Below are 99028 nucleotides of genomic sequence, written 5' to 3'. Positions count from 1 at the left end.
TGGGCCTACGGGGAATACTGGATCTACTGGCATTACTGGGCCTACGGGGAATACTGGACCTTCTGGTAGTACCGGGCCTACTGGATTTACCGGGCCTACTGGATTTACTGGTTCTACTGGTAGTACCGGACCTACTGGATTTACTGGTTCTACTGGCATTACCGGACCTACTGGAACTGCAGGTAGTGCCTCAGCAAAAAGTATTATTTTTCAAGGAACAAATGCTGGTTTTCAACGTATAGCGGGTTCTCCTGGCATTGACTCCAATGTTATTCCATATGTCACTGCTGGAGACGGTAGTGTAGTTGGCTTTGCTGCATCTATAAATGTAAATAACTTACCTGCTGCTGTTTATACGATTGATATTTGCAGGAATGTCCCAACAAACCTCACTGCCCCTACTTCCAGTTACATTTTAACTACTATTACCTTAACTACCACGGACAAAATTACCGGAACTATAGTATTTTCCATTAAACCGACGGATACTGGATCAGGACAAATTCAAGTATTTAATCCTACTCCAGCCGTAGGTCCGGCTACTGTAACTTGGACTAGCATTACAACTGGAAACCCTGTTTCAAGAGGGGATGCTATATCTCTTTATATTAACCCTGGAATTACTGCCAGTGCTGTATATTCTATTTTTCTAATCACTAATATTTAGTTCCTTCTTAACAGTAATTTATTTAACAAAAAAAGGAGATCACTCTCAAATAAGTAATCTCCCTTTTAAAAATTTTTTCATTACATTGGCAATACAATCTTCACAGTCGTTCCAACCCCAACTTCACTTTCAAAACTCATTTTACCGTTGTGGTCTTTAATAATTTTTTCTGTAACTACTAAACCTAAACCTGTTCCCGTTTCTTTCGTTGTGTAAAAAGCTTCATTTAACTTCGGAATTTTGTCTTTTGGAATACCGCAACCCTCATCCTTAACTTGGACAATGATTGCATCTTCTACAGTCACTTTAATCGTAATCGTTCCGCCAACCGACATTGCTTCAATCGCATTTTTAATTAAATTAAAAAATACTTGCTTTAATCGTTTTTCATCGCATGTAATCGACGGTATGTCTTTACTATAAATACCTTGTATGTGCACTCCTTGCTTTAAAGCAGGCTTTCCCATAACTCGAATAACATAAGCGATAATTTCTTCTATATTATGAACTTCTGATTCTAGTGATTTAGATTTCTCAAATCCACTAAGTTCTGTAGCGATTGTATGAATTCGCTCTACTTCTTGTTTCATAATATCACTATATATTTTATCCTCAGGATATTTATTTGCTTGCTTATTAACAAATTTATCTAAATTAGCTAGAGGTCTTCTAATTTTGTAACCAATAACTGTAGCCATTTTCCCAACAGTTGCTAGCTTTTCTGTTTGTTGTATTTCTTTATCCATCATCTCAAGCGTACGAACGTAAGATTGAAACCTTAAAAACATAATCCAACATATGATAGTAAATACGCTATATAATGCCATCGGGATTAAAACGAGTGACGAGTGAATAATGATTCCTATAAGAGCGTATTTCCCAACAAGTATACCAGTAACTAACCAAAAATACCTTTTGTTCACAAAGAGTGGGGCAAATAAAATAAAAAATCCTTCTACTATATTCCCACCATCAAACTCAGCATCACTGCCGTAGTAAATCATAAAATTATGGATAAAATCTAATAGGTTATATCCAATTAGAATAATATATTTCACTGCAAATGGATTCTTCCATTTCATGAAGTATACTCCAATACAAAACAAAATCACCATTAGAAAATAAAGCCATAAACCTAAACCATCTTCAAATTGTCCTACTCCTTCTTGCTCTCCTCCTATTAAAGGTACAATAAATTCGTAGGCAAGATCGTATACAAAAAATATAATGAAAAATAAACTTAAAAATATTTTCAGTGCCTTCATTTCTTCATTTTTAAATATATCGTCTTTATTCATATCGTAACTCCTAGCTTTTCTCCCTCTTGGATTTCATTATTTCCACGTTGCTTCGGGAGCATAATATCTATTCTAGTTCCAATATCTCTTTCACTTGAAATATGTAATTCACCAAGATGCTGCTCAGTAACAAGCCGATTCGCTACAGTAAGTCCTAGGCCAATTTTATCTTGTTTCGTTGTATAAAAGGCCTCTTTAACACGAGCTAAATTTTCTTTCTTAATACCGTAACCATTATCAATTACACTTAGCATTACATAATCTTGTCCTTTGTTTTCTAACCGTAACTCTAATGTGCCACCTTGCTCCATTGCCTCCAGAGCATTTTTTATGACATATAGAAAGACTCCTCTTATTTTCCGCTCATCACATTCAACTTCTATCGTCTTTTCTTCCACATTAGAAATAAACTGGACGCTAGATGCATTCATTTTTTCGCGAACAATTTTTACTGCTTGTAATGCAATTTCACCTATATTATGTTTCTTATAAACAGAAGGTTTACATGTAGCAACTTCCATTAACTCACTTATCATATTATTCATATTTTCTATTTCAAAAATCATCTGTTCGTAAATAGGGTCCTCCTCATGCTTCTCTCGTTGTAATTGCGTAAACCCTTTTAATGAAGCAAGTGGATTTTTAATTTCATGTCCCACTGTCGCTGCCATTTTTCCGATTACTGCTAATTTTTGTGATTCACTAGCAATCTTAATACTTTCCTTTACCGCTGAAAGGTATTGTATAAATCGATTTAAAATGATGTATGCCGCTATTAATACGAGTGTATACATAATGAGGAACATAAATCCTTTTACTTCCTTTAATACGAATAAATAAATAACATATTTCCCTACAATTGTCGAAAGTACAAACACAAAATATTTTTTATTTAAAAATATAGGTACAAAGAAGATGAAAATAATTTCTATTATATTTACTCCATCAAATGCCGCCTCATTATAAAGCATATACGAAAGTATATTAACGATTTCTATTCCTATGTATGCAAATACACATGCATATTTAACAAGGTTCGCTTTCTCTTTTTTTATTAAATATACATTCACACCGAGTATTGCAGTTCCGCAAATAACTTGCCATAGTATGCTATGTCCCATATCCGTTAATGATTTATTTTCTAATACGATTGCATAGAAAATTTGGTATGAAACAACAATGACATATAGCACCCATAAAAAAATTTTTGCATTCCTTTCTTCTTCTTTATATGATAGAAAACTTCCTTTCACTTCAACACCCCTTCAAAATAATATCTCGAAGAATACCATTTATTATAATAAATGATTTTCATAGACAAACAAAGATAAATCGAACATTTGAGGAAAATCATCCCAATAAAGCAAAGTATCTTCAGGCTATATAAGCATAAAAGCTATAAACAATAATACGTATATTATGGGAGGTGTTTTATGTGGACGGCAAAAAAAATAAAAAAACAGAACAACTGGAATCCTTCACGCGTGAGAATGAAGGAAAGAAAATGACGACAAATACAGGTGTTACCATTTCAAATGATGAAAATACTTTAACCGCTGGTGATAGTGGTCCTACCCTTCTAGAAGATTTCCTAATGCGAGAAAAGCTTGCTCATTTTGACCGTGAACGAATTCCTGAAAGAGTCGTTCACGCACGTGGATATGGTGCACATGGTATATTCGAGCTATATGAATCTTTAGAAGAGCTAACAATGGCCCACTTTTTACAAGACCCTTCAAAAAAAACACCCCTTTTCGTTCGCTTCTCTGAAGTAGCCGGATCAAAAGGGGCGAATGAAACAAATCGAGATGTACGAGGGTTCGCCGTTAAATTTTATACAGAAGAAGGAATTTTTGATTTAGTAGGAAACAATATTCCTATTTTTTTCATTCAAGATGGCATTAAATTCCCTGATCTTATTCACGCCCTTAAACCTGAACCGCATAATGAGATTCCACAGGGACAAACAGCACATGATACATTTTGGGACTTCATCGCCAATAACCAAGAATCGGCTGCGATGATGATGTGGATTATGTCTGATCGTGCCATTCCAAGAAGTTTTCGAATGATGCAAGGGTTTGGCGTTCATACATTTCGCTTAGTGAATAAAAATGGAAAGTCACGATTCGTAAAATTTCACTGGAAGCCGAAGCTCGGCATTCACTCATTAATTTGGGATGAAGCGCAAAAATTAGGTGGTGCTGATCCAGATTACCATCGCCGTGATTTATGGGAAAATATTAATGCTGGAAACTATCCTGAGTACGAACTTGGCATTCAAATTTTAGAAGAAGAGGATGAATTTAAATACGATTTCGATATATTAGATGCGACGAAAATTTGGCCTGAAGAAGATTTCCCCGTTAAAATCATCGGGAAAATGACATTAAATCGCAACGTCGAGAATGTATTCGCTGAAACGGAACAAGTCGCGCTTCATCCGGGAAGTATCGTCCGTGGTATTGATTTTACAAATGATCCGCTCTTACAAGGTAGGCTCTTTTCTTATACAGACACTCAATTGGCACGCGTCGGTACAAATTATCAAGAATTACCGATTAACCGTCCGATATGCCCATTTCACAACAATCAAAGAGATGGTGCATCTAAATATATAATCGACAAAGGAAAAATTGCTTACCATAATAATTCCTTAGCAAATAACACTCCTTACACTGTCCCCGGTACAAAGGGTGGGTTCGTTACATATCCTTCTACTGTATCAGGGCATAAAACGAGAGAAACAGCCGCTAGTTTCAAAGATCATTTCTCTCAAGCACGTTTATTTTGGAATAGTATGAGTAACGTCGAAAAGGTTCATATTATGCAAGCCTTCTCCTTTGAATTAGGAAAAGTAAAAAGTAAATCGGTCCGCCAACAAGTCGTAACTATGATTGGGCATATTAGTACTGAATTAGCTACGTTAGTCGCTGAAGCGATCGGAGCAAAAGTCCCAAATATTCAAGAATCGGGCGTTACGAAATCATCGCCAGCACTCAGTATGGCAAATACGACATTTAGTCCGAATACATTACGAGTAGGTGTCATTGTTGCAAATGGATATGACGGACAAAACGCGCAATATATACTAAATCAATTCAAACAAGTTGGGTTGCAGCCAGTAATTGTTTCCGAGCGATTAGGTATTGTGCAAGGAACGCAAAATGTACGTTGGGACGTGAATGACACTTTCTTAACGGGATCTTCACTTCTTTATGACGGGCTACTTCTTATTGGAGGAAACCTTGATGAACTGTTTCTTAATAAAGCGAGTTCATTTGTCGTAGAATCATATAATCACTTTAAGCCAATTGGTGCCTTTCAAAATGGATCTACCGTTATTCAATCTTTAAATATTGAAGGAAAGCCTGGCGTCCTAATAGAACAAAACCCTACGCAACTTGCAAATAAATTTATTAAAGCCATGACGAAACAACGCTTTTGGGATAGAGCATATGAATAGGTTAGGGGGATAATTTATGTTTGTTACCGTCGAGAAAGATGTGCATATTTTTGTGCAAGACGTTAATCCTGAACCCGGTAGTAAAACCGTGTTTTTCGTTCATGGCTGGCCTTTAAATCATCAAATGTACCAATATCAACTCAATGTGTTACCACAGCATGGTTTCCGCTGCATCGCTATGGATATACGCGGAAACGGGCAATCTGATAAACCATGGACTGGTTACACATACGATCGTTTAGCAGACGATATCGCCATTGTTCTCGAAGCACTTCAAGTAGAAAATGCTACATTAGTCGGTTTTTCAGTAGGTGGTGCTCTTTCTATTCGGTACATGTCCCGCTATAATGGCCATCGTATTTCTAAACTTGTATTAGTCGATGCTGTTTCCCCCTCTTTCGTTAAAAATCAAGAATCGCCCTATGGTGTCCCAAAAGAACAAGCAGATACCCTCATTAATCAAATGTATGCCAATATGCCAAAATTTTTAAATGATGTATCTTTATCATTTTTTAATAGAAACTTAGGATCTGCTACGTTAGAATGGTTTTCTTATCTCGGTATGCAGTCTGCTTCCTACGCTCTCATCAAAATATTGCAAGCAGCCGCAAATGAAGATGTAACGAAAGATTTAAGTGAAATTAACGTCCCAACAAAAATATTCCACGGTGTTCACGATCAACTTATCCCTTACAAAAGCGCTGAACTCACGCAAAAGCGGATTAAAAATTCTCAGTTACATCCTCTTACAAATAGCGGTCACGGCTCTCCAATTGATCAAGCGGATGAATTAAATGCAGAACTTATAAAGTTTTTGCATTCATAAAAATCTATACCAAATCGCTTCAATTGGAACGCATTTTTTGAAAAGCTTAAAATTCACATATTTCTCACAAATCAATCAATAAAACGATTACATTTTCATTTATACTAAATGTACAGGTAATACTCCCTAAACCCAGCTTGTCTGGTTACCCCGTTAAATACTATAAAAAAAAGAACTTGTATCGTTATACAAGTTCTTTTTTTTTGTTCTATTTAAAAAGTATATCTTTACTATACTGCTTTCCAGCAAGTAAATCATATTGGATCATTTTATATTGCTCTAACATTTCTTTTTGTTTCTTTGTTAAATCTGTTATCTCTTCCCCATCTTTATTAACCTTTAACTCATCTCTAAGAACCGGTATTTCTTTATGCATTTCCGATAAAAATTGATAAAACGGTGATTGATTTAGTCCTGCATAATCAAAAACAAGATTAGAAAAATAAATTGGACTTACTAAACCTAAATTGTCATTTGGCAAATCAAAATTTGCATACATTAACAATGGTGTTTCTGACATAATTAATCTTTCTCTTACCGTCTCTTCATTTTCTATATATCCTGCTTCTTTATAAATAGATTTATTAGTTCCTAACATAGGTAAATGATCTCCAAAGAAGACTAATAAAGTAGGTCTGTCTAAATCGTTAAGCTGCTCGATTAAATATTGCAGAGCTTCATCAGACAGTCTTACACCTTCTGTATATGCTTCTAATTCCGCTTTCGATTCCTCTTCTGTTAATCCACTAATTTCTATTTTATTTTCTCCAAACATATTTGGCGTATACGGAAAATGATTTTGCATCGTCACCGCATGAATAAATGTAGGTTCTTTTCTCTTATTTAATTCATCTATGATTTCTTTACTCATAGATAAATCACCAATATTGTCTCCCACTACTTCTTTATTTTTCATCGTATCTTCTGCATTAAAATTATCGAATCCCAATGTTTTATATACATCTTCACGTTTATAAAACGATCGATTAAACGCATGAATTGCACTTGCATAATACCCTTGTTTTTTCAACTCACTTGCAATCGATGGAATCTCTTTTTGGCTTGGAACAGCTTGTTGATATGGTATAGAACCTGGCATTAAAAGACTCATCGAATAACTCGTTAAGGCTTCAAATTCTGTATTCGCTGTATTCCCTCCAAATGTAGGAGCTATCGTTTGTCCACCTGGAAAATTCTCTGTATAATGATGTAAATTCGGCACTGGATCTTCGCTAAATGAAAGATTCGTTAATTTTGTTGGATCCCAAAATGCTTCACTCATAATAAATATAATGTTCGGCTTCTCTACTTTTTTTTGTGCTTTTACTTTGCCGCTATATTGTTTTTCTATATCCTTTGCAATTTGCTGCATATTTTCTTTTGAATATTCCTCTGGCTCTTTAATAACTGTCGTATCTAAGTTACTTAAAAATCCAATAATAAAACCATTCGCTTTATAATTTGCAGCTTGATTCCATGCACGGATGTCTACTCCACCTTTTATAAATAAATCATTCATAAAGGTAGTAGGATAGTTACTATATCCATACAACATAAACCCAGAGCCACATATTAAAATAATCCTCATAATAATATGTAATTTTATAACTGGAATATACTTTCGTATATACGTAACTACAAATACAATCAACACAATGCCAACGATTGTCAGGAACATATTCCAAAAACTAAAATACTCCATGACCATCGGTATAACGGAATTCATATGACCAATCTGTGTAAAATCAGACGGGTAGAATGGCTCTCCTCTAAAAATAAGTTTAAAATGGTTCACCATCACAAAAATAAGTAAGACTAAGCTAGTTATCGTTGTACTTAAGAAAACTCTTCCAAGCAAATTATATGCAAAAACGTATACCATATAAATAAATAACAGGCTTAATATATACTGTCCATATTGTAAATACACCCATGTATTTACTACTATAAGGTTCATGTCCTCCTGCACTATGATATACATCCAATTCATTGTATGAGCAATTAAAAATAATACGACATAAACTCGAATAGCCGGCCTAAGCTTATGACTGATACCTTTATTTAAATGAATGATGTATAGTAGTACACTCCACAAAACAATAATAAGTATACTTAGCTGTATTTTCCCATTAAAAAATTCTTTCGTTCTCTCAAATTCGAAAGACCTTAACATAACAAAGAATAGCGTTTCTAAACAGATCGCCCACATTCCACTAAGAATGATAGAAATTAATAGATTCTTTCTCGGTTGCTGAGCCGAGAAACTAAAATGAAATTCATCTCTTCTTCGTCGCTGTGTAAAAACATTAAAGCGCAATTTATTCCCTCTTTCCTTTACCCCTTCGTCTCGCATCAACAAACATATTGTCATATACAAAATACCATATTTGTATGCAGCTAGTCTCCCTATGTGCTTGTAATAATACACATGTATCCTTAATTTCCCCTTAAAAATACAGTGAAACTTTAATAAGTCCGAACCATTCAGGATTGAACGGGATAAACCTTCTTCGCTCTATATTCTAACAGCATAAATGAACTATGCTTCACAAAATTATTACCATAAGAAAAGAACCTACCAACACTGACAGGTTCTCCTTCATTCTAACAGACATGAGCATACGTATTATATAAGAGAATACATCCATACTTTCCATATAATACATACAAGTACGATAACTACAAAATCAAAAAGATCTAATCTTGGGCCCTTCTTCATATTCATCTCTAGCCACATATGAATACATTTTATTTTTGTATATTTTTGAATGTTTTTCTTTGCAAATCGATAAACGAGTACTTGCATAATAAAAAATCCGACTACGAAAATGAACAAAAAAATGAGAAAATCGACCACAAAATTCCTCCCTATTTTTGCAGCGATTTTTCTACTATTTGATTTCTCAAAACCCACTCTTCAAATTGAGCACTTCCAAATTCCCAGCTAAGATCACGCGCATGTACAGAAAAAACGTAATGACCAGCATATTCGTCCATAAATCTACCTGTCTCAAGCTCATCTTTCTGAAGACCATATGCCCCAAAATTAAAATACACATCCCACACGTCTTCATTCTTCCGCTTATAAGCAATCGATTCCATATCACATTCTGTTCCGAAATAATCAAGATGTAAATGTACGCTATCATCATATTCGTAATCCATTTTATCACCCCTTATATTTGTACTTCTTTATCACCCAAAAAATTCCTGCTATCTACACTCACATATGGGCACTTACCTACATATCATGCTTGTAGAGTGACTTCTAGGAGGTGTCATATAGTGAAAAAATTAATAGCTGTTTTTTGCATCATGTTACTAGCTGTTTTCACATTTGCTGCTTGCAGTAGTAAAAAGGAAGGTACGAAAGAACAAACACAAAACATTCGCATCGGCGAAGTTACCCATTCTCTCTTCTACGCCCCGTTATATGTCGGGATTGAAAAAGGATTTTTTAAAGATGTAGGATTAAATATTGACCTCCAAACAACAGCTGGCGGAGATAAAACGATGACCGCCCTATTATCTGGCGGAATTGATATTGCTCTCGTCGGTTCTGAAACGTCCATTTACGTTCATCAACAAGGAGCAAAAGACCCGGTCATTAACTTCGCACAACTTACACAAACAGACGGAACATTTTTAGTTTCGCGTAAAAAATTAGACTCTTTTAATTGGAATGACGTAAAAGGTGTTACGTTTTTAGGACAGCGTAAAGGCGGCATGCCGCAAATGGTTGGAGAATACGTTTTAAAGAAAAATGGCATTGATCCTCACAAAGATACAAACTTAATTCAAAACATCGAATTTGCTAACATTGCAAGTGCCTTTGCATCTGGTACTGGGGAATTTGTACAGCTCTTTGAACCGACTGCAAGTATATTCGAAAAAGAAGGAAAAGGGTTTATCGTCGCTTCGTTCGGAAATGAATCTGGAACTGTTCCGTATACAACGTTCATGGCAAAAGAAAGCTTCTTAAAGAAAGATAAAGATGCTGCTGAAAAATTCACACGTGCTCTCTATAAAGCGCAGCAATGGGTTGATACACATAGTCCAGAAGAGATTGCTGAAACCGTTTCTCCGTTATTTAAAGACACTTCAAAGGACATTACAGTAAAAGTAATTGAACGTTATAAAAAGCAACATTCTTATGCGACAAATCCGCTATTAGATGCTGAAGAATGGAAACAGCTCCAAACGATTATGAAAGAAGCTGGCGAATTACAAAAAGAAGTTCCACACGAAGCGCTCGTCAATACAAAAATTGCCGAAAGCGTTATTAAGAAATAGAGGCGAAGTGTATGAGTTTTTTACAAATACGTAACGTTTCTCACTGCTTTTTCGCAAAAGAGAATGCCAAATTGATTCTCGAAGATATGAGTTTACAAGTGGAAGAAGGCGAATTTATTTCTATACTCGGTCCAAGTGGTTGCGGCAAAACGACACTCCTCTCCATTATTGCCGGGCTTCTTGATCCAATTGAAGGTATCGTCTTTTTAGATGGTGAGCCTATTACAACGAAAACTTCATCTATGGGATATATGCTGCAGCAAGATTACTTGTTCCCTTGGAAAACAATTGAAGAAAATATTATGCTCGGACTTCACACCCGAAAAATTTACAATGAACAGACGAAAGAACATACTTTACAGCTTTTAAAACAAGTCGGTCTACATGATGTAGAAGAGCAATACCCTCGTGAACTGTCCGGCGGTATGCGTCAACGTGCCGCTCTCGTTCGAACGTTAGCGACCGATCCGAAAATTTTATTGCTAGATGAACCATTCTCAGCACTCGATTATCAAACGAAATTGAAACTAGAAGATCTCGTTTTCAACTTACTACGCAAATATAAGAAAACGTCACTACTCGTAACACATGATATTGAAGAAGCAATTGCGATGAGTGATCGTATTTATTTACTACAAGCGAATCCCGGGAAAATTGCAAAAACATTTATCGTCCCAGAAAGCATCCGTTCCTTATCACCGTTAGAATCACGCCACCACCATGACTTCCCATCCCTCTTCCAAGATATATGGAAGGAGCTGGAGCGACTTGGATAATATAAAGCAACTACATGAACAGTTTCAGAAAAAAGAACGTAAGCGTGCATGGTTAGCACGCTCACTGCAGCTTTTACTGCTCATTCTTTTCTTTTCACTATGGGAAATAGCTAGCAAAAAAGAGTGGATTGATCCTTTACTCTTTAGCTCTCCTTCAAGCATTTGGGATCTCTTCCTTAGTAAATGGATTGACGGTTCGCTTTGGGTTCACATATGGACGACATTACTTGAAACAGGAGTAGGCTTCATTCTTGGAACAGTGCTCGGCGCTATTATCGCTACTTTTCTTTGGTGGATGCCACTTCTCGCTCGCGTGCTCGACCCTTATCTCGTCGTCCTAAACGCCATGCCAAAAGTGGCACTTGGACCTATTATCATTGTAATCTTCGGTCCAAATATTTCTTCGTCGATTGCAATGGGGGTAATCATTTCCATAATCATTACCATTCTCGTTATTTACAGCGCATTTCAAGAAGTCGATTCTAACTATATAAAAGTGATGGACACATTTGGCGCAAATAAATGGCAATGTTATAAGCAAGTCGTTCTCCCTGCATCCTTCCCAGCAATTATTTCAACGTTAAAAGTGAACGTTGGTTTATCATGGGTCGGTGTTATATTCGGCGAACTTCTCGTCTCTAAACAAGGTCTTGGCTACTTAATTAGCTACGGATTCCAAGTATTTAATTTCACGCTCGTCTTACTGAGCGTACTACTCACCTGCGTCCTCGCAACACTTATGTATGTGTTTGTTGAGGCATTTGAAAAACTTCTAATTGGAAAACGAAAAAGAAGCTGACTTAGGGCGATAAACTATAGTCAGCTTCTTTCTTTACCTTTTATCACACATCTTTGTTTCATTTGTAACGTTTCCATCTGCAACCGTAACTGTATGGAAACAATCTTTCACACGTACTGTAACGACATTTTCTTTTCGATCTATTACATGATAATCATCATACTTTTTATTTAATGCACTACGAATTTGCTCTCCTTCAAAAATCGGAAAACCATGAGACATTACCCAAATGAGACCAGCAACCGCAAGAATCGTTTTCATACGTTTCATTACCTCCTTGAGAGTAAACTTATAGTCCCTACAATATGCGCATTATAATTGTGTCTAATTTGTGACATTTTTATACTAATTCTCTTTTAAAGCTTCAGTTCCTTCTTCTTTTTAATAAAAAGACAGAATTTTCAATTTTATCAACATAAAAAAACGCAAAGAACTAAAATTCTTTACGTTTTATTGGCTAAAATATATACCTCTCATTATTGTCCGCTTTGTTGTTCTATCGTTTTTGAGATATCATCTAATCCCGACAACACTTCTGCTCTCATTTTTACAAGCTCAGGGAACTGATAGAAGAACGCAATTTTTTTATACTTTAACTCCGATCCTTCTTTCACCTTTTTTGAATCTTGCAAAATAAATGCTGTAAACGTATCTGCAATATCTTCCGCTACGTTTGTTGTTCCATACTGTGATACAAACTCCTCATGCTTTTCTTTAAAAAATTCAATTTGAGTTTTTTCACTTTCTTCCACTTTCTTTTCTGTCCACTCCTGCTCAATGTCCTTCCAGAAAGAGTTATAAAATTGATTAATATAAGATTTTCCCTTCGCACACCCCTCTTGTAAGAAAAGAGTTTCACAGTTATTTCGGTATGTTGAAATATCTTTATCTTCTTCAAAATCCTTTACATACTTTTCATCTACTGGTATTTGCTTATGCCCGAGTGTCAACACGTGAGCCGTCTCATGAATTAATGTTTTCATCACTTCATCGATATTTATCGCGGAATCAAGCGTATCTAAGCTAAGAATCCAATCTTTCGGATTCTCCATGCTAGGCATAACGTGAGCAACAACACCGTCATAACCGTCCGTTATTAAATCAAATTCTGTTATATTCCCGCGATATTTAGCTGGAATGAGAGTACGGTACATATCCCATAAGTCTTCATGATAACCTCTATCTTGACGCTGTTGTAGTACCTCTTCTTTCGCTTCTTTATCTTCAGCGAATACTTTATTTAAACGTTTCCGTTCTATTTTCTCAAAATAAGGATCTACAATTTCATCACCATCAATATAATAAGAGGCTAAAAAGAAATAATTTTCGTCATCCTCTTTTTTCTGCTCTGCCTCTTTCATATTCGCACTTTCATGCTCTTCTATATCATAATCTTCTACTGCTTCAAGTTCAGATAATCCATCTATTTTTTCATATACTTTTTGAAGTTTCTTATCTCCTATTTCCACACATTCTTCTTCTGTTTTACAAATTTCTTTTTCCTTCACACTCTTCACAGAACTATCGCATCCTGCTATTAAACCAATTGCGACGATCAACCCTACTAACTTGCCACACAGTCTCTTCATACAATCCTCCATTATTCCATTCTACAAAAATATCATAATCATTTTTTAACGAATATGCGATAATTAATTATACAAACTGTAAGGAGGTTTCTCATGATTCGAGCAGTCTTATTCGACTTAGATGGAACACTATTAGATCGGCGCCAATCTCTAGAACAATTTATTCATGATCAATATAATCGCTTTGCCTCTCACTTAATGAGCATAAAAAAAACAGGGTATTGTTCTCGGTTTCTTGAACTCGATAATAATGGCTATACGTGGAAAGATAAAGTATATGCTACTCTCCTTTGCGAATACAACATTACCACTTTAACACCAGAGCAACTGCTGTACGACTACATTACAAACTTTCAACATCATTGTATTCCTTTCCAAAATATGCATGAATTACTTCAGCGTTTAACACAACAAAATATTAAAATTGGTATTATTACAAATGGCTTTACTGGCTTTCAAATGAATAATCTTCGCGCACTAAACATACATACGTATACAAATACAATTCTCGTTTCAGAAGCGGAAGGAATTAAAAAACCACATCCTGAGATTTTCGAACGGGCTTTAAAAAAGCTAGATGTTAAGGCCACAGAATGTCTTTACGTTGGAGATCATCCAGAAAACGACGTGCTTGGTTCTGAACAAGTAGGGATTCTTGGTGTGTGGAAGAGAGATTCGTTTTGGGGTGACTTTGAACATTCACGCATGGTGAACGATTTGTTGGAGGTGCTTTCGTTTTTAGAGGTAGAAATGAAAACAAAATAATAGTAAATAAATTACATCGGCGATTTTTTACAATATATCGACTTACCGACAAAAGCTGACAAACAAAAAAGAGGCCGTTTTTCAAAAACGCCTCCCCTTCCTTTATTATTCATATACTGTAAACTGCGGTTTACTCGGATGATCTTTAACTTGCGCACCATCTGGAAACTTTGAAACTTTTTGATATAGGGCAATGTCACCGATACAACCTGCTGTTAGTAAAATCCCTAAAAATGAGATGGATTGCACATTCGTAGTTAACCCAATTACAATTGGCAAAATTCCAGTTGGTAAAAACGGCAGCATTAACACTTTCTTCATTTGCTTTACTGTAATCGCCTGTTTAGAATGAGCATATGCAACACCTAATTTCCAATTAACACCCCATTTCAGTTCACTCCACGGAACACCACCGATATAGCGAAACCCTATTAAATGTATCGCTTCATGAATACAAACAAGAACAATCATTGCGATAATAAAAAGAAACAAGGTTGGTAACGTAATTTCAATTTGAAACTCACCTGAAAGAAGTGAATGTAAAAAACTAACTCCAATCGCCAGAGCAAATGCTATACAACATGAATAGAAATTTAATTTCCCCATCGAAACAGTAACAGTCGTTTCTTTTCTTTTATCCATCTTCCCCCTCCTAAAATGTAAATATATCTTTACAAAATTGTATAATATACCCAAAATAATGTAAAGATATATTTACATTTATTCTTACACACAAAAAAAGAAACCGGCCACTTTACTTCGTAAAACAGCCGATTTCTTCTATATGTTTCATCGTGCGCGCCAGTACATCGTCACGCATTATAAAGCTAAATTTTCTATCCGTTTTAATGTTATCAGGAATGTCTGTTAATAAAACAGATCCTTTCGTTTCTTCGTAATGCGTATGTTCTTCTACCGCACTAATTGTTGCAAAATAAATGTTTTTAATGATTATTTTGTCTTTTCCAGATACTTTATATTGTCCTAAGTAAGTTAAATCAGAAACTATGCCGCCGGTTTCTTCATGAACCTCTCGAACTGCCGCTTCTTCCGGTGTTTCCCCTAATTCTACTTTACCACCTGGAAATTCAAGACCGCGACGTAAATGATGCGTTAATAACCATTGATCCCCGTACCGGCATACAACCCAAACATGCTTTGGCTCAGGAGAAAATGGATAACGTTCAAACGATAATTGTACAGTATTGTGGTAATAATCTTTAAATTTGTACATGCCATTACTCCCCTATTGATGGTTACAAGTTTTTCCTACCACAAATTGTAGCATATTCTCGCTTTTCTGCATAATATTATCCAATTACAATCCATTGATTATTCCCATTTGCGCGACTAATTCTTTCGTCTCATGATTACCTAAATCGTAAATCATTTTATATGCTTTTTGTAGTTGTTCATCATATCGGTCATTATTCGAATCGTGATGATACTCAACAAATGGAACGTGAGAACGTACAAATGAACCTAAATCCTCTACATATGCTTGATCAAAGTACTCTCTTAACTCCGTAATTTCCTCATCACTTGCGGAAATCTCAAAATTATACGTATCCGCCGTCTTCACTTGTGAAATTTGACCGTTTCCTATTGATATATAATATGTTTTTTTCGTCTCCATGTAACACCCTTCTTTCATCCTTTTAATTTCTATTGTTTTCATCAATTACAAAATTATGTAAAATAAAGAAAAGGAGGGGTTCCATGTTCAAAATATTAATTATCGGTATTATAATCGTTCTAGTCATACTAGTACTCTCCGTCATGACGATTAATAAAGGCTACGCTTATAAACATTCTGTTGATAAGCCTGAAGATAACCCTTATACAAAAAACAGCAAGAAGAATTCATAATACGCTTCATATACCACTTATTTTAGCCCACATCATATTCAGTATTAGTTTATTGACAGGTCAACATAACTTTCTACCACTTTCACAATCTCTATTAGGAGTTTTACTGCTTCTTATTACCATTGAACAAATAAGGAAAAAGGATTCAGGAACTAGATTTATTTGTATTGTTGCAGGTGCTTTCATTTAGATTGTTCTCATCATTACCTACATAAACTAGAAGGAGGGCTTTTATGTTAAAAGGCGTTCGAATTACTTTTGCACTTATCGCCTTATCTATAGCAATCTATGGATTTATTAGCGGTAACAGAGACATTATGCCTTACATGTTCATTTTCTTAGGGGCTATGGCTTTCACTATAGGTTTAGAGGAAATAAAAAAACAGAAACAATCTAGCAGCATACTTGCTTTCATGGCTGGAGCTGGTGCTTTACTGCTTGGCTTCTCAGAAATATTCCGGTAAATAATCTATTTAAAAGGTGGAGATTTGTATGCTAAAAACATTACGAATTGTATCGGCTCTTATCGTCATCGCTCTCGCTTTATCCGGAATGTTTACAAACGCACTTGTTACAATGCCTTATATGCTCATCGCCTTATCTGTTATGACCTTCATCATGAGCGCAGAAGAAAAACAGAAACAAAAGAAAGTACATAGTACACTCTCCTTCTTTTCTGGCGTATTCACTTTAATCGTTGCTATTATAATTTTTGTCTCTCAATAACTATCTTTCTACTAGGAGGTTATAATGCATATAAGAAAATTACAGCTAACCATCGTTTTTATTACTTTAACCTTATGTTTATACAGCACATTTACAATGAACTTTCAAACCTTTTCACCTATCATTTTGTTCCTCTTTAGTTTATATGGCATTTTAGTAGGAATTGAGACGATTCAAAAACAACAAAAACAAATTGGAGCTATTAGCATCGGTTTAAGTCTTTTTACGATTGTTTTTGTTATTCCATTTATAATGTTCTTTTAAAGGAGAATTATATGTTTAAAAACATTCGAATTATAATAGCTACTATCGCTCTTATTCTCGCCCTATTTAGCTTCTTCGCAAACCTCTCTATGCTTTTACCATACGTTTTTATCCTTTTGAGTATTATGTTTATCCTTTTTGGAATCGATGAAATAAAAGAGCGGTAAAAAGCAAAAGCATTTGTTTATTTTCTCGGTTCTGCCTTTATTTTATATGTTGGGGTATCTAGTATACTTTCATAAAAAAGAGGCCGCCCAACACATATGTTAGACGGCCTCTTCTTTATATTTGATTCATACTATTGGCAGTTTTTGTCGGTAAGCCGATATCCAGTTTCGAAACATCGATATATTAAAAAAATCGTTGATATATTTCAAGTTGTGTTCGATATATTCGAAAAATCGTCGATATAATTTCATTTATCATCGTGTTACAAAAAAACTGCCCTTTCACAGGCAGTTTTTTCTTTTTATCCAAATACTTTCTCAAGTTCATCTTTATCTTGGCTTAACCAGAAGTTCATTAAGCGTTGTGCTCCTTCTAAGTCGTGAAGCTTCGCTTGGCCACACTGTGTTTCATTTGCAGCTGGAATTTCTGTAATTTGAACCGCATCTTTTAATGTTAATTCTAATAAATCAATGATTTCTCGAACCGTTGGTGTTCCGCTTACTACAAGATAATATCCTGTTTGGCAGCCCATTGGTGAAATATCGATAATATCAAAATGCGGATAACGATCAATATATTTACGTAAATTAAATGCTAATAAATGTTCTAACGTATGAATAACATCTGGTTTCATTGCTTGTTTATTCGGTTGGCAAAAACGAATATCGAATTTATTTACAATACCGTCACTACCTACGTTGTGAACTCCGCAATGTCTTACATAAGGCGCCTTTACAATCGTATGATCTAATTCAAAGCTTTCTACTGATGGCATACAACATCTCTCCCGCTTTTAATTTAATTCCGTTATATCCAATATGATATAACGGAAATCAACATTAGTAAAGTATTATGTACAGTCGTGCTATAATACTTTAAGACTATGCTGAAAAGGAGACCATTATGAAACAGATTTTTATTGGGATTATACGCTTTTATCAAAAATTCATTTCTCCGATGACACCACCAACGTGCCGCTTTTACCCAACTTGCTCTCATTATGGATTAGAAGCATTTCAAAAACATGGTGCTCTGAAAGGATTTTGGCTTACATGCAAGCGTATATTAAAATGTCACCCTTTCCACCCGGGAGGATTTGATCCTGTCCCAGATAAAAAGGATGACAAAGTAAATTCTTAATTGTCGTAACCATTCACAACTAAATCTAATTTTCCTGTGTCAGGATCTATAACAAGACCGTGAACAGGTACTTCTTCAGGAAGTAATGGATGGTTGCGAAGTATTGATACGCTATGTTCTACACTTTCTTCTACACTAGAGAATCCTTGTAGGAATCTTTCTAAATCGATTCCAGAATAACGAAGTGTATCTAATTTCTCTTCTGTTATACCGCGCTCTTTCATCTTCTCAATTGTACTGCTTGCTTGAATTTTTGCCATACCACAATCGTGGTGACCAACTACACAAACTTCATCAGCACCAAGTTCATATACAGCAACTAAAATACTACGCATAATACTTCCAAACGGATGTGAAATAACAGCGCCTGCTACTTTAATAATTTTCACATCACCGTTACGCATATTCATCGCTTTCGGTAATAATTCAACAAGACGAGTATCCATACAAGAGATAATTACCATCTTTTTGTTTGGAAATTTACCTGTTTCGTACTCTTCGTATTTTTTTTCTTCAACGAATTTTTCATTGTATTGTAAAATCTCTTCTAATGACTTCATAGTAAAGAACCCTCTTTTCTCTCATTTACATTACTTATATAGTGTACCAAAATTTAAAAAACTCAAAAAGGATATTACTTTATAGTGAAAATAAGATATTTTCAGATAACCGACATAATTCTTTCAAAATATACACACACCTTTGTAACAAGTCCCTCCTATTTAAAACGTATTTTCACTATAAACTGATTGTAGATAATGTAAAAAAGGAGTGAATATTCATTATGTCCGACGTTCTGTTACTGAGTCGTTTTCAATTTGCAATTACTATTTTTTATCACTTTTTATTTGTACCTTTGACAATCGGACTTGTTATTTTAGTAGCATGTATGGAAACTCAATACGCCCGCACATTGAATCCAACATACCGCAAAATGGCAAATTTCTGGGGTAAATTATTTACAATTAACTTCGTAATGGGGATTATAACTGGGATTACGATGGAATTCCAATTTGGAACAAACTGGTCTGAGTACTCCAAATATATGGGAGATATTTTCGGATCACCTCTCGCAATCGAAGCACTCGTTGCCTTCTTCTTAGAATCTACTTTCATGGGAATATGGTTATTCGGTAAAGACAAAATCTCACCAAAGTTCCGTGCCTTCTGTATGTGGATGGTTGCACTTGGAACAAATATTTCCGCCCTTTGGATTATTACAGCAAACGGTTTTATGCAAAATCCTGTTGGCTACGTCGTACGTAACGGCCGCGCTGAATTAAATGATTTCTGGGCACTTGTGACAAATCCATATGCTTGGAACATGTTCTTCCATACTGTAATTGGGTGTTATATCGTTGGTGCTTTCTTCGTTATGGCCATTAGTGCCTATCATTTATTACGTAAAAACGAAGTGGAATTCTTCAAAAAATCATTCAAATTTGGTTTACTGTTAGGCTTATTCGCCGCAACTGTTACACCGTTTATGGGGCATCAGTCTGGTGTATCAGCAGCTAAATATCAACCAGCAAAAGGAGCTGCGATGGAAGCAGTTTGGGAAACTGGAAAAGGACAAGGCTTCTCGATTGTTCAAATTCCTGATGTGAAAAACGAAAAAAACTTTGAATTCCTTACGATTCCGAAACTAGGAAGTTTCTTCTACACAAACTCATTTGATGGAGAAATTGTTGGTTTAAAAGATATCCCGAAAGATGAACGTCCAAATGTTAACCTCGTGTACTATAGCTTCCGCTTAATGGTTGCACTTGGTATGTTCTTTATGGCATTAACTTGGTACGGTTTCTACTTAAACCGAAAAGGAAAACTAGAAAACTCAAAACGTTATTTAAAAATTACAATATGGTCTGTCTTACTACCATATATCGCAATTAACGCTGGTTGGATTGTTGCCGAAGTAGGTCGTCAACCATGGACAGTTTATAAACTAATGCGTACAGCAGAATCTGTATCACCTATATCTGTTCCACAAATTTGGTTCTCATTAATTAGTTTAATCTTGTTCTACACATTACTTTTAATCGCAGACGTATACTTAATGCTAAAGTTCGCGAAAAAAGGACCAGCAGCATTAGAAGAACCTGCTACTGAGGGAGGTGCAGCTCATGTCTCATGACATGCTTGCAATTATCTGGTTTGGTTTATGGGGCGTGATTTGGACAGTTTACTTCATTCTTGATGGATATGCACTTGGTAACGGAATGATTTTTCCTTTCGTTGCGAAAGACCGACAAGAACGAAATCAATTACAAGAAGCAATCGGCCCATTCTGGGGTGGTAATGAAGTATGGTTAATTACAGCTGGTGGCGCAACATTTGCTGCCTTCCCAGTCACATATGCAAATATGTTTAGTTACCTATATACACCACTATTTTTAGTATTACTCGCACTGTTTGCTCGTGCTGCCGGACTTGAATTTATGCATAAAGACGATTCACCAATTTGGCAAAAAACTTGTAAATGGGCATTTACAATTGGTAGTTTCCTAATCGCCTTCTTATTCGGTGTTACGTTCGCTAACCTTTATTATGGACTACAAATCGGAAAAAATGGCTATGAAGGAAATTTACTAAGCTTACTAAATCATTATGGTATTTTAGGTGGTCTGTTCTTCACTGCTATATTCGTCGTATCTGGCGCCCTTTGGGTTATGATTAAAACGACTGGTGAAGTATCTGATCGTGCTTATAAAATTGCAAGACCATTTTCAATGGCTGCTGCTATCATTTTAGCTATCTTCTATGTAGCAACTGCAAATCGTACAACTTTATTCCAAAACTTCACAGAATATCCTGTACTATTCATTCTACCAGTACTTGCAATGTTAATGAGTGTACTCGCACTTATTATGGTGTACAAACATAAAATCGGTCTTGCATTCACATTCGTTTGCTTAACAATCGCAATGTTTATGACAACTGGATTTGCAGGTATGTTCCCAAGAATGTTACCATCTCGTATTAACGATGCTTATAGTACAACGCTATATAACGCAGCTGGTAGTCAATTAAACTTAAAAATTATGTTCTTCGTTGCAATGGTTATGGTACCAATTGTTATTGGATATCAACTTTGGAGCTACAGTATCTTTAAAAATAAAATTCATAAAGACTCTGCTAAAGGGTATCACTAAAATAAAAAAAGACACTTCGTTTGAAGTGTCTTTTTTGTACGTATGATTTTCGATAAGATGTTATATTTCTAATCTAACAACTATAATAAAGAAGAATCATTAACAGCTCACAGCTAAAGTGTAACACACAACAAACATGTTACTTTATGCAATTTTGCATATAAAGTGAAACTTTAATCAGTGGGGTTTTCTTCATCCCCTACTGATTATTAGTTGAACCAATCAGACTTTTATGGGCAGTTGATCCCCCGCCTAACTTCTTTGCTTTCGCTGAATTTGGAGGTGGGGGTCTTACTGCCCATTAAAGCGGGATAAAAATTATAACGTGGATTGAATGACTTGATCATACACATCGCTATCCCTTACATCCGCTGTACTAATACCACTAAATGTTTGTACTTTTTTTCCTGTATTCGATGATCCTGATCCATTATAAGCTTTCGTTTTTTCAATCGGCTGCACGTTATATTTATCTCCTAAATTAATCGTTCCGTTACAGTTTTCAATAATAACGCCTTCCACAACTGACGGCATTTTGTCACCTACTTTCATTTCCTTACTTTTATTTTATGAGAACCGCCTAAAAAAATAGCATGTTTCCATAAGAAAAAGCACTCAAACTGAGTGCTTTTTCTTATTTACCTTTTTTCTTTTTCTCACAAGCAATTCCATCGCCATCACGATCTAAATGCTTACCATAATATGGACTATCTCTTGTAATGTCATAATATCCAGCATCGTTTGCTTCTTTACAATTAGCAAAACGTTTCGGATCCGGTTTCACTTCAGGTTTTACTTCTGGCTTCACTTCTGGTTGTGGTTGTTTTGCTCCTGGTCTTTCTTCAAATGGTAACGTTGCATTATATAAGAACTGAACGTATTGCTCACGACTTACATGCATTTTAGGTGCGAATTTACCATCACCAGTTCCAGCCGTAATATAATTTGATTTAATTGCAGTAATCGCAGGATTCGCCCATCCATTTCTATCTACATCCGGGAAATTATGATCGCCTCTTATTTGCAATTGGAATCCCCTTGTCAAAATTTGTGCCATTTCTTCACGAGTTAATGAATCTTTCGGTCTAAATTTTCCTGTATTATCTCCAACGAATACACCCATCTCTGTTAAAGCAAGAATCTCTTTTTTAAACATAGTTGAACGATCCGTAACATCTTTATACGGATTGTTATACTGTTCTTTTACTGTCGGTTTTAAATGACGGAACATAAGAGCTGCAACTTGCTCACGTGTTACATCATCACCAAATCCAAAAATCCCATTTCCGTATCCAGCAACAACGTTTTTATTTGCTAAATCCATAATCGCTTTATAAGACCAATGATTGTTTGGAACATCTTTAAAATCTGCACTTGCCTGCGCTGTTCCAATTGAAGTAAATGCTGTAGTTGCAACAATTGCACCTGTTAAAATTAATTTTTTAAATCCCATACTTAAGTCTCCTTTTCTTTCCTATAATAACCATTTAACAATATAACAAATTATTCAAATATATTTTGTCACATTATGTCGAACACAAAAAAGAATCCAAAAGGATTCTTTTTTGCTAAGCATGAATGGCAATTTTGGAGACAGTTGACTTCTTCAAAAATTTATTAGGGGTAATATTTTGAAAAAGAAAGCCTTTCATATGTAGGTTAACACCACTGGAATATATAGTAAATTGATAATATTTATACGGAAGATTGCTAATGTTTAGTATAGATACTTTCCACTATATCAACAGTGAAAAGTATCTACATGAAACAATAAAAAGGTGCCTTCAAAGAGGGCACCTTTCATAAACAGACGCTATAAAACAGAATTATTTATTGTTATACGATTGTTAGATACAAAAAGTAGAGGGAAATGTTTGTAAGAAATTCTGCTTTATATAGTCTGCCTACCACTTATATTTTAATCCTCTTCACTTGAAAATAAATATAATATGCATAATTACATGAAAAAAGAAAAGACACTCCATAGAGTGCCTTTTCAACCATTTTACTTTTAATATATCACCTTACATACATTTTAACATATGTATCCATACATTTTATTGAGAAAATTCAAAATCATTTTTCCTTTCATTTTCAATTATAAAATCATGTAATATAGAAGGTATGTCAAATTACTATACAAATTGAGGTGTACTATATTTATGTATTTCGGAATTATTCCTCTTATATTATTTATTATTTTTCTTATCTCTTATTTGAAGGATCCACGAAAAATAATAAACGGCTTTTTATTTAATGTTTTTTTCTGTTTTTTCCTTCTGTTTTGTGTGATTATATCTGTAAATTCAAGTATTGATGTCCTACGCTATAGTATAATTTTACCTATTTTAGCACTTATTCTTATGATTCCTTTCGGTGTTGTTGCTTTAATGTTTGGGCTATTTCTGAATGCGAGAATTTTAATGAAACGAGAAGGACGACGGTTCACTAACTGTTTAACACTCATTGCTGCTTTAGGTATTTTATTCTGTATATTATTCTTTTTCATAAGTCCAGCAAGTTTCTTCTCACCGCATTTGCAACCTATTTTTGGTGGAATTTCTCTTATAACCTTATATTTCTTTATACACTTATCTAACTTCTTAAGCGCTTATTTTCTATATCAATTCAATAGACCAAGGCGTAATCAAGATTTCATCATCGTTCTTGGTAGCGGCTTAATTAATGATAAAGTACCACCTTTACTTGCAAGTCGTATTAATAAAGCAATTGACTTTTACTGGAAACAAGCCGCTGTGAATACACCACCAACAATCATTTTCTCGGGTGGACAAGGTCCAGATGAAGGCCTTCCAGAGGCAGAAGCGATGCAAAAATACGCTGTTGAAAAAGGAATTCCAATTGAACATACAGTGCAAGAAAATCGCTCTGTAAACACATATCAAAATATGTCGTTCTCTAAAGGAATTATGGATTCGTTAAAGCCTGAAGGTAAGTATAGAAGTATTTTTACAACGAACAATTTCCACCTTTTCCGCGCTGGTATATATGCAAGACAAGCAGGGCTTAATAGCCAAGGAATCGGATCAAAAACTGCATTTTATTACTGGCCTAATGCAATGATTCGTGAATATGTCGCAATTGTTGTGATGGGACGTAAACGCCATATGAAGTTTTGCGGAGCTATTTTAGGGTTCTCTTTATTCCTTTCTGTACTTAGTTTTATCATTTCTTAATAGTCTCCCATCCTTTGAAAGGATGGGATTTCTTATACTCACTTCAAAAATATTTTAAAGTGAGTATGGTCATAATATCCCCTGCATACATCCATTAAAGGAGAAATTTTTCAAATTAAATGTTAAAATGGAAGTTAGGTGTGAATGACGTAACAAATAAGAAACTAGTTTGAAACGAGGAAATTACATGGAGAAAATTATCAAAAACAAGCCCAATAAGCTAAAAATTGCTTCAAAAGCTTTGATGATTATTATTGGGGCATTTATCACAGCGTACGGATTAGAAGCAGTATTAATTCCAAATAACGTATCAGACGGTGGTGTGACTGGTTTAAGTATCGTTAGTTCAAGATTATTTGGATTGCCATTAGGAGCTCTAATCGCAGTTATTAACATTCCTTTCGTTTGGTTAGGATATAAGCAAATCGGTAAAAGCTTTGCTATTTATTCCATTATCGGGATTGCTTCATTAGCAGTAGGTACTGTTGTTATGCACGGAATACCAGCTATTATTGAAGGCGATACACTACTTGTTACAGTTGTTGGTGGTATTATTATCGGTTTCGGTATGGGACTAGCATTACGTAACGGCGGCGCATTAGATGGAATCGATATGCTAGCTGTATTGCTTTCTCGTAAGTTACCTTTTGGAACAAGTGACCTTATTTTATTCTTAAACATGTTCGTATTTATTTTCGTATCAACAGTATTCGGTCTTCAAGGAGCTATCCTTTCGGCAATTGCTTACTTTATTGCTTCGAAAGTGATTCATATCGTTGAAGTTGGTTTAAGTGGTTCGAAAGCATTTAAAATCATTACGAAAGAGCCTGAATTAATGGTAGAAACAATTCGTGATCGTTTAGGCCGAAGTGCAACATATAACGAAGTATACGGTGGTTATTCAAGAGAGAAATTCAAAGAAATTTCTTGTGTAATTAACCGTTTAGAAGAAAGTAAAATGAAAGAACTTATTAATGAAATCGATCCACACGCCTTTATTACAGTTTATGACGTAGCAGAAGTAAAAGGCGGTAACTTTAAGAAACGTGATATTCATTAATCATCATGAATAAAGAGGGTGTGCCAACAATTTGGCACACCCTCTTCTTATTATGAAGTTGCGGTCGTTGTCGGTAAGTCGATATATTTCAATAATCGCTAATATATTTGGAGTTACGGTCGATATATTCTAATAATCGCTGATATAATTTTACTCTCCCCATCTTCTTCCTCTCTTAATCCATGCTACATATTTTTGAAAGGCAGGCACTTCATGTTGAAAGCGCAGCGGAACATATAGAAAAAGAGTACATGTACATAGTATCCATAGAATACCTACTACAAAGTGAAATTTCATCGTTGTGCTAATAAACAAACTGAGGAATAAGACGAGGAACATAATCAAACTAAACCTTTTATATATAGTCATACTAATCTCCTCCTTATAACTTAATTGTACCAGCTACAAGGAATTAATTTCCATAATAAAAAGACCGAAAAGCAACTTCTCCTTTTCGGCCTCTATACCTATCTTCTCTTCGTAATTTTTCCTGAACCACCGACCCTCGTTTTCGGAGGAGATGTATTCCTTGGTGGCGTTTTAATAGATGATTTCGGCTTCACATCTGATCCGCTCGAGCCACCTGGTGTTTTTGTAATTTTTCCTTTGCTTCCAGTAGAAGGCGGAGGCGTACTACTTCCTTTTTTCGTAATACTTCCTGTATCTCCTACGGAAGGTTTCGAATCTACATTATCGCCTCGCTTAATGATAGATCCTTTCCCTTCCTTCGTAATTGGAGGCGGGGTTTTCTTTTCTTCTTTCGTAGGCGGTCTCTCTGGAATAACCGGTTTATGATTTTGTCTGTCATTATATCCGCGATAATCACCGTATGATGATTTTCGTGAACCGAATATATCGTTTAAAATACTTCCCATAATATATCCTTGCAGGAAGGATGGTTGGTAATTTTGACGGACAAATTCTTTATTACTTATTTCAATTAACGTATCAGAAGGTTTCTCTTTATCCTTTTGCAGGTTATAAATCTTATCAGAATAAACGAGGAACATTTGATTTTCGTCTTCTTTAGATGCTTGCTTCGGTTCTCTTTCATTAATGAGTTCCTTTGCGACTTCAGGAACTGACCGATTGGCGGCCCTATACACGTAAGATTCTTGTTTACCTTCTTTTGCGACAGATTCTAGTGGATAACGGTCTTGAATCGACTTTGTCTGTCCGCCTTGACAACCTGATAAGGCATATCCAGCAACAACAAGTAATAGAACGATAGCAAGTATAGGGATTACGAACGATTTAATCATGGTAAACAATCGGTTTGACATGATTACGCCCCCTTACGTTGCTCTTATAATTTGTACATCAGCAGGAATAATTGCTTCTCCCTCATACATCATTGTGCGACCATTTTGCCATTCAATACGTAATAATTTTCGATTATCTGATTGGAATTCCCATACGTGCTGTTCTTCTGAAGCAGAGAATGGTGTTTTTCCCATCACAACAACACGTCCGTTATATTGCTCTTCCATATGGTACTCTGTATCATCCATTTCAATTGTCGTCGGAATTTCATCAATCGAATCTAAGCGACCATCAATTGGTGTATATAATTTGTAATACGTATTTTCACGGTCTTCAATTTTTAAGTAACGAATATCTTTCCCGTCTTGCAGCGTTAAAACAATTTCTTTACGAGAATGCATACTCGTTTTCCCAGTTAATTCATACATAACTAATGAAACTTCAATCATATCGCCAGGAGCTAACGTTAACAAACTTTTCTCTGGTTTCGGTGGCTCTGGGCTCTTCATTATATTTTTAATTCGTTTAAATAAACTCATGATTTACCCCCTCCTTCTCTCTTTATAAACAAGCACCTAAAATAAGTGCACCAACGATATGTAATGATCCGGCCAACATCGCATGCGCAACACTGCCTTCTTTCGTACCTTCTTCTAAATCTAAGCCAGACATTTTCTTTAACACAAATTCGATAAACATTTCTACCACTAATAAAATAACGAAAGAAACTGCTGATGCAAGTAGCGCTTGCCATAAGTCATTTGCTTTCGTTATCGATTGAGATAAAATGTACCCTTGCGCGAATAATTTCATAACGAAACGCGTTGTTACAGCTGTATTCCCATTCTTTATTTCTTTTAAATCATTGTATTTAGTAAAAATTGAATCAACCCACATAATTGCAAATAAAAGTACTGCACTTGCTCCAGTCCATACAAGCATGGCTAACACATTTGTCCATGTCATTGCAAAACCTCCTCTAAAAAGTAATAGAAAACCGACATGAATTCTCTTCAGACATGTCGGTTTCTTTGTCTATTCTATATTATTTCTCATACTGCTTCATAATACGAGCTAATTCATCGTCAACAGCAGAATTTTTGTTTAAGCTTGCGAATTCATCATCTAATGACTTTTCTTTTTTATAAACTTCGCCACTTGCTTCTGCTTCAGCCTCTAATTGAAGAGCTTTCTCTTCCATACGACTTAAACCAGCTTTTGCTGAATTTGAATCAAATCCAGACATCGCCTGATTAATATTCTTTTGTGCTTTCGCCGCATTTACACGTGCTACAAGTGTTTCACGTTTATTTTTCAGCTCTGTTAATTGCTTACGCATTTCTTCTAGCTTCAGGCGAAGATTATCGGCAGCAGCTTTGTTTTGCTCATAGCTTGCTTTATACTCATTCATCTTTTGTTCTGCGTTTTGTTTTTCTTCAAGAGCACGACGTGCAAGATCAAGATTGCTTGCTTGAACAGCCATATGAGCTTGCTCTTCACGTTTCTTCACAAGTGCTTCTTGCTCTTCAAATAATATTTTGAATTTCTTCTCAAGTGCAATTTGAGCTGCTACACTTTTCTCAGCTTCTTGTACATCCGCTTGCATATCGCGTAAATATTGATCCGTCATCTTAACTGGATCTTCCGCTTTTTCAATTATTGAATACACATTCGACATTGTTAAATCTCTTAATCGCTTAAATACAGACATCCAAATTCCTCCTATGATATACCTCATATTTCAAATTCACTACTTGGAAAACTGAAAAAATCTCCCTTAACAGTAAAGAATATTCATTTTTACAGCCTATGTGTTTATTATAACAAAACTAATATGTCCTTACATGTTATTTCCAAAATACAGCCAATATAATATGACATTCTATATAAAACATTGTATTCCTAATATATTCTCATTAACCCTCTTCAGAATTGACTTATTTTTATGCACTTTCACTAAATTACATTATTGTAATGTTACTGTAAGCTAACTCGATAGTTACGTTGCAATATTTCTTATACACTAATACCAGAAGCAACGAACAAGCTTCTCATCATTTCAGAACTAATACAAAAACGTATTTACTATAAAACATATAAAAGGAGAAATCATCATGAAAAAATTAGTAGGAATCGGATTAGCAGCAGCAATTTCATTCGGAGCATTATCAGGTTGTTCTTTATTAGGAGAGAAAGCGAACGGCTTTGTACTATATGGAACAGATGAGCAAGTTCAGAAAATTACAGATCAAAATAAAAAAGAAGTGAAAGAAAAAGACTTCTATAAAATGAAAATGACAACATTAGAGGGTAAAAAAATTCTTGTCATGGATAAGAAAACTGGTGAAGAACTGGTGAAGAAAGAGTTACTTAGCAAAGTTAATGAAAAAGACGACACGAAACCACTTGATAAATTACCAGCTGTAACAGCAGAGCAAGGTGTATTATTTGCTAAAGAAAAAGTAGAAAATGCTACACTTGATGGGGCAAAATTAAAATACGAAGGCAATACAATTATCGGAAGTGGCCGTGCATATGCCGACATGTTCGCGATTGTTGATGATGCAACTTACGTAAATGTAAAAGGCGATGAAAAATCTGTTGGGGTATTAAAATTCGATAAAGACCCTAGTAAAGAATTCCCTGGCTACAACGGTGTAGAAGCTTCTCAACTTGTAAAAATTAAAAAGTAAAACAAAAAAGCCTTGCGAAATGCGCAAAGCTTTTTTGCTATTTGTGAGCGATTTGCTCCATATCCGGACTACAAGTTTGCGACTGACATGATTTATTTAAAGAACATGCTGCGCATTTTCCCTTTTTACTTCTCTTTACAAAATTAACTAACGTGTATGCTGCATAACCAAAAATGATAGCTCCGATTATAATATTGACCATCACTCTAATACATCTCCTTCTAGAATCCGAGTAAGGATCCAACTTGGTATATAATGAACGTTAATACATAAGCAACAACGAGTGGATAAACGACAGAGAAAATCGTCCACTTCGTTGATCCTGTTTCACGTTTAATAACAGCTACTGTCGCTAAACACGGAACATATAATAAAATAAAGAACATAAATGCATATGCTGATAACGCCGTATAATGTGCTCCCATTACATTTCCAAGCACATCTTCTTTTACCGCATAAATAATTGCCATTGTAGAAACGACAACTTCTTTCGCTAAAAATCCTGTTAAAAGAGATGCTGCAGCTTGCCACGTTCCAAAGCCGAGCGGTGCAAATAGTGGTGCAATAAATCCACCGATCATCGCTAAGTAACTGTCTCCCATATCAACACCAAATCCTGATGGACCTGCATAGTTTAATAACCAAATGACAACAGAACCACCGAAGATGAATGTACCTGCTTTACGAACAAATCCCTTACCTTTCTCCCACGTGCTTAGCCATAACGTTTTCGCTTGTGGCACGCGGTAAGGAGGTAGTTCAATGACGAAAATAGACTTTTCCGCTTTTAAAATTGTAAGAGACATAATTTTTGTAACTAATAATGCAAGAACAATACCTGCAACATATAAAGAAAACACAACAGTTGCCTGACTATGAGGGAAGAATACTCCCGCAAATAATGCATATACAGGTAAACGCGCTGAACAAGACATAAATGGCGTTACAAGAACTGTAAGTAAACGTTCTTTTTCTTGTTCAATCGTTCTCGCTGCCATAATACCTGGAACGTTACATCCAAAACCGATAATCATCGGAATGAATGCTTTTCCATTTAAACCGAAGAACTCCATAATTCTATCCATAACAACTGCAATTCGCGCCATATATCCTGAGTCTTCTAATAATGAAATGAAAAAGAATAGTGCAAAGATTTGTGGAACGAATACTAATACCGCACCAACACCGGCAATAATACCTTCTGTAACGAGTGCTTGAATAAAATCAGAAGCTCCAACACTTGTGAGCCCAGCCGTTACCCAATCCGTAAGCTGTCCACCAAAAAATTCATCTAACATATCGGATAAAGGTGTACCAATCCACGTAAACGTAACCTGAAAAATAAAAAACATAACTGCTAAAAAGATTGGAAGTCCTAAAATTTTATGTGTAATTAATCTATCAATTTTTTCCGAAAAAGGAATTTTCCCTTCTTTCTCATGCTGCATAACATTTGTTTTTAACTTTTCAATATACGCTTCACGAGTTTTGTAAATGTGCTCTTCTAACGTACAATCAAGTTTTCCTTCTAAGCGAGATCGAATGGCTACAAGTTCCTTATAAATTGGTAATGCTTTCATTTCTTTTTCTACTACTTCGTTATTGCTTAAAAATTGAAGGGCTAACCATCTTGGATGCTTATAATTCGCTGTCTCTAAAAGGGCTATTACCTCTCCAATTCCTTCATCCATCTGTACACCATATGAAATAATGAATGGCTTTTTCTCACTTTTGTCATTTTCTTTAAGAGTAGCAAGTAGTTCTTCACAGCCTTTTCCACTTCTTGCAACGACAGGAACGACTGTTACACCTAATAGCTCTGATAATCGTTTTACATCAATTACAATTCCTCTTTGCTTCGCCACATCAACCATATTTAAGCCGATTGAAACTGGCTTACCAAATTCAAGCAATTGCAACGTTAAATGCATATTTCGTTCAAACTGCGAGGAATCCACAATATTTAACATATGCTGAAATTCTTCTGTTAATAGAAAGTTTGTTACAACACCTTCATCACGCGAAACTGGATTTAAATCATAAACGCCTGGTAAATCAATCAATGTGCCTTGCTTATCTTTTAATTTACCAACCTTCTTTTCTACTGTTACACCGCTCCAGTTTCCTACATATTCATAAGAACCAGTAAGTGCATTAAATAATGATGTCTTCCCTGTATTCGGATTCCCTAGCAAAGCTACCTTATTCACGCTAATTCCACCTTTATCATTTTCGCGTCACAATGACGAATACTAATTAACTGTCCACGACACTCCAATGTACAAGGACCTTTGAACATCGCTTTCTGCTTCATGCGAAGTTCGCTTCCTTCAGCTAGACCGAAAGCAGCTAGTCTACGCTTTAATAACTGATCTAAAGACTGAACACTTTTCACTAAAACTTTCTCACCAATTTTAATATCTACTAAGCTCATAACCTTCCCCCTCAGAAGAGAATGATAATTATTTTCAAAAAAATTATAGCACAATCTATTTCTCTTGTACTATACCCTTTTGCTTCATATTTATTAACATTTCACTACAATTCTATTTCAATAATTGTCATACCGTATTTATTTGCCATTCTCATCCATTTCGCTTACAATAAACAATATCAAATAAAGAATCTCGTTATCACTGGGGGAGCCATGCCGCTGAGAGGGAACACTTCGTTCCGACCCTTCGAACCTGTTAGTTAATGCTAACGCAGGGATTGTGCAAACGTCCGAAATACATACCTCTTTTTTATTTACGTATTTCGTATCCTCCTATGATATCTATTCTTTTTTGTACAACTTGGATTTAGGGGGAGACAACATGCGTAACACCAATTTACAAGCGATGATCGAATCTGCAATTCTTGCAGCCTTCGCCTTGGTCATCGATATTTTACCATTATCAATTAAACTTCCAACAGGCGGTTCCATTTCATTCGCTATGATTCCTATTTTTATTATTGCTTACCGCTGGGGCTTTAAATCAGCTTTCTTAGGTGGTTTAGTTTGGGGACTATTACAAATTGTCGTGGGAGATGCTTACATTTTAACACCTGTTCAAGCATTCATTGAGTACTTCATTGCCTTTGCTTTTATCGGATTTGCTGGCTTATTCTATCGTCCAATTCAAAAAGCACTTTTAACGTCTAATGAAAATAACTTAGAACAATCAAATTTAGGTAGCCGTAAAGATAAACCTTCATCAAAACAAAACAAAGGTAAGAAAGTCCTTGCTTATATTATCCTTGCTACATTTATCGGTAGCTTTGCTCGCTATTTCTGCCACTTTATTGCCGGCATTATTTTCTGGGGACAATATGCACCGAAAGGTCAATCAGCTGTGTTATATTCATTAATCGTAAACGGCAGTACAATGCTCGGTTCTTTTATTTTATGTACAGTTTTACTTATATTTTTATTCCTCACTTCACCACGCTTATTCAAAAGCATCAATGCTTATCAAATAAATTCAAACAAAAAGAGCGCTTAATAAGCGCTCTTTTTGTTATATCGTAATATCAATTAAAAATACAATAAATGCACAAAAGAAAATAAATACCATTATACTTAGCCACTTGCTATGCACGGTTCATCGACTCCTTACATAACCTCATTTTCTAACCAGATTATATCGCTTAAAAATAAAGATTAGGTAAAGATAATATGAAAATAAATTAAAAAAGCGTAGCATCCATCATCTACGCTTTTTTCGGTAAATAAAAGTAAAATAATACACCGTCTTCTGTATTTTCTGCCCCATATTCAGCATCGTGCAGTTCTAAAATATTTTTAGAAATAGCTAGACCAAGCCCAGTTCCACCTTGTGAACGCTGGCGAGCTGCATCCACGCGATAAAAACGGTCCCAAATTTTATCTAATTGCTCTTCTTCAATGTGAGTACCTTTATTTTCAATACACACTTTTATACGATCTTTCTCATCTATTGTAGAAATAACAATATCCTCTTTATTCGGTGTATAACGTATGGCATTCGTAATGAAGTTCACGATTACTTGTTCAATCCGACTTTGATTTGCGACTACTTCAAATGAACATATATTTTTATGCACATGAAGTTCTTTTTTCTCTATGTCCACAGAAAGGTGTTCACATATATCTTCAATTACTGTATCGATATAAAATACATCCTTTTTCATTTTATATGTACCTGACTCAAATTTAGCTAACTCAAGCATATCCAAAATTAAAGTATCCATTTTATCTACTTCTCGTTCCATTGCCTGAAAATAGTATTCTTTTTTATGCTCAGCTACTCCATCTTTTAAAATAGAAATACAGCTTTTCATAATACTCAGCGGTGTTTTTAATTCATGCGAAACACCAGAAATAAATTCTTTCCGCGTATTTTCTAACTTTCTTTCCTTTTCAATATCTTGTTCTAGCTGTCCAATATGCGAATGGAGCTTATTAGATAATACATTAATATTTTTCGATAAATCACCAATTTCATCTTTTGAAGTAATCGGTATTTGTTCTGTGAAATCTAAGTGTGCTATTTTCTTCGTCGTATCATTTATTTTTAATAACGGCTTTGCAATTTGTTTTGAATAATAGAACGAAGCTAGAAAAATAAGAACGACTACAAATGCAATGATGTAAATGTAGTAATCTTGCACCATTTGTACAGCTTCATCTACAGGCTGTAAAGAAGCCATCGCATAAATATATGTTACCGATCCGTCTCTTTCTTCCATTGGTTTGATTAATAATTTATATTTAATATCATTTTTTTCATAGTCCATTGTCTTTATTGAATATTCTATTTGATTACTTTCATTTAGTAATACATCCCTTTGAAACTCTTTTATGCTATCTAAGAATAGACTATTTTTATAAATTGGATTTACAAGACCCTTTACATCAGGAAACTGTACTTTCGTAACACGTCCTTCTATGTAAGCACCTAATTCCTGAGCAGATTCTTCCTGAACAGCTGGTTTCTTTTCTTTAACAATTTGTTCTTGATCGGCTCTCTTTTTCTCCTCATCTAATTTCATTTTCTCCTGAAACGCTTTTTCTAACGGTTTATTAGATCCATTTAAATTTTGCTTACCTAACGCGAAAGAGAATGGAATAAAACTATCACCTTTTTTCACGCCAGAAAAATAAATTTCTTGTCCTAAAAACGGATCTGATAATTTATTATCAATCTCCTCTATATTGACGAGATTGTATAAAGGAATTTTGAATATTTGTTGTCCAAAGCTCTTTTGTTGCCTACGATCTATCGTTACTTCAAAATAAAAATCATCCGCATGTTTTAAATTCCCATTCTGATCTAACGTTGTAATCCACGTATTATTTTCTCTTAAAAAGTCTTGCTCCAGCTTCTGAATTCCTTCTGCATTTCCTGCATAATTCAAATAATTCTTCTCAAAGGAATTTAAATTCACTTTAATATCTTCTACTTTTCGATTCGCATAATATTGTTTAAAAAATATCGTTTGTCCAATAAATATCGTCGCTAAAATTAACATACATAATGCTGTTGTGAGGGCAAATAATTTTAGTACAATCCCCTTTCTCATACATTCCCCTCAAATTTATAACCTGTTCGTACTACAGTTGTAATGCACTTTGCTTTCTCTCCTAATTTATTTCTTAAATTACGAATATGACTATTAACCGTTCGATCGTCACCAGCAAATTCATATCCCCAAATTCTTGAAATGAGTTGCTCTCGCGTTAAAACAATCCCTTGATTTTTCATGAAATACGCTAATATTTCAAATTCAGTATGTGTTAAATTAATGTCTGTCCTATCTACCGTAACAGTGCGCGATGGGAAGTGGACGTGAATACCGTGAATGGATAATGTATCATCTTCATTCTCTAGAAGTTGCTTCGTTACTTTTCTACTTTCTAACAGCCTTTTCGCTCTTGCTAATAAAATTGGTGGGCTATACGGCTTCGTCACATAGTCATCCGCCCCAAGTTCAAATCCAAGTAACGTATCATCTTCATCTACACGTGCCGTCAGCATAATAATAGGAACCTCAGATGTTTTACGAATTCTTCGGCAAACAGACCATCCATCAAGTTCCGGCAACATAATATCTAAAATAACTAAATCAACCTCTTCTTCCTCAAATACAACTAAAGCTTCTTTCCCATCTCTTGCTTCAAACACTACATATTGCTCGCTCAAAAAATAATCTTTTAATATTTCACGCAAAATATCTTCATCTTCCACAATTAAAATGTTTTTTGACATAACTTATGTATCCCCCTTCCGCTTTCAGAAACTATCACTTCATTTTGAATAACTAGCCGTTAACTTCGCCTCGATAATATATCTATCTGGTGCATCCCCTATATAATCAAATGGATAGCAAGTCGTTAGTGTTAATATCGGTTCTTCTTTTTTTATAATAACAGTACGATCATCCGCATGGGTAATCCATATCTTTTGAATTTCGTATGTGTAAGTTTTATTATCATACTCTAAAACAAGAGTGTCTTTTTCTTTTAACTCTCCTAAATCTGTAAAGACAGTATCCCGGTGTCCACTCAGTACAGTATGTCCCCCTCCAGATGGTGTTGTCGTTACATCACTAACGAACATTCCAACTCCTTTCTTCAACGTTGCATCATCCGCTCCCCAGTATATAGAAAACTTCTTCTTTATTTTCGGTATATTTAACAGTGCAACCTTTTCTCCTTCTTTATGTTCTGTTTGAGAAGAAGGTACTTGGGAAGTTACAGGTGTTTCGTAAGAAAGTTGATTATGTTGTATATTTTCAAGGCTCTTTAATTCTTCTTTCGTTAATTGTTGAGCAGAGCTTTTTCCTTTATACCATTCCATAGCGTAATATGATCCCGTGAATAGCCCTATGGCCATCAATATGATACCTATATAATTGAGTAACTTCATGTTCATCCCTCCATGCCAAAAATGGTAGGAATAACCTACCATTTTTAATATATGAAATTATTCCATTCTTTATAGGACAATATTTTATTTACGCCTTAACTTTATTGCGACGATTCAAACCAAATAATGTCCCTATCCCTACAAGACATGCGCTTAGTGCCATCATTGCTACATTATTGGATGCTGTGTTTGGTAATTTTTCACCTTGTACAGCTGGCTTCGCTACTTCTTTTTTTACCACACCATTTTTTTGTTGTACTTGTGCTGCTTCTTTTTTTGCCATATCATTTTTCAACTGTTCTTGTGCTATTCTCTTTTTCTCTTCTTCACTTTTTTGCTGTTCCTTAATCACTGCTTCTTTTTTCGCCTTATCGTTTTTCAACTGCTCTTGCGCTACTCTCTTTTTCTCTTCTTCACTTTTTTGCTGTTCTTTAATCACTGCTTCTTTTTTCGCTTTATCTTGCTGCAGTTGTGCCTGTTCTTCCTTTGTTACTGTTCCAGTATCCGCACTCGCTACTGAAGAATATCCTACTGTTAAAAGTGCCATTGCACAAATTGGTAATAGTCTCTTTTTCATCTTCATTCTCTCCTTATATTTTATTCACATCAACTCGCATCGGATGTATCACTAGAATAAACAAGAGATATAAATATAAGATGCAGATGAAATATATTTCATTTAAAGATTTCATTGTAGAAAAATAAAAAAACATCGCAATATATGCGATGTTTTTTCGTGTGTGTGTCTCAATATTTACATGTTACTTTCGCGTGATTTAGAAGTAGAACGGGCCGGAGCGATAACTAATTGTCTCGGCTCAGTTTTCTTTAAGTGATTTTTGACGTTACACTTACGACGTTGAACAACCCACGCTTTAATAGGGTTTGTCAAAATAATCTTTTGCTCTTCGTTAGGGGCCTCTTCTTCAAACCTACAACTTTCGCTCCATTTATTCCATTTCATTGTAAATTTAGAAGAAGAATGATCGTCTTCTCGATCAAACAAGTGCAAAAAATCCATTTCGCCAGCTAGCATTACGGTGTTGCTAGTTGCTAAAAAAGAAAAGGTCGTCCAACGTTTCTCCATGCCCTCCTACTCCTTTTTCACATATAGAGTGCCAAAAACTTAATTTACCTAAAATATGCTTGCCTTTTACCTTACACCTATAGTTTATCCAAAACACTACTATGCAACTATCGATTTGCCTTACAACTACCTTACATTTTTGTAAGAAACAAAAAACCTTCACTCTCTATACGTGAAGGTTTCTCATTTCTTATCTATATGATCTTTCATATGATCCACTCCAGCTTCTTGTAGCTGTGACATCATACCGTGGGAAATTGCGCCTAATACTAAAGTCATTCCAATTAGTGAAATTCGAATCGCTGGTACATCAATTATGTAAGCCAAACTACCAAGAACAATTGTTAAAAGTAATGCTTTTATAAATGTTGTACTTGTATACTCTTTCTTTCTCATCATAATCACCCTTTTTGGAAGCGTTTTCTTTATATAATCAGTATATCATATCATCTGACTATTTTGTGGGGATTTCTGTAAAAAACTTATATCTTCTTTGACTTTTCCCCTTCTTTCCTTTACAGTCGAAATGTTCACAAGTTTTACACTGTAGGAGGACTCCAATGAATCTTGAAATAAAAGATACTTTAATTTCTGAAGAACAATTACAAGAAAAAGTAAAAGAACTAGCACTTCAAATCGAACGTGACTTTGAAGGAGAAGAAATCGTAGTAATCGCTGTATTAAAAGGATCTTTCGTATTCGCTGCCGATTTAATTCGTCACATTAAAAACGATGTAACAATCGACTTTATTTCTGCATCTAGCTACGGAAATCAAACAGAAACAACTGGCAAAGTAAAACTATTAAAAGATATCGATGTAAACATTACTGGAAAAAACGTAATTGTCGTAGAAGATATTATCGATTCTGGTTTAACACTTCACTTCTTAAAAGATCACTTCTTTATGCATAAACCGAAAGCATTGAAATTCTGTACGTTACTTGATAAACCTGAGCGTCGTAAAGTGGACTTAAAAGCTGAATATGTTGGCTTCCAAATTCCAGACGAATTTATCGTTGGCTACGGTATCGACTGCGCAGAAAAATATCGTAACTTACCATTTATCGCTTCAGTTGTAACGGAATAATATAATAGAATAAACTTCCACCATCAATTACTGGTGGAAGTTTATTTTCTATCACGATTCGTAAAAGACAAAGGGAGAGAATAAAAATGACAAAAACAAAATTTGAAAAAGTACTCCTCATCGTAAATCCAAAAGCAGGGCAAGGCGATTTACATACGAATTTAACGAAAATTGTACCACCTCTTGCGGCAGCTTTTCCTGACTTACATATCCTTCATACGAAAAAGCAAGGTGATGCAACAAAATATTGTCAGGAGTTTGCTAGTAAAGTAGATTTAATTATCGTCTTTGGTGGTGACGGCACTGTATTTGAATGCACAAATGGCTTAGCACCTCTTGAAACTAGACCTACACTTGCAATCATTCCAGGCGGAACTTGCAATGACTTCTCTCGCACACTTGGCGTTCCGCAAAACATCGCAGAAGCAGCAAAACTTATTACACAAGGACATGTAAAACCAGTTGACGTCGCAAAAGCAAATGACCTACACTTCTTAAACTTCTGGGGCATTGGACTTGTCTCTGAAGTATCAAACAATATCGATGCGGAAGAGAAAGCAAAGCTTGGGAAAATTGGTTACTATTTAAGCACCATTCGAACTGTCAAAAATGCTGAAACATTCCCCGTAAAAATTACGTACGATGGACAAGTATATGAAGACGAAGCCGTCCTTGTTATGGTTGGAAACGGTGAATATCTTGGCGGTATCCCGTCCTTTATTCCAAACGTAAAGTGCGACGACGGAACACTTGATATTTTCGTCGTAAAATCAACCGGTATTCAAGCGTTTAAAGATTATATCGGGAAGAAACTATTTGAAGACTCAAATGAAAATGACATCTTCCATGTAAAAGCGAAATCCATTCATATTGAAACAGAAGAAGAAAAAGAAGTAGATACAGATGGAGAAAGCTCGCTTCATACACCTTGTCATATTGAACTATTACAAGGACACTTTACGATGATTTATAATCCTGCGGTTGTGTAATCAATACTTTATTATACTTTAATAATTACTAAACTTCGCATTTTTGCGAAAAATACAGTATAATTAATAAGTAAAAGGTTGTTAACAAAAAATGTTAACAACCTTTTTATTTTTTCAAAAAAACTTTTCACTTTAGAGGAGCGATCACATGTATTGGAGAAAAAATGATAAGCCTGTAGAAGATCCCGAAGCGATAGCTATATGGGAATGCACGGCAAAAGACTGCCGTGGATGGATGCGTAAAAATTTTTCATTAGAAGAAGAACCAAAATGTCCATTATGCAAAAATGATATGAATAGTAGCGAGCGTTTATTACAAAAGCTCTAACTTCTGCTTTTCTCCACTTTAAATATTAGAATAAAGGATTATCTTTCTCCTTATCTACAAGATGCATTTCCTATATGTGAATAGAAAGAAAATAGATAATAGCGTAAAACATTGAAACAGAAAAGAGATGGTTTTTCCATCTCTTTTCTGTTTCAAATTCCCCTTATCAAACCTTAGTTATGCACACCTCATTTTAGCTAATAAAAAACGAAAGAGAACATAATTTTCACTATGTTCTCTTTCGTTTCCCGAAAAACTTTATCACTATTTTCATTTACTCACAATCCGAAAGTAAGAATGAACCGTTAAGAAATAATAACTAATATAAATAACGCTATATCCTTTAAAAGATGTATAAAGAAAAATGAAACAAAAAAATACATGCTGTATCAATAACCGCTCCAATCGGTACTTCAAAATGAACGTTTACGCCTAATTCCATCATGCTTACTAATAACTGAAGGAATGATTTTGAAAGTAAACTACCAATTACAATGCCGATTACTAATCGATAGTAAAACCATTAACGTATTTTCATAAAACAGCATTTTGCCTATTTCTTTTTTTCCAATACCTAGTAAAGAGTAAAGACCTATTTCTTTCTTACGCTTTCGTGTAAAAAATCCAAAACCATACAAAATGATTTCAAATTTCCTATAATTAAAATGTTAAATTACATTTCGAACAAAAGGGAGCAGAATTGCCTCTCCTAATTTTCGCATTACATTTTGGACAATATACATATCGCTCTTCTATCTTTTCTCGTTCTATCATATGTAAAGATACTATTCTCATACTACACATAACCCCGATTAAAATAAGACTAACAATGAGTAGCATCACCCTCGCCCCCTTACACTAAACATTACCATAAAACAACAAAACCGATTCTCTCATTGAGAATCGGTTTTATACTTATAATCCTAATTTCGCCTTCGCTCCATCAGGAATTTTATCTGTTGTTACTTGTACTTTATTATGTAAGAACTTACCTCTCGTAAGCACATGCCAGTATGAGCCTTTTGGTAATTCATCTACTTCGTCAATTGTAACTTCTTTTTTCTTACCATTTTCATCATAAGCTTTCACTTTATATTCACGACCTTTATTTCCACCTAACTCTTTTCCATCGTTATCAATTATTGCATAATGGTCCTCTATATCAAGAAATGGATTCATTCTATCAAACCCCGCGCTCCCCTTTAATAAATATGCCGCTCCTGCGACGATAACAAGTAGTGATCCAAAAATAAATCTTTTCATCTATATTCCACCTTTCATTATGTTTTCTTTAAGGTTTTTCTAAGTATAGAGCTTATTTCTTAATAAAAACTCGTTCGATTTCTTAACATTTTCTTAAACTAAAAGTGAAATATTAATTAAAAAGATTGAAATAGACAAAAAATAACTTTTTACACTCCAATTGACAAAATTACACCTTTAGTGTAATTTTACACTATAAGAAAAAGGAGCTGCATTATGGATAAACAAAAATTTATTGAACTCGTTAATTCAAAATTAAAACTCATCCGTGTTGAAAATAATCTATCACAAGATAAAATGTCAGAAATTATTGGTTTATCGAAGAAAACATTAGTAGAAATCGAAAAAGGAAGACGCACGCTAACATGGGCAGGCGCAGTTTGTGTCGTAACACTCTTCGAACAGAGCGATACAGTCCAGATGACATTTGGGGATGATGTGAATGAAATTATAAAAACAATCGCTTTTACACATTACAGTACAAACTTCCCGAAGACGTTAGGCGGAAAAGTGTGGTGGCGACAAATAAAAGAATTAAACGGTTATCAAATACAACAAAATATTTTATCTCAACATTATCGAATTTTAGATAAAGAAGACCGCAGAATATGCCATTCATTCGATTTCGATGAAATTGAACAGCGATTTATGGAAATGGCAAAAACATCTCAATAAAGTAAAACTTTAATCAGTGGGGATTTTACTGCCCTTTAATACGGGATAAAATAAATTTCGGAGTATAATTCAAATGGAAAAACAGACAAATATCACGATTTTAAATACGCTAATCATTAGCACGTTAGTATTCAATTTATTTATTTTCACATCAAGAATGAGCTTTTTACCTTGGTATATTGAAGATGGATGGGGCTATCTAGGATTATTATTTACGTCCTTTATTTTCTTACTTTGCTTCTTTCAATCTTCGAAGCTTCATAAAGACGGAAAGTTAACTACACTACAAAAGTTTATTCCACTTGCTTCTGCCATACTTTCAATCTTTGTTCTTATCACTCCATCAAGTGATTTTATGACTATACTAGCTAATCTAATCAATACAATCATATTAACAATTTATATAACTGTATTTCAAACAACACCTAATGTAAGTAATGAAAAGCTATTACATTAAAAGGGAGAGTTATTCTACAAAATAACTCTCCCTTTTATACTACTCTCAATAAGCGTAAGCCCTCATTCTATTTATTTACTCATCACCGTACTTCTTCTTTGCTTATACAAATAAGCACCACTCGCAACAACAAAAACAATTCCGCCAAAATACACGCCATACTCTATCGCAAGCGCTACAATCCTTTCAATATGTTGTCCAAATAAAGAACCGAGTACAAAGTAAGCAAGTGTCCAAACAAGTCCTGTCGTATAGGAATACAAAGCATACGTCTTAAATGACATGTTATTCATTCCAACTAAATACGGTACGATATGTCTGACGACTGGTATGAAGTAGCTTGTGACTAACGCATAATGGCCATACTTCTCTACCATTTGTTGAGATTTCAAAAGATATTTCGCCTTTTTCTTTTTCATTAGCTTATCAAGTACTTTTATACCAAATATTTTTCCTACTATATAACCTAACGACAGCCCAGATACAACGCCTAAATAGGTTAATAAAAATGCTGGAATGACACTTAATATCCCTAATGAAGAGACAAACCCACCACTCATTACGATCATTTCGTCTGGAATTGGCATACCGATAATACCTAACCATAAACAGAAAAATAGTGCCCAATAGCCATACTGTTCAATATAAGATAATAATTCATGTAATTCCATTAGGCATAAGCTCTTCTTAACTCTTTTTTACAGCTAAAGATGTACGCTGGCGGGAAATTGAGCCACACTTTTTCGAGCGTAATTTCAGGGAAGAAATGTTGTATAAATCCTTTTTTCACAAGTGAATATTGAAATGTAATAAATTCACCTGTCTCATGTATCGCCTCCATTACATTGTTTAAAATACGCTTTGAAACTTCTTCTGGTAAAGATGTAAAAGGCAATCCCGATAAGACGTAATCAATGCATTCTATCTGTAATTCTTCCATATACTTCTTTATATTTTCAGCTGAACCATGTACCACAATGACGTTCTGCTCATTTTTAAACTTTCTCTTTAACTCTTTGCAAAACACTTCATTAATTTCAATAAGAAGAAATATCGTTTCCTTCTTCTTTCTCTTCATAATTTCTCTCGTGAAAACCCCTGTACCAGGCCCTAGCTCTACGATACATTTCGCTCTATTAAAATCAATGACATCTACCATTTTCTTTGCTAATATTTTTGAACTTGGCGCAATTGCACCAGTATGTTTCGGATGTTTTATAAATTCATGTAAGAATGTTATGAGTTGCATGTAACCCTCTCCCCATTCGTTCGATAGTTTTTAACTTGTTTCTAAGTATAACTATCGTTTCTTAACAAAAATTGAGGAGATTTCTTAAGATTTTATGAAGAATGAAACATTTCTTATTCCATATATAAATACCTCTTTTATATTCATTAATTTGGTATAGTAGATATAAAAAGAACTTTTATGGAAGGTACCATCACTACGTTTATTTTCATGCACTATCTGCGGAAATTAATTTGTAAATCAACTTTCATCATTATCCAATATATGTAATTATTTTCATGTAAGCAAACAAAGGCAAATAATAAGAAATATAGATTTGAGTCTGAATATGTGGTATTCCAAAACTATTTAAAAGGAGAAGATAATGAATAATTCCATCGACCTACAGCACTTATGTGACCTTGTACATAGAACATTCCATGTTCCTGTTCAATTTCTATCTACTGATAAAAAAATTGTATATGAATCTACTTCTCATACAATTGGTAGTCCATTTTATTCTTCTAAAGAAGAACATCTTAATGAAATTTATCAAGAAAACGTACCTTGCAATTTTCCAATTTTCAAAGGAAATAAGTATCTTGAAAATTTCATTAGCATCCATATAACAAATCATGAACATATAAAAGGTACAATTATAATCGGCCCGACTACCTATCCAAAAGTATCAGATGAAATGGCGATTAAACTGATGAAGTATTTCAACTGTAATAATAAAATGCAACAAGGAGTAGATTACTATCAATTTCTACCCGAGATTAAAAAAAGCACGTTAATTGATATAAGTATTTGGTTACATTACGTCATTTTTAATGAAAAATTAGATAGAGATATTGTCTGGAAAGAGAATAAATTACTCGAAGATGTTTCTTATAAAATCGTAAATCCTGATTTATACATTTCAAAACGTCGCCGGCATGATCCGCAAAATTATGACATATCATTGGAACGCAAATTTTTTTCAGCCATTAAAGAAGGCAATACAGAAAAGGTCATACAATATGCGTATTCATTCCCCCAAGAAGATGCGACAATTTGGTCTAAAGGAGATCAGCTTAGAAACCAAAAAAATAATGGCATTATCGCCATTACGCTAGCTATTCGATATGCGATAGACGGTAATCTTCCATCGCATATTGCTTTTTCACTCGGTACTTTATATATACAAACGATTGAGAAACTAGATAACATGTATTCCGTAAATAGGTTAATTGAAGATGCATTATGTACTTTTGCAGAACGTGTAAAAGAATATCATAATCAAGCATATTCTAATTCCATTACTACGTGCCTCAATTATATTAACAAGCATATTTACGATGAAATATCTTTGAATGATCTTGCTAACCTTTTACATATTTCCCCTACTTATTTATCAAAACTATTTAAAAAAGAAGTGGGAATTCCTTTAATTGAATACATCCAGAGAGAACGAGTAGAAGAAGCTAAAAAATTATTAACATTAACGACTTATCCATTATCAGATATTTGTGCCTGGCTTAATTTTAATGATCAAAGTTATTTCACAAGAGTCTTCAAAAAAATTGCGGGTATGACGCCTAGACAATATCGTGAAAATCATACCGTTATATAAAAATGCTTACTTAATATAGAAGGTGAGATAGTTGTTATACTAGCTCACCTTCATCACATCGATTTATTCCCCTTAATAAAGTTTGAATCCCATTCAAAAAAGTACAAGAATGACAAATAATTACTATAAATAAGTGAATGAATTTGATAATTTTTTAGTACGAAGCCAATCCTGCTCCCAATCATCCATACTTACTTCGTTCTATCACACAAGGTACTTCCATAGTAATTAGCCTTCCCATATAGAAAATATATTGTTAGGAGAATAGAAAGCATGAGTAGTACAAATATATCAAAATCGACTGATATGAAAGAATCGCAAATAGTATCACCCTATGATGATAGAGACAAAATTGAAGATACTTTATTACGCTCTTACATTTCAGAAAAAGAAATATTGATCACTTATTATAAAGATGGTTATTTCCCTACAAGTTATATGACTGTAATGAAATTAAATCCTTTGAAGCGTTCTTTACTTTGCATAGATGCCTTTAACCGAAAGCATACTTTTAGTTTCATCGACATAATCGATGCGCGTTAATTATCTCTTCATTATAATTAGAACGTAAAAAAAGCCATTCACCTCATAAAAAATTAGGTAAATGGCTTTCTTATTTTCTCGCAGCTTCACTTATTATTTCGCACTCACAATCTTATAATAAGAACGAACTGTTAGGAAGTAATATCCGATATAAATGACACCATATACTCCAATACTAATTAGGAGCGGGATCATAATTTCAAATGGTAATATATTTGACAAACCTTTTAGTGCAAATAAACTGTGTAAAATACCGATAATTAACGGAATAGCAAAGATAAAGCTCACTTGTTTTGCTATAGCTCTCTTCATCTCTTGCTTCGTTACACCAATTTTATGAAGAACAACGTAACGATCACGGTCAGCACTTGCTTCTGTAAGCTGTTTAAAGTAAATGATTGAGCCTGTCGCTAATAGGAAAACTAATCCTAAGAATAGCCCAATGAACATCATTAAACCTGTCGTTTCAATTCCCATTTGGAATCCTGTATAGAAATCGTTAAATGGTTTTAAAACTTCCGATTCGCCTGCTGGCATAACGTTTGCTAATTTCGCTGTTAACTCTTTACTATTTCGCTCACCTTTTACATCAATATTTTTTACAGCGCGTGTTTCATATACTTGTTTCGCCTGCTCATATGTTTGATCTGGAACGATTACAAATAGTTCATTTAAGTTTGTAAGACTTCTACTATTTACACCTTTAATGTTTAGCTCTTTCGATTCATTCCCAACAGGAAATACAGCTTTATTTCCTGTATAAAGAGGACCAAAATCAAGTTTTTCAATATAGAGGCTATCGTATACAAAGGCTTCATTCGCACTTAAATTTACAGGCTCTACATCTAATCGTTTCGCAATTGTATTAAAGCTTGATTGAGAAATAAGCTGGTACTGCTTCGTAACATTATAATGTGTGTTCAGCACTTGATCTGCTCTTTCACCTTTAAATGTTCCCTTCACAGGAATCATTTCAACTTCTGATTCATATGTCACTGGATGATTGCTCTTCTCTCCAGCAAGTATTTCTTTTACTTTTTTATCTAGTGCTTCATCTTTTTTCTCGTAAGAATAACTATACGGAGCAGCAACTTTTGATTGCGTAAATGTGTTGTAATACATCGTAACTGACGTACCAACCGCTGTTAATGTCACTGCACTTAAAATAGCAATTGTTGCTAGTGATTTCGAGTTTCCTTTAATGCGATATAGTAGTTGCGATGTCGTTACCATATTCATACCGTTATAAAATGCTGACTTATTATTTCTTGCTCGCTTCAATACAAATACTGTGAAGAACATAAACAATAAATAAGTTCCTGCTACTGTCGCTAGTAAAATGTATAATGCAACGACCATAAAGTCTGCATACATAACTGCTTTCATGTACATTAACGCTAAGAAATAACCTGAACCGATTAAGAAAACTGAAATTAACGCCATCACTACGGATCCTTTTGGCATTGCTTCTCCTTCGCGTTCCGCTCGGAAAAGTTCAATTAGCTTAAAGCGATAAATTAAACGATATCCTTGAAGTGATGTATACAAAATAATCACAAAGAAAATAAGTGCTGTATCAATAACTGCGGCCATCGGTATTTCAAAATGAACGTTTAAGTTTATTCCCATCATACTTATTAGTAGTTCAAGGAATAGTTTTGAAAGAACGCTACCGATCGCAATTCCGATAATTAAAGACATTAATCCCATTAACATATTTTCATAAAACAGCATTTTACCAATTTGTCTTTTACGAATGCCTAATAAGGAATATAGCCCAACTTCTTTTTTACGCTTCCTTGTAAAGAAACCGTTCGAATATATAATGAACACCGCTACGAAAATAATTAGCATAACACTTGAAACTTGGAACGCTCCGCTAATTTTTTTAGAAGCTTCCGCAGCTTTTTCCATTTGTGAATTATACTGCAACGCCTTAAATGTAAAATAAATGACGATGCTAAAGATCATAGATGCAAAATATACAAAGTAGTCTTTAAAATTCCGCTGTATGTTGCGGAGGGCAATGCTAGATAAGGTCATCAGCCATACCTCCGGAAATGGAAGACATTACGTCAACGACTTGTTGGAAGAACTGTTTACGCGTTAATTCCCCGCGGTGCAATTCTTTATATAACTCACCATCTTTAATGAAAATAACTCGTTTACAGTAACTCGCCGCAAACGCATCATGTGTTACCATTAAAATTGTAGAGTTATCATATTCATTTAACGACTTCATACTTTCAAGTAAATCTGTCGCTGATTTAGAATCAAGCGCTCCTGTCGGCTCGTCCCCGAAAATCATACTAGGATTCGTAACGATCGCACGCGATGCTGCGCAGCGCTGCTTCTGTCCGCCTGACACTTGATATGGGAACTGACTTAAAATGTGATCAATACCGAATTTCTTTGAAATTTCAAGAACGCGGCGATCAATCTCACTCGCTTTCACCTTTGATAACGCAAGAGGTAACGCAATGTTCTCTTTTACCGTTAACGTATCTAATAAATTATAATCTTGGAAAATGAACCCTAAATGATCGCGGCGGAATAACGCTAACTTATCATCGTTCATCTTCACGATATCTTTTCCATCAATTAAAATTTCACCGTTCGTCGCATTATCAATTGTAGAAAGAACGTTTAGTAAAGTCGTCTTACCCGAACCAGAAGGTCCCATAATTCCAACGAACTCACCTTCTTTTACTTGTAAGTTAATACCTTTTAACGCTGCAAACTTATTACCACCCGTGTCATACACTTTTTCAATATTTTTTGCTTCTAACACTGTTTTCATCTCGACATCCCTCATTTCTTCTATTCTCTATTTTCAACTATATACACTCTCTACTCTTGCCACTATCGATGTTTCTTACACAAACATGACAGTTATGTAAGACGCATAAGTAAAGATATAAAAATTTAACCTACTGAACAAAAGTACTTTGTTACTATAGCATTGGGATATCATACCATCCATTCATTCTCCTTACAGGAACATTACAATTTTGTAAGGTTAAAAATGTACCCTACAAAGTTGTGCATGAAATGTCGGATGGACTTCGTTTGTTCCTGCTATTCTATTTAACAAGGAGGTCATCGTATGGATTCACTTAAAAACATGAATGCGGCAATGCAATATATTGAAAATAACTTAACAGATGAAATTGATTTTAAAGAAGTCGCAAAAATAGCTTACTGCTCTGAATACCATTTCAAAAGAATGTTTTCTTTCCTAGCTGGCGTATCACTATCAGAATATATTCGTTGTAGGCGTCTTACTCTTGCTGCTTTTGAACTAAAAGATAGCAATGCAAAAGTCATTGATGTCGCTATCAAATATGGATACAACTCACCCGATTCCTTTACACGTGCCTTTCAAAACTTGCACGGTATAACGCCTTCAGAAGCTCGAAGTACAATTCGTTCTTTGAAAGCTTATTCACCAATGACCTTCCAGTTATCGATTCAAGGAGGAAATGAAATGAATTATCGAATTAAAGAAAAAGAACCATTTCGAATTATTGGTATTACGAAACGAGTACCGATTGTGTTTAATGGTGTAAATGAAGAAATTGCTTCTATGTGGAAGAGTTTAAATCCAGAGTCCATTCAAACGTTAAAGTCCCTTTCAAACATGGAACCGAATGGAATTATTAGTGCTTCTACTAACTTTTCTGAAGGAAGGATGGAGGAAAAGGGAGAACTTGATCACTACATTGGAGTAGCCACAACGAAAAATTGTCCAGCGCAATTCGCGCAACTTGAAGTCACAGCTTCAACGTGGGCTATCTTTGAAGCTGTCGGTCCATTTCCTGAAACATTACAAAATGTATGGGGACGCATTTATTCCGAATGGTTTCCTTCTTCCAACTATGAATTAGCGGTAGGACCGGAAATATTGTGGAATGAACAGAAAGATGTATCTTCTCCAAACTTTAAAAGTGAAATTTGGATACCGATTTTGAAGAAATAAGAAATAAAGCTGCTCTTCCTTAGAAGGAAAAGCAGCTTTTATTTACATTTTTAGTTCTTTTTTATAAGCAACATAAGAATATCCCATCGTTAGTCCTACTGCACCGATAATAATCCCAATTATTAAGAAAGCTTTCCATACTACTGGGGCAAAAATACTTAACATCATAATAATTCCTAATACAACAAACACCTTTCCACTAAAACGGTGTGTCTTCCTCCACACTTCCTCGTTACTTAATGTCCACGGTGTTTTTATACCTACAAAGTAGTTTGGTTTACATTGTGGTAAATAGTTGCCGATGACTATAAATAAAAGACCAACAAGAATATGCGGTGTACTATTCATGGGAATGTCATAACCTAATCCAGCACCAATTCCAATGATACTTACTAAAAATAATAGGACTAATACGCTATAATTCATTACATTATATCCTTTAGAAAATTTCTTATAATTCCCATGCTTCGGATCTATCTTAGGCAATAAAGTCAATAACACATATATAAAAACCATAACTGCAACATCCAAAATCATCATGCCCATTTTTGACATATGTCCATCTACCTCACCAGCAAGATTCCAATGACTCGGAACCTCCTCCGGTAAATGCGGCCACGCGGCACACCATGCAATAATCGTTAAAGCAATTAATAATAACGGAAATATATGCTTCCTCATTTCCCCTCTTCCCCCTTATTCGTAAATGTAAACACCCAAGTCAATAAATCTTGAAATACAGTTGTATTTAAAGAGTACATAACGAATTGCCCTTTTTTTTCATCTTGAATAAGTTCAGCATTTTTAAGTGCGTTTAAGTGGTGTGAAATACTTGGCTTCGTCATATTGAAATGTTCAGCAATCTCACCAGCAGTTAAATCATCTTCTTTCAATAAGTCCAAAATTTTTCGCCTTGTTGGATCTGCTAATGCTTTGAATGCTTGATTCAATGTCTTTCTTCCTTTCACTAATTAGACATTTAGATATTTATCTAAATATTAAATCACTTCCAATTAATTGTCAATTATACATAAGCCCTTTTTACTTTTCACACTTTTGACCTATACTGTTTATTAGCCTACATTTCAACATAATGAAAAGACTTGAAACACATGATACACTATAGCTACAATTGTTTTTTTAGGAGGAGTATACATATGTATAAAATTTTAATCGTTGAAGACGATCCAAATATTTCATCATTACTACAATCTCACATTCAAAAATATGGCTATGAAGCTGTTGTTGCAGAGAATTTCGATGATATTATGGAATCGTTTAATGCAGTGAAACCACATCTTGTTTTACTTGATGTAAACTTACCGAAATTCGATGGATTCTACTGGTGCCGTCAAATTCGTCATGAATCTACTTGTCCAATTATTTTCATTTCAGCGCGTGCTGGCGAGATGGAACAAATTATGGCGATTGAAAGCGGTGCGGATGATTATATTACAAAACCGTTCCACTATGACGTTGTAATGGCGAAAATTAAAGGTCAATTACGCCGTATTTACGGTGATTATGCGCCAAATATTTCTGAACGTATCGTTGAAGTAGAAGGTTTAAAACTATTCCCAGAACGCCCAGAAATCCATTTCGGTGCTGAGCAAGTTCTTTTAACGAAGAAAGAGGCAATTTTAGCAGAAATGTTATTATCTAAATTCCCTCGTACAGCGAGCCGTGAAGATTTATTAGCTGCCCTATGGGATGACGAAAGCTTCGTTGAGGAAAATACATTAAACGTAAACATTACGCGTCTTCGTAAAAAGTTCAATGAGCTTGGTATTGAAAATGCTATTGAAACAGTACGTGGACTTGGGTATCGTTTTAACGCAACTTGGAGTGAATAAGCATGAAGCTATTTTTACGTGATCATTTTGCATTTTTTCTACTATATGTATTAAACTTCGGCATCATTTTCGTTCTGTATGATGCAGTAGATGGATTTCAAAATAATAAATTTTACTTCGTCGTTTTAAGTTTATATTTATTCATTTGTTTCCTCGCTTATCGTTACGTCCGCAATCGTAGAATGTACCATAGATTAAGTGAGCAACCAGAGAAAATGGAAGATGCGTTTATTGAAAGAGCAACTGCTCCGATGCCTCACGGTGTAAATGAACTCGTGCGCACACAGTACCGTCTCTTCCAAAAGGAACTACAGTCGTATGAAGTAAAACAACAAGAACATCAATTATTCATTAACCACTGGGTGCATCAAATGAAGACACCTGTGTCTGTTATGCAACTTATGGTACTCGAAATGGAAGATGAACATTTGATTCCGAAATTCAAAAAAGAATTAGAACGATTAAATCAAGGACTCGATATGGCTTTATATATGGCAAGGTTAAATAACTTCCATGAAGATTTCCACGTTGAGACGATTTCATTAAAAGATGCGGTAACAAAAAATATTAACGGATTAAAAGAACTATTCATTCGAAATGGGGTCTTCCCTGTTTTAGAAGTTCATTCCGATTTAAAAGTTGCTTCTGATGCGAAATGGCTAAAGTTCATCATTTATCAGTTAATGACAAATGCAGTTCGTTACTCTGGTGAGCGCGGGAAGAAAGTTTTCTTATCTGCTTATCGAAACGGAAAAGATATTATTTTAGAAGTTCGCGATGAAGGTGTTGGTATTCCGCAAGAAGATATTCGAAGAGTATTTGAACCGTTTTACACTGGGAAAAACGGTCGCGCATTCGGAGAATCTACTGGTATGGGACTTTATATTGTAAGTAAAATTTGTGATTATTTAGGTCACTCTGTCAAACTAGATTCTGAAGTTGGTAAAGGAACGACGATTAAAATCATCTTCCACAACGCTGCAAATAATCAAGCAGAACATACAGAGAAGGTGACCGAAGCATGATCGGAACATATGCTAGCAAAATGTATGAGAACTTACTCTCATACATTTTTTGCAATAAAACTACATATTTACCTTCTAACGGGAGGTACATATTATGACATTTTGGCAGTTTGCCTTTAAAAATGTAACGCGTAATTCCAGAGCTTATTTTGCTTATTTCTTAAGCAGTTCCTTTTCAATTGCTGTTTTCTTTTCGTTTGCTGTTTATTTGTTTCATCCGAAATTACAAAATCCCACTATGATCTCTGAAATTTCAGGATTAATGATTTTTTCAGAAGTTGTTATTGTCTTGTTCTCGTTCTTTTTTCTACTCTATTCAATTGGATCGTTTTTAAAAGTTCGTAAAAAGCAATTTGGTATTTTAACTATTTTAGGTATATCAAAAAAACAATTACATCGACTCGTTTTCACTGAAAATATGTTAATTGGTATTTTATCTATCTTTTTCGGTATGCAGTTTGGATTTGTATTTTCACAATTTTTCTTATTAGTGACAGCGAAAATTACACATCTACCAGGGATATATTTATATCCACCTACGAATGCTTTCATTTTAACAACGATTGTATTTCTTGGTCTCTTTATCGCTGTATCTTCATTTACACCCATGCTAATTCGTACGAAAAAGACGGTAAACCTTTTAAAAACTAATGGTGGGAAACAAAAGGAAAGAAAACCATCCATATTCATTTCTCTATTTGGTGCTATCTGTTTATTAGGTGGTTATATTTTAGCTGCAAACCCTAAATATTTCTTCTCAATAAACACGCAAGTAGGCGTTATCTATATGGTTTCAAGTGTTTTTGTGATTCCAGCACTTGTTACAATTGGGACATATTTTTTCTTTTCTCAAATTAGTTTCTTACTTATTTATATTTTAAAGAAAAGAAGAAATTTTTATATGAAACGAATTAACATGCTTTGGATTTCGGATTTAGCAAGTCGTATTCGAACGAATATCAATATGCTTTTTATTGTAGCGATGCTTTCTACAATTGCTTTCACAATGATTACGTTCCTATATGGATTCGGAAAGTTTACAAAGCTAGATGTTGCGAGAACTTCACCTTTTCCATTTTCTTATTTTTCATATGACGCAAATCCTTTTGTTAACGAGCATTTAACTTGGCTTGAAAAGCAGTTACAAAAGGAAGATTTCTCTTATAAAAAACTAAAAGCTGATTTATATGAAACACCACTGAAAGAAGATGAAGGTATAACGACTTACAATGACATCTATGCAATGAAACAAAGTGACTATAACAAACTTGCAGCTTCCCTGCGAATGAAACAACTATTCATGAGCGATAACGAAGCATATGTCTTAACAGGTAGCGCTTATTTCACCTTATTCAGCCAATTTGAGCCAAGCTACAATAGAAAATCCATTACACTTTCTAGCACAAATACGACATTACAAGTAAAAGGATATGAACAAGTAGGGGCCATTCCCTCTGACTTTTCATATCAAACTTTAATTTTACCTGACGCTGTTGTAAACAACTTACCAAATACAACAAAGCATGTAGCAGCGTACAATTATAACGTACAAAACTGGGAAAAGACGTATGAAATCGCTGATGATTTTATGAAAAAAATACAAAGAGATCGACAGGAATTCCAATACGAAGGACCCCTTATACGCTCCTATGAATCAGCAGGCTCATTATATAGAATTACATCAGGAAGTGCCGCATACTTCCTAATCGGGACATTCTTAGGTGTCATTTTCTTTATTGGAGCAGGTAGCGTTCTTTACTTTAGACTGTATACTGATTTAACGAATGAACAAGAAAAATATGTAGCAATTTCAAAAATTGGTGTAACAGATGTAGAGATGAAAATATCTGCAACCATTCAACTTAGCATTTTATTTTTCGTTCCGTACGTTATGGCGTCCATTCATACAATGTTCGCAACAAAAATGCTCCAAGACGTAATTGATTTATCACTATTCAAAGAAATTTCAGCTGTTCTTATTATTTTTGGAGTCGTTGAAGTCATCTTTTTCTTATTTATTCGTTCCTTTTACATGCAAAAGTTATCAGAGTATACGAATGGTTAAGTTTTATAAATATATTAGTACAGGAAAAGGGTATCTCTTATATCCTTTTCTTCTTCACTCTATTAGGAGGTTCAGGTGAATGACATTTTGGCAGTTTGCATTCAAAAACGTAAACCGGAACGCCAGAGCTTATTTCGCCTATTTTGTAAGTAGTGCATTTTCCATTGCAATTTTTTTCTCGTTTGCGGTTTATTTATTTCATCCTAAATTGCATATGACAGGCGTGAATGCTGCTCTGAACATATTAATGACAATTTCAGAAATTGTCATTGTATTCTTTTCATTTTTCTTTTTACTATATTCAATCGGTACTTTCTTAAAAGTACGAAAAAAGCAATTTGGGATTTTAACAGTACTTGGCATATCTCAAAAACAATTAAAGAGACTCGTATTTCTAGAAAACATGCTAATTGGTGTTCTTTCCATCTTTTTCGGCATTCAACTTGGACTTGTCTTCTCGCAGTTCTTTTTATTAGTTACCGCCAAAATTACACATGTTCCTGGTTTATATTTATATTGGCCAACAGCTGCCATTATTTTAACTATGATCATTTTTCTAGGACTCTTCATTCTCGTCTCATCGTTTACGCCGATGCTCATTCGGACGAGAAAGGCTGTACGTCTTTTAAAAGAAGGAACAAAACAAAAAGAAAGAAAAGCATCCGTGCTCATCTCTCTATTTGGTGCGACATGTTTAATATCTGGATACGTACTAGCAGCAAATCCGCTATATTTCATGTCGCTCGGCGAAGTAGTTGGGCTTTTGTACGCCGCCACCAGTATATTTCTCATTCCGTCACTTGTTGCAGCTGGAACATACTTTTTCTTTTCACAAATTAGTTTTTTACTCATTCGTATATTAAAAACGCGAAGAACATTTTATATGAAGCGAATTAATATGCTTTGGATTTCTGATTTAGCAGCGCGCATTCGGACAAACATTAACATGCTCTTTATTGTAGCGATGCTATCAACACTTGCTTTTACTATGATTACATTCTTATATGGTTTTGGTAAATTTATGAAGTTCGATACAGTAAGAGAAAATCCTTTTCCTTTTACATATTTATCACATACTGAAAATACGTTAGCGGATGAACATTTAAATTGGTTAAAACAAAAGTTTAACGAAGAGCAATTTACTTATAAACAATTTAAAACGGATATATATGAAGTATCTTCAGCGGAAGGAAATTCTCAGCTCTATTATGCAATTAAACAAAGTGACTATAATGTACTTGCTAAGGCTTTAAATTGGGAAACGCTCACGGTAAATAAGAATGAATCTTATATTCTTATGAAAGACTTAGATGATCAGGTTATTGGAACGCTTCATAATAAAGACAAGAAAAATACTCTTACACTTACTCAAAACAATTTACAACTACAAGTGAAAGAATATAAAAGTTATAACCCATTCCCAAATCGCTTAATATACCAATTGCTCATACTATCTGATGAAAATGTAGAGGCGTTATCATCCGTTTCAAAACAGATGAGTGTATATAGCTTTAAAGTTAAGGACTGGGAAAAAGCTAATAACATCGGCTCTTTATTCATAGAAAAAGTGAATACAGACGGGAACAACATTCAAGCAGAGCACCCGCCTTTCCATGCAAGTGAAGCGAGCGATTCTCTATACACAACAAAACAAAATGTCGCTTCGTTCTTCTTAATTGGGACTTTCTTAGGTGTTATTTTCTTTATTGGTGCTGGCAGTGTTCTTTACTTCAGAATGTATACAGATTTAACAAATGAGCAAGAAAAGTATGTAACGATTACAAAAATCGGTTTAACAGAAGCTGAGATGAAACGATCTGCTACAATTCAACTTGCAATTCTTTTCTTTGTTCCATACATTATGGCATCGATTCATACGATGTTTGCGACAAAGATGCTACAAGAAGTATTACATCTCTCGTTCTTCGCTGAGATTACAGTCGTACTTATGATTTTTGGAACGGTTGAAATTTTATTTTTCCTTTTAATTCGTTCCTTCTATATGCAAAAATTATCACAACACATTAAGTTTTAACGGATAGAAAGGTGATTACTATGGAAGAAGTTTTACACATAAAAAACGTCTCAAAAGTGTATGAAGGAAAAGTCCCTCATACTGCTTTAAAAAATATAAATTTACATGTAGATAAAGGTGAATTTGTCGCTATCATGGGACCATCTGGTAGTGGTAAATCTACATTTTTAAACGTTATCTCTACAATTGATTCACCTACTTCTGGTGATGTCGTTATTAACGGAAAAAAACCGCACACATTTCGTAGAGAGAAGTTAGCTATTTTCCGCCGCCAAGAGTTAGGATTTGTTTTCCAAAACTTTAACCTACTAGATACACTAACAATCGGTGAAAATATCGTACTACCTTTAACATTAGATAATGTTCCATTAAAAGAAATGGACGAAAAGCTTAATAACATTTCCAAAAAGCTTGGCATTGATCATATTTTAGACAAACGTATTTTTGAAGTTTCTGGGGGACAAGCACAACGTACCGCAGTAGCACGTGCTGTTATTCATCATCCGTCACTTCTACTTGCCGATGAGCCAACGGGAAATTTAGATTCAAAAGCGGCAATTGACGTGATGGAACTATTTACGAAATTGAATAAAGAAGAAGATGCAACAATTTTAATGGTTACGCACGATCCATTCGCAGCAAGTTACTGTAACCGCGTCATTTTTATTAAAGATGGCGAGCTTTACAACGAACTACATCGCGGGCTATATCGCGAAAAGTTTTATCAAGAAATATTAGATGTTTTAGCATTATTAGGAGGAAGACGTGGATGACATTTTGGCAATTTGCATTTAAAAATGTCTCGCGTAATTCTAAAGCATATTTCGCTTATTTTGTAAGTAGTGCTTTTTCTATCATGGTTTTCTTTTCATTTACTGTATACGCGTATCACCCGCGCTTCCAAAATGTACAAAGCTTTCAAGAACGTGATCCTCTAATGAACTTAGCTAGTACAGCACAGCTTGTTATCGTTATGTTCTCGTTCTTCTTTCTCTTATATTCAATTGGAACATTTTTAAATGTACGGAAGCAGCAATTCGGGATACTCACGATTCTCGGTATCTCACAGAAACAATTAAAAAGACTTTTATTTACTGAAAACATGATCATCGGGATATTGTCTATCTTTATCGGCATTCAAGGTGGCCTTGTATTTTCTAACTTTTTCTTATTAGTCACTTCGAAATTAACAAATGCGAAAGGTCTCTATTTATATTGGCCAACAGAAGCGATAATCGTGACAACCGTAACGTTTATCATTTTATTTTTAATCGTTTCTACGTTTACACCGATGTTTATTCGTACGCGTAAAACAGTCCATCTTATTAAAGGGAACAAGAAAGTGACAGCCGAAAAAAGGCCGTCTATACTCATTTCGATATTTGCTTTAACTTGTTTAGGGTTATGTTATTATATTGCTGGTTATCCACAAGGCTACGTAACCGAAAAAAATGTGCAAAACGGATCTGTCTTCTTTATTATATTATCTATTTTGCCACTCGTAGTAATCGGAACATATTTTTTCTTTTCACAAACATTTCTTCTTTTTATCTATATTTTAAAGAAGCGTAGAAAGTTTTATTTGAAACAAATAAACATGTTATGGATTTCAGATTTAGTTGCTCGTACCCGTAGTAATATTAATGTACTCTTTATCGTTTCTATGCTATCTGCGCTTGCATTTACGATTATTATCGGACTATTTGCTGCGAATAATAATACAAAAGCGTCGATACTAGAGCGATATCCTATTCCCTTCACATACAAATTAGAAGGGGATCATTCCCTTGAACGAAAGCACGTTAATACTATTGAATCCGAACTTTCCAATGCTCATTTTCAATATAAAAAATATAAATTTACGCTTTTAAAAGATACTGCTTCAAAAGAAGAGATTGCAATTATGAAAATGAGTGATTATAACGAAATTGCTAAACAGTTAAAGAGACCTACAATCACCCTTGATTCAAAAGAAGTTTACATTATTTCTGGCTATTCACCAGAGCTATTAAACCTTGTATCAAATCCATTTGTAAAACAAAATACAATTACGCTTGAATCCAATAAAAAGGAGTTTTATATAAAGGGATTTATTAACAAAGGAATAGCACCACCATTTGCATTAGCAAATTTAGTTATTATGCAAGATTATGCAATCGATACTATGATTCCTCATATTGAAACCATTACAGTTTATAACTACTTCGTGGATAATTGGGAAAATGCAATTATTCCAACAAAAAATATATTAAAAAGTATTAGTAATGACACCGAAAAATATTATGAGGCACATAAAGACGATAAGCATGCATCTCCCGTTCCTTTTAATATTTATACAGCTACTGATGAGTTACTCCATAATAAAGAAAATGCAGTTGCTCAATTCTTTATTTGGGCATTTCTTGGCTTTATCTTCTTTATCGGTGCGGCTAGCGTTTTATACTTCCGTATGTATAACGACTTAACGAATGAAAAACAAAAATACATTACGATTACAAAACTAGGCTTAACTGAATCAGAAATGTTTCGCTCTGCAACGATTCAGTTAGGAATTTTATTTTTCGTTCCTTATATCGTTGCTGGTGTTCACACATTATTTGCGGTTAAGTTTTTACAAAGCATGTTTTCTTTCTCATTACTAAAAGAGTTATTAATTATACTCACCTTTTTCGGGATTATCGAGATCATTTTCTTCTTCTTAATCCGTTCTCTGTACATTAATAAATTATCACAGCATATAAAAATATGAATAAAATAGCCTTGTGCAGTATGCACAAGGCTATTTTCAATAGTTTTTAATTAGCAGCAATATCCACCATAGCCGCCGCCATAACCGCCGTAACCACCATAACCACAACCGCCTCCGCCTCCGCCGAAGCAGCTAGCACCGATGATAATTAATAAAATAAACAATACGATTAGAAGCGCAAAACCGCCTCCGCAACCATGGTGTCTGCGGTTACAATCATCATGTCTGTGTTCACACTTTTCGCTCATTACTCTATTCCTCCTTTAGTATCATTCATAACAAGTTCACCTTGCTCTAAATGAGGGGATTCCATTTATAGTATGTTTTCAGGGCGAATAGGAAGCTTGGCTTACCTAAAAACGGGCTTGTTTTTGGAAATGGGCTTCATCAAAAAAAGATACCAATTAAGGTATCTTCTAAATAAAAGTATTTAATAAAAGCGCAAAACCAAATGCAATAAATGATAACAATGTCTCAAGTACCGTCCACGTTTTAAACGTTTCCTTCACCGTTAATCCTAAATACTCTTTTACAAGCCAAAACCCTGCATCATTTACGTGAGAAAACATTAATGATCCTGCACCTGTTGCTATAACGAGCAATTCTAAATTTACACCTGACATGTGCTGAATAACTGGTGAAACAATCCCTGCTGCTGTCGTTAATGCTACTGTCGCTGAACCTGTTGCAATTCGAATTAATCCAGCTACCATGAAAGCTAACACAATTGGTGATAACGATATATGTTCTGCCATTTGGGCAATCGCTGTTCCAACGCCGCTTTCAATTAATATTTGTTTAAATCCACCGCCTGCACCAATAATTAAAATAATGGAACCGACCGGTAATAAACTTTCATCCATTAATTTTTTAATCACCTTTTTATTAATTCCTTGCCTTATTCCAAGTAAATAAAATGCTGCAAAACATGAAATAAGTAAAGCAATTACTGGACTTCCTATAAATACAAAAAATTCAGTTATCTTTTTCGGTAATGAAATATATGGTGCAACTACTGATAAAATCATCAATACAACTGGTAATAAAATAATAAAAAATGAAACTTTACGACTTGGTAAATCTGTTGATACAGTCGTAACTCGAACAAGCTCTGGTTCATTTTCAGGTATAACCCTTTTATGTACCCACTTTGCAAATATCGGTCCTGCGATAATGGCTGCTGGTAACGCGATAAGTAATGAATATAAAAGTACCTTTCCTAAGTTCGCGTTATAAATACCGATTGCTGTCATCGCCCCTGGATGTGGTGGTACAAGCCCGTGCACAATAGATAATCCAGCAATAACAGGTAACGCAATTAATAATATATTTTGCTTCGTCGTTTTTCGAATAGAAATAACAAGTGGTAATAAAATGACGATCCCCACTTCAAAAAATACCGGAATCCCTATAACAAATCCTGCAAATAACATAGCCCAAGGTAGTTTCTTTACACCGAAAAATCGAATAAAGAAGTCTGCCACTTGCATGCCGGCCCCTGAATCGGACATCATTTTTCCTAAAATTGTTCCGAGAGCTAAAATACCAACTAGATGCCCTAGTACACTACCGACACCAGTTTCATAGGCAGTCACTATTTTCGTCAAATTCAATCCAGACATGATAGCTAAAAATAAACTTGCAACTGTTAAACTGATAAATGCATGCCATTTCCACCATGATACCCCTAAAATAACAATCGCGATTGCAAGTAACGTGACGATTAATAAGTATATATCCATCTCTCATTCCCCTTACTTTTATCCCGTATTTGCAGGCAATAAGCACCTAATTGGTGCGGGATGAATCTAATGAAACACTTTATAAAAAAAGAGGGCGAATCCCCTCTTTTTTATACGTCATAATTCACTACATAATGCTGCATTTCTGTGTTGTAGTAGCCTTCGCTATATTCAATTACTTCTCCAACTTCATCGTAAGAATAGCGCATACGTTTTAATAGCGCTGTCCCCTCTTTTTCACCTAACGCTTCGGCAACGAAACTAGGCGCAAGCCCAACAGCGAATTCATCTCTGAAGTTTTCTAAATGTATACCTCGGTCTTCCACTAAATCGTAAAGCGATTGCAAGTCAAAGTCCGATAAATCTGTACTTGCCATGTGTGCTGAGAAATAGTGCGTATAATGAATGTACGGTGCATCATTTAACGTATATAAACGTTCAATGCGAAAACTTTCCTTACCGAATAATCGAAATGGCACCGTTCCTTCTTCATTATGAACGATTTCTGCTTTGAGCAATTTCTTCTGTACTTTATATCCTTCTTCCACTAACACTTCTGTAAATTTCTTACCCTTTGACAACTTTGTCGCAGAAGTATTACGGATAACTTTCGTTCCTTTACCGCTTTTCTTTTCTAAATATCCTTCTTGAGCAAGTTCTTTAATCGCATTACGCACTGTAATTTTGCTCACTTTGAACTCTTCTTCTAACTGCGGTTCGGAAGGAATATTCGTATGAATCGCATATACACCATGCAATATTCGATCACGAATAATATTTTTTATTTGTAAATATAATGGTCCTTTTTTCCTCGTTACGTTCACCGTTACACCCACTACCTTTCTACATCACCTACTGATGCCGTCATTGCCCGAAGTATATCCTTCTCTGATGACATTGGCGTATCACCGACGATTGTATGTGCAAGCATTCCAGCTGCTGACGCAAATGAAACAGCTTTCTCTGGTGCAAACTCTTCTATCTCGCCATGAATAATCCCGCTCGTATAAGCATCTCCAGCACCTATTCTATCATATACAGAAAACGTAAGTGTTTTTGCAAAAGTGAACGCACCATCTTTACATATAAACCCGCGAAGCGAGTGTGTATTATCGCTATTAATAGAGCGATGTGTACCAGCAATTGTAGCGATATGATATGTTTCAGCAACCTTTGGAATAAGATCAACAAGTTGCGCCTCTCGCTCCGTCTCCTCGGTTTTCATTCCCAGAACGAACATTGCATCTTTTTCGTTCATCATAACGATATCAGCAAGAGCCAGCATTTCTTCATAATGTGGTTTCGCCTGCTTATACCCGTCTTCTCCCCAAAGAGATGGACGATAGTTGCAATCAAAGACGACAGTTCCTCCGTTTTCTTTCACTGCTTTCGCTAAAGATTTCATATGATGGCGCACCGTATCATTCATCGCAAGTGTAATCCCGCAAAAATGAACGATATCAATTTCCTTTGCGATTTCTTCAAATTGATACATGTCTTCACATGCCGTATTGAAACTACTTTCTAATCGATTTGAATAAGTAACGCGGCTTGCACGTGCGCCAAATCCATTTTCTAAAAAGTACATGCCGACATATTTACCGCCTCTTGAAATAAACGGCGTCCGAATGCCTAACTTTTGAATATGTGATACCGCAGCATCCCCAACCGAGTTCTCTGGTAAAGTTGAAATAAGAAAGCCTTCGTGACCGAGATGAGAAAGTGCTGCTGCAACATTCACACCTGTACCAGAAAATGAGTAGTTTAATGTGTTAGCTTGCGACAACAACTCATATCCTGGTACTTGCAGGCGCATCATTACTTCGCCGAATGCTGCAATTTTCTTACGCATTTTGATCAACTAGCTTCTTCACTACCGCTAATAATTCGCGAACATCTTCTACTTTCGTATTGCCAGTTTCTTTATCAATAATAGAAGAGTACACGTGCGGGATAACTTGCTCTACATTTGCTTCTAGCGCAATACGTACAATTGTTTCGAAGTTTTCTTTATCAATTCCGCCTGTTGGCTCTAATGCAAATCCCTCTTCCGCACAAGCTTTCGCAACTGCGCGATATTCTTCTTCATGAGCTAAACCTTTCATTGGGAAGTATTTCAATGAATTTCCGCCCATATCACGTACAAGTGCGATTGCTGTTTTAATTGGAACGATTGCTTTTTCCTCTCCAGCTGCACTAATTGGACCCGTAGAAATATTTACGTACCCTACTTTTCCTGTTGGAGATACTAAACTATTAATCCAGCTATCTTTTCCGCCAAGATTTGCACGTGTCGCTCCAACTGAAGGGAACACTTGATTAATATGACTACCAGGATAATGCTTCGCAATTTCAGCTACAACTGCTGCTTGGCGATTATCTCCTGCGCCTAATCCGATTGATACAGCGTCATCAATTTCTTTTCCGTATGCTTTCATCGCTGTAACTGCTTCTTCTACTGTTGGATAATCTTTTGATAACACTCCAACAACTACATAACCTTCTGCGGCCTCAAAAATGTCTTTCGCATTTTCGATATTGTTCGCTAATACATTTAATGCTACGCGGCCTTTATAAAAACGTTTTTGAATGTTTGTCATTTTAGTTTCCCCCTACAATTTCTCTCATTTTTTCTTCGATTACATGTATGTCATCACCTTGAAGTGGACGTGGATCGATATCAAAGAATCCTTGTCTTACTCCGTAATCACGTGTGTAAATGGCAATTTCCCCTTCGCGTAATGCTGTTACAACATCTTTTGCTGATTTATTTAACTCATTCTCGTTAATGTGAATGCGTGCTCTAAAGATTGCTCTTCCTGCTTCATCTTGAACGATCGTTACATTTACACCGTTTAATTCTTTTAGCGGCATAAGTACTTGTAATAACTCTTTTTCTTGCTCACTCTTATCTTGTTTTACTCCGTACTCATCAAGTGCTTGAAGTAGACCGAAAGTTGTTTCTTTCCCAACTTTCATACTTCTTCCGATGCAATGTAATTGTACTTTCAGCCACTCGATATATTTTCGTTTACCGCCGACAATACCAGAAGTTGGTCCTTCAATTGCCTTTGAACCGCTATAAATGGCAAGGTCTGAATACTTCACATATTTTTGAATATCTTCTTCAGCTGCCGCATCGACGATAAGTGGTACGTTATTTCGCTGCGCAACTTCCCATGCTTCTTCAACAGAAATCATATTTTTTTGCACGGCATGATGGGATTTCACATATAGAATTGCTGCTGTATTTTCACCAATCGCATCTTCAATATGCTCTGCTTTCCCTTCATTTGCGTAACCCACTTCAACAAGCTTACCGCCACCTAAATAAATCATCGTTTCAACAGGAGCACCGTATTGAACGTTATGACCTTTTAACATAATCACTTCGTTTTTCGCGATGACCTCTTGATGAAGTCTTTCACTTTTACGGCGATTTCCTTCTGTAACGATACCAGCGATAGAAAGCGCAATTCCGCTCGATGCTGAATTCACAACGACTGCTGCCTCCGAATCTAGAATTCTCGCAATATGGTCTCCTGCTTTATCTACTAAATCTGCAATTTCCACATAATTTTGTCCACCATGTTTCATCGCATCCATAACTGTATTTGTAGGAGCGGATACACCTAAAATACTCATTCTACCGCTCGCATTAATTACTCTTTTTAATCCGTACTTAGCATTCAATGAATGACCCATTGATTACAACCCCTTTCGTATCAATTCTTCTTTCAGCAATGCGCTGATCCCCTTCTGAATCAATTAACGTAATCGGTTCATCTTTCACCGTAAATAAAGTTAAATTTGCAATATCGCCTTCTTGAATACGGCCAAGCTCTGGTTTTTTCAGCCACTCTGCCGCATTTTTCGTAACCGCATCAATTACTTCTTCTAGCAGATAACCTAAGTAAAGGAATTTCGAAAGAACGTGAGCCATACTATACACTGGGCCGTGTATACGATTCTTCCGGTAAATATCTGTACTAATTGTATTAAAGGCAATACCGTGACGCTTCGCCGCTTCTGCTACTTTAAAAGAAAAACTAGCATTACCGTGACCAACATCTAAATGAACACCGCGCTTCACTGCATCTAGTAATACAGGTAGCGGTTTGCCTTCTTCATCAAATAAATTATTTTCTTTCCCGTTTAAGTAATGTGTAATGACATCATCTTTTTCTAAAAGAGGTACAACTTCCTCAATGCGAGGAGGCGCTGAACCGATATGTACCATAATCGGCAATGATGTTTCACGAGATAACGAGCGTGCAACATGAAGCGGTTCAATTCCGCTGTCACAAACAACACTTTTACTCATTCTCGCCTTTAACCCAACGATGACATCTTTATACTTTTCTACTGCTTCTATTACTTTCTCTTTATCTATCCATTCCATATTGGATAATTCATCAATTCGTTTCAAACCGATGCGAGAAATATTTAAAAAGGCAAATAAATTCGTTTTCGCCTGTTCTCTACTTTGTACTAAATCTGCAATACGATCAGCTCCGCAGCTACCCGCATCAACAATTGTCGTTACCCCTTGCTTAACGCCAATTTCATCCACCTCATCGCCATACGGATCAAACTCTGGAAAAGCATGAACGTGTAAATCAATCCAGCCACTCGATACGTAAGTACCTGAGTAATCAAGAACCTTTCCACCCTCGCCAGCACCAGCTTTCGTCACCTGTGCGATTTTATTATTTTCAATTACAATGTCAATCTCTTCCCCGTTCACACGTTTCACATTACGTAGTACGAATCGTTCTGTCATTGTACTTCCACCCTTTTCTATAAGAAGCCACAAGAATACGCTTACATTAAAATTTCATTTTATATGTCTTTCACACGTTTAGCGTAACACAAAAAAAGGGAGAAGTAAATATAACGTTATAATGTTTAAAGGTGAAATAAAAGATACTCCTCAAAATAATGATAGTACAGGAATTTATATCAACGCTTCAACAAGGAATATCGATTTACCGACAAAAAACGCCAATCCCCTTCTTATATACGAAAAGGCTGCTCCAAAAGGGAACAACCTCTTTATCTATTCCTGAACCGTCACGATAACCCCATCCATATTATTCCCCGAAATTTCATACTGCTTATTCGCTGGAACATTCACGTTCCTGTTCCCAGACACTTTATAATAAGAAACCGTATATTTCTTCCCCTCTACATTCGTTGAAATTTCTTTTTTCTCTTTTAAAAAGTCTAAGTATTCCTCCAATGTAATTTTCTCTTTTTGCATAATCGCACTATGGGGTAAGCCAACATAACGTATGTGCCACGGCTCATATTGAATGCCTGTAATATGACTTTTATTTTTTGGATAACGTAAAACAAAGCCGTGCTTCCATACATTATCCGCAATCCATTTTCCTTCAGGCGCTTTCTCCATTTTCTTTTGCGTAGATCCAATGTCGAGTGATAATCCTAAATTATGTTCACTATATCCTGCTGGAAGTGCATAGTCAGATCCCATTTCTTTATACAATTTACTTTGCTCTTTAAAATCTCGATACCCACTACTCATTAAGAAATGCTGTACTCCATCTTTTCCAGCTGCATCGACAACGTTCAAAAAATTTTTCACAACACCCTTTGATAAGCGAAGATTTCTATCAAATATGACGTAACCTCTTACTAATTCACTATTGTGATTTACATTTATAATGTCAGACCTAATACTATCTTTTTTAACTGGGTAATCTTTATTAACTAATAATAGATCCCCTTTATAAATTTCTTCTTTTGTAATCTCTATCTTTTCCGTATTCGCAGCTCTTACCGTATTATCTTTGTCAGCAATTTTAACATCGATCTCTTTTTGAAATAACGGTGATATATAAAAACCTACACAGATTGTACATGCTATAAATAGAGAAATAAATACCCACTTTTTCATTTCTAGTTCCTCCTTAACGTAACTTACGTATAGAATAGAAAAAACTATTAAAATAAAAAGTGGGGTAAAGTTTAAATTTTTATTAAATTGCTTCGCTCTCTTCTTTTGGCAATCTCACTTCAAATATCGTTCTAATCACATTACTTTCAGCAGAAATCTTCCCATCATGCTGTTCAACAATATTTTTCGCGATAAACAGTCCAAGGCCTGTACTACCTTGTTGCTCTGACCTTGCTTTATCACCTGTATAAAACATATCAAAAAGATACGGTAAATCTTCTTCCGGAATGCTATCTCCGTAATTAATAATTTGTACGACTACCTCTTCACTCTCAATATATCCGTTCACATCGACAAACTTTCCATCATACCCGTAACGAATCGCGTTCGTTAAAAGATTTTCAAATACCCTCGCTAATAATTTTCCATCACCGCTAATAGGTAAATAAGAATCCATGTTCAATCTCGCTTCTAAACCCTTTTTCTCTAATAACGGATACAATTCTTCCTCTAACTGTATAAGCAATTCACTTATATCAATTGGTCTTTTGTCCAGCTGCAACATCCCATAATTCATTCTCGTAATTTCAAATAATTCATCAATTAAACTTTCCAGCCTTTCGGATTTCGTAAAAGCGATTGTGGAAAAATGTTTAATTTGTTCTTTCGTCAAATTCTCATCTTTAAGAATTAAATCTAAATAACCTAAAACAGATGTTAACGGCGTTCTTAAATCGTGAGCTAAATTAACAATGAGCTGGTCTTTACTACTTTCCGCAAAGTCTCCTCGTTCAACCGCTTCCTTTAATTTTTCACTCGCTACATTTATTTCACGTGCGATATATCCAAACTCATCATTAGATGAAACGCGCACTTCATTTGTAAAATCACCGTTTGCCAAATGATGAATTCCGTTTGAAATCTCATCAAAATATTTTAAATACGGCCTAGTAAGGAAGAAGAAAAACATAATGGATAGAGGAATGAAAATAATCAAAAAGAAATTAACATCCCCAATTTGTCTTACCATGGAACGAAATTGAGCTAACGGATCCTCAAAACGAACGACTAATTTATAATAAATCCGTAATCCTTCATAAATGATATACGTTACACCGCCAGCAAATATCATACTTAACGCAAATAGCATAACCATCTTCGAGCGAAAGCTTCTCATCTTTTTAGCCATTGAAAGTATACCCTACTCCCCAAACTGTTTTTATTAACTTATTCTTTCTTTTATCTTCCCCAAGTTTTTTCCGCAACGTACGAATATGTACCATAACCGTATTTCCGCCTTCATAATAATCATCTGCCCATACTTGCTGAAAAATATTTTCCACATTGTACACTTTCTTCGGATGGCTCGCTAATAAATATAAAATATCAAACTCTTTCGGTGTTAATTCAACTTGTTCTCCGTACACATTCACTGTTCTTCGCTCAGGATCAATAACGACTCCGCCTACCTCTAAAGCAGATTTATTCTCCGCTACCTTCGGCTGATTTAACGTAAGAAATCGGCGTAATTGTGCATTTACACGTGCGACTAATTCAATCGGTGTAAAAGGTTTCGTCATATAATCATCTGCACCTAATACTAAACCTGTCACCTTATCAAAATCAGACGTTTTCGCACTTAAGAAAATGATTGGCATATGGTGCTTCGCGCGAATTTGGCGCGTCACTTCATAACCATCCATTTTCGGCATCATAATATCTAAAACCACTAAATCGATTGGCTGCGTTTCAATAATATGAATTGCCTCTTCTCCATCAGCTGCTTTCACGACGTGGTAACCTTCTTTTTCTAAATGTATCTCAATTAAATCAGCAATTTCTGCCTCATCATCCGCTATTAAAATTGAAATGTTCTTCATTTTACTCCCCCTTTACCCCGCTATTTGCGGGCAGTAAGACTCCCACCTCAAAATTCGGGTGAATCAAAGAAGTTAGGTGGAAGATCAACTGCCCATAAAAGCCCGATTGGTTCAACTAATAATCAGTGGGGATGCCCCCACTGATTAAAGTTTCACTTTATACGCTCGATTGTAAACTAGTCTATCCAATTTGTACAATACGAAAAGGTTACTCACAGGAGTAACCTTTGTAAATGAAATTATATCGACGATTATTGAAATATATCGACTTACCGACAATTAACAACAAAATCCTACCGCTATTTGCGGGCATCCTGATTAAATTCACCGCTCCAAAACTATCCGCTGCTTCGTGATTTCCGCCAGCCTTCCTCGATTTACTTCATACTCAGTGTCAACACTTTGCGGTACAATCACCTTTCCGCCCTCAAGCATCACTTCCGGCGAAATAATATCCTTCTCCCAATGTCGGCTAGAGGCAGATATATCACCTGGAATCGTAAAGTTTGGCAGTGAAGCAAGCGCAACATTTTGTGCTCGTGAAATCCCCATCTCTACCATACCACCGCACCAAACTGATATGTTATGCTCCATGCAGTAATCATGAATTTGAATGGATTCTGTTAATCCACCCACTCGCCCTGGTTTAATATTAACGATTCGGCAACTGCCAAGCGTAATCGCAACGCGCGCGTCTTCTAAACTATGGATGCTTTCGTCTAAACAAATCGGCGTTTCCATTTTCTTTTGCAGTTGTGCATGATCAAGAAAATCGTAATCCGCTAGCGGTTGTTCAATCATCATCAATTGAAATTCATCTAATCGTTTCAGTTTCTCCGTATCAGCTAATGTATACGCTGAATTTGCATCAGCCATTAACGGGATGCTTGGAAACTCTTTACGAATTTCTTTCAATAACTCGTAGTCGTGCTCTGGCTTTATTTTCACTTTAAAACGCTCATATCCTTCTTCTGCATACTTCTCGATTTGTTTTAACATAACCGAAATTGTATTGATACCAATCACAACGCCTACTTCAATTTCAGTCCTAGTTCCGCCAAGCAATGTCGCTAATGACTTCTTTTGACGCTTTGTATATAAATCCCAAACAGCCCCTTCAATTCCGGCCTTTGCCATTCTGTTTCTCTTTATATGCTTGAACAACCCTGGTATTTCATTCGGATGAGAAATTTCAGCTTTCAATAAATCCGGTATTAAAAAATCTTGAAGTACATGTAGCGCTGTCTTCACCGTTTCTTCCGTATACCACGGTTCAGAGAACGCAACAACTTCGCCAAATCCAATGTATCCGTCCGTATTTTCTAATTCAATGACGATACTTTCACGCTTTTCATACGTTCCGTAGCTTGCAGCAAACGGGATTACGAGTGGCATTTCCGTTATATGAAGTGTCGCTTTTTTTATTTCCACTTACATCTCCTCCACTAATTGTCTTAACTCTCGTCTTAACAATTTTTTCGAAGCATTTCGTGGTAATTCCTCTAAGAAACACGCTTTCTTCGGCACTTTATATTTCGCTAATTTCTCCTCGCAAAAATGCAGAATTTCTTCTTCTGTTACCTCTCCACTTTTTACAACAAAAGCAGCGGGTACTTGTCCCCATTTATCGTCAGTCATACCGACAACACCGGCTTCCGCTACCATCGGATGAGAAAGCAACACTTCTTCAATTTGAGCCGGATATATATTTTCTCCGCCAGAAATAATTAAATCACTGCGGCGATCTAGTACGTATAAAAATCCTTCTCCATCTAAATAACCGAGGTCACCAGTATGAAGCCATCCGTTTTGAATTGTTTCGCTTGTCGCATCTTCACGGTTAAAATAACCACCTGTTACATTCGGTCCTTTTACTACGATCTCGCCTTCCACAAACGGCGGTACTACTACGCCATCTTTTTCAATACGAAGTTGGCACTGAAATAGTGGTTTCCCAGCTGATCCTACTTTCGTTAACATATAATCTGCGGATAACGTACAAATTTGCGACGACGTTTCTGTCATACCGTACGTTTGATACACAGGAATTCCTTTATCTACACAAGTTTCTAATAACGGTTTCGGCGCTGGTCCTCCGCCAAGTAACATACATCGTAAAGAAGATGGATATGTCTCTTCTCCAAGTCTCTCTAATAAATCAGTTAACATTTTAGAAACGACAGAAATGATCGTAACACCTCTCGTTTGAAGTGCTTTATGAATAAAATCAGCATCATATTTCGGAACGAGTAAAATACGCATTCCGTACATAACATTTTTCATTAAAAGAGATAGCCCGCCAACGTGGAACATTGGCATACAAGCTAACCAGCAATCATCATCACGAAGCCCTAAATTAAGCGAAGAACCGACTGCGCTTGCCCAGTGATTGCCGTACGTTAAAATAACGCCTTTCGGTTTTCCTGTCGTCCCTGACGTATAAATGATTGTCATCGCTTCTTCTAAAGAGAATTCTTCTTGTATAGAGGCTTCCGCCTTCGATCCATTCATCACTTCGGCGAACGAATATACAGGAACATCTTTAGCCTCGAAATCTTGATCCGTCACTAAGCATATAACTTCAGCATCATCCATTTGCCAAAGTAGCTCTTCTCTTGAAAGACGCGTATTTAAAAGCACAGCTACTGCACCTACGTAAGATAGGGCGTGAATAACTGTAATCATCTCCATACCATTTTTCATCAGAACAGCCACCTTTTGCCCACGCTTCACTCCTACATGCGTGAGGTGTTCACAAACAGATACTACTTTTTCATGCAGCTCCATAAAAGTAACCTTTTCATCCTCTATTTCAATTGCAGTGCGATCTGGTGTTAAAAATGCACGTTGCATTAACCAATTTGGCATCGTCTCCATCACTCATTCTCCTTTCATGAAAGAAAGAGACTTGATATGACATCAAGTCTCTTAGTTATTTTGTTTCCGGTTGATCTCATCTAGCTACAGCGGCTAGAACAGTCGGTCGTTTCACGCCTTCCTACGAGGCAAAAAGCGCCTCTTCGTCAGAAGCTCCATCCCCCTCACATTCTAAGCGAGAAAGTAAAAAACACTTTCTGTGCGAAAGAACCTTAGCCTACGAGGCTAAACAGTCGGCTCCGCTTTTGGTTTGATCAAGGGAAACGAGGGAATTGACCGAAGTCCGGACTGCGTTTTTCTTTGAACGCGTCACGACCTTCTTTTGCTTCGTCAGTTGTGTAGTACAATAACGTTGCATCTCCAGCTAGTTGTTGAATACCAGCTAGACCGTCTGTGTCTGCGTTGAATGCAGCTTTTAGGAAACGAAGTGCCATTGGGCTGTTTGCTAAGATTTCTTGTGCCCATTGTACTGTTTCTGCTTCAAGCTCTTCTAATGGTACTACTGTGTTTACTAAGCCCATATCAAGCGCTTCTTGTGCGCTGTATTGACGGCATAGGTACCAAATTTCGCGAGCTTTCTTGTGGCCTACCATACGAGCTAAGTAACCAGCTCCGTATCCACCGTCAAAGCTTCCTACTTTAGGACCAGTTTGTCCGAATACAGCGTTGTCTGCAGCGATTGTTAAGTCACATACGATATGAAGTACGTGTCCACCACCGATTGCATAACCTGCTACCATTGCGATAACTGGTTTAGGAATTGCGCGAATTAGACGTTGTAAGTCTAATACATTTAAACGAGGGATTTGGTCGTCACCTACATATCCACCATGACCGCGAACTTTTTGGTCGCCGCCAGAACAGAATGCACGTCCACCTTCACCTGTTAAAATGATAACGCCAACATTTGCATCATCACGAGCGTGTGCAAAAGCGTTGATTAACTCCATTACCGTTTTAGGACGGAATGCGTTATGTACTTCAGGACGGTTAATCGAAATTTTTGCGATACCATTGTATGTTGAATAAATAATATCTTCGTAATTGCCTTCTTTTACCCATTCAATAGCCATTACAACTACCTCCTTGTATATTTCTGATCTCCTCTATAAGTGTAGCTTCCTTCTTAGATGAAAAAGCATCACTGCATAGTTTTTAGAAATCCCTTTACTATTGTATCAAACTTTTCCGGTTGTTCCACATGAATTGCATGGCCAGCACCATCAATTTTCACAAATTTCGCGTCAGAGATGCATTTTTCGATGTTTTTTAATATGCGAAAGAACTTTTCATCATGCTCCCCGTTCATTAAAAGAACAGGTATTTTTAAGTTTTGCAGCTCGTTCCACCATGAAGGCTGAGCCCCTGTTCCCATGCCGCGCAAGCTATTTGCAATTCCTTTTGGATTGTTAGCAAGTCTTTCTTGTCGCACTGCTTCTTGTGCGTTTTGTGCTAAACGTTTTTGCGTTTCAAACAGCGGAATATTTTCCCACATCGTTACAAAACTATTGATGCCTTCTCGCTCAATTTTATCGGCAAGTCGCTCATCTTTTTCACGACGTTCTTCTCTCTCATCTTCACTTTTGAGCCCAGCTGTACAATTTTCTAACAAAAGGGAATGTACATACTCTGGATATAGACATGCCATCGTAATCGCCAGTCTACCGCCCATTGAATAGCCAAGTATGTGCGCTCTTTCAATATGAAGGTAATCTAATAGTTCTTTCATTTGCAATGCTACATTTCGAATATCATAGTGAGTTACATCTTCAGGACTTTCCGTTTTTCCGTGCCCCACAATGTCTACTAAAATGACTTGAAACTGCTCACTCCAAGAAGGAACGAAGGAACGCCACGTTTCCATGCTTCCCGTAAAACCATGAAGAAGTAGAAGTGGTTCCCCGCTTCCGACTACTTCATATTCATACGATACACCTTGCAGCGTTACGTTCATTTTGATTCACCTTGCAACGATGTAGTAATTACGTCCTGCGTTTTTGCCCACAATTTACGGTGCAATGTTAAGTTTTCATCACGGTTCGTACAAATTTCTACAACGTGTAAACCTTCCGTCGTCGTTCCCTTTTGTACCTCTTCTCGGAATTGCTCCCAACCATTTACACGACTAAATGAACCGCCGTACATTTTGACAACATGCTCATAATCAAGTCCAATTGGCGTTCCAAATAATGATTCAAAATGTTCCTTTTTCTCATATTGTGGTAAGAATGAGAAAATACCGCCACCATCATTGTTTACAACGACAATCGTTATATTTAATTCATGTAATTTTGCGGCTAATAATCCGTTTAAATCGTGATAGAATGATAAATCACCAATAACTAATACGAGCGGATCGCAAATAATGCTCGCTCCTAAAGCTGTCGAAATGATGCCATCAATCCCATTTACACCACGGTTTGCCATCACTTGAATATTTTTATCCGATGTGAAGAAGAATGAATCTGTATCACGAATTGGCATACTATTACTCGCAAATAATGTTGCCCCTTCTGGTAGTACGCGGACGATATCCGTAATAACTTTCCCTTCAAATGCAGTTTCATATGTTTCCATTTCACGAAGCGTTTCCTTCGTTTTTTCGTTTATATGTTGCCACATTCCGAACCAATCATTCTTTTTCATAACTGGCAGTTTTTCTATTAATGCACTGCAAAATGCAATATCACTTGCTTGGACAACTTCTGTCGCAACGAGAGCTGGATCTCTCCATTGTCCAGATTCGTCAACAACGATATGAACAGCTTTCGTCTGTTTTTTGATGAACTGCGTTAATGCTTTCGAAACAGGCATCCCACCAAAACGAATCATAACTTCTGGCTTCCACGTTTCTTTTAACAGCTCATTTCGTAAAAATGTATCGTAACAGTCGATTACCATCGTTTTATCGTGATGTCCGCTACGAATGTTAGAAAGTGGATCCGCTAATATTGGATATCCCGTTTTCTCAGCTAGTTCTGCCGTAAACGCTGCGATTTCTGAATGACTATCATCTCCACAAATAATAAGCCCCTTTTCCATATGTGAAAGGCGCCCTACAAGAGAATCTACATATTCACTCGGCATCATCACGTTCCCTTGCTGAACTACTCCTGTATATTCCCCGCGTCCTTTATCCCATAAACTTTCTAATGAGAAATCTGGGATAAGCGGCTCGCGAACTGGAAAATTAAGATGAACAGGTCCTTGCGGCGCTAGAAGTGCGCTTGCTATCGTGCGCTGCGTCGTCATGCGAGCATAATGATACATCGCTTCACTCGCTTCTGGAAGTGCCATCTCTGTAAATTGCTTCACAAATGTACCGTATAAATTGAATTGATTCATCGCTTGTGGCGCACCAACATCTCTTAATTCATGCGGTCTATCTGCCGTTAAGACGATAAGCGGCACTCGTGAATGAAAAGCTTCACATACAGCTGGATAATAGTTTGCTGCTGCCGTTCCTGACGTACATAATAATGCAACAGGGCGTTTTTTTGCTTTTGCGATACCGAGTGCAAAAAATCCCGCTGATCTTTCATCTACATGTAAATATGTGTTCATTCCTTCATGTTGTTCCATTAGTAGAGCAATCGGTGTTGACCGTGAGCCTGGACTAATGACAACATCACATACATTTAGACGCGTCAGTTCATCCACGAACGCGCCTAAATAATATGATAATGCTTCTATATGATTGTTCATTTCATTAATTCCTCCAAAGCACCAAGCATCGGTCTAAACTTCAAGCTTGTTTCTTCATATTCAAGTTGCGGTACTGAATCAATTACAATCCCGCACCCAGCAAATAAGGATGCTTTCGCGCCATTTAATAATCCGCAGCGAAGTGCAACCGCAAATTCACCATTTCCTTCATCATCTATCCAGCCAATCGGTGCACCATATAACCCTCTGTCTAACAATTCAACATCACGAATCAGTTTCATCGCTTCCAAACGAGGTGTCCCGCCAAGAGCTGGTGTTGGATGTAATTCTTCTACCATTGTCAAAAGACTCGCATCGCCTTTTGCCTCTACAGGCGTATATAAATGAATTAAGTTTTTCGTTGTTAATAAGCCCGGACTTTCCGGAATATTAACGGATTCGCAGTGCTCATTTAGTACTCCTCGAATCATGTTCACAACATAACCGTGTTCAGCTAAATTCTTTTCATCATGAAGAAGCGCATTACTATTTCGTTCACTTTCTTCTATAGATTGACCATGACCAGTTGAACCAGCAAGACACATCGAAGTAAACTTCTCATCTTCTTTGCGAATTAATCTCTCTGGCGTCGCTCCTAAGAAGCATGCTCCTTTATAATCAAAAGAAAATACGTAACAATCTGGTTGCCCAATGCGAAGTGCTTCTAAAACAAGAGCAGAATCAATATGATGATCCATTTCTACTTTTAGCTCCCTCGCTAATACAACCTTCTGCACGTTCCCCTGCTTCATCTCATCCTGCACTTTCTCAATGGCCTTCATCCAGCCTTGCGGATCTACTTCTACTTTAGAAGTAACTGTTAATTTCGATCCTTCGAGTGCACATTTACTCTCCCAAAAAATTTTCTCTTCTAAAGAAACAATTTCGTTATAAAGAGTTTCTGCACAATCAGTTGCTGAAACGAATGTATTCATTGTTAACCATGCTTTTTCATTTTTTACAGTTAATAAAAATGCTGGTAGTGAAAATGTCGTATCATCAAATTCTTTCCATAAGTCGGTTTTCTCTTTTTCTTGGTCAAATGAAAATCCACCAAATAAAAGAGGACCTGTTCCAAATTCGTATCTTTCTCTTTGTACAAATGCTTTCTCTTTTACTTTATCCCACTCGTCACGAGCCGTTTGAAAGCGTTTGTGAGAAGAAGTTGCTATAGTGAAAACAGAGCCAATTCCAGCAAATATTACATGCTGAGCTGGGTCTGCAAAATAACATCTATTTTCGAATGAGATCCTTTTTCCTGCTGCATAAAACAGAAGCGGATCTATCCAGTCTATTTGTTTTACGAAGCTCACCAATATTTTTTCATCAGTTGCACGCTTAATGGCTGCACTAAGAACTTCTTGCAAGCCTATTTGTTTCGTTTGAATCACAATTGTCTCCCCCCTATGGGCGAAAAATAGTCATAATTACGCTTGATTTTAAGATACACCTCAAACGAAAGGCCTGTCAACGTTTAGCATTTCTGAGAAATTCACCTTCTCTTCCTAGAAAATAAACGTTGACACTAAATGATGCTTTTTCTACACTTAGTTGTGTACAATATGTGACCAAAGGAGGATTCAACATGGAAATGAACGTCGAAACGAATTCCTCTCCTACGGCGCCAAAGCCAAGTAAGCAAACCGGCTGGCGCATTTGGTGGAGTTTACTACGTCCCCATACATTAACAGCAGCTTTCGTTCCTGTTTTCATCGGAACAGCCTATGCGATGCAGGTCGGAGGTATAAATCAAATACATCTCCCTCTTTTCCTTATGATGCTTCTCGCTTGTCTTCTCATTCAAGCAGCAACAAACATGTTTAATGAATACTTTGATTATAAAAGAGGACTCGATCACGAAGGGTCAGTTGGTATCGGCGGCGCTATCGTTCGCGATGGCATTCAGCCAAAAACGGTGCTTAACTTAGCATTTGGATTTTTCGGGATCGCAATACTATTAGGTGTTTATATTTGTATGAATTCTAGCTGGTGGCTTGCTGCAATCGGTCTTGTTTGTATGGCCGTTGCTTACCTTTATACAGGTGGCCCACTTCCAATTGCATATACACCATTTGGAGAGTTAACAGCCGGATTATTTATGGGTGTCATTATTATTGGAATTTCATTCTTTATTCAAACTGGAACTGTAACATCAGAAGTCGTTTTACTATCTATTCCAAGCTCCATTTTAATTGGTGCCATTTTACTAGCTAATAACATTCGTGACTTAGATGGCGATAAAGAAAACGGTCGTAAAACGTTAGCAATTCTCGTTGGACGCGAAAGAGCCGTTGGTGTACTCGCTTCTATGTTCATCGTTTCTTATATTTGGACAATCGCTCTAATTATCGTTAACATCGTATCACCATGGATGCTTATCGTATTTTTAAGTGCACCGAAAGCATTGAAAGCGACGAAAGGCTTTATCGGCAAAAGTATTCCAATGGAAATGGTACCTGCGATGATTGCAACAGCAAAAACAAATACAATCTTCGGTCTCCTCATGGGAATCGGATTATTGCTTGGATATTTCCTATAAAGTGAAACTTTAATCAACTGCCCGTTAATGCGGGATAAAAAGGAGCTGCTGACGTGGCTCCTTTTTCATATACCAATTTCAGCTCATAATTCCTACTCTCAACGCTCATACTATGTAAAGAAACTGAATTGTAGGAAGGTGGACGACTATGTTAACTCCACAACAAATAAATCAATTTAAATCTATTTTAGAAAAACAACAGCAAGAAGTTGAACAAACAATACAAACTCATGAGAATACAGATCGTGCTTCTGAACGCGATTCTGTTGGAGAATTATCTAGCTATGACAATCATCCAGGTGATATGGCTACAGAATTGTACGAACGTGAGAAAGATTTCGGGCTCATCGAATTTTGGCATAAGCAGCTAGAAGATACAAAACATGCCCTGCAAAAAATTGAAGAAGGTACGTATGGAATTTGCGAAGTATCTGGCGAAGAAATTCCGTTTGAAAGATTAGAGGCAATGCCAACCGCTACAACATGTATTCAGCACACTACAAATAAATTAAATATGAACACGCGACCAGTTGAAGAAGAGGTGTTGGCTCCTTCTTTTCACAAGCACGACGAAGATCATTCTGTAGAATACGATGCTGAAGATGCATGGCAAGATGTCGCAAATTATGGGACATCGGAAACACCGTCCGATTTAGAAAGACAGGATTCCAAAAACTATAATGGCATGTACGTAAATAGTGAAGAAAATGTTGGGTATGTAGAGGATTTCGAAAATTTTATAGGAACAGACATGTATGGCAAAAATCCTCAAGTTTTCGCCACAGAAGAACATGAAGAGTATGAACAAATGCTTGATGACTTTGAAGAGCGTACTTTCAAAGGCGAGTTATCTTCAAATGAATCTAGCTCCAAAGAATAAAAAAAGCATTCCGAAATTCGGAATGCTTTTTTTCGCTAGCTAATTAGTTTTTTGTAACGTTAGCTGCTTGTGGTCCGCGGTTTCCTTCAACGATTTCGAAAGAAACTTCTTGACCTTCTTCTAAAGTTTTGAAGCCGTCGCCTTGGATAGCTGAGAAATGTACGAATACGTCTTCTCCGCCTTCAACTTCGATGAAGCCAAAACCTTTTTCGCCGTTAAACCATTTAACTTTACCTGTTTGCATGTCATGTACCTCCTAAATAAAAATGAAACTATGAATCCACATGAAAAGGTGGATATAAAGGACATGAATGTATAACAAGCTTACAGCCTTTAATACAACGTGCTTTATTTCCGTACCACATTATGTAGCTCAATAGTATTTTCACTATATCATGCTATGTCAAAAACGTCAAATGAGAACACTTTCAACCCATCGTTTTTTATAATCCTAGTATAACCTTAAATTTTCATTCTATTTTTATTCAAAAATTAACAAATCTACAGTATTCTAATTCCTTTGATTTCTGTACAATATAATTACTACATATGATGAGGTGAAAAAATGCAAGCACATGAAATCGAGTATAAATTATATGGCGATGATATGCAGTTTGTTGAAATTGAATTAGATCCAGAAGAAAGCGTTATCGCAGAGGCTGGCGCAATGATGATGATGGAAGATCATATCGAAATGGAAACCATTTTCGGTGATGGTTCTGGCCCATCTAGTGGTCTATTCGGTAAATTAATGGGCGCTGGTAAGCGTCTTGTTACAGGTGAAAGTATGTTTATGACTGTCTTTACAAATACAGGTCATGGCAAGCGCCACGTATCATTCGCCGCTCCTTATCCAGGAAAAATCATCCCTGTTGATTTAACACAATATCAAGGGAAAGTCGTTTGTCAAAAAGACGCGTTTCTTTGTGCAGCAAAGGGCGTTTCTATCGGAATTGAGTTTACGAAAAAAATTGGAACTGGTTTCTTCGGTGGTGAAGGTTTCATCATGCAGAAACTTGAAGGTGATGGACTCGCTTTCATGCATGCAGGAGGAACTGTATATAAGCGTGAATTAAAACCTGGCGAAAGACTTCGCATCGATACAGGTTGTCTCGTTGCCATGACAAAAGACGTTAACTACGATATCGAGTTCGTTGGAAAAGTAAAAACAGCTCTATTTGGCGGCGAAGGCTTATTCTTCGCAACGTTAGAAGGTCCTGGAACGGTTTGGATTCAGTCCTTAACACTTAGCCGTTTAGCAGCACGTCTTACAAGCCCAGCAGCTCAAAACAGCGGTGAAGGCAGCGTCTTAGGCGGACTTGGACGTTTATTAGATGGAAAAGAGTAAACAGTGCCCTTATAGGGTGCTGTTTTATTTTGGCATGATTCGTCCATAAGTCGCTATAATTTCATCCACTAATTTATATACGCGATACAAACTATTTGCCCCCTCCAAAAGAATGAATCAAGTCCCTCACTGCATATATTGAACTATACCTTTTCTTAAGGAGGGCTTCCTTAATGCGTACTCCTTTATCCTTCGATAAAGATACCGCCATATTGTTAGCTTCTTGTTGTGAGTTAACGTATGAACAATATAAACAAAATGGGATTTTCGAAATACCGGATGGTTTTCAATATGTACAAGGCTTTCAAGGAAAAACCATTCAAACGACAGAATGGTTCGGATTCATACTAGAATCTGAGGATACGATTATTGTAGCTTTTCGCGGAACACAAACAGATACAGACTGGATTATCGATTCACTCGTTAACCAAAAACCATACCCATATGCTTTAAACAGCGGAAATGTCCATAACGGCTTTCTTTCCATTTATGAATCTTGCCGAGATTCTATTATGGATATGCTCGTATCACTACCAGCCCATAAAAAACTCCTTGCAACAGGTCATAGCTTAGGCGGCGCGCTCGCCACACTACATATACTCGATGCGCGTATCAACACCGCCTTCGCACAGTACGGTCTTTATACATTTGCCTCTCCCAAAGTGGGCGATATTGCATTTCGTAATTATTATAAACTACAAGTAGCTAGTAGCTTTCGCTTCGTTAATCTATTTGATGTCGTTCCTCTTCTCCCTCCGCGCAATGTCCATTTTAATGACCAAGACTGGGAATATGCACACGTTCATCACAACATGACTTTTACAAAAAACACAAAATCTATTACAAATAATCATGCCATGACAACATACAAAACATGTCTGACTTCTCATTTTTAACCAGGTAATGATTGGAAACCCTATATCCTTATACTATAATAATATATGAAGTTATTTTTGGATGAGGGGACCTTACATGCTAAAATTTATCTTTGCACTTTTTCTCATTGTAATTTTTACGTTTACGGGTTTCTTTACATTTTCATACTTTGCGACTGGAGAATATGGTGGAACAGGTATCATGTATACTGCCATCCCATTTCTTTCTTAAGCAAAAAAGGAAAAACGAGCTTAATGAGATTAAGCTCGTTTTTTAGCAATTATATTCCTCTTTTAAAAGTGAATACACTTTGTCTCCATGAATAAAAGTCCCTTCAAAAGGGACTTTCACTTAATACTGTGTAACGGCATTACCAATACTCCAAATCTCATTACTATACTGTAAAATCGTTCGATCACTCGCAAAATGACCAGACTGTGCAATATTTAAAATCGACATTTCTAGCCACTTCGTTCGGTTTTCATACGCTCTACCGACAGCTTCTTGTCTTTCCGCATATGGACCAAAATCTCGCAGAACGAAGTATTCATCATTTTGAATTACGAGAGAATCATAAATCGCTTCAAATTCAGCTCCCGAATGTGCAAAGAAACCATTCGTTAACTGATCTACTACTTTTTTAATATGCATATTGTGGTGATAATAATCACTTGCACGATATCCACCATTTTGATAGTAATGAAGAACCTCTTCCGCTGTTAAGCCAAAAATGAAACAGTTATCATCACCGACCCGGTCTTTTATTTCAACATTAGCTCCGTCTAACGTTCCGAGTGTAATCGCACCATTCATCATAAATTTCATATTCCCTGTTCCTGATGCTTCTTTACTCGCAGTTGAAATTTGCTCACTCACATCCGCAGCTGGGAATATATCTTCCGCTAAAGACACTCGATAGTTTTCTAGAAAGATAACTTTCATATATTGGCTTACGTACGGATCATTATTCACTTTCCTTGCGAGTTCATTGATTAATTTAATAATTTTTTTCGCATAGTAATAGCCAGGTGATGCTTTCGCTCCAAAGATAAAAGTACGCGGATAAAATGTAAAACTAGCATCCTCTTTCAAACGGTTATACAAATATAAAATATGAAGAACGTTTAATAGTTGTCGTTTGTAAGCATGTAGTCTTTTTACTTGCACATCAAAAATAGAATTAGGATCAATTGTAATCCCCATTTTATTATGAATACGCTCCGCTAAAATCTCTTTACGCTCTTGTTTTACCTCTGCAAATTTCTCTTGAAAACTCGCATCATATTGAACTAATTGTAGCTCTTGAAGCTTAATCGGTTCTTTCTTCCACTCTGTTCCAATCGCCTCCGAAATAAGGTTTGTCAGCTGCGGATTCGCCTTCATTAACCAACGTCTATGAGCGATTCCATTCGTTTTATTATTAAACTTATCTGGATAAAACTCATAAAACAATCGCATTTCACGTTGCTTTAAAATTTCCGTATGAATTTTTGCTACACCATTTACGCTATGGCTACCGACAATTGCTAAATGAGCCATTTTCACAAGATCATGCGCAATAATCGCCATCTCTTCAATACGATGCCATTCATATGGATAACGTTCCCAAAGTTCATGACAGAAACGTTCATTAATCTCTTCAATAATCATATAAATTCTCGGTAATAACGGTTTAAAAATGTGAATTGGCCACTTCTCAAGCGCTTCTGATAACGTCGTATGATTCGTATAAGAAATCGTTTGTGTCGTTATGTGCCAAGCTTCTTCCCATGCTAGTTTTTCTTCATCTAATAAAATACGCATTAGTTCTGGAATCGCCAAAACTGGATGTGTATCATTAATATGAATCGCAATTTTCTCATGTAATTGACGAAGGTCACCATATCTTTCTCTATGCATACGAACGATATTTTGCAAACTTGCTGATACGAGGAAATACTGTTGCTTCAAACGAAGTATTTTCCCCTCATCATGCGTATCATCTGGATATAAAAACTCCGATACCGCCTCTGTTTCACGCTTATATTTCAAAATATCTTTGCAATTTTGCGGGAAAGGAACTGGTTCAGCATTCCAAAGTCTGAGTGTATTTACAGTACTCGTCTCATAACCTACTACTGGAACGTCATATGGTACTGCCATAATCACTTCTGCATTCGTATGCCTGAACTCTAAACGCCCGTCAATGTATAGCGGTTCAACATTGCCGAAATAACTTACTTCTACAGCTTGATCATGCCTTCTTACTTCCCATACGTTTTCATGCAGAAGCCACTGTTCTGGAAATTCAACTTGATAACCATCAACAATTTTTTGATCAAATAAGCCGTGCTTGTAACGAATTCCACAGCCATGACCTGGTAAGTTTAAAGATGCAAGTGAATCAAGGAAACAGGCTGCTAATCGTCCAAGTCCACCATTTCCAAGACCTGCATCTGCTTCCACCTCTTCTAACTGTTGCAAAGAAATCCCAAGCTCAGAAAGTCCTTGCTCACATACATCCCTGATGCCTAAATTTAATATGTTACTTCCAAGCAAACGCCCAAGTAAAAACTCAATGGATAAGTAATACATTTGCTTTTGCTCTCCAGACCGATAACTTTCGTTCGTTGCAATCCATTGACTATTCATATACTCACGTACCATGTACCCAAGCGTATTGTATTGATCACGAGTTGTAGAGTCTTTAAAACTTTTACCATACATCGTCTCTAACTTTTCTAGAAAAGCTGATTTGAAACTTTCAACATGAGTAAACATTTCTTCACCACCTACATGTTATTCCATGAGACTTTTATACAATTTCTTATAGGCAAGAGCTGATTTCTCCCAGCTATAATCTTCAGTCATCGCTTGTTTTACAAGCTGCTCCCATACCGGTTTATCATGATAAAATTCAATCGCACGAAGAACCGTGTGCAACATGTCATGCGCATTAAAGTTCGTGAAACTGAAACCATTTCCTTCTCCAGTTTCTTCGTCATAAGATTGTACAGTATCATTTAATCCGCCTGTCTCTCTTACAATCGGAATTGTACCGTACGCTAATGCGATAAGTTGTCCAAGTCCACACGGTTCAAATAGTGATGGCATTAAGAATAAATCACTTCCCGCATACACTTGGTGGGCTAGTTCTTCATTAAATCCGATATACACTTTTACCTTCTCAGGATACTCGTATGCCATCCACTCAAAGAATTGTTCATATTCAGAATCACCTGATCCTAAAATAATACATTGCACATCTTCCTCCATTATTTCGCGGAATACAGTACGTACTAAATCAAGACCTTTTTGCTTCGTTAATCTCGTTACCATCGAAATAATTGGTGTATCTTCTTTTTCTGGCAAACCAAAATAACGCTGCAAGGCGCGTTTATTTTCATTCTTTTCCTCTAATGACTCTGCATCATACTGAGCAGTAATATACGAATCTGTTTCTGGATTATATACGCTCGTATCAATTCCATTTACGATGCCGCTAAGCTTACCATTATTTTTTCGTAACAACCCATCTAACTTCTCACCGAAAAACTCATATTGAATTTCCTCTTTGTATGTCGGGCTAACCGCTGTAATTTGATCAGAAGCAATAATTCCGCCCTTCATAAAGTTCACATTTCCATAAAACTCTAGCTGCTCACTATGAAAATATTCATCACCAAGTTCTAACAAGTCGTACATCACTTCAGGAGGAAATACACCTTGGAACTGCAAATTATGAATCGTATACACCGTTTTAATATGCTCATATAATGGATTATCTTGATACTTTTCACGCAGTAAGAAATTCACCATAGCTGTATGCCAATCGTGGCTATGAAGAACATCCACTTCAAAATCAAGATGCGGAATACACTCTAAAACTGCTTTCGAAAAATAAGAAAAACGCTCTCCGTCATCATAATGACCATATAGAGAATCTCTCTTAAAATAATATTCATTATCTATTAAGTAATACGTAATCCCGTCTTGCTCACCTTTTAAAATTCCGCAATATTGATTTCTCCACCCAAGCGGGACGTTAATTACTTTATGTAACGTACATCCATCCCTTAATTTTTGCGGAATAAGACTATAATTTGGAAGTATAATGCGAACGTCCACGCCTAATTTTTTTAGCTCTTTTGGGAGCGCACCTGCTACATCAGCTAATCCTCCCGATTTAACAAATGGTACACATTCTGATACTGCAAATAAAATATTCACTTGTTGTCCCACTGCACGAAAAGCTTATACGACTTCCCTTGCAGCTTCCTCCCTTCGAGTTTTCATTTGAATGAATGCTTTAATCAGTGGAGGAAAAACCCCCACTGATTCTTTTAAGAATAACTATTAATCGTACTGTTTTGAATGCTTCCTTTTTCTACAACATATGGCTCATCGGCGTTTCCTTTTAGTACAACACCGTCACCAATTTTCACGTCTTTATCAATAATAACACCGTCTATTATACAGTTATCTCCAATTTTGCTCTTTTGCATAATAATGCTATTACGAACAATTGAGCCTTTTCCAATTTTAACAGAACGGGAGATAACACTATTTTCTACTTCTCCTTCAATAATACTGCCGTTTGCAATCATTGTATTTTTCACGGCTGCACCCTTCAGGTAACGAGTTGGTGGTTCATCTTTTACTTTCGTAAAGATCGGTGCTTCTTTCTTAAATAATTGCTTCCAAATAGCAGGTTGCAAAATTTCTAAGCTATGTTTATAGTAACTTTCAATTGAATCAATAATAGCTACATATCCTGTATGTTCATACGTAGCAATATGCAGTGATTTTCCGCGCTTTTCTCTCACTACATCAAATAAACTGTATTGCTCCACATCTTTATATGTCTCAAATAAATCTAACAATAATTGTTTCTTTAACACGTATGTTTGAAGCGAAACCCCTTCATGGCAAACTTCAGTAATATCAGCTGCCGTATGTATATGTCGCTCTAACACCGCTTGAAAATTTAATGCTGTTACGAGATGGCTATTCGTAATAACAACGTATTCTTCTCTAGCTCTTAAAAAATAATCAATATGTCTTCTAAAATGTGCAAAAGACCCAAATTCATCTTGGTCACATTGGCAATTTGGCGGGAATAAAAACAGTCCGTCTCTTTTTCTATCTAAATCCCACTGTTTTCCTGAACCAACATGGTCCATTAGTGAACGGTTTTTATGACTTGTAAAAACCGCTACACTATGAATATTAGAATTCACCATATTTGAAAGCATGAAATCAATGAGTCGATAACGGCCCCCAAATGGTAACGCCGCTAATGAACGATGCCCTGTTACTTTCTTTAAGGAAGGAAAACTTCCCGTTGCATTAATAATTCCTAACATTTTTTCTCCCATTCATTTCATCCCCCTTTTCTATTTCCCTTCAGCAATGAGTACTACATCGTCGACATTTTTTTCTGGACGAATAATTGTTCCATCTTCAATAACCATTTCCGATCCAACAATCGCTCTTTCAATCACAACATTTTTACCAATCTTCGCTCCTGGCATAACGACGGAATCAATAACCATACTACCTTCTTCCACCGTCACCCCTTGGAATAATACAGAATGCTTCACGTCCCCTTCAATGACGCATCCTTCGTTAATAAGTGATTCTTCTACTTTTGCCTTTTCTGCAATATATTGAGGTGGCTCATTTGGATTCACAGAATAAATACGCCAATTACGATCGTTTAAATTCAGCGATGTTTCATCGCGAAGTAAATCCATATTCGCTTCCCATAAGCTTTTCACCGTTCCAACATCTTTCCAATATCCTTCAAACGGATACGCCATCAGCTTTTTCCCTTCATCTAATAAAAGCGGAAGTACATCTTTTCCGAAATCATTACTAGATTCAGGATTTCTTGCATCCATCTCTAAATACTCTTTCAAAATTGCCCAGTTAAAAATATAAATTCCCATTGATGCAAGATTACTTCTTGGAAATTGCGGTTTCTCTTCAAATTCAACAATCTCCATCTCTTCGTTCGTATTCATAATACCGAAGCGACTCGCTTCATCCCACGGCACTTCAATAACAGAAATCGAAACGTCCGCTTCTTTCTCAATATGGTAATCTAGCATTTTACTGTAATCCATTTTATAAATATGATCGCCTGATAAAATCAGAACATACTCTGGTTCATATTGACTTAAATAGTTTAAGTTTTGATAAATGGCACTTGCTGTACCTGTGTACCACTTCACACCTGAAGACTCCGCATAAGGAGGTAACACTGTGACTCCACCGCTTACTCGGTCTAAATCCCAAGCATTGCCGATTCCGATATAATTATGAAGTTCGAGTGGTTGATATTGCGTCAAAATCCCAACCGTTTCAATACCAGAATTCGCACAGTTACTTAGCGTAAAGTCAATAATGCGATATTTACCACCAAATGGAACAGCTGGCTTGGCTAAATTTTTTGTTAATGCACTTAATCGACTACCTTTTCCCCCTGCTAGTAACATTGCTACGCACTTTTGCTTTTGAGCCATCTTGTTTTTTGCTCCCCTTTCTCGTCTTCACTGGTCGTAATATGGATACGCCAAATGGTGGAATTGTAATTTCTACATGTGCCGCTTGATTATGATACGGTTCTTGAATCGTCTTGAGACGTTTCTTATTCACTTGCCCCGATCCGCCATATTGCTCAGCGTCACTGTTTAAAATCTCGTTATAATACTCGAAATCTGGCAAACCTACTTTATAGTTTTCATATGTAGCTTTCGTAAAATTACATACGACAACTAACGCATCTTCTTGTTTATCCCCTTGGCGGATAAACGAGAAAATACTTTGCTCATGATTATTAGCATCTATCCACTGAAATCCTTCAGGTGAATGATCAAGCTGCCAAAGTGGTTTGGAGCGCTTATACAATGCTATGAGCTCTTTAAAGTAATCATGCATATAACGATGCATTTCAAAATCATGTAAATTCCAATCTAAATCTTCAAGGTCTTTCCACTCATCAAACTGCCCGAATTCTCCACCCATAAAGAGCAATTTCTTACCTGGATGAGTAAAGAAATATCCATATAATAAACGAAGTTGAGCAAACTTATCCCAGTAATCTCCTGGCATTTTATTTAATAACGACTTTTTCCCATGAACGACTTCATCATGAGAAAGCGGTAATATGAAATTTTCAGAGTAAGCATATATTAAAGAGAACGTCATTTTCTCATGAATATACTTCCTGTACTCAGGCGCACACTCCATATATTTCAGCACATCATTCATCCAGCCCATATTCCATTTGTAATTGAACCCAAGCCCACCTTCATACGTTGGAGCTGTTACAAGTGGCCAAGCTGTTGAATCTTCTGCTGTCATAAGAAAATCTTCATCTTCTGCAAACACCGCTTCATTTAACTCTCGTAAAAATGAAACAGCGTGCTCATTACTTTGCTCTTGTCCTTCTTTATTCCAGTACAGCATATTCGCAACTGCATCCACCCTGAAACCGTCAATGTGGAAATACTTCATCCAAAATAACGCATTTGAAATTAAAAAATTACGTACTTCCCTCTTCCCTAAATCAAAATTAACAGTTCCCCATACTAGGTTTTCTTGTACATCTATATCTTTATATTCATAAGTCGGTGTCCCATCAAACAAATATAAACCGTGAGCATCTTTACAAAAATGCCCCGGCACCCAATCTAAAATGACACCGATTCCATATTTATGACATTCATCGACAAAATACATCAAATCATGTGGCGTGCCGAATCTACTTGTCGCTGCATAATATCCCGTCCCTTGATATCCCCAAGAACGATCATATGGATGCTCAACAAGCGGCATAATTTCAATATGTGTAAATTGATGTTCCACCACATACGGAATGAGCTCCTCGGCCATTTCTCTATAAGAATACAGAGCGCCATCTTCTTTCTTTTTCCAAGAACCGAAATGTAATTCATAAACTGTCATCGCTTCTTTATAAATCGATTTTTTCTTTCTCTTACGAATCCAGTTTTTATCATTCCATTCATATCCCTCTATATCAAAAACTACAGATGCCGTATTTGGTCTTACTTCTGCATATACTGCGTAAGGATCTGCTTTTAAAATAACGTCACCATCCATCGTTTCAATCGCATACTTATATATCTCATTCTCTTCAATATGCGGTACAAACAAGGACCAAATCCCCTCTTCTGTCACTTGTAGCATCTTATGTTGCTCATAATCCCATTCATTAAAATCTCCAACAACACTCATTGCTTTCGCATGAGGAGCCCATACTGTGAATCGTACACCTCGCATCCCATCTTCCGTCACAATATGTGCCCCAAAGATGTTATAACTGTCATAGTACTTTTCTGTATGAAACTCATCTCGTTTCACTTCTTCACAATTTATTACATCCAATATGTTCACCTCACTAAGATGACAGAAATTTTTTACTCTTTATCATTTCTGCGAAAAACTGAAATATCCTTGTTATTTTTTAAAAAATATTCGTTTTTTTCTTTAATTTCGCTTAAAATATTCAAATTTACTGTGTAAAATATCGAATTTTGACGAATATCCATTGCAAACGCTTCATTTCCTACTAGGCTTTCATCCTATTATTTATTTCTCAACCTTTATTTCATTAGATTGATTCTATTTTACTTGCTATTTATCACTTAAAATCACAACAAAATAATCTGTCATAAAAAAATGTTTCTCAACATTTTTTGTCACAATTTTATTGAAATGGAAAATTCATAAGCATATACTTGTTCTCAATAAAGAACTACGAACTCTCGCAAATATAATTCATACTGAAACACTATGTTTACTCTGTCCATGCTCCAAGAAAAAGTTTGATAAAAAATTAAATTAGGAGGCTTTCTTATGTCATTAAAACAAAAGGTTGGAATGGGAGTTGTCACAGCTTCACTTGGCTTATCCCTTACATTCGGCGGTGTATTCGCCTATTTCAGTGATTCTGAAACATCTAGTAACTCATTTCAAGCTGGTACACTAGATCTTTCTATTAACCCAAGTGTAATTGTTAATGTGAAAGATTTAAAACCAGGTGATTTGATTGAAAGAAACTTCAAGCTTGAAAATAAAGGAACATTGCATATTGCAAAAGTAGCACTTGAAACATCCTATGAAGTTACAGATGCAAAGCAAAATAATGATGGTGAAGATTTAGGCGATCACATCATCGTCAAATTTTTAGTGAATGATGGAAAGCCATCTAATCCAAACGATGATCATGAAATTTTGTGGGAAACAAAATTATCAGAATTAAAAACTATGAAACCGGAGGATGTAGCTACTTCTCTAGAACGTCATAACTTAATAGATGGTATTAAATCTGGTGAAACAGATTATTTACACGTTCTCTTCTCCTTTGAAGACAACGACCAAGATCAAAATAAATTCCAGGGTGATTCCCTGCAGCTAAACTGGACATTTCATGCAGAACAAACACCAGGCGTGGAGAAATAATTTTTAAAATATAAATTATCGGAGGCCTATATATGAAAAAGAAAAATCGTTTTGTTACCGGAATTGTGACGGCTGGCGTTCTATTTTCAACTGCCCTTCCGTTCAATGTACTTGCTGAAAACCCTATTAACCAAATTGACTCTTCAAACGCCCAGTCTTTACTATCAAAACTTTCTAAAGAACAGCGCCAAGCATTACAAACGTTAGATGCCAATCCTGGTTTTACTATTTCGCCAGATATTAATACGAGTAGTTCTGAACCAGTAAATATCATTGTAGAATTTCAAACTGCTCCAGTAAAGATTAATGAATTAAAACAAAAAGAAAAAGGATTACAAGCTGCTCCTGAAAATATAAAGGCACGTATTGATCAAGAACATGAGGAATTCCAAAAAGGATTAAAACGCCTTTATCAATTCAGCCCATCAGTAAAATCAGGGAATTTCCAGTCTGTACTAATTAAACGTTCTTATAAGCACGCTATAAATGGTGTTGCGCTAACGTTACCTGCAAATACAGTTGAAGAATTGTTACGCATTGGCGTTGTAAAACGTATTTGGAAAGATTACGAAGTGAAATTAAATTTACCAAAACAAGCAGAGCAGAAAGCACCTCAAAAACTAACAGATAGCATTCCCCAAATTGGGGTAGATAAGTTACATAGCGAGGGCATTACCGGAAAAGGAATTAAAGTTGGTGTACTAGATACAGGTATTGATTACAATCACCCTGACTTAAAAGACGTGTATAAAGGCTATCGCGCAAAACCGGGTGAGGATTCTAGTAAGGTAGACCCAAACTCCGTAAAAGGTTGGGACTTTATTAATAACGATGCAGATCCGATGGAAACAACTTATACAGAGTGGCAACAATCTGGCGCTCCTGAATTTGATGATCGTGGTTCTTCCTTCTATACCGCGCATGGTACTCACGTAGCAGGTATCGTTTCTGCTCAAAAGAAAAATAAATCAGATTCCGCAGTAAAAGGTGTTGCACCTGACATTGAACTGTATAACTATCGTGTACTAGGTCCTTACGGAAGCGGCGATAGTTCTGGTATTATTGCTGCAATCGATAAATCTATTTCTGACGGTATGAACGTCATTAACTTATCGTTAGGTGACGATAGCAACAATCCGCTTGATCCAACGTCTATCGCTGTCAATAACGCAATGCTTTCGGGCGTTGTTACAGTCGTTGCTGCCGGGAACTCTGGCCCAAATCCAGCGACACTTGGGTCACCAGGCGCTTCTCCATTTGCTATTACAGTTGGAGCAAGTGATAGCTCTATTTCCTTACCGAAACTATCCGGTCATGCTGGGCAATTACAATTCCCTAACCTAATTTTATTCGGCAAAAACTTCACTGATAAAATAGAGGATTTCAAAGGACAATCTCTCCCTATTGAATCTGTAGGAATCGGTACTCCTGACGAGTTTAGTAAAAAAGATGTAAAAGGAAAAATCGCTCTCGTTGCACGTGGTACAATCTCGTTTGATGAAAAAATCGCAAATGCGAAACAAGCTGGTGCAAAAGCAGTTATTATTTATAACAATGTGGATGGAGAAATTCCTTACTATATTGGCGAAAGTACAAAATACATTCCAGCATTCCGCCTAACGAAAGAAGATGGCGAAAAACTAAAAGCTCAAATTGAACAAGGCAAAACATCCTTAACTTTCGATGAAATAAATTATATTCAAACAGAAGGCGATCATCTTGCAGACTTTAGCTCACGCGGCCCTGTTACATCAAATGATGATATTAAACCTGATATTACAGCGCCTGGTGTTGCGGTACTTTCAACAGTACCTGAATATATTAACGACCCGCAAGAAGGTGAAAACTACGATGTTTCCTATGAACGTATGCAAGGAACATCCATGGCATCTCCTCATATCGCTGGCGTTGCTGCTCTTATTTTGCAAGAACACCCAGAATACTCTCCATTCGATGTAAAGGCATCTCTTATGAACACAGCTGATGATTTAAAAGAAAAGTATTCCGTATATGAAGTTGGAGCTGGACGAGTAGATGCTTATAACTCTGTTCACACGGAAACAAGTTTTAAAGTGTTAGATACGACAAAAACAATTGTCAATGATGAAGTGATTGAAGTACCAGACGAAACTGGATCCATTGCATTCGGTAAATACTATCAAAAAGACGGGGAATCCATTGAACAAAAACGAAAAATTAAAATTGAAAACCGCAATAAACAAGAGAAGAAAGAATTTAAAACAGAAATTTCTTATACACCAGCTTCTTCTGCCATTAATGACGCTACCGCAAACGGTGTAAAAATTTCTACTTCTGAAACAATTACGATTGATGCTGGTAAATCAGATGAAATTGAAGCAAAAATTAATATTCCTGCTGGTGCAAAGCAAGGCCGATATGAAGGATATATTCATATTACAAATACGAAAAATAAAGAAGAAACGTATCAAATTCCGTTCTCTATTCGTGTGTCAGAGCCTGGTATTGAAAATGCACTATTATCAAGAAAAACAATCTCAACTGATACATCTACATTCAATCCATACCGCGAATCATATGTTCACGGGGCGTTCCAATTAAATAGCGAACTTGAAACGTTAGATCTTATCGTGAAAGATTCCAAAACAAATAAAGCACTTGGCTTCATCGGAACATTAAACACGAGTGGCTTAAAAACAGATGTGTATTACTATTTAGATTCATTCTTTAACGGCAGAGTGTATCCTTTTACAAATGATCCTGCAAAACCAATTGGTGATGAAAAAATCGACTTACCAGAAGGAGATTACACAATTGAATTTGTTGGCTACGATAAAGCCGGGAAAGCACGTGTGAAAGGTGATTATGTCGTAATTGATAATACATCGCCAGAAGTGAAATTAACTGGATTACAGCCTGGTATTTATGAATTAAATGAAGAAAACTATACAGTAGAAGACGGTAAAAAAGCACTATGGATTAAAGGAAATGTATATGATTCTAACGTTGACTACTTAAGAGGAAAAGGATTAAACATTACGCAAGAAGCGAACGGCGTTATGTACTATGACTATTCTCCCTACTTGCACAAGTTTTTACCTATTACTGAAAATGGTGACTTTAAAGTTGGTATTACACCTGATTCCTTTAAAACTGAAGGTCCAATGAACACAGGCGTATATATTTTCGATTATGCAACTGCAGGTCCTGACTATCCAAGCGGTGTAAATAACTATTGGTTTATTCCGCAAGGTGCACAATATGCAAAAGCTAGTTATGATAAAAAAGAATTATATAAAGATGATGAATTCACTGTGACACTAAACGCCAAACATGTGAAACAATTTGTATCTGGAGAATTTAACGTAAAATTCCTAGAGAAGAACTTCAAATTTGCAAATGCGAAATTGAATCCTGCTTTTGAAAAACTCCTTTCTGAAAAAGGGGTAACCGCAAAAGTAAATGAGCCGAAACTAGAAGAAGGTTCTGTTACAGTAGGCGGAGCTATCGATGATAAAAACTTCGCCGGATTAGATGGTGACTTCCCGTTCATTGATGTAACTTTCAAGGTAGAAAATGATGAGTTTTATGAAGCAAATGCTCAATTAGATTTACCGGTGTTCGTTTACTGGAAACAAGGTGAATCAGAGCCAAGCAGAATGCGTGTGCTTCAAGATCAAACATTCTCAGTTATGTCTTTAAACTCAAAAGTAGAAGGAAATATTAAACCTGGTGCATTCTTAAATGAACGTGGATATTTAGATGAGAAATTCGATTATACAAAGCTTGGTGTAAAAGTATATGCAACAGATTCTTACCGTCATAAGTTTGAAGGCTCACTTGATAAATACGGTTACTTCAAATTGAATGGACTTCCTGTTAATAAACGTGATTATAACTTATACGTGGAGGTTCCAGGACATTTAACAAGCCGACTAACTACAAAACTAGGTACTGAAAAAGATGGTAAACTACTTGGTCAATATTATTATGCACGACCTGACGAAAACCTTGCTGGCGATGTAAATGCTGATAAAGTAATTGATATGAAAGATGCTGAAATTATCGCTAGCAACTATGGTAAAAAAGGACTATCTGTGAAAGACGGCGACCTTAACAAAGATGGCATTGTCGACGAAAAAGATATTCGTTTCGTTGAAAAGAACTTCTTGAAAAAAGGACCAGATGCATCTAAATCACAAATACCTGTTGAAAAATCAAAAAGCGGTACACTGGCAGATATTTTAAAGAAATTAGGATTAACACCTAAAAAATAATAATAAAGAGCACTCTATATAAAGTAGAGTGCTCTTTTCTATAAACGACCCTTATCCAGCAAAAGGGGTATATTGGGGATATACAAGGGAAACCGGAAAAGGAATTTATATTAAATTATATAAAAACTCAGAGGTAGGAAGCAGTTTCCCGCCTCTGAATTATTTAGCAATTATTATAGTACTGGTGCCATTGTTTCTTTTAATACTTTTACAGAATGAGCGAATTTCGCTTTTTCTTCTTCATTTAGCTCAAGTTCTACGATTTCACGTACACCTTCGCGGTTAATAACAGCTGGAACACCTACGAAAGCATCTTTCTCACCATATTGTCCTTCAAGGTATGCAGATACAGTTAATACGCTGTTCTCGTTGCTTAAGATTGCTTTAGTTACACGAAGTAGTGACATACCGATTCCGTAGTAAGTTGCACCTTTACGCTCGATGATATGGTAAGCTGCATCGCGTACATTTTCGAAGATTTTATCTAAGTCTTCTTGTTTGTACTGTTCGTTGTTAGCTAAGATTGTTTCTAGTTTTTGTACACCGATAGTAGCGTGGCTCCATACTGGAAGTTCAGTGTCACCGTGTTCACCAACGATGTAAGCATGAACGTTACGTGGATCTACATCTAAGTAGTCACCTAACATGTAACGGAAACGAGCAGAGTCTAAAGTAGTACCAGAACCGATTACGCGCTCTTTTGGTAAACCAGATTCTTTCCAAGTTACGTAAGTTAAAATATCAACTGGGTTAGTTGCGATTAAGAAGATTCCATCGAACCCGCTATCCATAATGCCGCGAACGATTTGTTTAAAGATCTTTGTATTTTTCTCAACTAAGTCTAAACGAGTTTCACCTGGCTTTTGTGGTAATCCAGCAGTGATAACAACTAGATCTGCATCTTTACAATCTGCATAGCTACCGCTCCAAACTTTTGTTGGTGATGGAGAGAATGGTACCGCATGGCTTAAGTCCATTGCTTCCCCTTCTGCTTTTGCTTCATTAACATCTACTAATACGAATTCTTCAGCTACACCTTGGTTGATCATTGAGTAAGCGTAACTACAACCTACAGCTCCTGTTCCTACTAATACTACACGATTGATACCTTTTTTCATGGTAATTTCCCCTCTCTATTGTTCACATATATTTTTTTATGATTGTTTAAGTAATTAATTAAAATACTAATTTAATGTTGTTTAACTTCTTTACATTCATATTGTAGCACGTATTATTGTGAATTACTTCACAAATTATGACCTATTTGTGAACTTTTTCACATAGAGTGTAAAGTTGATGGAATAGGTGTGGAATCCATCTCAATGGAGACGTTTTCTTTAGATTGTGAAAGGGATTTTCTTATGTTTTAGTCGGTAAGTGAAATTATATCAGCGATTTTTTAAATATATGGACCGTAACTCCAAATATATCAGCGATTTTTGCAATATATCGACTTACCGACAAAAACCGACAATGATAACAGCATAACAAACGCCATCCTTTCTGTATATTTCTACAAAAAGAATAGCGTCTTTTGATTATATGGATACAAATTTATCTTAGCTGGACAGCGATGTTTTTTCCATACACGTCAAATTAACATACCGTCACTTATTAACAGTCAATAAACATGTGAACCTAGCAAAGCTCTTTAATTATTGTAGCAACACAGTCGTTTTTAAATCTTCAGCACCTCCATTTTTTAATGTATCATTTAGATCACTAAGATACGTAGGTTCAATTGTTAAGGATTTTGGAGGATTATCCATTGGTGGAAGAGCTAAAACAATATGGTGTCCGTATAGTCCCGTGCTACCAACTTGCAAGCTGACTCCTTCGTAGATTTTTCCTTTATCATCAGTTACGGTATAATCAAGTGCTGGCCAGCTATCATTAGCTTCCATTTCTTTTGGATAATCAAAGGTCAAATCAATCCTCGTTGAAAGTGAAGAAAAGGTTACTTGATTTACTGTTAATGCATATAAATTATCTTTCGTTGATGTTTTTATATTAGGAGTGAATTTATGAATCTCACCTTCAACTTTTGTAAGAGGAAATGCTACGTTCCATATTCCTGTTTGTTCAAATAAATCTTTCCCATGGACGGAAACATCAATTTTATCACCAAATTCACCGTAATTAGCCAGAGTAAATTCATGCTGCTCAATAATGGTGTTTTGTCCTTTTGACTTCTGTGAAGTAGAACCAATTGCAGCTCTGACTTCTTTCCCATTAATGGTTATATAACTAAATCCAGCTTTCTCTTCATTACTTTTGGAAATAGGATTCTCTCCTTTGTATTCCACCGTGACCACTAAACGTCCACCATCGTAAACAGCTTCTTTCACATTCATCGTTAAACCACTATGACTATCTCGTCTCTCAATTGATGCGGCAAGCTCATCCTTTTCAATTTTATCAGAAGCAATATCATTAAATTGTGCATAAATGGAGCCTATAACTGGAACACCCGATAATGTCTTTGCCATGGTAGGAGAAATGAATCCAAAACCTAAGAGAGAAACACATATTCCACAAGCAATAAGACTAGAATACTTAATTGTTTTTTTTCTACGGTACTGATTTTTCTTAGCTTGAAGCATGGCTGTTTTTTCTCTTTGAATTAACCGATCTTCTGGTATAGGAATATCATTGATATGGTGATTAATTTCTTCTTTATTCATAACTATATCCCTCCTTTAAAATGGGGCGTAAGGCTTGCTTTGCTCGATGTAATTGAGATTTTACCGTTCCTTCTGGAGAATTAAGAACCTCAGCAATTTCCTTAATAGATAAATCGTGATAATACCTTAATAAAATAATGGTTTTGTAAGTAGGATCTAAGAAATTAAATGCCTCGGTTAAATCCAGCGATTGCTCTAATTTATTCATGCTCTCTTCTGTACATAAATTAGATAACATTTCATCATTCACAACAAATTGTCTAGAGGACTTTCTTACAAAATCAATGGATTTAAAAACAAGAATTTTAGTAATCCAACTTTGAAATTTCTCCGGCTTTTTTAATTTTCTCAATGAAAGATATGCTTCATAAATTGTTTCTTGGTATATATCCAGTGCATCTTGTTCATTTCTTACATAAGAATAGGCTGTTCGATATAGCTTTGGGCGAACAAAAGTAATAAGTTGTTCAAATGCTTGATCATTTCCTCTTGTTGCTTGGTTTACTAGATAGGCTATGTCCATTTTTATTTCTTCCTCCCTTTACTAATATAGTCGAATGAGAGAATAAAAAGGTTGCAAAAATAAATGCATATATATAAATCTCCTACAACTTATTGCAATAATTACTATCAAGCATTAAAGACACAAAAAACCCATAAAAAAAAGCAGACTATCCAAAGTCCGCTTTTACACAACAAAAAAGAGATAGCAGATTATGCTATCTCTTTTAGTATGACCCGTACGGGATTCGAACCCGTGTTACCGCCGTGAAAGGGCGGTGTCTTAACCACTTGACCAACGGGCCAATTCTGGCAGAGAAGAAGGGATTCGAACCCTCGCACCGCGTTCGCGATCTACTCCCTTAGCAGGGGAGCCCCTTGAGCCACTTGGGTACTTCTCTATAATATGGCTCCGCAGGTAGGACTCGAACCTACGACCGATCGGTTAACAGCCGATAGCTCTACCACTGAG

The 99028-nt window shown here is 36.0% G+C and carries 100 protein-coding genes, 2 tRNA genes, 3 pseudogenes and 1 riboswitch; of the genes and pseudogenes, 41 read left to right on the top strand and 64 right to left on the bottom strand.

Annotation, left to right across the window (positions count from 1 at the left end; all coding sequences use genetic code 11):
- Positions 1 to 667 (top strand): annotated as a pseudogene (locus tag CER22_RS20420) (collagen-like protein); the annotation flags it as partial.
- An 80-nt stretch (positions 668 to 747) separates the two neighbouring features.
- Here the strand turns inward: CER22_RS20420 and CER22_RS20415 are convergent.
- Both CER22_RS20415 and CER22_RS20410 read right to left on the bottom strand, forming a co-directional pair.
- Positions 748 to 1965 carry an ATP-binding protein gene (locus CER22_RS20415; protein ID WP_046958663.1) on the bottom strand — a complete coding sequence of 406 codons (1218 nt, stop codon included), beginning with the start codon at positions 1963 to 1965 and terminating at the stop codon, positions 748 to 750.
- On the bottom strand, positions 1962 to 3218 hold the full coding sequence (locus CER22_RS20410; RefSeq protein WP_088609455.1) for an ATP-binding protein: 1257 nt from the start codon (positions 3216 to 3218) through the stop codon (positions 1962 to 1964). The genes CER22_RS20415 and CER22_RS20410 overlap by 4 nt, the downstream gene beginning before the upstream one ends.
- Positions 3219 to 3400: 182 nt before the next feature.
- Here CER22_RS20410 and CER22_RS20405 point away from each other — a divergent pair, with 182 nt between their 5' ends.
- Positions 3401 to 5431, top strand: coding sequence for a catalase (locus CER22_RS20405; protein ID WP_088609454.1), 2031 nt, complete (start codon positions 3401 to 3403; stop codon positions 5429 to 5431).
- Positions 5432 to 5447: 16 nt separating this feature from the next.
- Positions 5448 to 6257 (top strand): alpha/beta fold hydrolase, encoded by an 810-nt coding sequence (locus CER22_RS20400; RefSeq protein WP_088609453.1) that lies wholly within the window; start codon positions 5448 to 5450, stop codon positions 6255 to 6257.
- 208 nt (positions 6258 to 6465) lie between these two features.
- On the opposite strand, the gene CER22_RS20395 is transcribed toward CER22_RS20400, so the two are convergent.
- The 3 genes from CER22_RS20395 to CER22_RS20380 all read right to left on the bottom strand — a co-directional run bounded on the left by CER22_RS20395 (position 6466) and on the right by CER22_RS20380 (position 9422).
- Positions 6466 to 8610 (bottom strand): LTA synthase family protein, encoded by a 2145-nt coding sequence (locus CER22_RS20395; RefSeq protein WP_142293518.1) that lies wholly within the window; start codon positions 8608 to 8610, stop codon positions 6466 to 6468.
- A gap of 273 nt (positions 8611 to 8883) precedes the next feature.
- Positions 8884 to 9114 carry a hypothetical protein gene (locus tag CER22_RS20385; protein WP_088609451.1) on the bottom strand — a complete coding sequence of 77 codons (231 nt, stop codon included), beginning with the start codon at positions 9112 to 9114 and terminating at the stop codon, positions 8884 to 8886.
- An 11-nt stretch (positions 9115 to 9125) separates the two neighbouring features.
- Positions 9126 to 9422: a DUF3986 family protein gene (locus tag CER22_RS20380; RefSeq protein ID WP_088609450.1), complete on the bottom strand. Its 297-nt coding sequence runs from the start codon at positions 9420 to 9422 to the stop codon at positions 9126 to 9128.
- 120 nt (positions 9423 to 9542) lie between these two features.
- Between CER22_RS20380 and CER22_RS20375 the strand changes: the two genes are divergently transcribed.
- Genes CER22_RS20375 through CER22_RS20365 form a run of 3 tightly spaced genes read left to right on the top strand, consistent with a single transcriptional unit; the run spans position 9543 to position 12125 of the window.
- Positions 9543 to 10550, top strand: a complete 1008-nt coding sequence (locus CER22_RS20375; protein WP_142293516.1) for an ABC transporter substrate-binding protein — start codon at positions 9543 to 9545, stop codon at positions 10548 to 10550.
- 11 nt (positions 10551 to 10561) lie between these two features.
- On the top strand, positions 10562 to 11326 hold the full coding sequence (locus CER22_RS20370) for an ABC transporter ATP-binding protein (protein WP_088064639.1): 765 nt from the start codon (positions 10562 to 10564) through the stop codon (positions 11324 to 11326).
- Entirely contained in the window at positions 11319 to 12125 is an 807-nt protein-coding gene (locus CER22_RS20365; protein WP_088064640.1) for an ABC transporter permease, read from the top strand. Before CER22_RS20370 ends, CER22_RS20365 begins: the two co-directional genes overlap by 8 nt.
- 33 nt (positions 12126 to 12158) lie before the next feature.
- Here the strand turns inward: CER22_RS20365 and CER22_RS20360 are convergent, their stop codons facing one another.
- Both CER22_RS20360 and CER22_RS20355 read right to left on the bottom strand, forming a co-directional pair.
- On the bottom strand, positions 12159 to 12386 hold the full coding sequence (locus CER22_RS20360) for a hypothetical protein (RefSeq protein ID WP_000849118.1): 228 nt from the start codon (positions 12384 to 12386) through the stop codon (positions 12159 to 12161).
- A 215-nt stretch (positions 12387 to 12601) separates the two neighbouring features.
- Complete coding sequence (locus CER22_RS20355) at positions 12602 to 13726, bottom strand: hypothetical protein (RefSeq protein ID WP_097906944.1); 1125 nt, start codon at positions 13724 to 13726, stop codon at positions 12602 to 12604.
- An 81-nt stretch (positions 13727 to 13807) separates the two neighbouring features.
- On the opposite strand from CER22_RS20355, the gene CER22_RS20350 reads away from it, so the two are divergent.
- Positions 13808 to 14479 (top strand): HAD family hydrolase, encoded by a 672-nt coding sequence (locus tag CER22_RS20350; RefSeq protein ID WP_088609448.1) that lies wholly within the window; start codon positions 13808 to 13810, stop codon positions 14477 to 14479.
- A gap of 105 nt (positions 14480 to 14584) precedes the next feature.
- Here CER22_RS20350 and CER22_RS20345 read toward each other — a convergent pair whose 3' ends face one another.
- The 3 genes from CER22_RS20345 to CER22_RS20335 all read right to left on the bottom strand — a co-directional run bounded on the left by CER22_RS20345 (position 14585) and on the right by CER22_RS20335 (position 16115).
- Entirely contained in the window at positions 14585 to 15121 is a 537-nt protein-coding gene (locus CER22_RS20345; RefSeq protein WP_087984890.1) for a DUF3267 domain-containing protein, read from the bottom strand.
- 112 nt (positions 15122 to 15233) lie between these two features.
- Positions 15234 to 15713: an antimutator 8-oxo-(dGTP/GTP)ase gene (gene mutTA, locus CER22_RS20340; RefSeq protein ID WP_000276386.1), complete on the bottom strand. Its 480-nt coding sequence runs from the start codon at positions 15711 to 15713 to the stop codon at positions 15234 to 15236.
- A gap of 84 nt (positions 15714 to 15797) precedes the next feature.
- Positions 15798 to 16115 (bottom strand): hypothetical protein, encoded by a 318-nt coding sequence (locus CER22_RS20335; protein ID WP_000448410.1) that lies wholly within the window; start codon positions 16113 to 16115, stop codon positions 15798 to 15800.
- An 83-nt stretch (positions 16116 to 16198) separates the two neighbouring features.
- On the opposite strand from CER22_RS20335, the gene ytzI reads away from it, so the two are divergent.
- The 6 genes and pseudogenes from ytzI to CER22_RS20305 all read left to right on the top strand — a co-directional run bounded on the left by ytzI (position 16199) and on the right by CER22_RS20305 (position 17580).
- Positions 16199 to 16348 carry a YtzI protein gene (gene ytzI, locus CER22_RS20330; protein WP_000472802.1) on the top strand — a complete coding sequence of 50 codons (150 nt, stop codon included), beginning with the start codon at positions 16199 to 16201 and terminating at the stop codon, positions 16346 to 16348.
- Positions 16341 to 16538 carry a DUF3953 domain-containing protein gene (locus tag CER22_RS20325; protein ID WP_088609457.1) on the top strand — a complete coding sequence of 66 codons (198 nt, stop codon included), beginning with the start codon at positions 16341 to 16343 and terminating at the stop codon, positions 16536 to 16538. The genes ytzI and CER22_RS20325 overlap by 8 nt, the downstream gene beginning before the upstream one ends.
- 43 nt (positions 16539 to 16581) lie before the next feature.
- Positions 16582 to 16812 (top strand): YczI family protein, encoded by a 231-nt coding sequence (locus tag CER22_RS20320; RefSeq protein ID WP_088064643.1) that lies wholly within the window; start codon positions 16582 to 16584, stop codon positions 16810 to 16812.
- A 28-nt stretch (positions 16813 to 16840) separates the two neighbouring features.
- On the top strand, positions 16841 to 17074 hold the full coding sequence (locus CER22_RS20315; RefSeq protein WP_073516833.1) for a DUF3953 domain-containing protein: 234 nt from the start codon (positions 16841 to 16843) through the stop codon (positions 17072 to 17074).
- Between the two features lie 24 nt (positions 17075 to 17098).
- Positions 17099 to 17338, top strand: a complete 240-nt coding sequence (locus tag CER22_RS20310; protein WP_088609447.1) for a hypothetical protein — start codon at positions 17099 to 17101, stop codon at positions 17336 to 17338.
- Between the two features lie 11 nt (positions 17339 to 17349).
- Positions 17350 to 17580, top strand: a pseudogene (locus CER22_RS20305) (YczI family protein).
- Between the two features lie 227 nt (positions 17581 to 17807).
- Here the strand turns inward: CER22_RS20305 and luxS are convergent.
- On the bottom strand, positions 17808 to 18281 hold the full coding sequence (luxS, locus tag CER22_RS20300; RefSeq protein WP_001141371.1) for an S-ribosylhomocysteine lyase LuxS: 474 nt from the start codon (positions 18279 to 18281) through the stop codon (positions 17808 to 17810).
- Between the two features lie 128 nt (positions 18282 to 18409).
- On the opposite strand from luxS, the gene yidD reads away from it, so the two are divergent.
- A complete protein-coding gene (gene yidD / locus CER22_RS20295) occupies positions 18410 to 18646 on the top strand; it encodes a membrane protein insertion efficiency factor YidD (RefSeq protein WP_000809334.1) in 237 nt (78 codons plus the stop codon).
- On the opposite strand, the gene CER22_RS20290 is transcribed toward yidD, so the two are convergent.
- Positions 18643 to 19206, bottom strand: a complete 564-nt coding sequence (locus CER22_RS20290) for a beta-class carbonic anhydrase (RefSeq protein WP_000838167.1) — start codon at positions 19204 to 19206, stop codon at positions 18643 to 18645. The two genes, yidD and CER22_RS20290, sit on opposite strands and share 4 nt — an antisense overlap.
- A gap of 224 nt (positions 19207 to 19430) precedes the next feature.
- Between CER22_RS20290 and cydA the strand changes: the two genes are divergently transcribed.
- Complete coding sequence (gene cydA, locus CER22_RS20285) at positions 19431 to 20780, top strand: cytochrome ubiquinol oxidase subunit I (protein WP_088609446.1); 1350 nt, start codon at positions 19431 to 19433, stop codon at positions 20778 to 20780.
- Complete coding sequence (gene cydB, locus CER22_RS20280; protein WP_088609445.1) at positions 20770 to 21798, top strand: cytochrome d ubiquinol oxidase subunit II; 1029 nt, start codon at positions 20770 to 20772, stop codon at positions 21796 to 21798. The genes cydA and cydB overlap by 11 nt, the downstream gene beginning before the upstream one ends.
- Positions 21799 to 22116: 318 nt before the next feature.
- Here cydB and CER22_RS20275 read toward each other — a convergent pair whose 3' ends face one another.
- On the bottom strand, positions 22117 to 22350 hold the full coding sequence (locus CER22_RS20275) for a spore germination protein (protein WP_097906939.1): 234 nt from the start codon (positions 22348 to 22350) through the stop codon (positions 22117 to 22119).
- 82 nt (positions 22351 to 22432) lie between these two features.
- Positions 22433 to 23251, bottom strand: a complete 819-nt coding sequence (locus CER22_RS20265) for an S-layer homology domain-containing protein (protein WP_088609444.1) — start codon at positions 23249 to 23251, stop codon at positions 22433 to 22435.
- 709 nt (positions 23252 to 23960) lie between these two features.
- Between CER22_RS20265 and CER22_RS20260 the strand changes: the two genes are divergently transcribed.
- Together CER22_RS20260 and CER22_RS20255 are read left to right on the top strand one after the other, a co-directional pair.
- Positions 23961 to 24995 (top strand): YdcF family protein, encoded by a 1035-nt coding sequence (locus CER22_RS20260; RefSeq protein ID WP_088609443.1) that lies wholly within the window; start codon positions 23961 to 23963, stop codon positions 24993 to 24995.
- Between the two features lie 187 nt (positions 24996 to 25182).
- Complete coding sequence (locus CER22_RS20255) at positions 25183 to 26055, top strand: YitT family protein (protein ID WP_000411244.1); 873 nt, start codon at positions 25183 to 25185, stop codon at positions 26053 to 26055.
- Positions 26056 to 26205: 150 nt separating this feature from the next.
- Here CER22_RS20255 and CER22_RS20250 read toward each other — a convergent pair whose 3' ends face one another.
- The 5 genes from CER22_RS20250 to CER22_RS20230 all read right to left on the bottom strand — a co-directional run bounded on the left by CER22_RS20250 (position 26206) and on the right by CER22_RS20230 (position 29029).
- Positions 26206 to 26424: a hypothetical protein gene (locus CER22_RS20250; RefSeq protein ID WP_088064650.1), complete on the bottom strand. Its 219-nt coding sequence runs from the start codon at positions 26422 to 26424 to the stop codon at positions 26206 to 26208.
- A gap of 98 nt (positions 26425 to 26522) precedes the next feature.
- Complete coding sequence (locus tag CER22_RS20245) at positions 26523 to 27338, bottom strand: DUF4247 domain-containing protein (RefSeq protein ID WP_000071201.1); 816 nt, start codon at positions 27336 to 27338, stop codon at positions 26523 to 26525.
- A 12-nt stretch (positions 27339 to 27350) separates the two neighbouring features.
- On the bottom strand, positions 27351 to 27857 hold the full coding sequence (locus CER22_RS20240) for a DUF4178 domain-containing protein (protein WP_000051749.1): 507 nt from the start codon (positions 27855 to 27857) through the stop codon (positions 27351 to 27353).
- A 22-nt stretch (positions 27858 to 27879) separates the two neighbouring features.
- Positions 27880 to 28284: a DUF350 domain-containing protein gene (locus tag CER22_RS20235; RefSeq protein ID WP_000220323.1), complete on the bottom strand. Its 405-nt coding sequence runs from the start codon at positions 28282 to 28284 to the stop codon at positions 27880 to 27882.
- A gap of 79 nt (positions 28285 to 28363) precedes the next feature.
- Positions 28364 to 29029 (bottom strand): PspA/IM30 family protein, encoded by a 666-nt coding sequence (locus CER22_RS20230; protein ID WP_000110279.1) that lies wholly within the window; start codon positions 29027 to 29029, stop codon positions 28364 to 28366.
- A gap of 403 nt (positions 29030 to 29432) precedes the next feature.
- Between CER22_RS20230 and CER22_RS20225 the strand changes: the two genes are divergently transcribed.
- Positions 29433 to 30011: a lipoprotein BA_5634 family protein gene (locus tag CER22_RS20225; protein WP_088609442.1), complete on the top strand. Its 579-nt coding sequence runs from the start codon at positions 29433 to 29435 to the stop codon at positions 30009 to 30011.
- A gap of 37 nt (positions 30012 to 30048) precedes the next feature.
- Here the strand turns inward: CER22_RS20225 and CER22_RS20220 are convergent, their stop codons facing one another.
- From CER22_RS20220 to CER22_RS20210, 3 genes are read right to left on the bottom strand one after another with little or no spacing between them, the layout of a single operon-like run.
- Positions 30049 to 30216, bottom strand: coding sequence for a FeoB-associated Cys-rich membrane protein (locus tag CER22_RS20220; protein ID WP_000989597.1), 168 nt, complete (start codon positions 30214 to 30216; stop codon positions 30049 to 30051).
- Positions 30217 to 30232: 16 nt separating this feature from the next.
- Complete coding sequence (gene feoB, locus CER22_RS20215) at positions 30233 to 32221, bottom strand: ferrous iron transport protein B (protein WP_088609441.1); 1989 nt, start codon at positions 32219 to 32221, stop codon at positions 30233 to 30235.
- Positions 32218 to 32445: a FeoA family protein gene (locus CER22_RS20210; RefSeq protein ID WP_088609440.1), complete on the bottom strand. Its 228-nt coding sequence runs from the start codon at positions 32443 to 32445 to the stop codon at positions 32218 to 32220. The genes feoB and CER22_RS20210 overlap by 4 nt, the downstream gene beginning before the upstream one ends.
- 194 nt (positions 32446 to 32639) lie before the next feature.
- Positions 32640 to 32741: riboswitch (TPP riboswitch) on the top strand.
- Between the two features lie 86 nt (positions 32742 to 32827).
- Between CER22_RS20210 and thiT the strand changes: the two genes are divergently transcribed.
- Positions 32828 to 33496, top strand: a complete 669-nt coding sequence (thiT, locus tag CER22_RS20205; RefSeq protein WP_088609439.1) for an energy-coupled thiamine transporter ThiT — start codon at positions 32828 to 32830, stop codon at positions 33494 to 33496.
- Positions 33497 to 33704: 208 nt separating this feature from the next.
- Here thiT and CER22_RS20200 read toward each other — a convergent pair whose 3' ends face one another.
- From CER22_RS20200 to CER22_RS20175, 6 genes are all read right to left on the bottom strand, one after another.
- The gene (locus CER22_RS20200) at positions 33705 to 35555 is read right to left on the bottom strand and encodes a sensor histidine kinase (RefSeq protein ID WP_088609438.1); all 1851 of its coding nucleotides are present in this window, start codon (positions 35553 to 35555) and stop codon (positions 33705 to 33707) included.
- Positions 35552 to 36241: a response regulator transcription factor gene (locus CER22_RS20195; protein WP_060486642.1), complete on the bottom strand. Its 690-nt coding sequence runs from the start codon at positions 36239 to 36241 to the stop codon at positions 35552 to 35554. Before CER22_RS20195 ends, CER22_RS20200 begins: the two co-directional genes overlap by 4 nt.
- Positions 36242 to 36280: 39 nt before the next feature.
- Positions 36281 to 36901: a class D sortase gene (locus CER22_RS20190; protein WP_087984902.1), complete on the bottom strand. Its 621-nt coding sequence runs from the start codon at positions 36899 to 36901 to the stop codon at positions 36281 to 36283.
- An 88-nt stretch (positions 36902 to 36989) separates the two neighbouring features.
- Positions 36990 to 37478, bottom strand: coding sequence for an LPXTG cell wall anchor domain-containing protein (locus CER22_RS20185; protein WP_088609437.1), 489 nt, complete (start codon positions 37476 to 37478; stop codon positions 36990 to 36992).
- 177 nt (positions 37479 to 37655) lie between these two features.
- Positions 37656 to 37988: a hypothetical protein gene (locus CER22_RS20180; RefSeq protein WP_046199459.1), complete on the bottom strand. Its 333-nt coding sequence runs from the start codon at positions 37986 to 37988 to the stop codon at positions 37656 to 37658.
- A gap of 183 nt (positions 37989 to 38171) precedes the next feature.
- The gene (locus tag CER22_RS20175) at positions 38172 to 38387 is read right to left on the bottom strand and encodes a hypothetical protein (RefSeq protein ID WP_097908581.1); all 216 of its coding nucleotides are present in this window, start codon (positions 38385 to 38387) and stop codon (positions 38172 to 38174) included.
- Between the two features lie 161 nt (positions 38388 to 38548).
- Here CER22_RS20175 and hpt point away from each other — a divergent pair, with 161 nt between their 5' ends.
- From hpt to CER22_RS20160, 3 genes are all read left to right on the top strand, one after another.
- Positions 38549 to 39076, top strand: a complete 528-nt coding sequence (gene hpt / locus CER22_RS20170; RefSeq protein WP_001047287.1) for a hypoxanthine phosphoribosyltransferase — start codon at positions 38549 to 38551, stop codon at positions 39074 to 39076.
- Positions 39077 to 39162: 86 nt separating this feature from the next.
- Positions 39163 to 40065 carry a diacylglycerol/lipid kinase family protein gene (locus tag CER22_RS20165; protein ID WP_000167910.1) on the top strand — a complete coding sequence of 301 codons (903 nt, stop codon included), beginning with the start codon at positions 39163 to 39165 and terminating at the stop codon, positions 40063 to 40065.
- Positions 40066 to 40213: 148 nt separating this feature from the next.
- Positions 40214 to 40393: a cold-inducible protein YdjO-related protein gene (locus CER22_RS20160; protein ID WP_000289924.1), complete on the top strand. Its 180-nt coding sequence runs from the start codon at positions 40214 to 40216 to the stop codon at positions 40391 to 40393.
- Between the two features lie 324 nt (positions 40394 to 40717).
- Here CER22_RS20160 and CER22_RS20155 read toward each other — a convergent pair.
- The 3 genes and pseudogenes from CER22_RS20155 to CER22_RS20145 form a co-directional block, all read right to left on the bottom strand.
- Positions 40718 to 41034: pseudogene (locus CER22_RS20155) on the bottom strand (FtsX-like permease family protein); the annotation flags it as partial.
- A 19-nt stretch (positions 41035 to 41053) separates the two neighbouring features.
- Positions 41054 to 41233, bottom strand: coding sequence for a hypothetical protein (locus CER22_RS20150; protein WP_088064659.1), 180 nt, complete (start codon positions 41231 to 41233; stop codon positions 41054 to 41056).
- 75 nt (positions 41234 to 41308) lie between these two features.
- Complete coding sequence (locus tag CER22_RS20145) at positions 41309 to 41656, bottom strand: YxeA family protein (protein WP_088064660.1); 348 nt, start codon at positions 41654 to 41656, stop codon at positions 41309 to 41311.
- A gap of 216 nt (positions 41657 to 41872) precedes the next feature.
- On the opposite strand from CER22_RS20145, the gene CER22_RS20140 reads away from it, so the two are divergent.
- Both CER22_RS20140 and CER22_RS20135 read left to right on the top strand, forming a co-directional pair.
- Positions 41873 to 42331, top strand: coding sequence for a helix-turn-helix transcriptional regulator (locus CER22_RS20140; RefSeq protein ID WP_088064661.1), 459 nt, complete (start codon positions 41873 to 41875; stop codon positions 42329 to 42331).
- A 73-nt stretch (positions 42332 to 42404) separates the two neighbouring features.
- Positions 42405 to 42788 (top strand): hypothetical protein, encoded by a 384-nt coding sequence (locus CER22_RS20135; RefSeq protein ID WP_087984913.1) that lies wholly within the window; start codon positions 42405 to 42407, stop codon positions 42786 to 42788.
- Between the two features lie 71 nt (positions 42789 to 42859).
- Here the strand turns inward: CER22_RS20135 and CER22_RS20130 are convergent, their stop codons facing one another.
- Together CER22_RS20130 and CER22_RS20125 are read right to left on the bottom strand one after the other, a co-directional pair.
- A complete protein-coding gene (locus CER22_RS20130) occupies positions 42860 to 43459 on the bottom strand; it encodes a DedA family protein (RefSeq protein WP_088609435.1) in 600 nt (199 codons plus the stop codon).
- The gene (locus tag CER22_RS20125) at positions 43459 to 44037 is read right to left on the bottom strand and encodes a class I SAM-dependent methyltransferase (RefSeq protein ID WP_088064663.1); all 579 of its coding nucleotides are present in this window, start codon (positions 44035 to 44037) and stop codon (positions 43459 to 43461) included. The genes CER22_RS20130 and CER22_RS20125 overlap by 1 nt, the downstream gene beginning before the upstream one ends.
- A gap of 364 nt (positions 44038 to 44401) precedes the next feature.
- Between CER22_RS20125 and CER22_RS20120 the strand changes: the two genes are divergently transcribed.
- Both CER22_RS20120 and CER22_RS20115 read left to right on the top strand, forming a co-directional pair.
- Positions 44402 to 45631, top strand: coding sequence for a helix-turn-helix domain-containing protein (locus tag CER22_RS20120; RefSeq protein WP_088609434.1), 1230 nt, complete (start codon positions 44402 to 44404; stop codon positions 45629 to 45631).
- 273 nt (positions 45632 to 45904) lie between these two features.
- Positions 45905 to 46174: a YolD-like family protein gene (locus tag CER22_RS20115; protein WP_088609433.1), complete on the top strand. Its 270-nt coding sequence runs from the start codon at positions 45905 to 45907 to the stop codon at positions 46172 to 46174.
- Between the two features lie 93 nt (positions 46175 to 46267).
- Here the strand turns inward: CER22_RS20115 and CER22_RS20110 are convergent, their stop codons facing one another.
- Positions 46268 to 48217, bottom strand: coding sequence for an ABC transporter permease (locus CER22_RS20110; RefSeq protein ID WP_088064666.1), 1950 nt, complete (start codon positions 48215 to 48217; stop codon positions 46268 to 46270).
- Entirely contained in the window at positions 48204 to 48974 is a 771-nt protein-coding gene (locus tag CER22_RS20105) for an ABC transporter ATP-binding protein (protein ID WP_000859654.1), read from the bottom strand. Before CER22_RS20105 ends, CER22_RS20110 begins: the two co-directional genes overlap by 14 nt.
- A gap of 306 nt (positions 48975 to 49280) precedes the next feature.
- Between CER22_RS20105 and CER22_RS20100 the strand changes: the two genes are divergently transcribed.
- On the top strand, positions 49281 to 50153 hold the full coding sequence (locus tag CER22_RS20100; RefSeq protein WP_088064667.1) for an AraC family transcriptional regulator: 873 nt from the start codon (positions 49281 to 49283) through the stop codon (positions 50151 to 50153).
- 42 nt (positions 50154 to 50195) lie between these two features.
- On the opposite strand, the gene CER22_RS20095 is transcribed toward CER22_RS20100, so the two are convergent.
- Together CER22_RS20095 and CER22_RS20090 are read right to left on the bottom strand one after the other, a co-directional pair.
- Positions 50196 to 50834 carry an SdpI family protein gene (locus CER22_RS20095; RefSeq protein ID WP_088064668.1) on the bottom strand — a complete coding sequence of 213 codons (639 nt, stop codon included), beginning with the start codon at positions 50832 to 50834 and terminating at the stop codon, positions 50196 to 50198.
- Positions 50831 to 51103 (bottom strand): autorepressor SdpR family transcription factor, encoded by a 273-nt coding sequence (locus CER22_RS20090; RefSeq protein WP_088064669.1) that lies wholly within the window; start codon positions 51101 to 51103, stop codon positions 50831 to 50833. Before CER22_RS20090 ends, CER22_RS20095 begins: the two co-directional genes overlap by 4 nt.
- 207 nt (positions 51104 to 51310) lie before the next feature.
- Between CER22_RS20090 and CER22_RS20085 the strand changes: the two genes are divergently transcribed.
- From CER22_RS20085 to CER22_RS20060, 6 genes are all read left to right on the top strand, one after another.
- Complete coding sequence (locus CER22_RS20085; RefSeq protein WP_000276736.1) at positions 51311 to 52006, top strand: response regulator transcription factor; 696 nt, start codon at positions 51311 to 51313, stop codon at positions 52004 to 52006.
- A gap of 2 nt (positions 52007 to 52008) precedes the next feature.
- Positions 52009 to 53031, top strand: coding sequence for a sensor histidine kinase (locus CER22_RS20080; protein WP_000765337.1), 1023 nt, complete (start codon positions 52009 to 52011; stop codon positions 53029 to 53031).
- Between the two features lie 94 nt (positions 53032 to 53125).
- Positions 53126 to 55096 (top strand): FtsX-like permease family protein, encoded by a 1971-nt coding sequence (locus tag CER22_RS20075; protein WP_088609432.1) that lies wholly within the window; start codon positions 53126 to 53128, stop codon positions 55094 to 55096.
- 79 nt (positions 55097 to 55175) lie between these two features.
- Positions 55176 to 57131: an ABC transporter permease gene (locus tag CER22_RS20070; RefSeq protein WP_088064671.1), complete on the top strand. Its 1956-nt coding sequence runs from the start codon at positions 55176 to 55178 to the stop codon at positions 57129 to 57131.
- 20 nt (positions 57132 to 57151) lie between these two features.
- Complete coding sequence (locus CER22_RS20065) at positions 57152 to 57904, top strand: ABC transporter ATP-binding protein (protein ID WP_071757563.1); 753 nt, start codon at positions 57152 to 57154, stop codon at positions 57902 to 57904.
- Complete coding sequence (locus CER22_RS20060) at positions 57901 to 59880, top strand: FtsX-like permease family protein (protein WP_088064672.1); 1980 nt, start codon at positions 57901 to 57903, stop codon at positions 59878 to 59880. Before CER22_RS20065 ends, CER22_RS20060 begins: the two co-directional genes overlap by 4 nt.
- A gap of 50 nt (positions 59881 to 59930) precedes the next feature.
- On the opposite strand, the gene CER22_RS20055 is transcribed toward CER22_RS20060, so the two are convergent.
- The 16 genes from CER22_RS20055 to CER22_RS19975 form a co-directional block, all read right to left on the bottom strand.
- Positions 59931 to 60128: a YjcZ family sporulation protein gene (locus CER22_RS20055; protein WP_001290402.1), complete on the bottom strand. Its 198-nt coding sequence runs from the start codon at positions 60126 to 60128 to the stop codon at positions 59931 to 59933.
- A gap of 168 nt (positions 60129 to 60296) precedes the next feature.
- On the bottom strand, positions 60297 to 61622 hold the full coding sequence (gntP, locus tag CER22_RS20050; RefSeq protein WP_088064673.1) for a gluconate permease GntP: 1326 nt from the start codon (positions 61620 to 61622) through the stop codon (positions 60297 to 60299).
- Between the two features lie 110 nt (positions 61623 to 61732).
- Positions 61733 to 62458: a GntR family transcriptional regulator gene (locus tag CER22_RS20045; RefSeq protein WP_000539264.1), complete on the bottom strand. Its 726-nt coding sequence runs from the start codon at positions 62456 to 62458 to the stop codon at positions 61733 to 61735.
- Entirely contained in the window at positions 62458 to 63474 is a 1017-nt protein-coding gene (locus CER22_RS20040; RefSeq protein ID WP_088609431.1) for a sugar kinase, read from the bottom strand. The genes CER22_RS20045 and CER22_RS20040 overlap by 1 nt, the downstream gene beginning before the upstream one ends.
- Positions 63467 to 64222 carry a 2-dehydro-3-deoxy-phosphogluconate aldolase gene (gene dagF, locus CER22_RS20035; RefSeq protein ID WP_000181914.1) on the bottom strand — a complete coding sequence of 252 codons (756 nt, stop codon included), beginning with the start codon at positions 64220 to 64222 and terminating at the stop codon, positions 63467 to 63469. The genes CER22_RS20040 and dagF overlap by 8 nt, the downstream gene beginning before the upstream one ends.
- A gap of 1 nt (position 64223) precedes the next feature.
- Positions 64224 to 65327: a DgaE family pyridoxal phosphate-dependent ammonia lyase gene (locus CER22_RS20030; protein WP_088609430.1), complete on the bottom strand. Its 1104-nt coding sequence runs from the start codon at positions 65325 to 65327 to the stop codon at positions 64224 to 64226.
- Positions 65305 to 66405: an amidohydrolase/deacetylase family metallohydrolase gene (locus CER22_RS20025; protein ID WP_088064676.1), complete on the bottom strand. Its 1101-nt coding sequence runs from the start codon at positions 66403 to 66405 to the stop codon at positions 65305 to 65307. Before CER22_RS20025 ends, CER22_RS20030 begins: the two co-directional genes overlap by 23 nt.
- Positions 66406 to 66681: 276 nt before the next feature.
- A complete protein-coding gene (locus CER22_RS20020; RefSeq protein WP_088609429.1) occupies positions 66682 to 67542 on the bottom strand; it encodes a M15 family metallopeptidase in 861 nt (286 codons plus the stop codon).
- Between the two features lie 82 nt (positions 67543 to 67624).
- Positions 67625 to 68731 carry a HAMP domain-containing sensor histidine kinase gene (locus tag CER22_RS20015; protein ID WP_088609428.1) on the bottom strand — a complete coding sequence of 369 codons (1107 nt, stop codon included), beginning with the start codon at positions 68729 to 68731 and terminating at the stop codon, positions 67625 to 67627.
- Complete coding sequence (locus CER22_RS20010) at positions 68724 to 69422, bottom strand: response regulator transcription factor (RefSeq protein WP_088609427.1); 699 nt, start codon at positions 69420 to 69422, stop codon at positions 68724 to 68726. Before CER22_RS20010 ends, CER22_RS20015 begins: the two co-directional genes overlap by 8 nt.
- 324 nt (positions 69423 to 69746) lie before the next feature.
- A complete protein-coding gene (gene menC / locus CER22_RS20005) occupies positions 69747 to 70853 on the bottom strand; it encodes an o-succinylbenzoate synthase (RefSeq protein WP_088064680.1) in 1107 nt (368 codons plus the stop codon).
- Positions 70854 to 72299, bottom strand: a complete 1446-nt coding sequence (locus tag CER22_RS20000; RefSeq protein WP_141542724.1) for an o-succinylbenzoate--CoA ligase — start codon at positions 72297 to 72299, stop codon at positions 70854 to 70856.
- Positions 72300 to 72553: 254 nt separating this feature from the next.
- Complete coding sequence (menB, locus tag CER22_RS19990; RefSeq protein ID WP_000963888.1) at positions 72554 to 73372, bottom strand: 1,4-dihydroxy-2-naphthoyl-CoA synthase; 819 nt, start codon at positions 73370 to 73372, stop codon at positions 72554 to 72556.
- A 68-nt stretch (positions 73373 to 73440) separates the two neighbouring features.
- Positions 73441 to 74253, bottom strand: coding sequence for a 2-succinyl-6-hydroxy-2,4-cyclohexadiene-1-carboxylate synthase (menH, locus tag CER22_RS19985; protein ID WP_088609426.1), 813 nt, complete (start codon positions 74251 to 74253; stop codon positions 73441 to 73443).
- A complete protein-coding gene (menD, locus tag CER22_RS19980) occupies positions 74250 to 76004 on the bottom strand; it encodes a 2-succinyl-5-enolpyruvyl-6-hydroxy-3-cyclohexene-1-carboxylic-acid synthase (protein ID WP_088064684.1) in 1755 nt (584 codons plus the stop codon). The genes menH and menD overlap by 4 nt, the downstream gene beginning before the upstream one ends.
- Positions 76001 to 77395 (bottom strand): isochorismate synthase, encoded by a 1395-nt coding sequence (locus CER22_RS19975; protein WP_088609425.1) that lies wholly within the window; start codon positions 77393 to 77395, stop codon positions 76001 to 76003. The genes menD and CER22_RS19975 overlap by 4 nt, the downstream gene beginning before the upstream one ends.
- 194 nt (positions 77396 to 77589) lie before the next feature.
- On the opposite strand from CER22_RS19975, the gene CER22_RS19970 reads away from it, so the two are divergent.
- A complete protein-coding gene (locus tag CER22_RS19970; RefSeq protein ID WP_060486613.1) occupies positions 77590 to 78543 on the top strand; it encodes a 1,4-dihydroxy-2-naphthoate polyprenyltransferase in 954 nt (317 codons plus the stop codon).
- Between the two features lie 148 nt (positions 78544 to 78691).
- Positions 78692 to 79423 (top strand): yteA family sporulation protein, encoded by a 732-nt coding sequence (locus CER22_RS19965; protein ID WP_048541151.1) that lies wholly within the window; start codon positions 78692 to 78694, stop codon positions 79421 to 79423.
- A 43-nt stretch (positions 79424 to 79466) separates the two neighbouring features.
- Here CER22_RS19965 and cspD read toward each other — a convergent pair whose 3' ends face one another.
- Positions 79467 to 79667 carry a cold-shock protein CspD gene (cspD, locus tag CER22_RS19960; RefSeq protein WP_001193052.1) on the bottom strand — a complete coding sequence of 67 codons (201 nt, stop codon included), beginning with the start codon at positions 79665 to 79667 and terminating at the stop codon, positions 79467 to 79469.
- A gap of 321 nt (positions 79668 to 79988) precedes the next feature.
- On the opposite strand from cspD, the gene CER22_RS19955 reads away from it, so the two are divergent.
- The 3 genes from CER22_RS19955 to CER22_RS33705 all read left to right on the top strand — a co-directional run bounded on the left by CER22_RS19955 (position 79989) and on the right by CER22_RS33705 (position 81878).
- Complete coding sequence (locus CER22_RS19955; RefSeq protein ID WP_001147830.1) at positions 79989 to 80771, top strand: TIGR00266 family protein; 783 nt, start codon at positions 79989 to 79991, stop codon at positions 80769 to 80771.
- Positions 80772 to 80944: 173 nt separating this feature from the next.
- Positions 80945 to 81667: a lipase family protein gene (locus tag CER22_RS19950; RefSeq protein WP_001260119.1), complete on the top strand. Its 723-nt coding sequence runs from the start codon at positions 80945 to 80947 to the stop codon at positions 81665 to 81667.
- Between the two features lie 76 nt (positions 81668 to 81743).
- The gene (locus tag CER22_RS33705) at positions 81744 to 81878 is read left to right on the top strand and encodes a hypothetical protein (protein WP_002015803.1); all 135 of its coding nucleotides are present in this window, start codon (positions 81744 to 81746) and stop codon (positions 81876 to 81878) included.
- 120 nt (positions 81879 to 81998) lie between these two features.
- Here the strand turns inward: CER22_RS33705 and glgP are convergent, their stop codons facing one another.
- The 5 genes from glgP to glgB all read right to left on the bottom strand — a co-directional run bounded on the left by glgP (position 81999) and on the right by glgB (position 90038).
- Positions 81999 to 84407 (bottom strand): glycogen phosphorylase, encoded by a 2409-nt coding sequence (gene glgP / locus CER22_RS19940; RefSeq protein WP_087984936.1) that lies wholly within the window; start codon positions 84405 to 84407, stop codon positions 81999 to 82001.
- Positions 84408 to 84425: 18 nt separating this feature from the next.
- On the bottom strand, positions 84426 to 85856 hold the full coding sequence (glgA, locus tag CER22_RS19935; protein ID WP_002203738.1) for a glycogen synthase GlgA: 1431 nt from the start codon (positions 85854 to 85856) through the stop codon (positions 84426 to 84428).
- 113 nt (positions 85857 to 85969) lie between these two features.
- Positions 85970 to 87004: a glucose-1-phosphate adenylyltransferase subunit GlgD gene (gene glgD, locus CER22_RS19930; RefSeq protein WP_000504142.1), complete on the bottom strand. Its 1035-nt coding sequence runs from the start codon at positions 87002 to 87004 to the stop codon at positions 85970 to 85972.
- An 18-nt stretch (positions 87005 to 87022) separates the two neighbouring features.
- A complete protein-coding gene (gene glgC, locus CER22_RS19925) occupies positions 87023 to 88153 on the bottom strand; it encodes a glucose-1-phosphate adenylyltransferase (RefSeq protein ID WP_000057613.1) in 1131 nt (376 codons plus the stop codon).
- Entirely contained in the window at positions 88101 to 90038 is a 1938-nt protein-coding gene (gene glgB, locus CER22_RS19920) for a 1,4-alpha-glucan branching protein GlgB (protein ID WP_060486611.1), read from the bottom strand. Before glgB ends, glgC begins: the two co-directional genes overlap by 53 nt.
- Positions 90039 to 90509: 471 nt before the next feature.
- On the opposite strand from glgB, the gene CER22_RS19915 reads away from it, so the two are divergent.
- On the top strand, positions 90510 to 91115 hold the full coding sequence (locus CER22_RS19915) for a CalY family protein (protein ID WP_088064688.1): 606 nt from the start codon (positions 90510 to 90512) through the stop codon (positions 91113 to 91115).
- Between the two features lie 32 nt (positions 91116 to 91147).
- Positions 91148 to 95371, top strand: a complete 4224-nt coding sequence (locus tag CER22_RS19910) for a S8 family serine peptidase (RefSeq protein ID WP_088609424.1) — start codon at positions 91148 to 91150, stop codon at positions 95369 to 95371.
- Positions 95372 to 95544: 173 nt separating this feature from the next.
- On the opposite strand, the gene CER22_RS19900 is transcribed toward CER22_RS19910, so the two are convergent.
- From CER22_RS19900 to CER22_RS19880, 5 genes are all read right to left on the bottom strand, one after another.
- Positions 95545 to 96489, bottom strand: coding sequence for an L-lactate dehydrogenase (locus CER22_RS19900; protein ID WP_060632710.1), 945 nt, complete (start codon positions 96487 to 96489; stop codon positions 95545 to 95547).
- Between the two features lie 537 nt (positions 96490 to 97026).
- A complete protein-coding gene (locus CER22_RS19895; protein WP_088609423.1) occupies positions 97027 to 98055 on the bottom strand; it encodes a DUF4179 domain-containing protein in 1029 nt (342 codons plus the stop codon).
- Positions 98048 to 98578, bottom strand: coding sequence for a sigma-70 family RNA polymerase sigma factor (locus CER22_RS19890; protein ID WP_088609422.1), 531 nt, complete (start codon positions 98576 to 98578; stop codon positions 98048 to 98050). Before CER22_RS19890 ends, CER22_RS19895 begins: the two co-directional genes overlap by 8 nt.
- Positions 98579 to 98789: 211 nt before the next feature.
- Positions 98790 to 98861 (bottom strand) — tRNA-Glu (locus CER22_RS19885).
- A 5-nt stretch (positions 98862 to 98866) separates the two neighbouring features.
- A tRNA-Ser gene (locus tag CER22_RS19880) sits at positions 98867 to 98957 on the bottom strand.
- Positions 98958 to 99028 lie beyond the last annotated feature (71 nt).

Source organism: Bacillus sp. K2I17, from assembly GCF_002209985.1.
GTDB lineage: Bacteria > Bacillota > Bacilli > Bacillales > Bacillaceae_G > Bacillus_A > Bacillus_A wiedmannii.
The sequence above is the reverse complement of the archived record's forward strand: the minus strand, read 5'-3'. Positions and strand labels throughout refer to the sequence as shown.

Bases quoted from the DNA above. Each gene is read 5' to 3' on its own strand.
- CER22_RS20310 (WP_088609447.1), top strand. From the start codon at position 17,099: ATGCATATAAGAAAATTACAGCTAACCATCGTTTTTATTACTTTAACC.
- CER22_RS20335 (WP_000448410.1), bottom strand. From the start codon at position 16,115: ATGGAGACGAAAAAAACATATTATATATCAATAGGAAACGGTCAAATT.
- CER22_RS20265 (WP_088609444.1), bottom strand. From the start codon at position 23,251: ATGGGATTTAAAAAATTAATTTTAACAGGTGCAATTGTTGCAACTACA.
- cydB (WP_088609445.1), top strand. From the start codon at position 20,770: ATGTCTCATGACATGCTTGCAATTATCTGGTTTGGTTTATGGGGCGTG.
- CER22_RS20120 (WP_088609434.1), top strand. From the start codon at position 44,402: ATGAATAATTCCATCGACCTACAGCACTTATGTGACCTTGTACATAGA.
- CER22_RS20070 (WP_088064671.1), top strand. From the start codon at position 55,176: ATGACATTTTGGCAGTTTGCATTCAAAAACGTAAACCGGAACGCCAGA.
- CER22_RS19915 (WP_088064688.1), top strand. From the start codon at position 90,510: ATGTCATTAAAACAAAAGGTTGGAATGGGAGTTGTCACAGCTTCACTT.
- CER22_RS20260 (WP_088609443.1), top strand. From the start codon at position 23,961: ATGTATTTCGGAATTATTCCTCTTATATTATTTATTATTTTTCTTATC.
- CER22_RS33705 (WP_002015803.1), top strand. From the start codon at position 81,744: ATGCTAAAATTTATCTTTGCACTTTTTCTCATTGTAATTTTTACGTTT.
- glgP (WP_087984936.1), bottom strand. From the start codon at position 84,407: ATGTTTACTCATGTTGAAAGTTTCAAATCAGCTTTTCTAGAAAAGTTA.
- CER22_RS20395 (WP_142293518.1), bottom strand. From the start codon at position 8,610: ATGCGAGACGAAGGGGTAAAGGAAAGAGGGAATAAATTGCGCTTTAAT.
- CER22_RS20140 (WP_088064661.1), top strand. From the start codon at position 41,873: ATGGATAAACAAAAATTTATTGAACTCGTTAATTCAAAATTAAAACTC.
- CER22_RS20130 (WP_088609435.1), bottom strand. From the start codon at position 43,459: ATGGAATTACATGAATTATTATCTTATATTGAACAGTATGGCTATTGG.
- CER22_RS20135 (WP_087984913.1), top strand. From the start codon at position 42,405: ATGGAAAAACAGACAAATATCACGATTTTAAATACGCTAATCATTAGC.
- CER22_RS20195 (WP_060486642.1), bottom strand. From the start codon at position 36,241: ATGTCAAAAAACATTTTAATTGTGGAAGATGAAGATATTTTGCGTGAA.
- CER22_RS20180 (WP_046199459.1), bottom strand. From the start codon at position 37,988: ATGGAGAAACGTTGGACGACCTTTTCTTTTTTAGCAACTAGCAACACC.
- cydA (WP_088609446.1), top strand. From the start codon at position 19,431: ATGTCCGACGTTCTGTTACTGAGTCGTTTTCAATTTGCAATTACTATT.
- CER22_RS20255 (WP_000411244.1), top strand. From the start codon at position 25,183: ATGGAGAAAATTATCAAAAACAAGCCCAATAAGCTAAAAATTGCTTCA.
- CER22_RS20320 (WP_088064643.1), top strand. From the start codon at position 16,582: ATGTTAAAAGGCGTTCGAATTACTTTTGCACTTATCGCCTTATCTATA.
- CER22_RS20190 (WP_087984902.1), bottom strand. From the start codon at position 36,901: ATGAAGTTACTCAATTATATAGGTATCATATTGATGGCCATAGGGCTA.
- CER22_RS20150 (WP_088064659.1), bottom strand. From the start codon at position 41,233: ATGCTACTCATTGTTAGTCTTATTTTAATCGGGGTTATGTGTAGTATG.
- hpt (WP_001047287.1), top strand. From the start codon at position 38,549: ATGAATCTTGAAATAAAAGATACTTTAATTTCTGAAGAACAATTACAA.
- CER22_RS20185 (WP_088609437.1), bottom strand. From the start codon at position 37,478: ATGAAAAAGAGACTATTACCAATTTGTGCAATGGCACTTTTAACAGTA.
- CER22_RS19900 (WP_060632710.1), bottom strand. From the start codon at position 96,489: ATGAAAAAAGGTATCAATCGTGTAGTATTAGTAGGAACAGGAGCTGTA.
- thiT (WP_088609439.1), top strand. From the start codon at position 32,828: ATGCGTAACACCAATTTACAAGCGATGATCGAATCTGCAATTCTTGCA.
- CER22_RS20115 (WP_088609433.1), top strand. From the start codon at position 45,905: ATGAGTAGTACAAATATATCAAAATCGACTGATATGAAAGAATCGCAA.
- CER22_RS20015 (WP_088609428.1), bottom strand. From the start codon at position 68,731: ATGGCTAAAAAGATGAGAAGCTTTCGCTCGAAGATGGTTATGCTATTT.
- CER22_RS20210 (WP_088609440.1), bottom strand. From the start codon at position 32,445: ATGAGCTTAGTAGATATTAAAATTGGTGAGAAAGTTTTAGTGAAAAGT.
- CER22_RS20000 (WP_141542724.1), bottom strand. From the start codon at position 72,299: ATGGAGACGATGCCAAATTGGTTAATGCAACGTGCATTTTTAACACCA.
- CER22_RS19890 (WP_088609422.1), bottom strand. From the start codon at position 98,578: ATGGACATAGCCTATCTAGTAAACCAAGCAACAAGAGGAAATGATCAA.
- CER22_RS19950 (WP_001260119.1), top strand. From the start codon at position 80,945: ATGCGTACTCCTTTATCCTTCGATAAAGATACCGCCATATTGTTAGCT.
- ytzI (WP_000472802.1), top strand. From the start codon at position 16,199: ATGTTCAAAATATTAATTATCGGTATTATAATCGTTCTAGTCATACTA.
- CER22_RS20060 (WP_088064672.1), top strand. From the start codon at position 57,901: ATGACATTTTGGCAATTTGCATTTAAAAATGTCTCGCGTAATTCTAAA.
- CER22_RS20010 (WP_088609427.1), bottom strand. From the start codon at position 69,422: ATGAAGAACATTTCAATTTTAATAGCGGATGATGAGGCAGAAATTGCT.
- CER22_RS20085 (WP_000276736.1), top strand. From the start codon at position 51,311: ATGTATAAAATTTTAATCGTTGAAGACGATCCAAATATTTCATCATTA.
- CER22_RS20315 (WP_073516833.1), top strand. From the start codon at position 16,841: ATGCTAAAAACATTACGAATTGTATCGGCTCTTATCGTCATCGCTCTC.
- CER22_RS20020 (WP_088609429.1), bottom strand. From the start codon at position 67,542: ATGAAAAAGTGGGTATTTATTTCTCTATTTATAGCATGTACAATCTGT.
- CER22_RS20240 (WP_000051749.1), bottom strand. From the start codon at position 27,857: ATGAGTTTATTTAAACGAATTAAAAATATAATGAAGAGCCCAGAGCCA.
- CER22_RS20105 (WP_000859654.1), bottom strand. From the start codon at position 48,974: ATGAAAACAGTGTTAGAAGCAAAAAATATTGAAAAAGTGTATGACACG.
- yidD (WP_000809334.1), top strand. From the start codon at position 18,410: ATGAAACAGATTTTTATTGGGATTATACGCTTTTATCAAAAATTCATT.
- CER22_RS19895 (WP_088609423.1), bottom strand. From the start codon at position 98,055: ATGAATAAAGAAGAAATTAATCACCATATCAATGATATTCCTATACCA.
- CER22_RS20095 (WP_088064668.1), bottom strand. From the start codon at position 50,834: ATGAGGAAGCATATATTTCCGTTATTATTAATTGCTTTAACGATTATT.
- CER22_RS20290 (WP_000838167.1), bottom strand. From the start codon at position 19,206: ATGAAGTCATTAGAAGAGATTTTACAATACAATGAAAAATTCGTTGAA.
- CER22_RS19910 (WP_088609424.1), top strand. From the start codon at position 91,148: ATGAAAAAGAAAAATCGTTTTGTTACCGGAATTGTGACGGCTGGCGTT.
- CER22_RS20370 (WP_088064639.1), top strand. From the start codon at position 10,562: ATGAGTTTTTTACAAATACGTAACGTTTCTCACTGCTTTTTCGCAAAA.
- CER22_RS20110 (WP_088064666.1), bottom strand. From the start codon at position 48,217: ATGACCTTATCTAGCATTGCCCTCCGCAACATACAGCGGAATTTTAAA.
- CER22_RS20345 (WP_087984890.1), bottom strand. From the start codon at position 15,121: ATGGATAAAAGAAAAGAAACGACTGTTACTGTTTCGATGGGGAAATTA.
- CER22_RS19970 (WP_060486613.1), top strand. From the start codon at position 77,590: ATGGAAATGAACGTCGAAACGAATTCCTCTCCTACGGCGCCAAAGCCA.
- CER22_RS19965 (WP_048541151.1), top strand. From the start codon at position 78,692: ATGTTAACTCCACAACAAATAAATCAATTTAAATCTATTTTAGAAAAA.
- luxS (WP_001141371.1), bottom strand. From the start codon at position 18,281: ATGCCATCAGTAGAAAGCTTTGAATTAGATCATACGATTGTAAAGGCG.
- CER22_RS20025 (WP_088064676.1), bottom strand. From the start codon at position 66,405: ATGACAGAACGATTCGTACTACGTAATGTGAAACGTGTGAACGGGGAA.
- CER22_RS20055 (WP_001290402.1), bottom strand. From the start codon at position 60,128: ATGAGCGAAAAGTGTGAACACAGACATGATGATTGTAACCGCAGACAC.
- CER22_RS20235 (WP_000220323.1), bottom strand. From the start codon at position 28,284: ATGACATGGACAAATGTGTTAGCCATGCTTGTATGGACTGGAGCAAGT.
- CER22_RS20225 (WP_088609442.1), top strand. From the start codon at position 29,433: ATGAAAAAATTAGTAGGAATCGGATTAGCAGCAGCAATTTCATTCGGA.
- CER22_RS20080 (WP_000765337.1), top strand. From the start codon at position 52,009: ATGAAGCTATTTTTACGTGATCATTTTGCATTTTTTCTACTATATGTA.
- menH (WP_088609426.1), bottom strand. From the start codon at position 74,253: ATGAACGTAACGCTGCAAGGTGTATCGTATGAATATGAAGTAGTCGGA.
- CER22_RS20400 (WP_088609453.1), top strand. From the start codon at position 5,448: ATGTTTGTTACCGTCGAGAAAGATGTGCATATTTTTGTGCAAGACGTT.
- CER22_RS20380 (WP_088609450.1), bottom strand. From the start codon at position 9,422: ATGGATTACGAATATGATGATAGCGTACATTTACATCTTGATTATTTC.
- CER22_RS20030 (WP_088609430.1), bottom strand. From the start codon at position 65,327: ATGGGTCATTCATTGAATGCTAAGTACGGATTAAAAAGAGTAATTAAT.
- CER22_RS20250 (WP_088064650.1), bottom strand. From the start codon at position 26,424: ATGACTATATATAAAAGGTTTAGTTTGATTATGTTCCTCGTCTTATTC.
- glgC (WP_000057613.1), bottom strand. From the start codon at position 88,153: ATGGCTCAAAAGCAAAAGTGCGTAGCAATGTTACTAGCAGGGGGAAAA.
- CER22_RS20040 (WP_088609431.1), bottom strand. From the start codon at position 63,474: ATGCGTAAGAAAATTGCAGCATTCGGCGAAGTAATGATGCGCCTGCAA.
- cspD (WP_001193052.1), bottom strand. From the start codon at position 79,667: ATGCAAACAGGTAAAGTTAAATGGTTTAACGGCGAAAAAGGTTTTGGC.
- CER22_RS20350 (WP_088609448.1), top strand. From the start codon at position 13,808: ATGATTCGAGCAGTCTTATTCGACTTAGATGGAACACTATTAGATCGG.
- dagF (WP_000181914.1), bottom strand. From the start codon at position 64,222: ATGACAAACATTCAAAAACGTTTTTATAAAGGCCGCGTAGCATTAAAT.
- CER22_RS20360 (WP_000849118.1), bottom strand. From the start codon at position 12,386: ATGAAAACGATTCTTGCGGTTGCTGGTCTCATTTGGGTAATGTCTCAT.
- CER22_RS20165 (WP_000167910.1), top strand. From the start codon at position 39,163: ATGACAAAAACAAAATTTGAAAAAGTACTCCTCATCGTAAATCCAAAA.
- CER22_RS20145 (WP_088064660.1), bottom strand. From the start codon at position 41,656: ATGAAAAGATTTATTTTTGGATCACTACTTGTTATCGTCGCAGGAGCG.
- CER22_RS20125 (WP_088064663.1), bottom strand. From the start codon at position 44,037: ATGCAACTCATAACATTCTTACATGAATTTATAAAACATCCGAAACAT.
- CER22_RS20355 (WP_097906944.1), bottom strand. From the start codon at position 13,726: ATGGAGGATTGTATGAAGAGACTGTGTGGCAAGTTAGTAGGGTTGATC.
- CER22_RS20065 (WP_071757563.1), top strand. From the start codon at position 57,152: ATGGAAGAAGTTTTACACATAAAAAACGTCTCAAAAGTGTATGAAGGA.
- CER22_RS19955 (WP_001147830.1), top strand. From the start codon at position 79,989: ATGCAAGCACATGAAATCGAGTATAAATTATATGGCGATGATATGCAG.
- CER22_RS20075 (WP_088609432.1), top strand. From the start codon at position 53,126: ATGACATTTTGGCAGTTTGCCTTTAAAAATGTAACGCGTAATTCCAGA.
- menD (WP_088064684.1), bottom strand. From the start codon at position 76,004: ATGAACAATCATATAGAAGCATTATCATATTATTTAGGCGCGTTCGTG.
- CER22_RS20230 (WP_000110279.1), bottom strand. From the start codon at position 29,029: ATGTCTGTATTTAAGCGATTAAGAGATTTAACAATGTCGAATGTGTAT.
- CER22_RS20175 (WP_097908581.1), bottom strand. From the start codon at position 38,387: ATGATGAGAAAGAAAGAGTATACAAGTACAACATTTATAAAAGCATTA.
- menB (WP_000963888.1), bottom strand. From the start codon at position 73,372: ATGGCTATTGAATGGGTAAAAGAAGGCAATTACGAAGATATTATTTAT.
- CER22_RS20160 (WP_000289924.1), top strand. From the start codon at position 40,214: ATGTATTGGAGAAAAAATGATAAGCCTGTAGAAGATCCCGAAGCGATA.
- CER22_RS20200 (WP_088609438.1), bottom strand. From the start codon at position 35,555: ATGAGAAAGGGGATTGTACTAAAATTATTTGCCCTCACAACAGCATTA.
- CER22_RS20100 (WP_088064667.1), top strand. From the start codon at position 49,281: ATGGATTCACTTAAAAACATGAATGCGGCAATGCAATATATTGAAAAT.
- CER22_RS20245 (WP_000071201.1), bottom strand. From the start codon at position 27,338: ATGTCAAACCGATTGTTTACCATGATTAAATCGTTCGTAATCCCTATA.
- gntP (WP_088064673.1), bottom strand. From the start codon at position 61,622: ATGGATATATACTTATTAATCGTCACGTTACTTGCAATCGCGATTGTT.
- glgD (WP_000504142.1), bottom strand. From the start codon at position 87,004: ATGGGAGAAAAAATGTTAGGAATTATTAATGCAACGGGAAGTTTTCCT.
- mutTA (WP_000276386.1), bottom strand. From the start codon at position 15,713: ATGTACAAATTTAAAGATTATTACCACAATACTGTACAATTATCGTTT.
- CER22_RS20275 (WP_097906939.1), bottom strand. From the start codon at position 22,350: ATGAAAGTAGGTGACAAAATGCCGTCAGTTGTGGAAGGCGTTATTATT.
- CER22_RS20415 (WP_046958663.1), bottom strand. From the start codon at position 1,965: ATGAATAAAGACGATATATTTAAAAATGAAGAAATGAAGGCACTGAAA.